Origin of the sequence: Pseudomonas sp. B20, assembly GCF_020515755.1 — a bacterium.
Classification (GTDB): Bacteria; Pseudomonadota; Gammaproteobacteria; order Pseudomonadales; family Pseudomonadaceae; genus Aquipseudomonas; species Aquipseudomonas syringae.
The window spans coordinates 57,672-173,014 of the sequence record NZ_JAHPJG010000008.1 but is presented as its reverse complement, the minus strand read 5'-3'; the positions used below and the strand labels follow the sequence as shown (position 1 = coordinate 173,014).

General features: G+C 61.1%; 83 protein-coding genes and 1 riboswitch (2 of these 84 cut by a window edge). Of the genes, 41 read left to right on the top strand and 42 right to left on the bottom strand.

Going from position 1 to position 115,343, the window contains the following annotated elements; genetic code table 11:
• The 6 genes from LIX91_RS11245 to alaC form a co-directional block, all read right to left on the bottom strand.
• Positions 1-567 carry the 5' end (the start) of an SLC13 family permease gene (locus tag LIX91_RS11245; protein WP_226488489.1) on the bottom strand. 891 nt of this gene lie to the left of the window's left edge, so the window shows 567 of its 1,458 coding nt (coding positions 1-567); its start codon is at positions 565-567; its stop codon lies off the left edge, out of view.
• A gap of 135 nt (positions 568-702) precedes the next feature.
• Complete coding sequence (locus LIX91_RS11240; protein ID WP_003392253.1) at positions 703-1,341, bottom strand: aldolase; 639 nt, start codon at positions 1,339-1,341, stop codon at positions 703-705.
• The gene (otnK, locus tag LIX91_RS11235) at positions 1,341-2,630 is read right to left on the bottom strand and encodes a 3-oxo-tetronate kinase (RefSeq protein ID WP_003414330.1); all 1,290 of its coding nucleotides are present in this window, start codon (positions 2,628-2,630) and stop codon (positions 1,341-1,343) included. Before otnK ends, LIX91_RS11240 begins: the two co-directional genes overlap by 1 nt.
• Before the next feature lie 10 nt (positions 2,631-2,640).
• Positions 2,641-3,546 (bottom strand): L-threonate dehydrogenase, encoded by a 906-nt coding sequence (ltnD, locus tag LIX91_RS11230; RefSeq protein ID WP_003414332.1) that lies wholly within the window; start codon positions 3,544-3,546, stop codon positions 2,641-2,643.
• Positions 3,547-3,771: 225 nt separating this feature from the next.
• Positions 3,772-4,227, bottom strand: coding sequence for a YkgJ family cysteine cluster protein (locus LIX91_RS11225; protein WP_002551717.1), 456 nt, complete (start codon positions 4,225-4,227; stop codon positions 3,772-3,774).
• A 173-nt stretch (positions 4,228-4,400) separates the two neighbouring features.
• Entirely contained in the window at positions 4,401-5,609 is a 1,209-nt protein-coding gene (alaC, locus tag LIX91_RS11220) for an alanine transaminase (protein ID WP_003346356.1), read from the bottom strand.
• Between the two features lie 337 nt (positions 5,610-5,946).
• Between alaC and ilvD the strand changes: the two genes are divergently transcribed.
• Positions 5,947-7,794 carry a dihydroxy-acid dehydratase gene (ilvD, locus tag LIX91_RS11215; RefSeq protein ID WP_226488488.1) on the top strand — a complete coding sequence of 616 codons (1,848 nt, stop codon included), beginning with the start codon at positions 5,947-5,949 and terminating at the stop codon, positions 7,792-7,794.
• A gap of 68 nt (positions 7,795-7,862) precedes the next feature.
• Here ilvD and LIX91_RS11210 read toward each other — a convergent pair whose 3' ends face one another.
• From LIX91_RS11210 to LIX91_RS11175, 8 genes are all read right to left on the bottom strand, one after another.
• Entirely contained in the window at positions 7,863-8,186 is a 324-nt protein-coding gene (locus tag LIX91_RS11210; RefSeq protein ID WP_002551720.1) for a DUF3392 domain-containing protein, read from the bottom strand.
• 9 nt (positions 8,187-8,195) lie between these two features.
• Positions 8,196-9,410 carry a radical SAM family heme chaperone HemW gene (hemW, locus tag LIX91_RS11205; RefSeq protein ID WP_226488487.1) on the bottom strand — a complete coding sequence of 405 codons (1,215 nt, stop codon included), beginning with the start codon at positions 9,408-9,410 and terminating at the stop codon, positions 8,196-8,198.
• Entirely contained in the window at positions 9,407-10,000 is a 594-nt protein-coding gene (gene rdgB / locus LIX91_RS11200) for an RdgB/HAM1 family non-canonical purine NTP pyrophosphatase (RefSeq protein WP_003414341.1), read from the bottom strand. The genes hemW and rdgB overlap by 4 nt, the downstream gene beginning before the upstream one ends.
• Positions 10,001-10,033: 33 nt before the next feature.
• Entirely contained in the window at positions 10,034-10,654 is a 621-nt protein-coding gene (gene metW / locus LIX91_RS11195) for a methionine biosynthesis protein MetW (RefSeq protein WP_003414343.1), read from the bottom strand.
• 7 nt (positions 10,655-10,661) lie between these two features.
• Positions 10,662-11,801, bottom strand: coding sequence for a homoserine O-succinyltransferase MetX (locus LIX91_RS11190; protein WP_003316725.1), 1,140 nt, complete (start codon positions 11,799-11,801; stop codon positions 10,662-10,664).
• A gap of 266 nt (positions 11,802-12,067) precedes the next feature.
• Positions 12,068-12,658, bottom strand: coding sequence for a YggT family protein (locus LIX91_RS11185; RefSeq protein WP_226488486.1), 591 nt, complete (start codon positions 12,656-12,658; stop codon positions 12,068-12,070).
• A gap of 25 nt (positions 12,659-12,683) precedes the next feature.
• Entirely contained in the window at positions 12,684-13,502 is an 819-nt protein-coding gene (gene proC, locus LIX91_RS11180; RefSeq protein ID WP_003414346.1) for a pyrroline-5-carboxylate reductase, read from the bottom strand.
• Between the two features lie 21 nt (positions 13,503-13,523).
• A complete protein-coding gene (locus tag LIX91_RS11175; protein ID WP_003422448.1) occupies positions 13,524-14,210 on the bottom strand; it encodes a YggS family pyridoxal phosphate-dependent enzyme in 687 nt (228 codons plus the stop codon).
• A 55-nt stretch (positions 14,211-14,265) separates the two neighbouring features.
• Between LIX91_RS11175 and LIX91_RS11170 the strand changes: the two genes are divergently transcribed.
• Positions 14,266-15,300 (top strand): type IV pilus twitching motility protein PilT, encoded by a 1,035-nt coding sequence (locus LIX91_RS11170; protein WP_003404551.1) that lies wholly within the window; start codon positions 14,266-14,268, stop codon positions 15,298-15,300.
• A gap of 94 nt (positions 15,301-15,394) precedes the next feature.
• Here the strand turns inward: LIX91_RS11170 and LIX91_RS11165 are convergent, their stop codons facing one another.
• Positions 15,395-16,072: a C40 family peptidase gene (locus LIX91_RS11165; RefSeq protein WP_050555219.1), complete on the bottom strand. Its 678-nt coding sequence runs from the start codon at positions 16,070-16,072 to the stop codon at positions 15,395-15,397.
• Positions 16,073-16,322: 250 nt separating this feature from the next.
• Here LIX91_RS11165 and LIX91_RS11160 point away from each other — a divergent pair, with 250 nt between their 5' ends.
• Complete coding sequence (locus tag LIX91_RS11160) at positions 16,323-16,727, top strand: NINE protein (protein ID WP_003345171.1); 405 nt, start codon at positions 16,323-16,325, stop codon at positions 16,725-16,727.
• A gap of 286 nt (positions 16,728-17,013) precedes the next feature.
• Here the strand turns inward: LIX91_RS11160 and LIX91_RS11155 are convergent, their stop codons facing one another.
• The 7 genes from LIX91_RS11155 to gshB form a co-directional block, all read right to left on the bottom strand.
• Entirely contained in the window at positions 17,014-18,285 is a 1,272-nt protein-coding gene (locus LIX91_RS11155) for a dihydroorotase (RefSeq protein ID WP_003366140.1), read from the bottom strand.
• On the bottom strand, positions 18,282-19,286 hold the full coding sequence (locus LIX91_RS11150; RefSeq protein ID WP_003316734.1) for an aspartate carbamoyltransferase catalytic subunit: 1,005 nt from the start codon (positions 19,284-19,286) through the stop codon (positions 18,282-18,284). The genes LIX91_RS11155 and LIX91_RS11150 overlap by 4 nt, the downstream gene beginning before the upstream one ends.
• A gap of 12 nt (positions 19,287-19,298) precedes the next feature.
• On the bottom strand, positions 19,299-19,811 hold the full coding sequence (gene pyrR / locus LIX91_RS11145; RefSeq protein ID WP_004409370.1) for a bifunctional pyr operon transcriptional regulator/uracil phosphoribosyltransferase PyrR: 513 nt from the start codon (positions 19,809-19,811) through the stop codon (positions 19,299-19,301).
• Positions 19,812-20,054: 243 nt separating this feature from the next.
• A complete protein-coding gene (ruvX, locus tag LIX91_RS11140) occupies positions 20,055-20,495 on the bottom strand; it encodes a Holliday junction resolvase RuvX (RefSeq protein WP_002551734.1) in 441 nt (146 codons plus the stop codon).
• Positions 20,495-21,067, bottom strand: coding sequence for a YqgE/AlgH family protein (locus tag LIX91_RS11135; RefSeq protein WP_004409372.1), 573 nt, complete (start codon positions 21,065-21,067; stop codon positions 20,495-20,497). Before LIX91_RS11135 ends, ruvX begins: the two co-directional genes overlap by 1 nt.
• Before the next feature lie 75 nt (positions 21,068-21,142).
• Positions 21,143-22,045, bottom strand: coding sequence for an energy transducer TonB (locus LIX91_RS11130; protein ID WP_003316738.1), 903 nt, complete (start codon positions 22,043-22,045; stop codon positions 21,143-21,145).
• 166 nt (positions 22,046-22,211) lie between these two features.
• Entirely contained in the window at positions 22,212-23,171 is a 960-nt protein-coding gene (gene gshB, locus LIX91_RS11125) for a glutathione synthase (protein WP_003316740.1), read from the bottom strand.
• A 254-nt stretch (positions 23,172-23,425) separates the two neighbouring features.
• Between gshB and pilG the strand changes: the two genes are divergently transcribed.
• Genes pilG through LIX91_RS11095 form a run of 6 tightly spaced genes read left to right on the top strand, consistent with a single transcriptional unit; the run spans position 23,426 to position 33,390 of the window.
• Positions 23,426-23,836: a twitching motility response regulator PilG gene (gene pilG / locus LIX91_RS11120; protein WP_002551738.1), complete on the top strand. Its 411-nt coding sequence runs from the start codon at positions 23,426-23,428 to the stop codon at positions 23,834-23,836.
• A gap of 46 nt (positions 23,837-23,882) precedes the next feature.
• The gene (gene pilH, locus LIX91_RS11115) at positions 23,883-24,248 is read left to right on the top strand and encodes a twitching motility response regulator PilH (protein ID WP_003316741.1); all 366 of its coding nucleotides are present in this window, start codon (positions 23,883-23,885) and stop codon (positions 24,246-24,248) included.
• A gap of 14 nt (positions 24,249-24,262) precedes the next feature.
• On the top strand, positions 24,263-24,802 hold the full coding sequence (locus LIX91_RS11110) for a chemotaxis protein CheW (RefSeq protein ID WP_003414355.1): 540 nt from the start codon (positions 24,263-24,265) through the stop codon (positions 24,800-24,802).
• A gap of 50 nt (positions 24,803-24,852) precedes the next feature.
• The gene (locus tag LIX91_RS11105) at positions 24,853-26,895 is read left to right on the top strand and encodes a methyl-accepting chemotaxis protein (RefSeq protein WP_003414357.1); all 2,043 of its coding nucleotides are present in this window, start codon (positions 24,853-24,855) and stop codon (positions 26,893-26,895) included.
• A gap of 47 nt (positions 26,896-26,942) precedes the next feature.
• Positions 26,943-32,927 carry an Hpt domain-containing protein gene (locus LIX91_RS11100; RefSeq protein ID WP_226488485.1) on the top strand — a complete coding sequence of 1,995 codons (5,985 nt, stop codon included), beginning with the start codon at positions 26,943-26,945 and terminating at the stop codon, positions 32,925-32,927.
• A complete protein-coding gene (locus LIX91_RS11095; protein WP_003392217.1) occupies positions 32,920-33,390 on the top strand; it encodes a chemotaxis protein CheW in 471 nt (156 codons plus the stop codon). The genes LIX91_RS11100 and LIX91_RS11095 overlap by 8 nt, the downstream gene beginning before the upstream one ends.
• A 749-nt stretch (positions 33,391-34,139) precedes the next feature.
• Here LIX91_RS11095 and selO read toward each other — a convergent pair.
• Entirely contained in the window at positions 34,140-35,603 is a 1,464-nt protein-coding gene (gene selO / locus LIX91_RS11090) for a protein adenylyltransferase SelO (RefSeq protein WP_100072821.1), read from the bottom strand.
• 138 nt (positions 35,604-35,741) lie between these two features.
• Positions 35,742-36,407, bottom strand: coding sequence for a GntR family transcriptional regulator (locus tag LIX91_RS11085; RefSeq protein ID WP_080052450.1), 666 nt, complete (start codon positions 36,405-36,407; stop codon positions 35,742-35,744).
• Between the two features lie 253 nt (positions 36,408-36,660).
• Here LIX91_RS11085 and LIX91_RS11080 point away from each other — a divergent pair, with 253 nt between their 5' ends.
• From LIX91_RS11080 to LIX91_RS11060, 5 genes are read left to right on the top strand one after another with little or no spacing between them, the layout of a single operon-like run.
• Positions 36,661-37,893: an NRAMP family divalent metal transporter gene (locus LIX91_RS11080; protein ID WP_003414365.1), complete on the top strand. Its 1,233-nt coding sequence runs from the start codon at positions 36,661-36,663 to the stop codon at positions 37,891-37,893.
• 15 nt (positions 37,894-37,908) lie between these two features.
• Positions 37,909-38,673 (top strand): LamB/YcsF family protein, encoded by a 765-nt coding sequence (locus tag LIX91_RS11075; RefSeq protein WP_226488484.1) that lies wholly within the window; start codon positions 37,909-37,911, stop codon positions 38,671-38,673.
• Positions 38,674-38,675: 2 nt separating this feature from the next.
• Complete coding sequence (locus LIX91_RS11070; protein WP_226488483.1) at positions 38,676-39,470, top strand: putative hydro-lyase; 795 nt, start codon at positions 38,676-38,678, stop codon at positions 39,468-39,470.
• Between the two features lie 9 nt (positions 39,471-39,479).
• Positions 39,480-41,084: a 5-oxoprolinase/urea amidolyase family protein gene (locus tag LIX91_RS11065; protein WP_003414370.1), complete on the top strand. Its 1,605-nt coding sequence runs from the start codon at positions 39,480-39,482 to the stop codon at positions 41,082-41,084.
• Positions 41,081-42,814, top strand: a complete 1,734-nt coding sequence (locus LIX91_RS11060) for a biotin carboxylase N-terminal domain-containing protein (RefSeq protein WP_226488482.1) — start codon at positions 41,081-41,083, stop codon at positions 42,812-42,814. The genes LIX91_RS11065 and LIX91_RS11060 overlap by 4 nt, the downstream gene beginning before the upstream one ends.
• A gap of 60 nt (positions 42,815-42,874) precedes the next feature.
• On the opposite strand, the gene mscK is transcribed toward LIX91_RS11060, so the two are convergent.
• Positions 42,875-46,264, bottom strand: coding sequence for a mechanosensitive channel MscK (gene mscK / locus LIX91_RS11055; protein ID WP_181017083.1), 3,390 nt, complete (start codon positions 46,262-46,264; stop codon positions 42,875-42,877).
• A 38-nt stretch (positions 46,265-46,302) separates the two neighbouring features.
• Positions 46,303-48,045, bottom strand: a complete 1,743-nt coding sequence (locus LIX91_RS11050) for a potassium/proton antiporter (protein ID WP_003414375.1) — start codon at positions 48,043-48,045, stop codon at positions 46,303-46,305.
• A 250-nt stretch (positions 48,046-48,295) separates the two neighbouring features.
• On the opposite strand from LIX91_RS11050, the gene LIX91_RS11045 reads away from it, so the two are divergent.
• Together LIX91_RS11045 and LIX91_RS11040 are read left to right on the top strand one after the other, a co-directional pair.
• Positions 48,296-51,439, top strand: a complete 3,144-nt coding sequence (locus tag LIX91_RS11045) for a dermonecrotic toxin domain-containing protein (protein WP_226488511.1) — start codon at positions 48,296-48,298, stop codon at positions 51,437-51,439.
• Between the two features lie 135 nt (positions 51,440-51,574).
• The gene (locus LIX91_RS11040; protein ID WP_226488481.1) at positions 51,575-54,196 is read left to right on the top strand and encodes a dermonecrotic toxin domain-containing protein; all 2,622 of its coding nucleotides are present in this window, start codon (positions 51,575-51,577) and stop codon (positions 54,194-54,196) included.
• Positions 54,197-54,218: 22 nt separating this feature from the next.
• Here LIX91_RS11040 and LIX91_RS11035 read toward each other — a convergent pair whose 3' ends face one another.
• On the bottom strand, positions 54,219-56,021 hold the full coding sequence (locus LIX91_RS11035; RefSeq protein WP_226488480.1) for an acyl-CoA dehydrogenase: 1,803 nt from the start codon (positions 56,019-56,021) through the stop codon (positions 54,219-54,221).
• Positions 56,022-56,264: 243 nt separating this feature from the next.
• Between LIX91_RS11035 and LIX91_RS11030 the strand changes: the two genes are divergently transcribed.
• Complete coding sequence (locus LIX91_RS11030; protein WP_226488479.1) at positions 56,265-57,125, top strand: syringactin; 861 nt, start codon at positions 56,265-56,267, stop codon at positions 57,123-57,125.
• A gap of 212 nt (positions 57,126-57,337) precedes the next feature.
• On the opposite strand, the gene putA is transcribed toward LIX91_RS11030, so the two are convergent.
• On the bottom strand, positions 57,338-61,291 hold the full coding sequence (putA, locus tag LIX91_RS11025) for a trifunctional transcriptional regulator/proline dehydrogenase/L-glutamate gamma-semialdehyde dehydrogenase (protein ID WP_003414382.1): 3,954 nt from the start codon (positions 61,289-61,291) through the stop codon (positions 57,338-57,340).
• Between the two features lie 448 nt (positions 61,292-61,739).
• On the opposite strand from putA, the gene putP reads away from it, so the two are divergent.
• Entirely contained in the window at positions 61,740-63,227 is a 1,488-nt protein-coding gene (putP, locus tag LIX91_RS11020; protein ID WP_153222446.1) for a sodium/proline symporter PutP, read from the top strand.
• Between the two features lie 83 nt (positions 63,228-63,310).
• On the opposite strand, the gene LIX91_RS11015 is transcribed toward putP, so the two are convergent.
• Positions 63,311-63,982, bottom strand: coding sequence for a polysaccharide lyase family 7 protein (locus tag LIX91_RS11015; RefSeq protein ID WP_003414386.1), 672 nt, complete (start codon positions 63,980-63,982; stop codon positions 63,311-63,313).
• A gap of 316 nt (positions 63,983-64,298) precedes the next feature.
• Here LIX91_RS11015 and LIX91_RS11010 point away from each other — a divergent pair, with 316 nt between their 5' ends.
• Genes LIX91_RS11010 through LIX91_RS11000 form a run of 3 tightly spaced genes read left to right on the top strand, consistent with a single transcriptional unit; the run spans position 64,299 to position 67,317 of the window.
• Positions 64,299-66,437, top strand: coding sequence for an EAL domain-containing protein (locus tag LIX91_RS11010; protein WP_003414388.1), 2,139 nt, complete (start codon positions 64,299-64,301; stop codon positions 66,435-66,437).
• A gap of 32 nt (positions 66,438-66,469) precedes the next feature.
• Positions 66,470-66,994, top strand: a complete 525-nt coding sequence (locus LIX91_RS11005; RefSeq protein WP_004409397.1) for a M48 family metallopeptidase — start codon at positions 66,470-66,472, stop codon at positions 66,992-66,994.
• Positions 66,995-67,020: 26 nt separating this feature from the next.
• Positions 67,021-67,317 (top strand): helix-turn-helix domain-containing protein, encoded by a 297-nt coding sequence (locus LIX91_RS11000; RefSeq protein WP_032702587.1) that lies wholly within the window; start codon positions 67,021-67,023, stop codon positions 67,315-67,317.
• 7 nt (positions 67,318-67,324) lie between these two features.
• Here LIX91_RS11000 and LIX91_RS10995 read toward each other — a convergent pair whose 3' ends face one another.
• On the bottom strand, positions 67,325-67,783 hold the full coding sequence (locus LIX91_RS10995) for a GNAT family N-acetyltransferase (protein ID WP_002551760.1): 459 nt from the start codon (positions 67,781-67,783) through the stop codon (positions 67,325-67,327).
• Positions 67,784-68,011: 228 nt separating this feature from the next.
• Between LIX91_RS10995 and LIX91_RS10990 the strand changes: the two genes are divergently transcribed.
• Positions 68,012-68,767 (top strand): substrate-binding periplasmic protein, encoded by a 756-nt coding sequence (locus LIX91_RS10990; protein ID WP_003414394.1) that lies wholly within the window; start codon positions 68,012-68,014, stop codon positions 68,765-68,767.
• On the opposite strand, the gene yccS is transcribed toward LIX91_RS10990, so the two are convergent.
• The 5 genes from yccS to aceE form a co-directional block, all read right to left on the bottom strand.
• Entirely contained in the window at positions 68,730-70,928 is a 2,199-nt protein-coding gene (yccS, locus tag LIX91_RS10985) for a YccS family putative transporter (protein ID WP_226488478.1), read from the bottom strand. The genes LIX91_RS10990 and yccS overlap by 38 nt on opposite strands.
• A 137-nt stretch (positions 70,929-71,065) precedes the next feature.
• Complete coding sequence (locus LIX91_RS10980) at positions 71,066-72,244, bottom strand: NAD(P)/FAD-dependent oxidoreductase (RefSeq protein WP_003414397.1); 1,179 nt, start codon at positions 72,242-72,244, stop codon at positions 71,066-71,068.
• Positions 72,245-72,525: 281 nt separating this feature from the next.
• A complete protein-coding gene (dbpA, locus tag LIX91_RS10975; protein ID WP_003432003.1) occupies positions 72,526-73,905 on the bottom strand; it encodes an ATP-dependent RNA helicase DbpA in 1,380 nt (459 codons plus the stop codon).
• A gap of 302 nt (positions 73,906-74,207) precedes the next feature.
• Entirely contained in the window at positions 74,208-75,857 is a 1,650-nt protein-coding gene (aceF, locus tag LIX91_RS10970; protein ID WP_226488477.1) for a dihydrolipoyllysine-residue acetyltransferase, read from the bottom strand.
• 142 nt (positions 75,858-75,999) lie between these two features.
• Positions 76,000-78,645 (bottom strand): pyruvate dehydrogenase (acetyl-transferring), homodimeric type, encoded by a 2,646-nt coding sequence (gene aceE, locus LIX91_RS10965; RefSeq protein WP_003392156.1) that lies wholly within the window; start codon positions 78,643-78,645, stop codon positions 76,000-76,002.
• 384 nt (positions 78,646-79,029) lie between these two features.
• Here aceE and glnE point away from each other — a divergent pair, with 384 nt between their 5' ends.
• From glnE to LIX91_RS10925, 8 genes are all read left to right on the top strand, one after another.
• A complete protein-coding gene (glnE, locus tag LIX91_RS10960; RefSeq protein ID WP_226488476.1) occupies positions 79,030-81,987 on the top strand; it encodes a bifunctional [glutamate--ammonia ligase]-adenylyl-L-tyrosine phosphorylase/[glutamate--ammonia-ligase] adenylyltransferase in 2,958 nt (985 codons plus the stop codon).
• A 129-nt stretch (positions 81,988-82,116) separates the two neighbouring features.
• On the top strand, positions 82,117-83,151 hold the full coding sequence (gene waaF / locus LIX91_RS10955; protein ID WP_100072807.1) for a lipopolysaccharide heptosyltransferase II: 1,035 nt from the start codon (positions 82,117-82,119) through the stop codon (positions 83,149-83,151).
• Positions 83,152-83,153: 2 nt separating this feature from the next.
• Positions 83,154-84,218, top strand: a complete 1,065-nt coding sequence (gene waaC / locus LIX91_RS10950; protein ID WP_226488475.1) for a lipopolysaccharide heptosyltransferase I — start codon at positions 83,154-83,156, stop codon at positions 84,216-84,218.
• Positions 84,218-85,339 carry a glycosyltransferase family 4 protein gene (locus LIX91_RS10945; RefSeq protein WP_103696048.1) on the top strand — a complete coding sequence of 374 codons (1,122 nt, stop codon included), beginning with the start codon at positions 84,218-84,220 and terminating at the stop codon, positions 85,337-85,339. Before waaC ends, LIX91_RS10945 begins: the two co-directional genes overlap by 1 nt.
• Positions 85,339-86,145 (top strand): lipopolysaccharide core heptose(I) kinase RfaP, encoded by an 807-nt coding sequence (gene rfaP, locus LIX91_RS10940; protein ID WP_226488474.1) that lies wholly within the window; start codon positions 85,339-85,341, stop codon positions 86,143-86,145. Before LIX91_RS10945 ends, rfaP begins: the two co-directional genes overlap by 1 nt.
• The gene (locus tag LIX91_RS10935; RefSeq protein ID WP_003414408.1) at positions 86,145-86,879 is read left to right on the top strand and encodes a lipopolysaccharide kinase InaA family protein; all 735 of its coding nucleotides are present in this window, start codon (positions 86,145-86,147) and stop codon (positions 86,877-86,879) included. The genes rfaP and LIX91_RS10935 overlap by 1 nt, the downstream gene beginning before the upstream one ends.
• Positions 86,876-87,655 carry a lipopolysaccharide kinase InaA family protein gene (locus LIX91_RS10930; protein ID WP_003414410.1) on the top strand — a complete coding sequence of 260 codons (780 nt, stop codon included), beginning with the start codon at positions 86,876-86,878 and terminating at the stop codon, positions 87,653-87,655. Before LIX91_RS10935 ends, LIX91_RS10930 begins: the two co-directional genes overlap by 4 nt.
• On the top strand, positions 87,655-89,100 hold the full coding sequence (locus tag LIX91_RS10925) for a lipopolysaccharide kinase InaA family protein (protein WP_226488473.1): 1,446 nt from the start codon (positions 87,655-87,657) through the stop codon (positions 89,098-89,100). Before LIX91_RS10930 ends, LIX91_RS10925 begins: the two co-directional genes overlap by 1 nt.
• Positions 89,101-89,227: 127 nt before the next feature.
• Here the strand turns inward: LIX91_RS10925 and LIX91_RS10920 are convergent, their stop codons facing one another.
• Positions 89,228-95,353: a membrane-targeted effector domain-containing toxin gene (locus tag LIX91_RS10920; RefSeq protein WP_226488472.1), complete on the bottom strand. Its 6,126-nt coding sequence runs from the start codon at positions 95,351-95,353 to the stop codon at positions 89,228-89,230.
• Positions 95,354-95,654: 301 nt separating this feature from the next.
• On the opposite strand from LIX91_RS10920, the gene LIX91_RS10915 reads away from it, so the two are divergent.
• The 7 genes from LIX91_RS10915 to LIX91_RS10885 are packed head-to-tail and all read left to right on the top strand — an operon-like array spanning position 95,655 to position 103,779.
• Positions 95,655-97,412, top strand: a complete 1,758-nt coding sequence (locus LIX91_RS10915; RefSeq protein WP_003414415.1) for a carbamoyltransferase — start codon at positions 95,655-95,657, stop codon at positions 97,410-97,412.
• A complete protein-coding gene (locus LIX91_RS10910; RefSeq protein ID WP_004409426.1) occupies positions 97,396-98,526 on the top strand; it encodes a glycosyltransferase in 1,131 nt (376 codons plus the stop codon). Before LIX91_RS10915 ends, LIX91_RS10910 begins: the two co-directional genes overlap by 17 nt.
• Positions 98,526-99,422, top strand: a complete 897-nt coding sequence (locus tag LIX91_RS10905) for an antimicrobial resistance protein Mig-14 (protein WP_100072802.1) — start codon at positions 98,526-98,528, stop codon at positions 99,420-99,422. The genes LIX91_RS10910 and LIX91_RS10905 overlap by 1 nt, the downstream gene beginning before the upstream one ends.
• Entirely contained in the window at positions 99,419-100,828 is a 1,410-nt protein-coding gene (locus tag LIX91_RS10900) for a PIG-L family deacetylase (RefSeq protein ID WP_032702574.1), read from the top strand. Before LIX91_RS10905 ends, LIX91_RS10900 begins: the two co-directional genes overlap by 4 nt.
• Before the next feature lie 30 nt (positions 100,829-100,858).
• A complete protein-coding gene (locus tag LIX91_RS10895; RefSeq protein WP_003414423.1) occupies positions 100,859-101,815 on the top strand; it encodes a glycosyltransferase in 957 nt (318 codons plus the stop codon).
• Positions 101,816-101,846: 31 nt separating this feature from the next.
• Positions 101,847-102,620: a glycosyltransferase family 2 protein gene (locus LIX91_RS10890; protein WP_003414424.1), complete on the top strand. Its 774-nt coding sequence runs from the start codon at positions 101,847-101,849 to the stop codon at positions 102,618-102,620.
• Complete coding sequence (locus tag LIX91_RS10885) at positions 102,610-103,779, top strand: membrane protein (RefSeq protein ID WP_032702575.1); 1,170 nt, start codon at positions 102,610-102,612, stop codon at positions 103,777-103,779. Before LIX91_RS10890 ends, LIX91_RS10885 begins: the two co-directional genes overlap by 11 nt.
• A gap of 49 nt (positions 103,780-103,828) precedes the next feature.
• Here LIX91_RS10885 and LIX91_RS10880 read toward each other — a convergent pair whose 3' ends face one another.
• The gene (locus LIX91_RS10880; RefSeq protein ID WP_003414428.1) at positions 103,829-104,467 is read right to left on the bottom strand and encodes a toluene tolerance protein; all 639 of its coding nucleotides are present in this window, start codon (positions 104,465-104,467) and stop codon (positions 103,829-103,831) included.
• 115 nt (positions 104,468-104,582) lie between these two features.
• Between LIX91_RS10880 and msbA the strand changes: the two genes are divergently transcribed.
• Together msbA and hldE are read left to right on the top strand one after the other, a co-directional pair.
• On the top strand, positions 104,583-106,385 hold the full coding sequence (msbA, locus tag LIX91_RS10875; protein WP_004409436.1) for a lipid A export permease/ATP-binding protein MsbA: 1,803 nt from the start codon (positions 104,583-104,585) through the stop codon (positions 106,383-106,385).
• Between the two features lie 272 nt (positions 106,386-106,657).
• Complete coding sequence (gene hldE / locus LIX91_RS10870; protein ID WP_032702576.1) at positions 106,658-108,082, top strand: bifunctional D-glycero-beta-D-manno-heptose-7-phosphate kinase/D-glycero-beta-D-manno-heptose 1-phosphate adenylyltransferase HldE; 1,425 nt, start codon at positions 106,658-106,660, stop codon at positions 108,080-108,082.
• Positions 108,083-108,167: 85 nt separating this feature from the next.
• On the opposite strand, the gene LIX91_RS10865 is transcribed toward hldE, so the two are convergent.
• The 4 genes from LIX91_RS10865 to LIX91_RS10850 are packed head-to-tail and all read right to left on the bottom strand — an operon-like array spanning position 108,168 to position 111,529.
• On the bottom strand, positions 108,168-109,124 hold the full coding sequence (locus LIX91_RS10865; protein ID WP_226488471.1) for a metal ABC transporter ATPase: 957 nt from the start codon (positions 109,122-109,124) through the stop codon (positions 108,168-108,170).
• A 36-nt stretch (positions 109,125-109,160) separates the two neighbouring features.
• Entirely contained in the window at positions 109,161-109,976 is an 816-nt protein-coding gene (locus tag LIX91_RS10860; protein ID WP_003414435.1) for an aldo/keto reductase, read from the bottom strand.
• Positions 109,973-111,148, bottom strand: a complete 1,176-nt coding sequence (locus LIX91_RS10855) for an NAD(P)/FAD-dependent oxidoreductase (protein WP_057445396.1) — start codon at positions 111,146-111,148, stop codon at positions 109,973-109,975. Before LIX91_RS10855 ends, LIX91_RS10860 begins: the two co-directional genes overlap by 4 nt.
• Before the next feature lie 48 nt (positions 111,149-111,196).
• The gene (locus tag LIX91_RS10850) at positions 111,197-111,529 is read right to left on the bottom strand and encodes an SMR family transporter (RefSeq protein ID WP_003346798.1); all 333 of its coding nucleotides are present in this window, start codon (positions 111,527-111,529) and stop codon (positions 111,197-111,199) included.
• Positions 111,530-111,598: 69 nt separating this feature from the next.
• On the opposite strand from LIX91_RS10850, the gene waaA reads away from it, so the two are divergent.
• Positions 111,599-112,879 carry a lipid IV(A) 3-deoxy-D-manno-octulosonic acid transferase gene (gene waaA / locus LIX91_RS10845; RefSeq protein ID WP_103696041.1) on the top strand — a complete coding sequence of 427 codons (1,281 nt, stop codon included), beginning with the start codon at positions 111,599-111,601 and terminating at the stop codon, positions 112,877-112,879.
• A gap of 134 nt (positions 112,880-113,013) precedes the next feature.
• Here waaA and LIX91_RS10840 read toward each other — a convergent pair whose 3' ends face one another.
• Entirely contained in the window at positions 113,014-114,453 is a 1,440-nt protein-coding gene (locus LIX91_RS10840) for a TolC family outer membrane protein (RefSeq protein ID WP_226488470.1), read from the bottom strand.
• 167 nt (positions 114,454-114,620) lie between these two features.
• A riboswitch (TPP riboswitch) is annotated at positions 114,621-114,725 on the top strand.
• A gap of 154 nt (positions 114,726-114,879) precedes the next feature.
• Between LIX91_RS10840 and thiC the strand changes: the two genes are divergently transcribed.
• A protein-coding gene (thiC, locus tag LIX91_RS10835) for a phosphomethylpyrimidine synthase ThiC (protein ID WP_003414443.1) crosses the window boundary here: on the top strand, positions 114,880-115,343 show its 5' end (the start). It continues 1,426 nt past the right edge of the window; the window shows 464 of its 1,890 coding nt (coding positions 1-464); its start codon is at positions 114,880-114,882; the stop codon falls past the right edge of the window.

The window sequence follows — 115,343 nt, the reverse complement described above, 5'->3', positions numbered from 1 at the left end:
CAGCACGGCAACGATCGGAATGCCCAGCATCAGCACCCGGCCCAGGTCCGCGCCCAACTGGCTGGCGGCGGCAACAGCGCCAGGATGCGGCGGCAGAAACGCATGCACGGCGAGCAGTGCAGCGCACATCGGCAGCGCGAAAATCAGCAGCGGCTTGCGTGCCGCCCGTGCGACACCGTAGGCCAGCGGCATGAGGATGATCACGCCGACCTCGAAGAACACCGGAATGCCGACCATGAAGCCGGCAACGGTCAGCGCCAGCGGCGTGCGCCTGTTGCCGAAGCGGTTGATCAGGGTCTTGGCCAGTGCTTCGGCCCCGCCGGACAGCTCGATAATGCGCCCGATCATTGCGCCCAGGGCGATGATGATCGCGATATGGCCGAGCGTCTTGCCCATGCCGCCTTCGATGGTGGCAACCAGGTCGGCCGGTTTAACACCGGCGACCAGCGCCACGATAATGCTGACCAGCATCAGGGCGACAAAGGGCTGGAATTTGTACTTGAGCACGAGAAACAACAGCAGTGCGATGCCCGCACCGGCCACGACCATCAACATGAGCGGCGTCATGCCCGTGCACTCCGGTCAATGGCGGTAAAGACTGACAACGAAACAGCGGGGTAGGGGTGAGTCATGCTCTCGATTCCTGTTGTTATTGTTGTTCGACCGGGAGGCGCAATGCACTCCCCGATCACCGTGTGTTCGTTACCACCTGGCGCCGAACACCTGACGCAGCTCTTCAAGCGCCGCCGGGTCCAGCGGTGCAGGTTTGGGGTTGCTCATCAGCCACAGGCGGGCAGTCTCTTCCAACTCTTCCAGGGCATAGCAGGCCTTGGCCACCGAGCTTTCCCAGACCACCGGACCGAGGCGCTCGAGCATCACGCCGCGCACGCTGTTGGCCAGTTCCGCCACGCGCTCGGCGACTTTCGGCGAGCCCGGACGTTCGTAAGGGATCAACGGGATATGCCCGACCTTCATGACCTGATACGGCGTCAGTGGCGGCAGAATGTCGTCTTCCTGCCACACTCCGGCCAGGGTCAGGGCGACCAGATGCGTCGAGTGCGTGTGCACCACGCCGCCGACCTGCGGGTTGCGGTCGTAGACTTCGCGGTGCAGGGCCAGGGTCTTGGACGGCTTGCTGCCGGACACCCATTCGCCGGCCAGATTGACCTTGGCAATATCGGCCGGGTCCATGCGGCCCAGGCAGGCGTCGGTCGGGGTAATCAGCCAGCCGTCGTCGAGTCGTGCGCTGATGTTGCCGGCGCTGCCCACCGTATAGCCACGGCCATACAGTAAACGGCCGACGTCGCAGATTTCCTGACGCAGTGCGTTTTCATCGATCATCAGGCAGCCCCCGCCAGTTGCTTGAGCGCCTTGGCGAAGAAGTCGCGCGCACCAAAGTTGCCGGATTTGAGGGCCAGGGCCAGCGGTTGTGCGCCGCTGCTCACCGTGGCCGGAACGCCCGGATCGATCTGTGCGCCGATCTGCAGCAACTGCACGCCCAGTGCCTGAACTACGGCACCGGAGGTTTCGCCACCGGCCACCACGAACCGGCGTACGCCTGCGTCCAGCAGCCCTTTGGCGATTTCACCGAGTGCGGCTTCGACCATGGCCCCGGAGCGTTCGACGCCCAGTTCTTTCTGCACGGCTTTGACTTCGTCCGGGGTGCTGGTGGCGTAGATCAATACGGTCTGCCCGGCATCTTTGGCGAAGGCCAGCGCCTGCTCGACCACCGGCTTGCCAGCGGCCAGGTCCAGCGGATTGATGCGCAGCGCAGGGCGATCGGCTTCCAGCCAGGCCGCGACCTGACCATTGGTGGCGACCGATGCGCTACCCGCCAGTACCACTTCGCCGCCACTGATGGCGACCTGTTTGGCGGCATCGATGTCGCGCAGCTTGCCCGCCTTGCGGAAGTTATCCGGCAGGCCCAGCGCCAGACCCGAGCCACCGGTCAGCAGCGGCAAGTCGGCGCAGGCTTCGCCCAGGGTGTACAAATCCGCATCCGACAGGGCATCGGCGATCGCCATGCTCACACCTTCGGCGCGCAGCTCGGCAATTCTGTTACGCACGCCTTCGACGCCCTGGGCAATGCTGTCGTAGCGCAACAGGCCGACCTTGTGGCGGGTCTGCGCTTGCAGCACACGCACCAGATTGGCGTCGGTCATGGGCGTCAGCGGGTGGTTCTGCATGCCCGATTCGCTGAGCAGCTGGTCCTGCACGAACAGGTGGCCACGGAAGATCGTGCGACCGTTTTCCGGGAAGGCCGGGCAGGCGAGGGTGAAATCGCTGCCCAGTTGCTCCAGCAGTGCTTCGCTGACCTGGCCGATGTTGCCCGCAGCAGTGGAATCGAAGGTCGAGCAGTATTTGAAGAAGATCTGCTCGCAGCCGCGCTCGCGCAGCCATTCCAGAGCCGCCAGGGATTCAGCCACCGCGTCGGCGCTGGGCGTGGTACGCGATTTCAGGGCGATGACAATCGCGTCGGCGTCCAGACCGGCAGCCATCTCGGCGCTGGGGATGCCAATGCTCTGTACGGTGCGCATGCCGCCCCGCACCAGCATGTTGGCCAGGTCGGTGGCGCCGGTGAAGTCATCGGCAATGCAGCCCAGCAGCGGGCGAGCGTTATTCAGGCTCATCAGTCGCTCCTCAGGCTTTTTCTGGCTTGGCTTTCGGCAACTCGATGCCCGGGAAAATCTTGATCACGGCCGAGTCATCTTCACGACCGAAGCCGGCGCTGGATGCCTGCATGAACATCTGGTGCGCGGTGGCCGAGAGTGGCAGCGGGAATTTGCTGCTGCGTGCGGTATCCAGCACCAGACCGAGGTCCTTGACGAAAATGTCCACGGCCGACAGCGGCGTGTAATCGGCATTGAGGATGTGCGGCACGCGGTTTTCGAACATCCACGAGTTACCGGCACTGTTGGTGATCACTTCATACAGCGCGTCAGCGTCGACACCTTCGCGCAGGCCCAGAGCCATGGCTTCGGCGCTGGCGGCGATGTGTACGCCAGCGAGCAGTTGATTGATGATTTTGACTTTCGAGCCCAGACCGTGGACGTCGCCCAAGCGATAGACCTTGCCGGCCATGCCGTTGAGGATGGCTTCTGCCTTGGCGTAGGACTCGGTCGGGCCGGAGGTCATCATGGTCATCTGGCCAGCGGCAGCCTTGGCGGCACCGCCGGAGATCGGCGCATCGAGGTACAGCAGGTTCTGTGCGGCCAGACGCTCGCCCAGTTCGACGGCGAAAGTGGGCGCGACGGTGGCGCAACCGATGACCAGGCAGCCTGGACGCAGCGCGGCAATGGCGCCGTTTTCGCCAAACAGCACGGTTTCGGTCTGTTCGGCGTTGACCACGACTGTGATGATCACATCGCAGGCAGCGGCCATGCTGGCCGGAGAATCACAGGCAACCCCGCCTTCCTGGGCGAATGCTTCGGTCACGCTGGTGCGCACATCACAGGCATGCACAGTGAAGCCGCTACGCAGCAACGAGCGGGCAATGCCCAGACCCATCGCACCCAGGCCGATAACGCCAACGTTCTTGCCAGTCATGCAGTAATCCTCGAAGTCAGTGCCGATGCCTGTGAAGCCGGCATTCGGACGTTATTGTTCTGATCTGTGAATCGGATAGTGAATCAATGAGTAAATAATGTGAAGTATTTTTATTTTTCACAAAATTTAACATCGATAGGCTTTTTCCATCGCGCACAAAAAAGCCCCTGTGCGGGGCTTGATTGAAAACCATGATGTTCGGCGTGCGGCGCCGTCTTTCACGAATCAGAATTTCGGCACTGGTGCGCTGGTGGCGTTTCGCAGTGAGCCGCTTTCCTGGCGCACGACTTCTTTGGGCTTGTACGCGCAATAACCGGGGCGCGGCCCGACTTTCGGGTGGTTGCGGCAGGTGTCCGGGCGCTTGTCATAGATGGTGCACAGGCGGCTCTTGCGGTCCAGGTACAGGCAGTCGTTGTTGCTCATGCGCTGCAAGGTGAAGATCTCGGACTTCTGGTTGTAGCGCTCGACGATGCCTTCTTTCTGCAGCCGCTTGGCGATGTTCTTCGCCGGGTCGCCACGTTCGAACTCATCGACGATGCCGATGCGGATCAGGTCCTTGATCTTCACTTCTACCGGCAACGTGCAGCAACTGGACACGCAGCCCCCGCACATGTGGCTGGAGTATTTGGCCCAGGTGTCGATGCGATCGAGTTCTGCGGCGGCGATCAAGGTGGGTTTCATTTCAGGTCAGGCTTCCGGGTGTATCGGGGCGCGCGATCATACCGGTCTGCAGCGATTTGCAGAAAGCAAAAATTGCCGAGGCGACTGTCGGTCAGGTGTGGAGAGACGGTTGGTTGCAGAGTCCGCGCCTGCCGAGCGCAGTCGGTCAGCAGGCGCGGTGTCTCAGAAGGCACTCAGGACTTGAGCTTGTCGTCGGCCCTGAACATGCTGCGGATGCCACGAACGGCCTGGCGGATGCGGTCCTGATTCTCGATCAGGGCGAAGCGCACGTGATCGTCGCCGTACTCGCCGAAACCGATGCCCGGCGAGACACACACCTTGGCTTCGGCCAGCAGCTTCTTGGCGAACTCCAGCGAACCCAGGTGCGCGTAAGCCTGGGGGATCTTCGCCCAGACGTACATCGAAGCCTTGGGGTTCTCGACCATCCAGCCCAGCTCGTGCAAGCCCTTGACCAGCACATTGCGGCGCTGGCGATACTGCTCGGCAATGTCGAGCACGCATTGCTGGTCGCCTTCCAGCGCGGCAATCGCCGCCACCTGCAGTGGCGTGAAGGTACCGTAGTCGTGGTAACTCTTGATCCGCGCCAGTGCATTCACCAGTTCGGGGTTGCCGACCATGAAGCCAATCCGCCAGCCTGCCATGTTGTAGCTCTTGGACAGGGTGAAGAACTCGACGGCAATGTCCTTGGCACCCGGCACCTGCATGATCGACGGGGCTTTCCAGCCATCGTAGACGATGTCGGCGTATGCCAGATCATGCACCACCAGCACGTCGTACTGTTTGGCCAGGGCCACCACGCGCTCGAAGAAATCCAGCTCCACACATTGCGCAGTCGGGTTGGACGGGAAGCCCAGAATCATCATCTTCGGCTTGGGGATCGAGCCGCGAATGGCTTTTTCCAGCTCGTCGAAGAAGTCCACGCCTGGCACCAGCGGCACCGATCGCACCTGGGCGCCGGCAATCACGGCACCGTAGATGTGGATCGGGTAACTGGGGTTGGGCACCAGCACCGTGTCGCCCTGATCCAGCGTGGCGAGCATCAGGTGGGCCAGGCCTTCCTTGGAACCAATGGTCACGATCGCTTCGCTTTCAGGGTCGATGTCGACCTCGTAGCGCTTCTTGTACCAGTTGGAAATCGCCCGGCGCAGGCGTGGAATACCGCGCGAGGTGGAGTAGCCGTGGGTGTCTTCGCGCTGGGCGACGGTGATCAGTTTTTCGACAATGTGCGGCGGTGTGGCCCCGTCGGGGTTGCCCATGCTCAGGTCGATAATGTCCTCACCGCGACGACGAGCAGCCATTTTCAGCTCGGCGGTGATGTTGAACACGTAAGGGGGGAGTCGATCGATGCGCGCAAAGCGGCGCGGCGAACCTTGGTCTGCCATGAGTATCTCGCGTACGTAAGCGCCCGGAACCGTCCGAGCGACGTGGCCACATGAGGCGGCCTGCCGAGGAAGATAGATGGGCTGATAGCCTTTTGTCCATCGGGATTTGCAACGCCGTGCCAAGACCGATATTCGGACCCCACCAAACCACCCGGCGGTGTAGAATCGGCGCTATTCATCGCCAGTCATCCCCGGCGGGTTTATGAGCTCAGGCCGAGTACACGGTGATCCCGTGGTGTTCGGTTTCTTCGCTGCCTGCGGTCACTGCCGCTCGTCCGCGACGTCAATAGAAGCTCACTCCCTTCCTGATCAGCCTTATTTTTGCCGGAGTGCTCCAATGCCTGATTACCGCTCGAAAACCTCCACCCACGGCCGCAACATGGCCGGCGCCCGTGCCCTGTGGCGCGCCACGGGCATGAAGGACGAAGATTTCAAGAAACCGATCATCGCCATCGCCAACTCCTTCACCCAGTTCGTGCCAGGCCACGTCCACCTAAAGGACATGGGCCAGCTGGTCGCGCGTGAAGTCGAGCGCGCCGGGGGCGTGGCCAAGGAATTCAACACCATTGCGGTCGACGACGGCATCGCCATGGGCCACGACGGCATGCTCTATTCGCTGCCGAGCCGCGAGATCATTGCCGACTCGGTCGAATACATGGTCAACGCGCATTGCGCCGACGCCATCGTGTGCATTTCCAACTGCGACAAGATCACCCCGGGCATGCTGATGGCGTCGTTGCGCCTGAACATTCCGGTGATCTTCGTCTCCGGCGGGCCAATGGAAGCGGGCAAGACCAAGCTGGCCAGCCACGGCCTGGATCTGGTCGATGCGATGGTCATCGCCGCCGACTCGACCGCCAGTGACGAAAAAGTCGCCGAGTACGAGCGCAGCGCCTGTCCGACCTGCGGGTCGTGTTCCGGCATGTTCACCGCCAACTCGATGAACTGCCTGACCGAAGCACTGGGCCTGGCCCTGCCGGGCAACGGTTCCGCACTCGCCACCCACAGCGACCGCGAGCAACTGTTCCTGCAGGCCGGCCGCACCATCGTTGACCTGTGCCGTCAGTACTACAAGGAAAACGATGACTCGGTGTTGCCGCGCAACATCGCCAACTTCAAGGCGTTCGAGAACGCCATGACGCTGGACATCGCCATGGGCGGTTCGACCAACACCATCCTGCACTTGCTGGCCGCTGCTCAGGAAGCCGAGATCGACTTCGACCTGCGCCACATCGACCATCTTTCGCGCAAGGTGCCGCAGCTGTGCAAGGTCGCGCCGAACATCCAGAAGTACCACATGGAAGACGTGCACCGCGCAGGCGGGATCTTCAGCATCCTCGGCGAGCTGGCCCGTGGGGGGCTGCTGCACACCGACCTGCCGACCGTACACAGCAAGACCCTGGCTGAAGGCATCGCCAAATGGGACATCACCCAGACGGACGACGAAGCCGTGCACACCTTCTTCAAGGCAGGCCCGGCGGGCATCCCGACGCAGACCGCGTTCAGCCAGTCGACCCGCTGGGAAAGCCTGGATGACGACCGTGAAAACGGCTGCATCCGCAGCGTCCAGCACGCCTATTCGCAAGAAGGTGGCCTGGCCGTGCTGTACGGCAACATCGCACTGGACGGCTGCGTGGTGAAAACCGCCGGTGTCGACGAGTCGATCCACGTCTTCGAAGGCAACGCGAAGATCTTCGAAAGCCAGGACAGCGCGGTGCGCGGGATTCTCGCTGACGAAGTCAAAGCGGGCGACATTGTCATCATCCGCTACGAAGGCCCGAAAGGCGGCCCGGGCATGCAGGAAATGCTCTACCCGACGTCGTACCTGAAGTCCAAGGGGCTGGGCAAGGATTGCGCGCTGCTGACTGACGGCCGCTTCTCGGGCGGTACGTCCGGCCTGTCCATCGGCCACGCCTCTCCGGAAGCTGCGGCAGGCGGAGCGATCGGCCTGGTGCGCGACGGTGACAAGGTGCTGATCGACATCCCCAATCGCTCGATCAACCTGCTGATCGACGATGCCGAAATAGCCGAGCGTCGCGCCGAACAGGACAAGAAAGGCTGGAAGCCTGTCGAGCCGCGTCCACGCAAAGTGACCACCGCCCTCAAGGCCTACGCCCTGCTGGCGACCAGCGCCGACAAGGGCGCAGTGCGTGACAAGGCGTTGCTGGACAAATTGGTGCCTTGATCCGCATCGGCAACACTAAAAAGCCCGGCAGAGATGCCGGGCTTTTTGCTGTGTTTGAAAAGCTGCACTCACTTGCGGTCGGCAATCACCCCGATCAGCACCAGCACCACCAACAGCACCGGCGCCAGGCTGTAGTTGTTGAACTGGCTGAGGCCGCGCACTACCCACGGCGTGGCGTAGATCAGCGCCGCGCCGCTGCCTACGGCGCACAGCAGGGCGATGAGCGGGATGCGCAGGGCGCCGGTAATGCCGCTGATTCGCTGTTCCAGCCAGCCTTTGATGTCCGAGCCGAACAGCACCAGCAGGCAGCCCACCAGCGCGAGCGCGATTTCCGAGAGATTGCTGCGGCTCCAGCGCGAGACGGTGGCGAGCAAATCGAGTACGAAATCCATGCAGGGTCCTTAGATCAGAAAGTATTGCAGCAGGTCGTTGAGGAACAGCTGGCCTTGTGGCGTGGCGATCAGGCGTGTCGGGTCCTGGTGCAGCAACCCCTTTTGTTCAGCCTGTCGACGCGCCTCGGCCAGCGAATCGAGGCTTAGACCGGTTCTTTCGCGAAATAACGCAGCGTCCACACCATTTGTCAGTCGCAGTGCGTTCATCAGGAATTCGAACGGCAATTCATCGAGCGGCAACAGCTTGGAACCGGCCTGAAACGGCTTGTCCGGGTTCAGGTAATCCTTGGGCAGCCGTGTTTTCCAGGTGCGCATGATGCGCCCGTCCGGGTGGCTCAGCTTGCCGTGTGCGCCTGCGCCGATGCCGATGAAATCACCGAATGCCCAATAGTTGAGGTTATGCCGCGCCGGTTTCCCGGGCTGTGCATACGCCGACACTTCGTATTGCACGTAGCCATGAGTGGCCAGCAACTGCTGTCCGGTTTCCTGAATGTCCCAGAGAATGTCGTCTTCGGGCAGCGCCGGTGGCTGATTCCAGAATACCGTGTTGGGCTCCAGGGTCAGTTGATACCAGGACAGGTGGGTCGGCGCGAGGGCAATGGCCTGGCGCAGATCGGCCAGCGCTTCGTCCTGGGATTGATCCGGCAGGCCGTGCATCAGGTCCAGGTTGAAGTTGTCGAAACCGGCCTGGCGCGCCATGTCGGCGGCGCGAATCGCTTCGTCGCCGTTGTGAATGCGGCCCAGCGCCTTGAGTTTGGATTCCTGAAAGCTCTGAATGCCGATCGACAGTCGATTGATGCCCAAACCGCGATAGGCGCTGAACTTGGCCTGTTCGAAGGTGCCGGGGTTGGCTTCCAGCGTGATCTCGATGTCGCTGGCAAAGCGGATGCGCTGTTCGACGCCTTGCAGCAGGCGCCCCAACGCATTGGCGCTGAACAGGCTCGGCGTACCGCCACCAAAGAAGATCGATTGCAGCTCGCGGCCATAGACGTGCGGCAGGTCAAGGTCCAGGTCGGCGAGCAGGGCGTCGACGTATTCCTGTTCCGGCAGCACCGGGCTGGCGGTGTGCGAGTTGAAGTCGCAGTACGGGCATTTGCGCACGCACCACGGAATATGGATGTACAGCGACAGCGGCGGCAGGTGCGGCAGTGCAGGGCGCGGGCTCTCTGACGAGAAGCCGTTCGCGCCGAGAAACAGCGGCTGCGCAGGCGAATCGTGGATCATTGCAGACCCAGGCGTTGCCGCAACAGGACCATCGCGCGGGCGCGGTGGCTGAGCTGGTTTTTCTCGGTCGGTCCCAGTTCGGCACTCGAGCAGTTGCGCTCCGGCACCCAGAACAGCGGGTCATAGCCGAAGCCGTGTTCGCCGCTGGCGGCGTGCAGGATGCGCCCCTGCCACAACCCTTCACAGAGGATCGGCAATGGGTCGTCGGCGTGGCGTACCAGCGCCAATACGCAGACGAACTGCGCACCACGCTGGTCGTCAGGCACGTCTTTCAGCGCCTCCAGCAGCTTGGCGTTGTTGGCAGCATCGCCCTGGCCGTCGGCGTAGCGGGCGGAATAGATACCCGGCGCACCGCCGAGAAAGTCCACTGCCAGCCCCGAGTCGTCGGCCAGCGCAGGCAGGCCGGACAGGCGCGCGGCGTTGCGTGCCTTGAGGATCGCATTCTCGACGAATGACAGGCCGGTTTCTTCCGGCTCCACCAGGCTGAACTCGCTGACCGAGCGCAGCGTTACGCTGCCGCCGAGCATGGCCTGGAGCTCCTTGAGTTTGCCGCCGTTGTGGCTGGCCAGTACGAGTTGTGTGAGGTTCATGGTTGGCCTGTCGTGGTGCATGAAAACGGTCGGTTAAACGGCAATCTTGTGGTCCGTCAGCCCAGGGCTGGTGACGCGGTAGATGCCGATCTCGCCGAGCAGATTGGGCCAGAGCTTGCTGGCCCAGCCATGACGATGCTGCTGATCGACCGCCAGCCTGTCGAGCACCTGCGCATCGCGCTCGCGGCACAGCTCTTCGAAGTCGCCGAAGGTGCAGAAGTGAATGTTCGGCGTGTTGTACCAGGTATACGGCAGGAATTCGGACACCGGCATGCGGCCCTTGCTCGCCAGGTACCAGCGGCAGCGCCAGTGGCCGAAATTGGGGAAGGTGATGATGCACTGGCGACCGACGCGCAACATCTCGTCGAGGATTCGGTCCGGGTAATGCACCGCTTGCAGGGCCTGGGTCATGACCACGACGTCGAAACTGTTGCTGGCAAAGTTGCCCAGCCCCTTGTCGAGGTCCTGCTCGATGACGTTGATGCCCTTGGCGACGCACTCGGCAATGTTGGCCGCGTCGTTTTCCAGTCCGTAGCCGGTGACCTGCTTGTGGTCACGCAGCCAGGTCAGCAATTCGCCGTCACCGCAGCCCAGGTCGAGCACGCGGCTGCCCGCGGGAATCCATTCCTGAATGATTTCCAGATCGGCTCTCATGGCGTCCTCACAACGAAATTCGGTTCATGTAATTACCGAAAGCCTGCAAGTAGCGCGGAATCGGGATCAGAAAGGCGTCGTGGCCCTGCGGTGCGTCGATTTCCAGGTAACAGACGTCCTTGCGCGCGGCCATCAGCGCGTCCACCAGTTCCCGCGAGCGGGCCGGCGAGAAGCGCCAGTCGGTGGTGAACGACATCACGCAGAATTTGGCGGTGGCGTTGGCGAAGGTCTTGGCCAGGTCGTCGTTGAAGTTCGCCGCAGGGTCGAAGTAATCCAGTGCCTTGGTCATCAACAGGTAGGTATTGGCGTCGAAACGCCCGGAAAACTCTTCACCCTGATAGCGCAGATAGCTTTCGACCTGGAACTCGACACTGTGGAAGTCGTAGTTGAGTTTTTCGCTCTTCAGGCCACGGCCGAATTTCTCACCCATCGAGTCATCCGACAGGTAGGTGATGTGCCCGACCATCCGCGCCAGCATCAGGCCGCGTTTGGGGATGACGCCGCGCTCCTGGAACGAGCCACCGTGAAATTCCGGGTCGGTGAGAATGGCCTGGCGCGCCACCTCGTTGAACGCGATGTTCTGTGCCGACAGCTTGGGCGCCGAGGCGATCGCCAGGCAGTGGCGCACGCGGTGCGGATAGCTGATGGTCCATTGCAGCGCCTGCATGCCGCCCAGGCTGCCGCCAATCACCGCGGCCCAGGTATCGATGCCGAGCAGATCGGCCAGCCGGGCCTGGCTGTTGACCCAGTCTTCCACGGTCACCACCGGGAAGTTGGCGCCGAACGGCTTGCCGGTGTCCGGATCAATGCTGCTCGGCCCGGTGGAGCCGTTGCAACCGCCCAGGTTGTTGAGGCTGACGACGAAGAATTTTTGGGTGTCGATAGGCTTGCCGGGACCGATGCAGCTGTCCCACCAACCGGGTTTGCGGTCATCGGCGCTGTGGAAGCCTGCGGCATGATGATGCCCGGACAGCGCATGACAGATCAGCACGGCATTGCTGCGTGCGGCGTTGAGTTGACCGTAGGTTTCGTAAATCAGGTCATAGGCTGGTAACGAACGACCGCAGGCCAGCGCCAGAGGCTCGCTGAAATGCGCCGTTTGCGGTGTGACCAGTCCGACAGAATCGTGGGGGAATACCGTGGGCATCGACCCTGCTCTCGCGTGAATGAGGCGTAAGTCTAAAGACCGCGGGGTGCAGCGGCAATAAGGGATGTTGTGAGGCGTAAATCAACGGCACGATAGTTAAGGCTGTTGTAGGAGCGAACTTGTTCGCGAAGGCGTCGCTTGGGTCGATATATCCTCTTTGGATGTACCTACCCCTTCGCGAACAAGTTCGCTCCTACGGCCTACGGCCAGAATCAAAAGCGGACTTGTGTGTAACGTCGAGCATTGGAGCGTGGGAACAAGAGTGCTTACATCAACAGCCGCAGCACATCCGGCATGCCGCTCATGGCGGCGAGGTTGTTGATGACCAGCATGTCCAGCAGCTTGAGTACCAGGAATGCGAGGATCGGCGAGATGTCCAGGCCGCCCATGTTCGGGACGATCTTGCGGAACGGTGCCAGTGCCGGTTCGCAGATCTGGTTGACCAGTTCCGCGCCAGGGTTATGGCTGCCCGGTGCGACCCACGACAGAATCACGCTGATGATCAGGGCAAAGAAGAAGATCTTCAGGAACAGCGCGGTGACGCTGATGATCGACCACAGCAGCAGGTGCAGCGGGTCGCCCGTGGTGCCGAACATCAGCAGCAGGGTCAGAGCCATCAGGATCATCTGCACGATGATCGCCAGCACCAGCGACGACATGTCCAGCCCGAACAGGCTGGGGATGATGCGCCGCAGCGGCTTGAGCAGCGGTTGGGTGGCGCGCACGATGAACTGGCACAGCGGGTTGTAGAAGTTGGCCCGTACCAGTTGCAGGACAAAGCGCAACAGCACGATCAGCAGGTAAAGACTGCCAAGCGTCTGCAGGACGTAAATTGCAGCGGTGTTCAATCCGATCATCGATCTGCTCCAGAAAACCCGAAAATTATTTGCCCAGTTGTTCAGCCAGCTCGGCTGCACGATGGTCTGCGGCAGTCAGTGCCGTTTCCACCAGTGCCTCGAAGCCGCCCGCCTGAAATGCCTTGATGGCGGCCTCGGTGGTCCCGCCCGGCGAAGTGACACGACGACGCAGCTCGCCCGCGCCTGCATCACTGCCCGTCGCGATCAAGGCCGAGCCCAGCGCTGTTTGCAGGGTCAGCTTTTTAGCGATGTCCTCCGGCAGACCCAGTTTCACGCCTGCCGCGGTCATCGCTTCCATCATCAGAAAGAAATACGCCGGGCCACTGCCGGAGACTGCCGTGACAGCGTCCATGTGTTTTTCCTGCTCGACCCAGACCGCGATGCCGACCGCGGCCAACAACGCCTCGGCCTGCTCACGCTGCTCTGGCGTAACGTTGTCGGTCGCGTACAGCCCGCTGGCACCCTGACGCAGCAGCGAGGGGGTATTGGGCATGCAGCGCACCACCGGCTGCTCGCCCAGCCATTGCGTCAGGCTGGCGCAGGTGATGCCGGCCGCGACCGAAACAATCAGCTGGTGAGGTTCGAGGCTGGACTTCAAGGCCTGACAGACGTTTTTCATCATCTGCGGCTTGACCGCCAGTACCACCACGTCGGCGCCTTGGATCGCCTCGGCGTTGTCGGCGAATACCTGGATGCCGTGATCGTTGGCGATGCGCTCGCGGGTTTCGGCACCCGGCGCACTGGCACTGATCAGTGCCGCCTCCACGCCTTGGGCGCGCAGGCCGCCGATCAGGCTGGCGGCCATGTTTCCGGCACCGACGAAGGCAATACGGGTCTTGCTCATGAAGGGGTCCTTATGAAGAGGTTATGGCTGGCCATAGTCGCGGGCACCAAAAAGAGCGGTGCCGATGCGTACCCAGGTCGCACCTTGTGCAATGGCGGCTTCCAGGTCGTGGCTCATGCCCATGGAAAGTGTGTCGAGCGGCAGGTTCAACTGCTCCTGCAGCGTGCGCACTGCGGCGAAGGATGCATCCTGCGCCGCAGGATCGTCTGTGGGCTCGGGGATGGCCATCAGGCCGCGCAATCTGAGTCGCGGCAGGGCGATGATGGCAGCGGCCAGTGCAGGCAGGTCCTGAGGCGTGCAGCCCGACTTGCTGGCTTCGCCACTGACGTTCACCTGAATGCAGATGTTCAGCGGTTCAAGCGCTTCGGGGCGTTGCTCGGACAGGCGTTGGGCGATTTTCAGGCGGTCCACGGAATGTACCCAGTCGAAGTTCTCGGCGATAGCTCGCGTCTTGTTCGATTGAATGGGGCCAATGAAGTGCCAGCACAAGGGCAGGTCGCTCAGTTCGAGCTGTTTGCCCAGTGCTTCCTGTAAATAATTTTCGCCAAAATCGCGCAAACCTGCGGTGTAAGCTTCACGCAGGTCACTGGCGGGCTTGGTTTTGCTCACCGCCAGCAGGCCGACGGACGCCGGATCGCGCTCAGCGGCAAGCGCTGCGTCGCGAATTCGCTGTTCGAGCGTTGAAATGTTCGCTGCTATCGTGGACATTGATTTGCGCCAGCAGGGCTAAAGTCTGCGGCATTCTATGTGATTGAGGAGCTGTATGGATATTACCGAGCTGCTGGCCTTCAGTGCCAAACAGGGCGCGTCGGACTTGCACCTCTCTGCAGGTCTGCCGCCGATGATCCGCGTCGACGGCGATGTACGGCGTATCAACCTGCCCCCGCTGGACGCGAAGGAGGTCAAGGCGCTGATCTACGACATCATGAACGACAAGCAGCGGCAGGATTTCGAAGAGCGTCTGGAGACCGACTTTTCCTTCGAAGTACCGGGCGTGGCGCGGTTTCGGGTCAACGCCTTCAACCAGAACCGTGGTGCCGGCGCGGTCTTCCGGACCATTCCCTCGAAAATCCTGAGCATGGAAGACTTGGGCATGGGCAATGTGTTTCGGAAGATTACCGACGTGGCGCGCGGCCTGATTCTGGTCACCGGGCCGACCGGCTCAGGCAAGTCGACCACCCTGGCGGCGATGATCGACTACCTGAATAACAACAAGCACCACCATATTCTGACCATCGAGGACCCGATCGAATTCGTCCACGAGTCGAAGAAGTGCCTGGTTAACCAGCGCGAGGTGCACCGCGATACGCTGGGCTTCTCGGAGGCGCTGCGCTCGGCGTTGCGTGAAGACCCGGACGTGATTCTGGTCGGTGAAATGCGTGACCTGGAGACCATCCGCCTGGCGCTGACCGCCGCTGAAACCGGCCACCTGGTATTCGGCACGCTGCACACCACGTCAGCGGCCAAGACCATCGACCGGATCGTCGACGTATTTCCGGCTCAGGAAAAATCGATGATTCGCTCGATGCTCTCCGAATCGCTGCACGCCGTGGTCTCGCAGGCGTTACTCAAGAAGGTCGGCGGCGGACGCGTGGCGGCGCACGAAATCATGATGGGCACCCCGGCGATCCGTAACCTGATTCGCGAGGACAAGGTGGCGCAGATGTATTCGTCGATCCAGACGGGCGGCTCGATGGGCATGCAGACGCTGGACATGTGCCTGGCCGATCTGGTGAAGAAGGGGCTGATCACCCGCGAAAGCGCACGCGAACGTGCCAAGGTGCCGGATAACTTCTGATCGCAGGGATGCTGCAGGAACGAAAAAGGGGTCTTGAACGCGTTCAAGACCCCTTTTTCAGATGCGGCTTGCAGACCGCGGATTCAGGCCAGTATCAGCGCTGAACCACACGCATTTGCCCTGGTTGCTTGGGCAACACACGCTTGGCGATCTTGTAGTGGCTGTTCCAATACGGTTTGTTCAGCGTATCGACAGTTACGGCCTTGCCACGGCGCGGCGCATGAACGAACTTGTTGTCGCCCAGGTAAATGGCGACGTGGTTGATGTTGCGGCTCTTGATGTTGAAGAACAGCAGATCACCGGGTTTCAGGTCCTTGCGATCCACCGTCTGACCGTGACCCTGGGCCATGGCATTGGAGGTGCGTGGCAGGTCGACCTCACGGACGTCCGTGTAGGCGTATTTGACCAGTCCGCTGCAGTCCAGGCCCTTGCCAGGCGTGGTGCCGCCCCAGCGATAAGGCGTGCCCACAGCCTGCAAGGCGCGCTTTACAACGGCGCTGCCTTGCTTGGCGGGGGCAGGAGCCTGCAAGGCCGCGATTTTTTTGGCGTTCTTGCGTGAAAGCGGCTTCTGGACGGCGCTGGTAGCGCCGTACTGAGTTCGGGTGGTGGTGGCTTCCTTGGGTGCATTGCGAGTCGCGAGTGCCGGTGAAGAGTGGCTTTTGGCGGTGTAGCCCGTGAAGCTCGCAGGAAGTTGTTGCTCACGATTGGTGGCGTGGGCGGCCAGTGGCATAAATAGGCAAATGGTTAGCCATGTCTTGAAAAAAGGACGCATTCGGCAGGGCTCATGGTGGTCAGCGCGCAACTTTATAACAGCTTTTTCAAAAAAACTGACCCCATTTGTCGAGCGCATCACAGTGGCATCATTGCGTTTTATGCGACAGACTCTTTCTTTTTTCAGGCTAATCCCTTTAGCGACAAGGGCTTGGCGGCATTAAACCGCCTCATGTGCCATACGTCGGAATAGGGAAACCAAGTCACAATTTTGTTATGTATTTTTTTCTATCAGCGCAAAGAGGGCAAAAATGAACGCCTATCGTTCAGACACACACAGCAAGGTCATGGGCTACCTGATGTGGATTTTCGGCTTCCTGGGAGCGCATCGCTTCTACTACGGCAAACCGGTTACCGGGACCATCTGGTTCTTCACGTTCGGTCTGTTTGGCATTGGCTGGCTGATCGACCTGTTCCTGATCCCGTCGATGGACCGTGACGCCGACCTGCGCTTTACCCCCGGCTCCACCGACTACAGCGTGGCGTGGGTGCTGCTGACCTTCCTCGGCCTGTTCGGCGTGCACCGCATGTACCAGGGCAAGTGGATTACCGGGATCATTTACCTGTTTACCGGCGGGTTGTTTCTGGTCGGCATCCTTTATGACTTCTGGACGTTGAATGACCAGATCTCGATGAAGAACGCCCGACGCGGGTGAGGTTTGGGGCGAGGGGCTGACGCAGGGCGCGGCCCTGACACCTATCGTTCCTCACGCTCTGCGTGGGAGTGCCTGTCGTGACGCTCCGCGTCACAAATCTGCGCCGCGCCGCATGCCCAAGACTCGACGCAGAACAGCGTCCAGAGCGGCATGCCGACGCGGAGCGTCGCACGGTAGTCGAAACCCTTCGCGAACAAGTTCGCTCCCACGGCCTTCGGCCAGAATCAAAAGCGGACTTGTGTATAACGATGAGCGCTCTGTGCGGGAGCGAGAGCCCGGAGCGGGCTCAGCGGCTGTAGCTGATCCGTCCATCCACCAGTGTGTAGCGTACCGAGCCGGGCAGGCAGTGGCCGATGAAGGGGCAGTTTTCGCCTTTTGACAGCCAGGTCTCGCCAGCAACCGTCGAGGCGGCAGGGTCGAACAGGACGATGTCGGCAGGCGCTCCTGCGCTCAGCTTGCCGGCTGGCAGGCGCAGCGCGGCGGCAGGGCCGCTGCTCAGGCGGGCGATCAGGGTCGGCAGGTCCAGCAGGCCGTCATCCACCAGCGTCATGGCCAGCGGCAGCAGCAGTTCGACGCTGCTGATGCCTGGTTCCGTAGCGCCAAACGGTGCCAGCTTGGCATCGCGTTCGTGCGGCTGGTGATGGCTGGAAATCGCCTGGATGACACCGCTCTTCACTGCTTCACGCAGGCCATCGCGGTCAGCGCGGGTGCGCAGTGGCGGCTGCACGTGATAGAGGCTGGAGAAGTCGATCAGCGCCTCGTCAGTCAGAATCAACTGATACAGCGCGACATCCGCCGTCACCGGCAGGCCGCGCGCCTGCGCCTGGGCGATCAGCGCCGCGCCACGTGCACTGGTCAGCTGGCTGAAGTGCGCGCGTACACCGCTCTGTTCGACCAGCAACAGGTCGCGAGCCAGCGCCACGGTCTCGGCCGTCTCGGGAATGCCCGCCAGGCCCAGGAAACTGGCCGTCGGACCATCGTGCGCCAGACCGCCTTCGGCCAGATCACGATCCTGCGAGTTGAAAATCACCGTCAGGTCAAAGGTCGCCGCATATTCCAGCGCCCGGCACAGCGTACGGGTATTGCTGAAGCTGCTAAGGCCGTTGCCAAAGGCCACGCAGCCTGCGTCGCGCAGGGCGATCAGTTCTGCCAGCTGTTCGCCTTCCAGGCCCTTGCTCAGCGCCCCGATGGGGAACACCTTGCTGAATCCGGCCTCACGGGCGCGATCCAGAATCAGCTCGGCCACTGCCGAGGTGTCGAGCACCGGCTTGGTACGTGGCGGGCAGCACAGGCTGGTCACCCCGCCTGCCACCGCCGCGCGGGTTTCGCTGGCGATGCTGCCCTTGCGACTGTAGCCAGGCTCGCGCAGGGATACGTTGAGGTCGACCAGGCCCGGTGCTGCAACCAGCCCGGTAGCGTCGATGGTCTGGGTGGGCTCGAAACCCGCCGGTGCCGAACCGATGGCGCTGAGTTTGCCTGCTTCGAGGTGCAGGTCAGTGATTTGATCCAGCCCGCTGACCGGGTCGATGACGCGAGCGCCGAGGATGCTGAGCTTCACTGGGCGTTCTCCTGTTCGAATTGGCGTTGTGCGTTCTGTCCGCTCATGGCCATGGACAGCACCGCCATGCGGATCGCGATACCGTAAGTCACTTGATTGAGAATCACCGAATGCGCGCCGTCGGCCACTGCCGATTCGATTTCCACGCCGCGGTTGATCGGGCCGGGGTGCATGACAATCGCATCCGGCTTCGCGGCTTCCAGACGCGCAGTGGTCAGGCCGAACAGGCGATAGAACTCGCCTTCGCTGGGCAGCAGGCCACCGGTCATGCGTTCACGCTGCAGACGCAGCATGATGACCACGTCCACGTCCTTCAAACCTTCGTTAAGGTCGGTGTAGACCTTGACCCCGTATTGTTCGACGCCCACCGGCAGCAGGGTTTTCGGTCCGATCACGCGGATATCCGGGCAGCCCAGCGCCTTGAGCGCAAGCATATTGGAGCGTGCCACCCGTGAATGCAGGATGTCACCGACGATGGCCACCGACAGGTTCTCGAAACCGCCCTTGTGACGGCGGATGGTCAGCATGTCGAGCATGCCCTGGGTCGGGTGAGCATGGCGGCCGTCGCCGCCGTTGATGATCGCGACGTCCGGGCAGACGTGCTCGGCAATGAAGTGCGCCGCACCTGAATCGGCGTGGCGCACGACGAACATGTCGGCTGCCATCGCTTCAAGGTTGCGCAAGGTGTCGAACAGCGTTTCGCCCTTGCTGGTGGACGAGGTCGAGACGTTCAGCGTGATCACGTCGGCTGACAGGCGCTGGGCCGCCAGTTCAAAAGTGGTGCGGGTGCGCGTGGAGTTCTCGAAGAACACGTTGCACACCGTCTTGCCGCGCAACAACGGGACTTTCTTGACCGCCCGGGCGCCGACTTCGAGGAACGAGTCGGCCGTGTCGAGAATTTCGGTAAGCAGCTCGCGGGGCAAGCCGTCCAGAGACAGGAAATGGCGCAGCTGGCCCAAGTGGTTGAGCTGCAGCGGGCGCTTGGCGTCGAGAGGCGTCATCGCAATGGACTCTTAAAGGGCGGTGGAGAGGTCTTGAAGTTCGAGCGCCAGCGGCTCGGGGCCGGACAGCTTGATGCGTTCATTCGGTGCCAGCGACAGAGTGGCGCCGACCACGTTCGGACGTACCGGCAGTTCACCGGCGTCCAGGTCCAGCAGGCAGACCAGCGTGACACTGGCCGGGCGGCCGTAATCGAACAGTTCGTTGAGTGCGGCGCGGACGGTACGGCCGCTCATCAGCACGTCATCGATCAGCACCAGGTGCTGGCCTTCGATCTCGAACGGCAGTTCAGAAGGGCGCACTTGAGGGTGCAGGCCGTTCTGGCTGAAATCATCGCGATAGAACGAAACGTCCAGCGTGCCCAGCGGAGCGGGGTCGTTCAATGCCTTGAGCAGCGCCTGAGCAACCCAGACACCGCCAGTGCGGATGCCGATGAAACGAGGGTCGCTGATGCCGCGCTTGCTCAGGTGAGCGTTCAGGTCAGTGGCCATCTGACGAATCAGTTCGGCGGGATCGGGCAGGCTCATATTTGCTCCTTTGAGGCTCGGGCAGCGTCCTTCCCAGACTGTGTAAAAAACTACTGCGCTTGGCAATACTGCGTTAAAAACAGGCGAAAAATGCTCATTTAGAACACCTAGACTCCGCTTTTTCGCCTGTTTTTGCCTTGTCTTGCCTTTGCTCGTGACGTTTTTACACAGTCTGGTCCGTGGCGCGATGCTCAAGCGATAACGTGGAATCCGGGTATCTCGAAGCGATAAAGGCAGAAAAAGTCACACATTCAACAGTTCGGGGTGCTCATCCAGCCAGCCTTGCAGCAACAGCGCAGCGGCAATGGCGTCCACCGGATTGTCGCGATAGCTGCCTTTCTGGCCGCCGCGCGCCATGCGCTCGCCCTTGGCTTCGAAGGTGGTCAGGCGTTCATCATGGGTGTAGACCGTTACACCAAAGCGTCCGTTGAGTTTGCGCGAAAACTTTTCCGCGCGCGCGCTCATGTCGCTGGGCGTGCCATCCATGTTCAACGGCAGACCCACCACGATCGCATCAGGTTTCCATTCGTTGATCAGCGCCTGGACCTTGTCCCAGTCCGGCACGCCATTCTGCGCCTTGAGCGTACAGAGTTCACGTGCCTGACCGGTAATCGCCTGGCCGACCGCAACGCCGATCTGTTTGGTGCCGTAATCAATGCCCAGCAGCAGCCGTAAGGCGGCCATCAAGCGTGCCCTGCCTGGGTCGAGATCAGGTTGAGGTTGATGCCCAGGCGTCTGGCGGCAGCATCCAGACGCTGCTCGCTGTCGATATCGAACAGGATGGCCGGGTCGAACGAACAGGTCAGCCAGGCATTGTCGGCCATTTCAGCATCCAGTTGACCGGCGTCCCAGCCCGCGTAACCCAGGGTGATCACATTTTGATCAGGCCCGTAGCCATCGGCGATGGAGAACAGCACATCCTGAGAGGTCGACAAGGAAATCCCGCCCGGAAGATTGACCGTGGCCTGAAAGGTCTGGCCGCTAGGATGCAGGACAAAGCCCCGATCGGTCTGCACCGGCCCGCCGGTATGAATGACGATGTCCTGGCAGTGTCTCGGTGCCGGAAGTTCCGGTCGCAGTTGTTCGAGCACATCGGCCAAGGTCAGGCTTTGCGGGCGGTTGATCACCAGCCCCATGGCGCCATTGGCGTTGTGCTCGACAATGTAGGTCAAGGTCTGAGCAAAGTTCTCATCGTGCATGTGAGGCATGGCGATGAGGAAATGATGCTTGAGATAACTCGGAGAGACTTTTTTCATGAGCCCTAGTTTGGCGTTGCCTTGCCCGGCTGACAACTGACACGTTTGGGTGTCGGGCGTCAGCTGGCAAAAAGTTCAGTTGCTTGACAGCTTGTCTCCGCGTGCAAATTTCCAGGTGCGAATGATCTCCAGTCGATCGATATCCGCCAGATCGCCGGTGAACGGCGCAAAAGGCGCCGCCAGACGCACGATCCGCTGTGCGGCCTGATCCAGCAAAGGCTGTCCTGAAGATTCGAGCACCAGCACTTCATACAACGAGCCGTCCCGATTGATTGACACAAGAAGTCGCAAATTACCGTAGATCTGCTTGCGTCGTGCTTCCTCAGGATAGTTCAGGTTTCCGACCCGCTCGACCTTCTTGCGCCAGTCATCCTTGTACCAGGCACCTTTGTCGCGCATGGTCGAGGCCGCATTGAGGCGGTGGATCTTCGGGCGCTTGGCGTAGAGCTGCTGTTCGGTCGACAGTTCGGCTTCCAGGCTGGCAATTTCGTTGCTCAGTTCCGAGCTGTCGAAGGTCGGTGCGGCCTTGGTGGTGGGCTCGGGCTTGACCTCATCGCGCTTGGCAACGGTTTTCTGCTGACTGGGCGCGGTGGTCGCGACGGCGGTCTTCGGTGCTTCCTGTTTGACCACCGGCTTGCTGGCCGGGGGCGGCGTGACCTTGTTGACCTTGGTGTCCTGATAGGGCGCCAGCTCAGTGGTCTTGAGCGTTTCGGCCTTGTCCAGAGTGCCGCTGCCCTGCTGATCGTCTTGCGCCAGAAAGTCAGCCTGTTTGGGCTTTTCTTCGCTTTTGAAGCTGGCCAGGGTGATTTCCAGCGTCTGCGAGATCTGCTCCGGCTTTACATAGGTGAAGCCCACGCCAAGGATCACCGCGAGGTGAATCAGCGCCGCGATCATCATGGTAAAACCCAGGCGATCGGCAGGGCGCACACCGGCGTTGGCGAGTTCCAGGGGGAGGTCGTTGTTGGCCATCGATGTCATTGGCGGTTCAGCATCTCGTCAGCCTGCATGTCAAAATCCGTGTCGTGTTACAGGTGGCGCATGATAACGCAATGTGCCGCGCCGCTCTGCTGCGGATCGGACGAAGGGAATCGATCTGGCGCCGTGGCGCACGGTGTTGTCCGTGGTCAGCGGCGTCAGCGGCTGATCAGCCCTTGCGCGCTTGCAGCTTCTTCTCGATCGCGTCCATCAGCAGGCCACCAATGTTGGTGCCGAAGGCATTGTCGATTTCGCGGATGCAGGTCGGGCTGGTGACGTTGATTTCGGTCAGGTGCTCACCGATCACGTCGAGGCCGACGAACAGCAGGCCTTTTTCACGCAGGGTCGGGCCGATCTGTTCGGCGATCCAGCGGTCCTTGTCGCTCAACGGACGGGCCTCGCCACGTCCGCCTGCCGCCAGGTTGCCACGCGTTTCGCCGGCTGCCGGGATGCGCGCCAGACAATACGGGACCGGTTCGCCATCGACCATCAGAATGCGCTTGTCGCCGTCCTTGATGGCCGGCAGGTAACCCTGCGCCATGATTTGCTGCGTGCCGTGGGCGGTCAGGGTTTCGAGGATCACTGACAGGTTCGGATCGCCCGCACGGTGGCGGAAGATCGACGCGCCGCCCATGCCGTCCAGCGGCTTGAGGATCACGTCGCCATGCTGTTCGGCGAATTCACGGATGATGTCCGCGCGGCGGCTGACCAGCGTCGGCGGCGTGCACTGCGGAAACAGCGTGGCGAACAGCTTCTCGTTGCAGTCGCGCAGGCTCTGCGGCTTGTTGACCACCAGTACCCCGGCACGCTCGGCCTGCTCCAGCAGGTAGGTGGCGTAGACGAATTCCATATCGAACGGCGGATCCTTGCGCATCAGGATCACGTCCAGGTCGTCGAGACCTGCGTCGACTTCGGCTTCGAACTCGAACCACTTGGCCGGATCGGCAAACACCTTGAGCGGCTTCATGCGTGCGCGGGCCTGGCCAGCGTTCTGATACAGGTCTTTCTGTTCCATATAGAACAGCGACCAGCCGCGTTCCTGGGCGGCAAGCAGCATGGCCAGCGAGCTGTCCTTTTTATAGGAAATGCGCTCAATGGGGTCCATGACAATCCCTAGGCGAACGCTCATGGGCAATATCCTCTGATCGGTAAGGGCCGCAACGGCCGTAAAATTGGCATCAGGGTGGCGCTCCGATTGCTCCCGGTCAAGGGGCAGGCCTGCCGCGATGCGCCAAGGTGCACTTTATGGATTGCGTCTGGAGAGTGTGCTAAAAAGGCTCGGCATCCGGTCTTCGGTCCCAGTCGATCAACGAAGCGATACCGTCAGGCTCCCAGTGCCTCGCAGAATGCGCAAAAATTCGCTGCGGCGATGGAAGAGCAGCTATGGAACAACACGCCTCCGCCCTGAAAGTCATGGTCATCGATGATTCGAAGACCATCCGCCGCACCGCCGAAACACTGCTCAAGAACGCAGGCTGTGAAGTCATCACTGCGATAGACGGTTTCGACGCGCTGGCCAAGATTGCCGATAACCACCCGCGAATCATATTCGTCGATATCATGATGCCGCGTCTGGACGGTTATCAGACCTGCGCGCTGATCAAGAACAATCGGGCATTCAAGTCGACGCCGGTCATCATGCTGTCCTCCAAGGACGGCCTGTTCGACAAGGCCAAGGGGCGGATTGTCGGTTCCGATCAGTTTTTGACCAAGCCTTTCAGCAAGGAAGAACTGCTCAGCGCGATCAAGGCTCATGTGCCGGGCTTCGTTGCAGCAGAACAACACATATCATGACGCCCGCGCCTGATGTCGCGCGTTCGTAATCTGACGGGGAACACCCATGGCTCGAATATTGATCGTCGATGATTCGCCGACTGAAATGTACAAACTCACCGGCATGCTGGAAAAGCACGGTCATGAAGTGCTCAAGGCCGAAAACGGCGCTGATGGCGTGGCCCTGGCCCGTCAGGAAAAGCCCGATGCCGTGCTGATGGACATCGTCATGCCGGGGCTCAACGGCTTTCAGGCCACGCGTCAGCTGACCAAGGATGCCGACACCAGCATGATCCCGGTGATCATGATCACCACCAAGGATCAGGAAACCGACAAGGTCTGGGGCAAACGCCAGGGCGCGCGGGATTACCTGACCAAGCCGGTGGACGAAGAAACCCTGATGAAAACCCTGAATGCGGTGCTGGCCGGCTGATTGCCGGAATCGCCATGGCCGAGCCGCGCACCGCTTTTGAACTGCTTCTGGATATGGATCGACGCTGTCGTTCGCTGGCGGCGGGCCTGCCGCTGCAGGAAGCCCATCAGCAGGACTGGGTCGGCATCGGCTTTCGTATGGGCGAGCAACGGTTTGTCGCGCCGATCGGCGAGATCGCCGAAATCCTTCACGAACCCCATCATGCGGTAATGCCCGGTGTGAAGTTCTGGGTGGCGGGTATCGCCAATCTGCGCGGTCGATTGTTGCCACTCATGGATCTGTGCGGGTTTTTCGGCCATGAACTGGTGCCGGTGCGCAAACAGCGCCGGGTGCTGGTGGTCGAGCACCATGACGTATTTGCCGGTCTGCTGGTCGATGAAGTGTTCGGTATGCAACGTTTCAGTCAGTTGAGCCTCATACCCCAGACCGCGCAGGACATGGATCAGCGTATGGTGCCGTTCCTGCGCGGGCAGTTTATCCGCGAGCAGGCGTGGCACATCTTCAGCCCGTGGGCGCTGGTGCAGTCTGCGGATTTCATGGACCTGGCGTCCTAGCATGTCGGGCCTGGTGTGTTTCACAATTGATCCAGGCGGGGGCCTGATTAATGAGTAGTACAGACCGGTCAAGGGAAGGCGCAAGAAGCCGGACGCAGATTATTCTGCTGTTCGTGGCGCTTATCGTTTTCATCATGTTGCTGTTCGCCAACTTCGCCTACCTCAACACTCAGTCCAACTACGACAAACAGTACATCGGCCATGCCGGCGAGCTGCGCGTCCTGTCGCAACGCATCGCGAAAAACGCCACCGAAGCGGCTGCCGGCAAAACCCAGGCGTTCAAGTTGCTGGCCGATGCGCGCAACGATTTCGACGTGCGCTGGGGCTACCTGAGAAAAGGCGACCCGGCCACCGGCCTGCCTGCGGCTCCTGATCTGATACGCGACGAGTTGCGCACCGTGCAACGTGACTGGGAAGGGCTGCGCAAGAGCACCGACGTGATTCTGGCCAGCGAACAGACCGTCCTGTCGCTGCATCAGGTGGCGGCAACGCTGGCCGAAACCATTCCGCAATTGCAGGCCGAATACGAAAAAGTCGTCGAGAACCTCCTGCAAAGCCGTGCCCCTGCCGCACAGGTGGTGGTTGCGCAGCGCCAGGCGCTGCTCGCAGAACGGATTCTCGGCTCGGTCAACACCGTGCTGGCTGGCGATGAAACGGCTGTGCAGGCCGCCGATGCCTTTGGCCGCGACGCCAGTCAGTTCGGGCGTGTGCTCAACGGCATGCTGGAGGGCAACGCCACGCTGCGCATCTCCCAGGTCGAGGACCGCGATGCGCGGGCGCGGCTGGCGGAGATCGCCGAACTGTTCGAATTCGTCTCAGGCTCGGTGGACGAGATTCTCGAGACCTCGCCCGAGCTGTATCAGGTGCGCGAGGCCTCGGGCAACATCTTCAACACCTCACAAACCCTGCTGGATGAAACCTCGGTACTCGCCAACAGCCTGGAAAACCTCGCCAAGCGCCGCACCGTGAACACCGTCGGCGGCTATGTGCTGGGCTTGCTGGCACTGGCGTCGATCATCCTCATCGGTCTGGTCATGGTGCGCGAGACCAATCGCCAGTTGCGCGAAACCGCGCAGAAGAGCGAGCGCAACCAGACGGCGATCATGCGTCTGCTGGACGAGATCGAGAACCTCGCCGACGGCGACCTGACGGTCACGGCCTCGGTGACCGAGGACTTCACCGGGGCGATTGCCGACTCCATCAATTACTCCATCGACCAGTTACGCGAGCTGGTGGTAACCATCAACCTGACTGCCGAGCAGGTGGCGGCTGCGGTGACTGAAACCCAGGCGACGGCCATGCAGTTGTCGGCTGCCTCAGAGCATCAGGCGTTGCAGATCAGTGCGGCGTCGACGGCGATCAACGACATGGCGGCGTCCATCGATCAGGTTTCGACCAACGCCTCGGAGTCCTCGGCCGTGGCGGAGCGTTCCGTGACGATTGCCAATAAAGGCAACGAGGTCGTGCAAAACACCATTCATGGCATGGACAACATTCGCGAGCAGATTCAGGACACCTCCAAGCGCATCAAACGTCTGGGCGAGTCATCCCAGGAGATTGGCGACATCGTCAGCCTGATCGACGACATTGCCGACCAGACCAATATTCTGGCCTTGAACGCTGCCATTCAGGCGTCGATGGCCGGTGATGCCGGAAGAGGGTTTGCCGTGGTGGCCGACGAAGTACAACGGCTGGCCGAGCGTTCGTCGTCTGCGACCAAGCAGATCGAAACGCTGGTCCGGGCCATCCAGAACGACACCAACGAGGCGGTTATCTCCATGGAGCAGACCACCAGCGAAGTGGTGCGCGGCGCACGCCTGGCGCAGGACGCCGGGGTGGCGCTGGGGGAAATCGAAGGGGTGTCCAGGGTGCTGGCCGAGCTGATCGAAAGTATCACCGATGCCGCCCACCAACAGGCCGAGTCTGCCGGGCAGATTTCGCAGATCATGACCGTCATTCAGCAGACCACTTCGCAGACCACCTCGGGCACCTCGGCCACTGCTGAAAGCATTGGCAATCTGGCGAAAATGGCCAGCGAAATGCGCCGATCGGTATCGGGCTTTGCCCTGCCGTCATCGAAGAAAGCCGGATGATGTACCGCACATGAACAACCTTGATTGGGTAACGGACGGTACTCGTCATGGCTGATCGTCACGATTACGTAGCCCTTGAATGGCTGAAGGGCGAGATCGCCGAAACGCTGCGCCAGGCCCGTCAGTCGCTGGACCTGTTCATCGAAGACCCGGCCAACGCTGCGGCGATGGCCGAGTGCCTGAACCTGGTGCATCAGGTTCACGGCAGTCTGCAGATGATCGAGTTCTATGGCGCCGCGTTGCTGGCCGAGGAAATCGAGCAACTGGCGCTGGCGGTCCAGCAGAACCGTGTCAGCCATCCGGTCGAGTCCGAGCAACTGCTGATCCAGGCCATGAGTCAGTTGCCGGTTTACCTGGAGCGCATTCATTCCGCGCGCCGCGACCTGCCGCTGGTGGTCTTGCCACTGCTCAATGACCTGCGCAGCGCGCGGGGCGAAAGTCTGCTCTCGGAAACCAGCCTGTTCGCCCCGCAGCTGGTCGTCGTGCCGGCGCTTGATGAAGAGGAGCTGGCGCGGCGCAATACCCCGGAATTGCCCAACCTGCTGCGCAAGCTGCGCCAGACGCTGCAGGCGGCGCTGGCCGGCCTGATGCGCGAGCAGGGCGTGCAGACCCAGCTCGGTTACATGGCCAAGGTGTTTGCCCGGCTTGAGCAGTTGTGCGAAGACGCGCCGCTCGGTGCGCTCTGGCGGATCGCCTCGGCCCTGGTCGAAACCATGCTCAACGGCAACTTCACCAACAGCCCGGCGCTGCGCAGCCTGTTGAAGGACGCCGACAAGGAACTCAAGCGGCTGGCCGAGCAGGGCGTCATCGGCATCAATCAGCCCGCCCCCGAAGAGCTGTTGAAAAGCCTGCTGTTCTACATCGCCAAGTCCGACAGCCTGGCGCCGAAGATGCTCGACCTCAAGGACCAGTACGCGCTGGCCGATGCCTTGCCCGGCAACGACGTGGTCAACGAAGAGCGCGCCCGCATGGCCGGTCCGGACCGTGACGCCATGCGTTCGGTGATCGTGGCCTTGTGCGAAGGGCTGGTCAGGGTCAAGGAACGGCTCGACGTGTTCGTGCGCGGCGACCGTCAGCATGTCAGCGAGCTCAACGCGTTGCTGCCGCCGTTGCGGCAGATTGCCGATACCCTGGCGGTGCTGGGTTTCGGCCAGCCGCGCAAGGTGATCATCGATCAGTTGTCTGTGGTCCTCGGTCTGGCCCAGGGGCAGCGCGAGCCCAGCGACGCGGCGCTGATGGATGTGGCGGGTGCCTTGCTCTACGTCGAATCGACCCTTGCCGGCATGGCCGGGAGCCACGAGCAGGTCAGCCGCGAAGAAAGCCGCCTGCCGACCACCGACCTGACGCAGATTCATCAACTGGTGATTCGCGAAGCCCGCACGGTGTTGCAGCAAGCCAAGGACGTGATCCTCGATTACATCGACGGCGAGTGGGACCGGCAGCGGCTCGATCCGCTGTGCGCGCTGATCGTGCAGGTTCGTGGTGCGCTGGCCATGATCCCGCTGGCCCGTGCGGCCAGCCTGCTGGCCGCCTGCAACGAATACATTCAGGAACACCTGCTGGTGGACGAAACCCGTCCCACCTGGGTTCAGCTCGATTGCCTGGCCGACACCATCACCGGCATCGAGTATTACCTGGAGCGCATGCTCGAAGACCATCAGGCGCCGGGCGATCAGGTGCTCGACATGGCCCAGCAAAGCCTGGCACGGCTGGGCTATACGCCCGCTGCGGACACCCTCGAAGTGCCGTTGCTCGAAGAGATCATCACCCAGGACGAGTTGCTGGAACTGGATGACCGCAAGGCGCTGGTCAGCCCCACGCAAACCATTGCCCAGGTCCTCGCCAGCCCGGTCTCGGCGGTCAACCCGCCCGCCCGTAACGTACCCACCAGCCTGTTGCCGCCCTCGGCCGGGGAAGAGGCGGTGGACGACGAGTTGCGCGATGTGTTTCTCGAAGAGGCCGACGAGGTGCTCGACGCGCTGCGTGAGTACCTGCCGCGCTGGTTCGCCTCGCTCGGCCGCGACGGCCACTGGGACAGCACGGCGTTGACCGAAGTGCGCCGTGCGTTTCATACCCTCAAGGGCAGCGGCCGGATGGTGCGTGCGCTGATCCTCAGCGAGCTGGCCTGGTCGGTGGAGAACCTGCTCAACCGGGTGCTGGAAGGCGATGTACTGCCGGGCCTCGAAGTGCAGCAACTGATGAGAGAAGTGCAGGCGCTGCTGCCGTCGGTCATCCGCGACTTTGCCGAAGATGCGCAGCGCCAGCGCGACGATGTCGACCTGTTGGCGGCTCGCGCCCATGCGTTGGCCAACGGGCTGGAGCCACCGACGCTGCCGGCCGTGGAGGATCATGCGCCAGGCAAGCCTGTTGCCGACGAACCGCTCGATCCACAGTTGCTGGAGATTTTCCGGCAGGAAGCGCTCGGCCATCTGAACACCCTCGGCCGCTTCCTCGACAATGCCGAACAAGCAGCGTCGCCGGCGATCAGCGACGCGGTGCTGCGTGCGTTGCATACGCTCAAGGGCAGCGCGCACATGGCTGGAGTGCTGCCGATTGCCGAACTGGCCAGCCCGCTCGACCAGTTAGTTCGTGAATACAAGGCCAACCTGATCGATATCGGTTCACCGGAGCTCGCCCTGCTGCGCAGCGCCGAACCGTTGCTGCACAAGGGCCTCGAGCAACTGGACAGCACGCCGCTGGCGGATATTCCGGGTGCTGCGCCGTTGATCGAGGCTGCCCTGGCGATGCTCAACGACCGCCTCACCGTGGTGCTGCGCGAGTCGGACAGCGGCCTGCGGATCAAGCGCAACCCCACGCTGCTCGCCGGTTTTCTGGCCGAGGGCATGGACATCGTGCTGGACGCGGAGAACCTGCTGCAGCGCTGGCGGCAGCACCCCGGCGAACGCCAGGAACTGAGCGCGCTGCTCGACGAACTGACCACCCTCGGTCATGGCGCGCACCTGGCCGACCTGCCGCAGGTTGATGAGCTGTGCGAAGCCTTGCTCGACCTCTATGGCGCGGTCGAGGAAAGCAGTCTGGCGGTCAGCGAGCGGTTTTTCGATGTGGCAGAAAATGCTCACGAAGCGCTGATCAACATGCTCGATCAGGTGGCGGCCGGCCAGGATGTCGAGCCACGTCCCGAATGCGTGCGCGCCTTGAACCAGCTGCTGGATCAGGCGCTTGACCCATCGGCGACCGGGCTGGTCAAGAGCGACGGCCACCGCACCTTGAGCGTTACCGAGCTCAACGCCGCCACCGTGCAGCTGGCCAGCGAGGCCGGGCACACTGAGACTGAAGTTGCCGGGCCGGACGACGAAATCGTCGAGATATTTCTGGAAGAGGCCGTCGATATCCTCGACAGCGCCGGTCAAGCCTTGCAGCGCTGGCTGGCCGATCCGGAAAACCCTGCGCCGCTGGCCTCGTTGCAACGCGACCTGCACACCCTCAAGGGCGGTGCGCGGATGGCTGAGGTGGCCGAGGTGGGCGATCTGGCCCACGAACTGGAAAACCTCTACGAAGGCTTGATCGACCGGCGCTTCAACCATTCGCCGGCGCTGGCCGAGCTGCTGCACGAGAGCCACGACCATCTGGCGATTATGCTCGAGCAACTGCATCGGCAGGAAACGCTCAGCGACCCTTCGGCCTTGATCGACGCGCTGCGCAACTGCCGCACGCTCGAGAGCGCCGGGCCCGAGGTACAAGCCTCGCCTGCCGCCAGTGAAGATCTTCCCGAACATGACACCGAGCTGCGTGAAGTCTTCCTCGAGGAAGGTTTCGACATCATGGAAAGCTCGGGCGCGGCATTGGCGCGCTGGCAGGCCGATCCGCACAACATGCTGGAAGTCGAAAACCTGCTGCGCGACCTGCACACCCTCAAGGGCGGCGCGCGGATGGTGGAAATTGCTCCGATAGGCGATCTGGCCCACGAACTGGAGACGCTTTACGAGGGGCTTTCCGCCGGCAGCCTGCAGCCCGCGCCGTTGATGATGGGGCTGTTGCAGAGCGGCCAGGATGTGCTGGCCGACATGCTCGATGCCGTGCGCAGTGACAAGCCGCTGCCTGACGCGACCTTGCTGATTGAGAGCATTCGCAGACTGGCCACCGACGAGCCGTCGGGCGCTGTGCTGGCTGCGCAGGACCTGGAGGTCCATCCGGAGTCGGTGGTCGCCGTGGCCCCGGCCGCCGAGGGTGAGGCAGAGCGCAGTGGCCCGGAAATGGTCAAGGTGCCTGCCGAGCAACTGGAGGACCTGGTCAACCTGGCCGGCGAAACCTCCATCTTCCGTGGACGTATTGAACAGCAGATTATTGATTCACAGATCGCCCTGGTAGAGATGGAAACCACCATCGAGCGGATGCGCGATCAGTTGCGTCGTCTGGACATGGAAACCCAGGGGCGCATTCTCAGCCGTGAGCAGGTCCAGGCCGAGCGGCTGGGCTATGAAGAGTTCGACCCGCTGGAAATGGACCGTCATTCGCAGTTGCAGCAGTTGTCACGCGCGCTGTTCGAATCGGCGTCCGACCTGATGGACCTCAAGGAAACCCTCGGTGCGCGCGCTCGCGACGCGGAAACGCTGCTGTCGCAACAGGCCAGGGTCAACACCCAGCTTCAGGAAGGCCTGATGCGTACGCGCATGGTGCCGTTCGAACGATTGGTGCCGCGCCTGCGTCGCGTGGTGCGCCAGGTGGCCTCGGAACTGCACAAGAAAGTCCATTTCGAAGTGGGCAACGCCGACGGTGAGATGGACCGCAACGTGCTGGAACGAATGGTCGCGCCACTGGAGCACATGCTGCGCAACGCCGTCGATCACGGGCTTGAAAGCACCGAAAAACGTATCGCAGCCGGCAAGCCGGAACAGGGCCATATCAGTCTGGAATTGATGTACGAAGGCGGCGATATGGTCATCGAACTGAGCGATGACGGCTCGGGCGTTGACCTAGCAGCGGTACGCCGCAAGGCCATCAAGCGCGGCATGATCCATCCGGATGCCGATCTGTCCGACCATGAAGTGCTGCCGTTCATCCTGCAGGCGGGGTTTTCCACCAGCGAGATCATCACCCAGATTTCCGGCCGTGGCGTGGGCATGGATGTGGTGCACGCCGAGGTCAAGCAACTGGGCGGTTCGATGGTCATCGACTCGGTACCGGGCCAGGGCACGCGCTTCCGTATTCGACTGCCGATTTCGGTGTCGGTCAACCGGGCGTTGATGGTGACGTGCGGCGAAGAACAGTATGCGGTGCCGCTCAATACCGTCGATGGCATCGTGCGCGTCATGGCCAATGAGCTGGACGGCTATTACCAGACCACCCCGCCGCGCTATCAATATGGCGGACGCAGTTACGAGTTGCGCTATCTGGGCGAGTTGCTGGGCAGCAGTCCGCCCAGGCTGGCGGGGCAATTGCAGCCGCTGCCGGTGTTGCTGGTGCATCTGCAGGATCAGTGGGTGGCGGTGCAGGTCGATGCGCTGGCAGGCTCGCGCGAGATCGTGGTCAAGAGCCTCGGCCCGCAGTTCTCCAGGGTGCAGGGCATTTCCGGTGCGACCATCCTGGGTGACGGGCAGGTGGTGCTGATTCTTGATCTGATGGCGAAGATTCGTACCTTGCAGGGCTTGCCTTTCAGAGCAGGCATGGCGCCTGCCTACCACGAAGCCGAGCACGCCAGACCGCTGTTGGTGATGGTAGTGGACGATTCGGTGACGGTGCGCAAAGTTACCAGCCGCTTGCTGGAACGCCACGGCATGCACGTGCTGACCGCCAAGGATGGTGTCGATGCCATGACCCTGTTGCAGGAGCACACGCCTGACATCATGCTGCTCGATATCGAAATGCCGCGCATGGACGGCTTTGAAGTGGCCAGCCAGATCCGCCAGGACGAACAGCTCAAGGACCTGCCTATCATCATGATCACCTCCCGCTCGGGCCAGAAGCATCGCGATCGGGCGATGGCAGTGGGCGTCAACGAGTACCTGAGCAAGCCGTATCAGGAAAACGTGTTGCTGGAGAGCATCGCTTACTGGAGCCAGGTGCATGTCTGAAGGTACGTTCCAGACCAGCCGTCTGACCAGCCTGACTGGCTTGCTGGTGCCGTTGAGTGACCGGCATCTGCTGCTGCCCAATGTCGCGGTCGCCGAGTTGATCGATTACCAGGATTGCAGCGCAGAGCCGGACGCCCCCGAGTGGTATCTGGGGCCGATCAGCTGGCGCGAACTGACCTTGCCGCTGCTCAGCTTCGAAGCCGCCTGCGGAGGCCGCACCCGCGTTGGCGGTCGAGCCCGGATCGTGGTGCTCAACGCGCTGGGCGGACGCAACGACGTCAGGTTCATCGCCCTGCTGACCCAGGGCATCCCGCGTTCGTGCAAGGTCGACAGCCAGTTGAGCTACGTCGACGTCCCGCTGGCCGAACTGGAACTGGCCGCCGTACAGATCGGCGAAACCGTAGCCCGCATTCCCGACCTCGAAGGGCTGGAGCAATGGCTGGTGGATGCAGGGCTGTCATAGTTAAAGAGGACGCGGAGCGTCCAGAACTGCATGCGACGCGGAGCGCCGCACGATAGTTACAGGATTATCGTTCCTCACGCTCCAGCGTGGGAATGCCGTGGGTGATGCTCCGCGTCACAAATCTGCGCCGCGCTGCACATTCCGGATAGGACGCGGAGCGTCCAGAACTGCATGCGACGCGGAGCGCCGCACGATAGTGTGATGATCGTTCCTCACGCTCCAGCGTGGGAATGCCGTTCGTGACGCTCTGCGTCACAGATCTGTGCCGCGCCGCACATTCCGGATAGGACGCGGAGCGTCCAGAACTGCATGCGACGCGGAGCGCCGCACGATAGTGTGATGATCGTTCCTCATGCTCCCGTGGGAATGCCGTGCGTGACGCTCCGCGTCACAGATCTGTGCCGCGCCGCACATTCCGGATAGGACGCGGAGCGTCCAGAACTGCATGCGACGCGGAGCGCCGCACGATAGTTACAGGATTATCGTTCCTCACGCTCCAGCGTGGGAATGCCGTTGGTGACGCTCTGCGTCACAGATCTGTGCCGCGCCGCACATTCCGGACAGGACGCGGAGCGTCCAGAACTGCATGCGACGCGGAGCGCCGCACGATAGTTACAGGATTATCGTTCCTCACGCTCCAGCGTGGGAATGCCGTGGGTGATGCTCCGCGTCACAACTCTGCGCCGCGCTGCACACTCAAGGCAGGACGCGGAGCACGCTGAGCATGGGCACGATAGGGAATCAAAGCCTCACGACGAACAGCTGATTTCCAGGTGCTTGCCCCAGTCCGGCGGGCGTTGGGCGTAGCCTTGCATGCCGGGTTGTTCGCTGAAGGGGGTGCAGAGCACCTGATGCAGGCGGCGGACTTCTTCGTAGTCGCCTTTTTCCGCAGCAGCGATGGCGTTCTGTGCCAAGTAGTTGCGCAGGATGTATAGCGGATTGACCGCATGCATGCGGGTCTGACGCTCCTGCTCGGTGCCGTTGTCCTCAAGGGCAATACGCGCCTGATACGCGTGCGCCCAGCCATCGAAGCCCTTGATATCGACAAAGTCGTCACGCAACGTGCGCAACGCCTCGTCGGCTGGCTGGTCACCCAGGCGGCGGAAGAACAGGGTGTAATCCACGCCACTGTTCTGCATCAATTTCAGCAATTGGCTGACCAGTTGTTCGTCCTGATCATTCGCAACGGTCAGGCCCAGTCGGCGGCGCATCAGGTCCAGGTAGTGGGCCTGATACAACGGCAGAAACAAACCGATGGCCTCACGCAACGCTTCCACGCTGATGAACGGGGTCAGCGCCTGCGCCAGCGCGCTAAGGTTCCATTGCGCAATAGGCACCTGATTGCTGAAGGAGTAGCGACCTTCGTGATCGGAGTGGTTGCAGATGAAATGCTCATCGAAATCATCCAGAAACGCGAACGGTCCGAAATCGAAGGTAATGCCCAGAATCGACATGTTGTCGGTGTTCATCACACCATGGCAGAAGCCGTAGGCCTGCCACTTGGCAATCAGCTCGGCGTTGCGCTCGACGATTTCCCTGAACATCGCCAGATACGGCTCCGGCTGCTCCTGACAGTGCGGGTAATGCATCGTCAGCACATGCTCGGCGAGGGTCTTCAACTGCTCTGGCTGCTTGGTGTAGAAAAAGTATTCCAGACTGCCGAAACGCACATGGCTCTGCGCCAAGCGCAGCACCATGGCGGCATGTTCCTGGGTTTCGCGCCATACCGGCGTGCTGGAGCTGACCACACACCCCGCGCGGCTGCTGGGGATGCCCAGTGCGTGCAGGGCTTCGGAGGCCAGAAACTCGCGGATCGACGAGCGCAATACGGCGCGCCCGTCACCCATCCGTGAGTACGGTGTCTGGCCCGCGCCTTTCAGGTGCAGATCCCAATGCTCGCCGGCGTCGTTGTACACCTCGCCGAGCAACAGCCCGCGACCGTCGCCCAGGCGCGGGTTGTAGGAGCCGAACTGATGCCCGGAATACACCATCGCCCGAGGCTCTGCTTCGGACCACAGCTTGTGACCGCTGAAGATTTCCGCGAACAACGGCAGATCGGCCTGTTCAGGCGCCAGGTCCAGCAGCGCCAGCGCTGACTGGCTGGCAACCACAAGCTGCGGCGCATCAATGGGCTCAGGCAGCACGGAAGTGGAGAACGCGTCGCCCAGACGGGCAAAGCGGTTGTCGAAAATGAGTTCGTCGAGTGCTTTCAAAGCGTATCGCCTCCAGAGGGGGATTTCAGGCTTTCAACGAAGCGGCGGCCTGCCTGGCTCGTCGGGCGTGTTGCAACGGTCAGAACCCGTAGACCGGGTCCCTGGGTGGTAGTTCTGGTGATCGGGCCTGCGCCCGGACTACCGGTTCCGGCTTCGCTCGAAGGCGGCCAGAATCGTTCGTTCCGATTGCACCAGATAATCCTCGAGCATGCGCGTCGCCTCATCGGTCTTGCCCGCGTCCAGGCGCCCGAGTACCGCAGCATTCATGTCCAGATAAGGCGAATGCAACAGCTCGGGGTTGTTGAGCAGGCCGAAGGCCAGTCGCAACTCTGCCGATATCTGTGCATAAAACGCAACCAGTCGCGGGCTGTCGGACAGCTCGACGATGGCCTTGTGAAACATCATGTTGGCGGTGCCCACGGCAATCCAGTCCTTCGCTTCACGCGCCTGCACGCCGGCCTCGACCGCATTGCGCATGTGCAGCACACCGGGATGCTGTGGATAAGCCTGGGCAATCGCCCCGCATTCGATGAAGCGTCGAATGCGGTAGATATCGATGATCGAAGCCATATCAGGCTCGGCCACGGTGACGCCGCGATTGGGTTCGTGGGTCAGCAGTCCTTCCCGGGTCAGCACTCTGAAGGCTTCTCTCAGGGTGTTACGGGAAATATCCAGACTCTCGGCCAGAGCGGCTTCCGAGAGGCGCTGACCGGGTACCAGCTCGCCCTCGACCAGCATTCTGCGAAGCTCAGTGGTGATCGATTCTCCGAGGGTGCGAGGGAGGGCAGAGGCAGCGTCGTTCATAAAGGGTCCAGAGAAAGAAAAGCCAGGTCGATATTCCACGACAGCTCATTGGCTGGCAAGGACGAAGGTCAGCAGATGCTTCATCAGGTAGCACACCTGAGTCCCTGCGTAACAACACGGTGCACATGTTTGATCCATATCGCATACATTGTTCAACAATATTATCTTTGTGTATCTACAACTTGGCGCGTTTGAATGACCCTTGGCATGGTCATTGCTCTGGCAGAATACCTCTCATCTCAGGAATGCCGCCGTGACACAGACTGCCAATGAGTTCACCAAGGCGCGCCGCGCCTCTTTGATCGCCGCGATCTTCATGATGGCGACCTCTGCCATCGGTCCTGGCTTTCTGACCCAGACAGCCACGTTTACCGCGACGTTGGGGGCGGCGTTTGCCTTCGGCATCCTGGCTTCAATCCTGATCGACTTCGTGGTGCAACTGAATGTCTGGCGCATCGTCACGCTGACCAGAATGCGCGCGGCCGATCTGGCCAACGCGGCAATCCCGGGCAGCGGTTATCTGCTGGCGGTACTGGTGATCTTCGGCGGCCTGGTGTTCAGTCTGGGTAACATCGCGGGTGCGGGCCTGGGCTTGAATGCGTTGACCGGTCTTGACCCCAAATGGGGTGGCGCCTTGAGCGCGCTGATCGCCATCGCGATCTTCTCGTCGCACCGCGCCGGCATCGCCATGGACCGCATCATGATGGTGCTGGGCACCCTGAAGGTCGGTCTGATCCTGTTCGCCGCCTTTGCCTCGCACCCGCCGCTGGGTGAAGCGCTGCGCCAGACCATTCTGCCGGACATGGTCGATTTCGCGGCCATCACCACCATTGTCGGTGGCACGGTCGGCGGCTATATCACTTACGCCGGTGCTCACCGATTGCTGGATCGCGGCACCGTCGGGGTCGAGAACATCGATGTGGTGTCCAAGGCGGCGCTGACCGGTATTCTGGTCACCGGGGTTGTTCGTTACATACTGTTTCTGGCGATCCTCGGCGTGGTCGCCAGCGGCGTCGTCATCGATGTGTCCGGCAAGGGTGCAAACCCTGCGGCCCAGGCGTTCACCGCTGCCGCTGGCAACTTCGGCCTGATCATGTTCGGCCTGGTGCTCTGGGCGGCCGGCATCAGCAGCGTGATCGGCGCGTCCTATACTTCGATGTCGTTCATCACCGTGTTCTCCAAACGCATCACTGAACGCGCGCGCAACCTGGCGACGGTCGGCTTTATTCTGATCACCGTGGTCGTATACGTCATGTGGGGCAAACCACCGGCCGCGCTGCTGGTCTTTGCCGGGGGCTTCAACGGCTTGATCCTGCCGCTGGGCCTGAGCATTTTCATGTACGTCGGCTGGCGCCGGTCCGACATGATGGACGGCTACCACTACCCGCGCTGGCTATTGGTGCTGGGCGTGCTGACCTGCCTGCTGTCGTGGTACATGGCGTTCAAATCGGCGGGAGCCATCTTTGCCTTCATCAATGCAGCCTGATTTCGGAGAATAAAAATGCCTGCGATAGACCTCAACAGTGATCTCGGTGAAAGCTTCGGCGCCTGGAGCATGGGCGACGATGAGGCGATTCTCGATGTGGTCAGCAGCGCCAACGTGGCCTGCGGTTTCCATGCCGGTGACCCGGCCGGGATCCTGCGCACCCTCGAGGCCGCTGCGGCACGGGGCGTTGCCATCGGCGCGCATGTCGCCTACCCGGACCTGGTAGGGTTCGGCCGCCGCAACATGGACATCCCGAGCGACCAACTGACCGCCGACGTCATTTATCAGATCGGCGCACTGCAGGGCCTGGCCCGCAGCGCCGGGACCAGCGTGAGCTACGTCAAACCGCACGGCGCGCTGTACAACACCATTGCCGGTGATCAGCGTCAGGCCGCGGCGGTCATTCAGGCGCTGCTGCGCATTGATCCAGCGCTGAAGCTGGTGTGCCTGGCTAATTCCCCGCTGCTCGACTGGGCACGCGAAGCCGGGCTTTCCTGCGTCGCCGAAGCGTTCGCCGACCGCGCCTATACCGCTGAAGGCACGCTGGTCTCGCGCTCGCGGCCCGGTGCCGTGCTGCACGACGCCGAACGGATCGCCGAGCGCATGCTGCGCTTGGTGCGCGAAGGCGTCATCGAGGCTGAAGGTGGCCGCGAAATCAGCCTGCAGGCCGATTCGATCTGCGTGCATGGCGACAGTCCGGGCGCGGTGAACATCGCGCGTATTCTGAAAGACCGTTTGCACGACGCAGGCGTCACTGTCCGCGCATTCAATCGAGGCTGATCATGAATTCACTGCAACTCGCCCGCGAGGCAGCCAGCGCCGCCCGTGCCCGTTATCGCCAGGGATTCGTTGCGCCGACCGCTGGCCAAGCGCCCGGTCTGACCCAGTGCAACATGATCACGCTGCCGCGTGAATGGGCGTATGACTTTCTGCTGTTCGCGCAGCGCAACCCGCAAGCCTGCCCGGTGCTGGATGTGACCGAGCCCGGCAGCCACACCACGCTGTTGGCCGAGCAGGCTGATCTGCGCACCGACCTGCCCCTGTACCGGATCTGGCGCGACGGGCAACTGGCCGAAGAACTGAGTGACGTGAGCCACATCTGGGCGCAGCACACCGATCTGGTCAGCTTTCTGATCGGTTGCAGTTTCACCTTCGAAACCGACCTGATGCACGCCGGCATCGATGTGCGCCACATCAGCGAAGGCTGCAATGTGCCGATGTACCGCAGCAACCGCGTCTGCCGCCCGGCCGGCCGCCTGCAGGGCAACATGGTGGTGTCGATGCGCCCGATCGCGGCGGACCGGGTGGCCGAAGCGGCGCGCATCACCGGGCGCTATCCCGGTGTGCACGGCGCGCCAGTACACGTCGGCGAGCCTGGACTGCTTGGCATCAACGACCTGGCGAGCCCTGATTTTGGTGATGCGGTGACTATCAGGCCTGGCGAGATTCCGGTGTTCTGGGCCTGCGGTGTGACCCCGCAGGCAGTGGTCATGGCGTCCCGTGTGCCGTTCGCGATTTCCCACGCGCCGGGCCACATGTTCATTACCGATATTCCGGACAGCTACTACCACGTATAGGAGAGGCTCATGCGTTTCTACCCGGCCAACCTGGATGCACTCCTGGTTGAACTGTCGAATCTGGACGAGACCCTGGCCCTGTTCGAATCGTTACAGCAGATGCCCATCGCTGGCGTCGAGGAAATCGTCCCGGCCGCCCGAACGTTGCTGGTGCACTTTCGTCCGTCAGCCATCGGTTTCGAAGCGCTCGCCACACAGATCGCCTCGCGCGACATTCGTGGCAAGGCACGCGAGGCGGGCAAGCTGATCGAAATACCTGTGCATTACAATGGCGAAGACCTGGCCGATGTCGCCCGCGAGCTGGACATCAGCGTCGAGGAAGTGATCAAGCGTCACACTGGCAGCGACTACAACGTTGCGTTCTGCGGCTTTGCACCCGGATTTGCCTACCTCAGCGGTGGCGCCGGGTTCGTGGTGCCACGGCGCAGCACGCCGCGCACGCGTATTCCGGCTGGCGCAGTGGCACTGGCCGGTGGTTTCAGTGGCATTTATCCACAGGCCAGCCCCGGCGGCTGGCAGATCATCGGGGTGACCACCTCAACCATGTGGGATCTGGGCCGCGACGAGCCCGCCTTGCTCCAGCCCGGCTACCGCGTGCGTTTCCAGGATGCCGGTCCGCTCCCGGAGACTCGTGTGCAGGTTGCCGCACCTGTCCGGCCGCAGGCGACGACGGTCAGCGAAGACTATCTGCAGATCGAGACGCCAGGTCTGCAGACCCTGTTTCAGGACCTGGGCCGTCCCGGTCGCGCGGGGCAGGGTGTTTCCGCATCGGGCGCGCTGGATCGCGGCGCCTTGCGCGCTGCCAACCGCGCGGTGGGTAACGATCCGGCGACAGCGTGCCTGGAAATCCTCATGGGCGGCCTGACCTTCACCTGTCAGGGGCAGACCGTTGTGGCGATTACCGGTGCTCAGGCCCGCGTCGAAGTGCTGACCGCCGAAGGACAAAAATTGCAGCCGCGGCTTTATGCGCCATTTTCTCTACAGAACGGCGATCAGGTCAGCATCGGCTCCCCGACTGCCGGCCTGCGCAATTATCTGGCGGTTCGTGGCGGTTTCATTCATGAGCCGGTGCTCGGCAGCCTGTCCACAGACACGCTGGCCCAGGTCGGGCCCGCCGCGCTGGCAGCGGGTGACCGGCTGGGCTTCACGCGCAGAACCGGAGGCCCTGCGGTGTCGACTGCCGAACAACCGGCCTTCGAGATGCCGCGTAGCGATGAGGTCATCACCCTGGATGTGGTCATGGGCCCGCGCAGTGACTGGTTCAGCGCCGAAGCCCAGCAACTGCTGGCGCAACAGACCTGGCTGGTAACGCCGCAATCCAATCGTATCGGCATTCGCCTGGCGGGCGAGCAATCGCTGCAACGTGCCGTCGATGGCGAGTTGCCCAGCGAGGGCACCACGGTCGGTGCCATTCAGGTGCCGCCCAGTGGCCAGCCGGTACTGTTTCTGGCCGATCACCCGTTGACCGGCGGTTACCCGGTCATCGGCGCAGTCGCCACTTACCACCTGGACAAGGCCGGGCAGATTCCGGTCAATGCCCGCATTCGCTTCAACCCGCTGAGCGCCTTCGAGCCAGTGCGCCCCGCCACTTCAGACGAGACCAAGAACAGATGAAAAAGGTTCTGATTGCCAATCGTGGCGAAATTGCCGTTCGTATTGCCCGTGCCTGCCGTGACTACGGAGTCGCCTCGGTGGCGGTGTACGCCGATGCCGATATCGACGCGCTGCACGTGCGTCAGGCCGATGAAGCCTATGGGCTGCAGGGTGAGCGCCCGACCGACACCTACCTGAATATCGAAAAGCTGCTGGCGGTTGCCGCGCGTGCCGGTGCCGACGCGGTTCACCCAGGCTACGGCTTCCTCTCGGAGCGCGCCGAATTCGCCCGCGCGGTGATCGACGCCGGTCTGATCTGGATCGGTCCCGATCCTGCGACCATCGACGCACTGGGCGACAAGGTCCAGGCCCGGCGCATCGCACTGAAAGTCGGCGCACCGCTGGTGGCCGGTACGGAAGACCCGGTAAACGATGCCTCTGAAGTGGTCGCGTTTGCCGAGCAGCACGGCCTGCCGATTGCCATCAAGGCAGCCTTTGGCGGCGGTGGTCGCGGCCTGAAAGTTGCCTGGAAGCTCGATGAAGTCAGCGAGCTGTACGAGTCTGCGGTGCGTGAAGCGGTTTCGGCGTTTGGCCGTGGCGAGTGCTTCGTCGAGCGCTTTCTGGATCGCCCACGGCACATCGAAGCGCAGATCATCGCCGACCGTCATGGCCGGGTGGTTGTGGTCGGCACCCGTGACTGCTCGTTGCAGCGTCGCAACCAGAAGCTGATCGAAGAAGCGCCAGCGCCTTATCTGAATGACGAACTGCGCCAGCGCATTCATGAGTCGGCCCGCGCGGTCTGCGCCGAAGCGGGCTATGTCGGTGCCGGTACGGTGGAGTTCCTGCTCAGCGGCGATGGCACCCTGTCGTTCCTGGAGGTCAACACGCGCTTGCAGGTCGAACACCCAGTGACGGAAGAAACCAGCGGCGTGGATCTGGTCATCGAACAACTCCGCGTCGCCGACGGCCTGCCGCTGTCGTTCGATGTCACGCCTGTGCCACGCGGCCACAGCTTTGAATTTCGCATCAACGCCGAAGACGCGGGCAACGGCTTTCTGCCGACGCCGGGGTCTATCACTTTATTTCAGCCGCCGTCCGGTCCGGGCGTGCGCCTGGACACCGGCGTTGCAGAAGGCTCAAGGGTCTCACCGAACTTCGACTCGATGATCGCCAAGCTGATCGTCACCGGCGCAACCCGCGAACAGGCCATCAGCCGCGCCCGCCGTGCGCTGGCCGAGTTCAAGGTAGAAGGCGTGGCCACCGTGCTGCCGTTCCATCGGGCGGTCATGGACCATGCCGACTTCACCGCCGCCGACACCTTCGCGGTACACACCCGCTGGATCGAAACCGACTTCGCCGAGCACGTCACCATTGCCCCGCGCAACGCAGAGCCGGTCGATCCCGGCGTGCTGCGCACCTTCGTTGAAATCGACGGCAAACGCCACGAACTGGGCCTGCCTGCTGCGCTGCTGGCCGACATGAGCCTGAACGCTGCCGCCCCGGCTGACGCCAGCCAGCCAGCGGCCAACGCCCCGGACCCGCACGCAGTGCTGACACCGGTAGCGGGCAACCTGCATGCCTGGGCGGTTGAAGACGGTGCGACGGTAGAGAAGGGACAGGTGATCGCCATCATGGAAGCGATGAAGATGGAAACATCGATACTGGCGCCGTGTGCCGGAACCGTGCAGATCAGCAAGGAGCCTGGGGGGTATCTGGAGGCGAAGGTGGTGATTGGGCGGGTTGAGGCCTGATTTAATCGCTAGCGCGTGTCGACCGGACGGTAGCCCGGTCGACACACACTTTCACTCTTCTCAATCCAGCCGCAACTCAGGCGGCTCGGGCGCATCTTTGGTCGCCGGGGCCACTTTGGTGTTGACCGGTTGAAGGGTCGTCTGCCCAGCCGGTGCGCCATGCTTGTCGACCGGCTCTGCAGGTACCAGTTTGTATTCCAGGCCCTGGGTGTTCTTGAGGTAGATCTCCATCTGGCGGAACGAGATATTGATGTGCTGCTTCTTGAACTCGCGATTGATGAAGCGGTTGATCTCGTCGAGTACCGGGTTGCGGTCGCCCAGGTCGCGTACGTGCATGCGCAGTTCGTGGTCGAGGGTGCTTTCGCCGAAGTTCAGGAAGTAGACGATCGGCTCTGGTTCCTTGAGCACCCGAGGGTTTTCCCGGGCGGCTTGCAGCAGCAGGGAGCGCACCAGGTCCAGGTCCGAGCCATAATCCACGCCCAGCTTGAGGGTTACGCGGGTGACGGTGTCGGTCAGCGACCAGTTGATGAGCTGGCCGGTGATGAAGGTCTTGTTCGGGACGATGATGTCCTTGCGGTCGAAGTCGGTGATGGTCGTGGCACGGATGCGGATCTTGCTCACCGTCCCCGACAGGGCGCCGATGGTGATGGTGTCGCCGATCCGCACCGGACGTTCGAAGAGGATCATGATGCCGGAAATGAAGTTGGCGAAGATTTCCTGCATACCGAAGCCCAGACCCACCGACAGCGCCGCGACCAGCCACTGCAATTTGTCCCAGCTCACGCCCAGCGTCGACAGCGTGGTGACGAAGCCGACACCGGCGATGGTGTAAGACAGCAGCGTGGTTGTCGCGTAGGCACTGCCCTGCGCGAGGTTCATGCGTGACAGCACCAGCACTTCCAGCAGGCCGGGCAGGTTGCCGGCGAGCACGAAGGTGATGACGATGATCACCCCCGCACCGAGGAAGTCGCTCAGGCTGATCGGCACCATGCTCATGTTGGCACCGGTGCCGCTGGTGTATTCGTAGAGAATGATGTTGTCCAGGTAGGCGAACACGGTGATCAGCTCGGCCCACACCAGGTACAGCGCGCCTACGAATCCGGCCAGCAGGGCAAGACGGATCAAGCGCAGCGACTGCTGGTTGACCTGTTCGATGTCCAGCTTGGGCTCTTCGACCGGAATGTCGCTGTCGCCGTTTTCTCTGGCTGCCTGACGCTTGGCCAGCGCGCGCTGATAGGCCAGACGCCGGGCGGCCACGCTCAGGCCGCGGACGAACGTCGCCTCGACCATCAGCCAGATCATCATCAGGTACAGGGTGTCGATCAGGCGGTCGCTGAGCTTGAGCGCGGTGTAGTAGTAGCCAAAGCAAACCGCGAGGAAGAGCGCGACCGGCAATGCCGTGAACACCAAGCCGACGGTTTTGCGGAACAGTGAGGCGTTGTGATGCGTGGGGCTTGAGATCAGCAGGCGAGCGAGCAGCCAGGTCATCAGGGCGTAACAGGTCAGCACCACGCCAATCCCCAGCACGTCGTCGGCCAGTGCGGCAGGCTGGTGTTCAGCGACGGCCACCACCGCCACCAGGGCCAGAACGACCAGCCCCAGGCGACGCACCCAGCCACGCAGGAACTCGACCTGCGCGGTCTCCCAGCGGAAGTGCAACTGCGCAACGCCTGACGGGGCAAGCACGCGATAGGCGGTGTAGAACACCAGCCAGGCGAGGGCGATCTGCAGCAACGCCTCGCCCAGGTTGGCGTTTTGACCGCGGGCGTCGATCTGCAGCGCGTAGCCGCACAGGGCCAGCCCCAGTGCGACGGGCATGGCCAGCAGCACGTTGATCAGCAGCGCCAGTGGCGTCTTCCATTGACTGTCACGTTTGAAGTGACCGATGTCGGCGTGCAGGCGATTGAGCTTCTGGTACAGCGCCTTGCGCCGCCAGGTCAGTATGCCGATCAACAGCAGCAAGGGCAGGAACAGCAGCGGCCGCTGGGTCAGGCCATCTGACAGTTCGCTGAGGCTGGATGTCCACGGCAGGGTAGCGACCTGCTTTTGCAGGCGCGGCCAGATATTCTGAAACCACTCCACGTCCAGCGGCTTGTTGCTGGGGATCCAGAACATCTGCTCGTCGAGTGTGGCGCGCAGCCCCTGCGCGGTGCTGGTCAGCTGCTTCTGGTTCAGTTGCAGGGTGATGGATTCGTTGAGCAACGCGCTCAGCTCGCGATTGAGGCGCTCCAGCAAGTCACTGCGGGTGATGGCCAAGTCCAGCAACGTCCGGCGCAGTTGCGGGGTGACGTTTTCAGGCGGCTGGGTGGCGAGGAGCTTTTCGACGTAAGCGGTCGGTGTGCTCATCTGTTCGCGTTGCTGGTTGATGTCGAACTGATACAGGCGGATGTTGGCGATTTCGTCGGCCAGCCCCTTGTCCAGCTCCAGATGTGGCAACGCCTGCTTCTGCTTGTAGAGAATCTTGGACAGCAGCAGGCTGCCGCTCAGCACGTTGATCTGCTCGCTGAGGGCTTGATCGGTCTGGGTCAGGTTGTCCAGTTGCTGCTTGGTCTTGAGGTTCTGCTGGGTCAGCTCGTTGAGGCGATCGGTGCCGCGCAACAGGTAGTCCGACAGCTTGAGGTTGGCGGCGCTTTCGGTCGCCAGCAGGCTGCTGCCGCCGGACTTCTGCGCTTCCAGAGACAGGTCGGCAACCGTTTTCTGCGACTGGGCACGACGCTTGTCGTTGATCAGGGTCTGCAGGTCCTGAATTTCCTGCTCCTGGCGTGCGACCTTCTCGGTCAGCAAGTCATGCTGGCTGTTGCCCAGGTCCTGCAACTGGCTGTTGCCGGCCAGTTCCTGGCGACGCAGCAGGTTGAGGGCGTTGATCGAGGCCAGCTCTGCATTGAGCAGGTTGCGCTGGTCGGCGCTCAGGGTCTTGCCGTTGTCCTTGCCATTCTTGAGGATGGCGTTGATCTGCTGGATGCGTGTCTGGTTGGCGCTGATTTCGGTCTGGGCGCGCTCCGGCCGCGTTTGCGCGGTAATGGCCAGGCTGTTGGCGTCGTTGAGTTCGCTCTGCAGATCGCTTTGCTGGGTGCTGCGCTGACTGAGCAGTTGCTCCAGCTGCGGCACGTCGAGGCCGCCGTAGCGCTGGGCCACAGGCACCACTTTGCTTTCTTTCAGTCGGGCCAGTTCACGCTGGTTTTCCGAAGTCTGTTTTGGCGCCTGGGCGAGCTGCTGTTTGAGCGCTTCGAGCTTCTGCTCGCTGTCCTGCTTGCTGTTCAGAAACGCCAGTGTCTGCTCGAGGACCTGTTGCAGTGCCTTCTGCTCGGCGTCAGGCAGCTTGCGGTCGGCAATCTTGTCGAGGCTTTGCTGAACAGCGTCGCTGCTGGGCGGATCGGCGGCAAGCGCCGGGAAGGAAGACAGGCAGAGCGCAAACAGTGCGGCAGCACAAAAGGAACGCAGGGAAAACATAGACACCGGTCGCATGATGATACGTGTGGGTTGGCAGTTTAAAGGAACAGTCCGGGGCCCGGGCGGGTTCCTTCGGGGAATTTGACGCCCACTTTCTGGATCTTGTTCCCGTCCATGACGGCAACGGTCCAAATAGTTCCATTCCATTCAACCTGGTCGCCGACCACCGGCTCGCCACGGTTCTTCTGCACGATGAACTGGCTCAGCGGCATTCCTGGGTCTATGCCATCGAGTTTCAGACCATACAGGGCGGCCACTTCACCCAGCCTTGCGTCGCCTTCGAGCACGAAGTCGCCGAAGAAACGCAGGTCCAGCCCACGCTGCGGTGCCTGGCTGAACAATTTGCCCAGCGCCGGCAGGTCGTGTTCGTGGCCGATCACGCACAGCAGATCACCCACTTCCAGCGTCGTACTGCCGGACGGGTGGAGCAGTTGCTGGCCGCGGAACAGTGCCGCGATACGCGTGCCTTCCGGCATCTTCAGTTCGCGCAGCGCCGCGCCGATGCACCACTTTTCAGCGCCCAGGCGGTAGACGAACAACTCCCATTCACTGGTGACGTGCACCTCCAGCGCGGCTCGGGAAATCGGCGCGGGATCAGGCGGAACCGTCACTTTCAGCAGTTTGGCCATCCACGGCAGACTGGTGCCTTGCAGCAACAGCGAAACCAGCACGATAAAGAACGCCAGGTTGAAGTACAGCTGTGCGTTGGGCAGGCCGGCCATCAGCGGGAACACCGCGAGGATGATCGGCACCGCGCCACGCAGGCCGACCCAGGCGATAAAGGCTTTTTCGCGATCATGGAAGGCCTTGAACGGCAACAGGCCGACCATCACCGACAGTGGGCGTGCCACCAGAATCATCCACAGCGCCAGACCCAGCGCCGGTATCGCAATCGGCAGCAGATCGTGCGGCGTGACCAGCAGGCCCAGCACCAGAAACATGCCGATCTGCGCCAGCCAGGCCATACCGTCGAGCATGTGCAGGATGCCATGGCGGCTGCGAATCGGCCGGTTGCCGAGCACCAGGCCACACAGGTAGACCGCGAGAAAGCCGCTGCCGTGGATGGCGTTGGTCAGGGCGAAGATTGCCAGACCGCCGGCAATCACCAGAATCGGGTAGAGGCCGGCGGCCAGATTGATGCGGTTGACCAGTTGCAGCAGGATCCAGCCGCCGCCCAGACCGATGAAGCTGCCGATACCGAATTCCTGGATCAGGTGCCCCAGCAGTCCCCAGTGCAACCCGGTCTGCCCACTGGCGAGCATGCCGATCAGGGTGACGGTCAGGAACACGGCCATGGGGTCGTTGCTGCCCGACTCGATCTCGAGGCTGGCGGTAACGCGCTCGTTCAAGCCTTTGCCGCCCAGCAGGGAGAACACCGCCGCAGCGTCTGTGGAGCCGACGATCGCGCCGATCAACAGGCCCTGGATAACGCTGAGATTGAACAGCCACGCCGCCATCATGCCGGTCAGTACGGTGGTGATCAGCACGCCCACCGTCGCCAGCGACAAGGCTGGCCACAGCGCAACCCGGAAACTGGCCACCCGCGTTCGCAGCCCGCCGTCGAGCAGGATCACCGCCAGTGCAAGGTTGCCCACCAGGTAGGCGGTCGCATAGTTGTCAAAGATGATCCCGCCGCCATCGACGCCAGCCACCATGCCCACTGCGAGGATGATGACCAGGATCGGAATGCCGAGGCGCGACGAAAGAGAACTGACCAGGATGCTCGCGGCTACCAGCAACGCGCCGATCAGGAACAGGCTGTTGATGGTGGTGGCGTCCAAAGGCGGTACTCCGTAGAAAACTGAATTGAAGCGGGAAGGGCGAAAGCTGACCATGCAGTCCGCGTGCCAAGGGATTTAACCTGTTGAATTGCTTGGCTGTCAAAGAGCAATTTCGAGCGATTGACGCAGACCGGCGCTCCCGGGCTCACGATTGGTTGCAATCCAGCGGCTGACACATAGTTATATACCGCAGGCCAGGCCTTCTTGCTCCCTACTGTCAGGGCTCCAACCACCAAGAAGGTTCTTCATCATGGACGATGATTTTGCAGCACATTACAACTTCGACGACTTCGACGATGGCGACAGGGATGGCGATGATGACTCTGACGCAGAGTCCTTGACGCGAGAGCGCGAGGACTTTTCGGTCAGCGATCACTTCCGGCTTCACCCGATCAACCTGCAGTCACCTGCCGCCCTTGCTGCGCGGGATGTGGCACAGGAATGCCAGTCAAGGTGGGGTATCGAGATCGATCCGGACGACACTTTGATCGCCACGCTGTATATCGAAGACCCGAAGCTCTACCCCGCCCCTCACCGCGCCAATGTCGCTCATTCGATGACGCTGACCGAGGCGCTGCTGCGCAACTGGCAGCAGAAGGGCAATGGTGACTGGTTTGATCACCTCGGGCATTTGCAGCCCCATCATGAGGACGGTCTCGACTGTCAGGTCGTGGATGAAAAACTACCGTCCTATGACTGCGTCGCTTATGAGGCGGTGTACCGGAAATCCGATCCGCAGCACTACGATTCGACGACGCAACTGCGCCTGACGGCCGAGGCGTTCAAGCAATACATCTGGGATCACAACCTGCAAGCCGGCTATCTCGCCTACCTGAAACAGTTCTGGCAGGCGCACGCAGAAGACTACAACCTGATGCTCAAGGCCGGTCTGTTCAGGTCGGCCTGGCTGCAAGCCGAGGAAAACACGCTCAAGGCCGAGCACAAGGACAGGGTGCTGGAGGCGCTCGGGCTGCCCGCTGATCAGGGTTGGAAACAGCTGAGTTTCGACACTTTTGTCGCCGCGCCGATTTCCACTCGGGTGACGATTTCCGAATTGCAGGTGCACGGCTACAGCGCGGCCGACATCATGGTCATACGCAGTGCCGATTCGCCGACCGTGCTGCTCTATATCCCCGGCAACTCGTCACCGATTCATACCTTCGCCAACGCCGACGCGCTCAAGGACTGGATCGCGCTGATGTGCAAGGATTCAGGCAAACGCCGGTCTTTCGAGGGGCATTTCAGTGCTGCGGATGACGTCGATGGCTTTTTCTACAGTGGCGTTGCCACCGCCCTCAGAGGCTTCGCTGTCTACCCGAAACTGCTGGACTCAGCGACCGGGGCGTGGAACCCGCGCAAACTGGTGCAGTTCGGCGAGCCGCTGCAGCCCTGGCCGTTCTCGCACTTCAAGTATCGGGTCAAGGCTAAGTCTGAAGCGGACGCGCTGCAAAAAATACGCAGCCATGGCGATTACTGGAAAGAGGAAGTCAGCAGCGGGCTGAGTGAGTGCGTGTCTGTCCTGGGCGGCGTCGCGATCGTCTTTCCTGAACTGATTCCGGTCATCGCGGGGCTGTCTCTCGCGCTGGTCGGGCTGGGCGTCGATGCGGCGGTCAATGGCCGCACGCTGGACGAGCGCCAGGCGGGGCTTGGGCGGATTGCCTTCGGGGTGTTGAACGCGTTGCCGATCCTTGCCGAGGAGGGCGCTGCGGTCGAGGCGGGCGCCGAAACCGGGCTGATTGACGAGGCGGGAGACGGTTATGAGGTTCCTGGCCCAACCACCCCGATCGACCCTGCTGTCGAGGTCGAGCCGATTCCGGTGTTCAGGGAAGAGCCGCCGGCCTTGCGTTCGCTCGATGCCAAAATGCGCCGCCTGTTGCGCGCGCTCGAAGTGACTCAAGACCTGCCAGGACTGGCCTCGGGCGAAGTGGCGGGTATTTATCCGCTGCAAGGCAAAAGTTACATCGAGCTGCATGATCAGGCGTTTCGGGTCGAGTGGGTGCCACAGGAAAAGCAGTACCGGATTCGCTCTGATTCTGATCCGCGTGTCTGGGGCCCCTATGTGAAGACTATCGACACCGGCTATTGGGACCTGGACCTCAAGCTCGGGTTGCGTGGTGGGGAAAGCTTCGACGGCTCGCGATTGCCGCCGGCCAGTGAGGCAGACAGCGCCGTGGTGGCGGTCATGCCTGAAGAGCCAGCCGTCGAGATTCAGCGCTGGGGGCCCAAGGTGCAGGTGGAGTTGCCTCTGGACGGAATCCTCATTGAGGAAGTCCTGAGCCAGTCGAAAGGGACGGTCGTAGAGAAATATTTCATTCAGCTCAAGGGGGCAAAGACAAATGTCTATTACGACCCCGACAGTCGCTGCTGGCGAACTGACCCATCTGACAAAGTCGGTCTGGTGTGGCGAGATCGCGACGGGGTGTGGAACCGCGGTTCAAAAGACGCATTCTTGAAAGTGGAGGCAAAACTGCCCCAGAGCCATCGTTTTGAGCTCTATTCTTTTCCTCGTGTCCCGAGGCTGCCTGCAGACGCCAAACCCGTCAGTCGCATGGTTCATCACATCTGGATGGGGGAGCGAATGCCGGGTGCAGATCTTCTGGACAACATGCTGCACAACATGCGCACCAGTCCGGATTTACGTTTTCAACTGCATATTGATATCGATGATCCGGCGGCGTATGAGCAACTGTTCGATCACTTTTTTGAACACCCGCAAATGCACATTTCCTTTCTCAAGGAAGAACCGTTCTATTCCGGGTTCCTGACGGGTAAAAATGCCGAGGCATTCAACTATTTCAGGTATTCGGATAACCGTAATTACGCGGCTGCTTCGGATATTCTGCGTTATCGGTTGATTGACGAGTATGGCGGCATCTATCTCGACTGCGACGATACGATCAATGTCCCTTTCGCGGATGTCCCATTGAAGGCCGGTCCGAATGACGTACTGTTAGGAGGGCGCGTAGACGCTCGGCAATTGAGCTACACCGGGCCAAACAATAGCCACTTCGCCAGTCACCCGGACAATCCGGTTTTAAAGCGGATGCTCAAAGAAATTAAAATACGTTTTGACAGTGAGAAGCAGACGAACAAGTCTTTCTTCAGCACTCGCAGACCTTACATCGACCGTACCGATGAAGCTTCGCAAGCTGCATCGAAAACTAGAATGACGCCTTATATGACGCGGATTTCGTACCTGACCGGCCCTAAATTGATGTCAGATGTGCTGAGAACGCTGCGGCCTGACTGCTTCGACCTGCTGGAGCGCTCCTATCTTGCACCTGGTGAAGTCGTGTCTCCGATATACAACGCCTATCTGAATGATGCAGTGGACTTCTATTTCCCCTTCAAGGCCAAGGCAATAATCACTGCAGGCGCTGCGAACGGTTGGTAGCCTTCGATGTTTGCAGCGGCTCGTCGGCTGAGCCGCTGCATGCATTCAACATCAGGTGAAGGGTATAGATAGTTAGCGCCACCAACGCTCTGATGAATGATTACGTGCATGACTTCTCTCTTACAGGAAGACGTCATGACACCTAACCCCCTGGAAACACCCAGAACCGACCCGCAACTGCTGCGCGAACGTGCGCAGCAGTTCGTTCTCGATTATCCCGACCTCTACGATCTGGCCCATACCGCCGCCAGCAGGATCATTCTGCAGCACACCCAGCGCGTGTTCGCCCCGGAGCAGGTGTATTGGCATCGTTTCAGCAGTGCCAGCAGCAGTCCGCGCACGTTTACCGGCTGGCAGCATTCCGGAACGCCGGTGCAGTCGATGACCTTGATCGAGCTGCTCATGCGGCACTTCAGCGCCCACGATCAGGAAGCCAGCGACGAGCTTTCCCTGTACGGCGGTTTCTATACCAATGGCCCGGATCATGGGGTTTTCGACGAGCGCAACGAGGTGCCCATGCTTCCTCAGGACGTGCTCAGAGACATGTGGACGCTTGATTTCAGCGCGCTGTACACCCGCCGTATGGAGCGTTTCTGGAGCCTGCACAGCGAGAACTTTTGCACCCTGGCCAAGGCACGCTATCTGGTCGCCGCCAGTCACTGCCTGCGCAAGGGCCAGCTTTCAGCCGATGATTTCAAGCACGTCACGTGCGTCGTCACCGCCGATCCCTTACAGACGCCTAAGCTGAAGGCGTTGCAGGGTCCGCTTCCTGCAACTCCCGGTGTCACGGTACATACGCTGGATATCGACGGCATCAAGGCCCATGACATTTTGCGTATCGTCACCGCCGCTGGCCGCGAGATCGTCTACTGGCCCGATGCCGAGCAGCCGTTCATGGCGTTCGATAGCGAGCGCGCGGTGTACCGCTGGCTCAAGGCCCGGTTCATGGGCGAGCACACAGACAAGGCGATCACGCGCCAGTTTCTGCGTGGTGAGGCGTCCCGGACCAAGGATAGCGATCGATTCTTTCGCGCGGTTAGCCAGTTGCTCGAGCAAGATTGGCGCGCCGATGTTCGACTCGTCAATCTGGTGCAGGCGCCTATCGCGGGTGATCCCTTCGTGTATCTGCGAGACGTCGCCCGACAGGGAATGACCGCCGATGCACGTGAACTGCTGACCTCCAATGCGGATCTGCGCAAACAGATGTGGATCGGCTACCTGGGCGCGTTCATGCAGGCGTTTGGCGGGCTTGCGCCGTTGGGCTGGCCGATCGCCTTGACGCTGGTTGGCGCAAGTCTCGCCAATACCGGTTTGAACATCGACCAGGCGGTCAATGGCAAGACCGCTGCGCAGCGCAAGGCGGGCGTGCTGGGCGCGATCATCAACATCATTTATCTGCTGTTCAATCTGCCTCTGTTGATGTCCATACGTGCCGTCCCTCAGCCTGTGCCGTTGGCTGCAACCGAAGGGCTGCCGATCTCCAGCGAGGTGCTGGAAAGCAGCAGCGCGCCGGCCCATCCGCTGGACAATATGGAAGGCAACCTGCTGCTCGACAGCCTGACGCCTTCAGCTGCGGAGGGCAGGTTTCGCGGCATCTACACGCTGGGCAATGGCGAAACCTGGATCAAGCTTGCGCAACTGCCCTATCGCGTAATGTTCAATGAACAGCAGCAGTTCTGGTTTATCGTCAACCCGGACAACCCGTTTGCATTCGTGGGCAGCAAACCGGTGCGCTTGAACGCCAGCGGAGAGTGGACGTTGCTTGGCTCGCCTGGTCTGCAGGGCGGTGCCCCGATGGATGTGCCGGTGCCGTCAAGCAGTGCATCCGCCGCGACGGGCAAGCCTTATGTGACCGTGCACTCGGCCTTTTGGGACAGGTATCTGCAAACGGATCTGTTCAATGAGCAACACTATTCTGAAGTGGCGCTGGCCCGGCAGAAAGCCGTCATAACGGTTTGGGAACCTAGCCCTGAAGAAGCCCCAATGTCGGACTCATCACCCGACGGCGATGAGGTGTACAAAGACCCTTGGCATGGCAAACATCGGGTTTTCAAGCTCGGAGAGGACGACTATTACGGCAGAAATATCATGCTCTATACCCAGGACGATTCGGAATTCAATCAGTTCCTGCGCACGGGCGAACGCAACAGGGCCGATCAGGAACGGATCATCGAACGACTGGCCGATGACACCCGTGTGGTGGGGTACAACAATGATGTCGAGTTGTACCGCGGCGGCAGTGGTGATCGAGGAACATCGGGCGCTGTGTTCCGCAGCGGGCAGATCAAGGTCGGTGATGTGCTGGTCAATACCGATGTCACCTCGTTCAGCGAAAACCCCTATGTGGTCAGCGCCTTCGCCAGCAGTCGGGCCGGTGCACCCGCTAACACCTTGATCGGGCCGGTAACCTTCGATGACACCTCGGTGGTCTTCGTTCTGCCCAAGGGCCGATACCTGCGGGCCACACCGATTGCACCGTTTTCAGCCTCGCCCGAGGAAGCCGAATCGATCTTTTTGCCCGGCTGCTACTTTCAGATCGACAGCATCGAAGAGGTGAGCGGCGAGTTTTACCGCATCATGAAAATCCAGATGCAGGAGGTGGATCGTCCTGCTCAAGGACGCGCGCTTTACGACATGCGCACGGGCGAGCCCTTCAGCCGAGAGCAGTACGCACTCGAGCTGGGTAACGATGCCAAGCCACTGGTCGACCGGTTTTTTCCGCAGGAGCCACTGGCGGATCTGTTCGGCTTTCACTGATCAAGCGCTGGCCAGGTTTTCATCAGAACCAGTCGTCGCGCATTGCCAGGCAGGTGTCATCACGGCTTTCCAGAATCGCCAGTTCGTGATGGCAGCCCGGTATTTCCCACGTCAGGAAGTATCGGGCGGCTTGCAGTTTGCCGCGGTAAAAGTCGCCGTCGGCCTGATTGCCGCCACTCAGGCCTTCTTCTGCGCGGACCGCCTGTTCGAGCCATCGCCAACCGACTACCGTATGGCCGAATGCCTTGAGGTACAGCGCCGAATTGGCCAGCGTGCTGGTGATTCTGCCCTGTGCCAGATCGGTGAGCAGCCCGAGGGTGACGGCCTGCACGCGTGCGACCAGTTGCTGCAGGGGCTGGCGCAGTTCGTCGAGTGCCTGATGAGCCTGGGCGCGTTCGCAGGTCGCCGAGATCAGGCGCAGCAGTTGCTTGAGGCCGGTGCCGCCATTCTGCGCCAGCTTGCGGCCAAGCAGGTCGAGCGACTGGATACCGTGAGTGCCTTCATGGATCGCATTGAGGCGGTTATCCCGGTAATACTGCTCGACCGGGTATTCGCGGGTGTAACCGTGGCCGCCCAGGACCTGGATCGCCAGTTCGTTGGCCTTCAGGCAGAACTCCGACGGCCATGACTTGACCACCGGGGTCAGCAGGTCCAGCAATTCGTGCGCGTGCTTGCGATCGTCTTCGCTTTCGCCGGTCTGTGTGTCATCGAACAGCCGCGAGGCGTACAGGCACAGGTCAAACGCGCCTTCCACGTAAGCTTTCTGGGTCAGCAGCATGCGCCGCACGTCAGCATGCTCGATGATGGACACCGGCTTGCTGTCCGGGCTTTTGCTGTCCGGCAAGCGCCCTTGCGGCCGCTCGCGGGCATACTCCAGTGAATAGAGGTAGCCGGAATAACCCAGCATCGCCGCACCAAGCCCGACGCCGATACGCGCTTCGTTCATCATCTGGAACATGTAATTCAGGCCATGATGAGGCTTGCCCACCAGATAGCCGACACACTCACCGTTATCGCCGAAATTCAGCGCGGTGGAGGTGGTGCCTTTCCAGCCCATCTTGTGAAACAGACCCGCCAGCATTACATCATTGCGTTTGCCGAGGCTGCCGTCATCGTTGACCAGAAACTTGGGCACGATGAACAGCGAGATACCTTTGACCCCGGCTGGCGCATCCGGCAGTTTTGCCAGGACCATGTGCACGATGTTCTCCGACAGCGAATGATCACCGCAGGAAATGAATATCTTGTTGCCACGCAACCGATAAGTGCCGTCGCCTGCCGGCTCGGCGCGTGTGCGGATATCTGACAGCGATGAACCGGCATGCGGCTCGGTCAGCGCCATGGTGCCGAAGAAGCGTCCTTCGATCATGGGTTGCAGAAAACGCTGCTTCTGCTCGTCGTTGGCAAAACTCTCGATCAGATTGGCCGCGCCCATCGTCAGGAACGGATACGACGTGGTGCCGACATTGGCCGCCTGAAAGTGGGCAAAACAGGCTTGCGACAGCAGGGTAGGCAACTGCATGCCGCCTGCTTCGAAGTCGCGTGATGCATTGAGAAAGCCGGCCTCGAGAAACGCGTCTATCGCGGGCTTGACCTCAGGAATCAGGATCGCTTCGCCGTTTTCATAGCGCGGCTCGTTTTCGTCAGCCTTGCGGTTGTGCGGTGCAAAGTACTTTTCCGCAATGGCGCGCGCCGTTCCCAGCGCCGCATCAAAGGTTTCCCGCGAGTGCTCGGCAAAGCGCTCGCGACGCGTCAGACCTTCGGCGTCCAGCACTTCATACAGCTCGAAAGCCAGATTTCGGGAACTGAGCAGCGACTCGGACATGATGGCGTACCTGATTTTTTGGAATCTTCCGAGTCTAGAGCCGGGCGTGCGCGATGAACAGGAGGATTGACGAGCGTGATGGGGGTGTAAAAAGAACACGCCTGGAAATCGGCCGTCAGCTTTCCACGCATCTGTTGTCGATAAAAATCTAACTACTGGTATTTTTATCAGGTTCTCCTGCCCGATTTTTATTTCAGAGTATAGGCGTAAGTTAATGAGCTACGACTATCAAGGAGAAGGGTTATGGACTCAAAGGTTATTGTAATGGATATAAGTCCGGCTACTATTCAGGCAGGTTGGAGGGGAGAGGCTGTGCCCAGTGTTGACCTTCCGGTGCCGGAAAAGCTTTTCGATGAAAAGGGAGAGGTTGTCGAGTGGGGGGCAGTTTCAGCGCTGTTGGATACGGTACTGCTGGATAAGTTTAAATGGTCAGACAGTGACGAGGTGACGGTTATATATGTTGTCCCATCTAAGATGCCGAAGGTGGGCAGGGAAAAACTTCTTCAGCTAAGCTTTGACGACGACAAATATAGGCTGGAGGGGGTTTTTCTGAAGTCGGCTGCTTCTGCAATTCTTTTTTCATTGGATCGTACAAAAACGACGCTGGAGGGTGAAGCGGTTCCGGAGGTGAACGGGGTCGCAATAAGGACGGATAAAAAAACGGCTATCATCACGGTTGACCCTGTTTTTCAGGATGTACTACTTCCTTCGGCGGCACTGAAACTGACCAGAAATAATTGGGGAAGCTCGTTCGATCCTCAGCTCGCACTGCCTGACGATTCTATTAATATCTTGGCCGATACGATTGTGCTGGCTGTGCAAAAAACTGATGTTGGTATTCGCTCATTGCTTTATAAAAGCCTGGTGCTGTCAGGTAGCAGAGTTAATGAGTCAGGATTTTATGAGAAGCTTAAAAAGAGTATTACTGAAAAAGCGCCCAAGGGAGCACTGATTGGTATGACGCTTGATCCTAAGCCGGAAAGTGCCGCATGGCGAGGTGCAGCCATGTATGCCGCTTCTGCAGGGTTTGTTGAAGGCGCAGTAACCAAGCAGGAATATAACCATTACAATGCAAACGTTGTTCATAGTAAATGTCCGTTTTAATGTGGCTGTACTAGCGGCGGTCTATGCGTACTGTATTGACAGTTTGAAGATTGCTGACGCAGAGCGTCCATAACTGCGTGCCATCGCTGAGTGGCACGATATTCGTTGCAGAGCATGGGAACGGTCGGTGTCTTTCAGACACCTCTGGTTCCGCACGCTCCAGCGTGGGAATGCCGTTCGTGACGCTCCGCGTCATCTGTTACCGGGCGGCATCAGCCGATCGTCATCAGGCTCGCATTGCCACCCGCCGCCGCGGTGTTGACGCTCAATGCCCGCTCGATCACCAGACGTTCCAGTGGCACGTTGGTTTCGCCGTGGGACAGGCCGTTGACGCCGACGATGGCACCGCTGCGTTGTGCGATCTGCTGGCAGATGGCACTTAGCTGATCGGAGTCGCCGTGGTGCAGGACGGCGTCGAAGGTGACTTCGTCCTTGGCCCAGTCAGGTACCAGCTTGATGCGCGCTTGAACGTCCTTTGGCAGGCGAGCCCGGAGCGGTTTGCTGATGTCGGTTTCCGGCCACACGGCAGAGCTGCCGACCGCCAGTACGGCTGCCAGTTGAATCAGCAGATCGTTCTCGTCGTCAGCCAAGCAAAGTACGTGTTCACGTGGCAGGATAGCATAGCTGTTGCGTTCGCCGGTCGGGCCCGCCAGCTGGCGGGTGATGCCGCTTTGCGATTGCTCGGCGTATTGACTGCACAGGGCGTCCAGATCGCTTTGCTGATTGCTGGCAGCCCAGGCCTTGAGTGCCTGTAACGGCTTGCCGAGGACTTCACGCAGGCGCGTATCCGGTGCAGACAGCGCATCGCTGCGGACGAACGATTTCTCGATAGCGTCCTGCGGGCGCGTCGACAGCAGGCGATACAGGTACAACGGGCCACCGGCTTTGGGGCCGGTGCCGGACAGGCCTTCGCCGCCGAATGGCTGAACACCCACCACCGCGCCGACGATGTTGCGGTTGACGTAGACGTTGCCGGCATTGACGTTGTCGATGACCTTGGCGATGGTCTCGTCGATGCGGGTGTGCACGCCCAGGGTCAGGCCGTAACCGGAGGCATTGATCTGATCAATCAGCAGGCCGAGCTCTTTGCGCTTGTAACGCACCACGTGCAGTACCGGACCGAAGATTTCGCGTTGCAGCTCATCGAAGCTTTCCAGTTCGATCAGGGTCGGCATCACATAAGTGCCACGCTTGAGTTCGGCGCTGTCGGCGATGGCCACCTGATAGACCGTGCGGCCCTTGTCGCGCATGGCCTGGATGTGTTTTTCGATACCGGCCTTGGCCTCTGCGTCGATCACCGGGCCGATGTCCACGGACAGGCGCTCCGGATTGCCGAGGCGGTTCTCGGCCATCGCGCCTTTGAGCATTTCGATGACGCGGTCGGCAGAATCTTCCTGCAGGCACAGCACGCGCAGTGCCGAGCAGCGTTGACCGGCGCTGTCGAACGCCGAAGACACCACGTCGATCACCACCTGCTCGGTCAGCGCCGAAGAGTCGACAATCATCGCGTTCTGGCCACCGGTTTCGGCGATCAGCGGAATGGGGCGACCCTGTGAGTCGAGGCGACCTGCCACGTTGCGCTGCAGCAGGCGGGCGACTTCGGTGGAACCGGTGAACATGACACCTTTGACACGCTCGTCGCCGACCAGCCCGGCACCTACGGTTTCGCCGCGACCCGGCAGCAATTGCACCACGCCTTCCGGGATGCCCGCTTCAAGCAGCAGGCGCACGGCCTGTGCGGCGATCAGCGGTGTCTGCTCGGCAGGTTTGGCCAGCACCGGGTTACCCGCAGCCAGTGCGGCAGCCACCTGACCACTGAAAATTGCCAGCGGGAAGTTCCACGGGCTGATGCAGACCACCGGCCCCAGCGGACGATGGCCGTCGTTGGTGAAGTCATTGCGCGCCTGCACGGCGTAGTAACGCAGGAAGTCCACGGCTTCGCGCACTTCGGCGATGGCGTTGGCGAAGGTCTTGCCCGCTTCACGGACCAGCAGGCCCATCAACGGCTGGATTTCAGCCTCCATCAAGTCAGCGGCACGCTCCAGAATCGCAGCGCGCTCGCCAGGCGGAGTGGCCTGCCAGATCGGACCGGCGCTCAAGGCGCACTGGATGGCGTTATCGACATCTGGCAGGGACGCTTCCTGCACATGACCGACCACGTCACGCAGATCCGATGGGTTCAGCGCAGCACTCAGCGTGCCAGCGCTGGCCGGGCAGCCCAGCATCGGGGCGGCTTTCCAGTCGTTGTGCGCGGTAGCCAGCAGGGCCGAAGACAGCGAAGCCAGACGATGCTCGTTGGCCATGTCGATGCCGCTGGAGTTGGCGCGTTCGGTTCCGTACAGATCACGCGGCAGCGGAATGCGCGGGTGCGGCAGGCCGAAACCGCCTTCCTGGGTCGCCATGCGTTCTATCTGGCTGACTGGATCGGCCACCAGTTCCTGAATGGAGATCGAGTGGTCGGCAATCCGGTTGACGAACGACGTATTGGCGCCGTTTTCCAGCAGGCGACGCACCAGATAGGCCAGCAGTGTTTCATGAGTGCCGACCGGGGCGTACACGCGGCAAGGGCGATTCAGTTTGCCGTCGGCGACTTTGCCCACGACCTGCTCGTACAACGGCTCGCCCATGCCGTGCAGGCACTGGAATTCATACTGGCCGGGGTAATAATTCTGACCGGCAATCTGGTAGATGGCCGCCAGGGTGTGGGCGTTGTGTGTGGCGAATTGTGGATAGATGACTTCCGGTGCCGCGAGCAGTTTGCGGGCGCAGGCGATGTAGGACACGTCGGTGTACACCTTGCGCGTGTACACCGGATAGCCTTCCAGGCCTTCGACCTGGGCGCGCTTGATTTCGCTGTCCCAGTAAGCGCCCTTGACCAGGCGGATCATCAGACGATGGCGGCTGCGGCGTGCCAGGTCGATCACGTAATCGATCACATAAGGGCAGCGCTTCTGATACGCCTGAATGACGAAGCCGATGCCGTTCCAGCCGGTGAGCTGTGGTTCGAAACACAGGCGCTCGAGCAGATCCAGCGACAGCTCCAGGCGATCGGCTTCTTCGGCGTCGATGTTCAGACCGATGTCGTATTGCTTGGCCAGCAGGGTCAGCGACAGCAGGCGCGGGTACAGCTCATCCATCACCCGCTCGTACTGGGCACGGCTGTAGCGTGGATGCAGTGCCGACAGCTTGATGGAAATCCCCGGGCCTTCGTAGATGCCGCGACCGTGGGAGGCCTTGCCGATGGAGTGGATAGCCTGCTCGTAGGACGCGAGGTACTTCTGCGCGTCATGTTCGGTCAGCGCCGCTTCACCCAGCATGTCGTAGGAATAGCGGAAGCCCTTGGCTTCGAAGCGGCTGGCATTGGCCAGGGCTTCACCGATGGTTTCGCCGGTGACGAACTGCTCGCCCATCAGGCGCATGGCCATGTCGACGCCCTTGCGGATCATCGGTTCGCCGCTTTTGCCGATGATGCGGCTCAACGAGGACGTAAGGCCCGCCTCATTGTGAGTGGCAACCAGTCTGCCGGTAAGCAGCAGGCCCCAGGTGGCGGCGTTGACGAACAGCGACGGGCTGTTGCCCAGGTGCGGCTGCCAGTTGCCGTTGCTGATCTTGTCGCGAATCAACGCATCGCGGGTGCCCTTGTCCGGAATACGCAGCAGCGCTTCGGCCAGGCACATCAGCGCAACGCCCTCCTGAGAGGACAGTGAAAACTCCTGCAACAGGCCTTGAACGATGCCTGCGCGACCGCCCGCGCTTTTCTGGTTACGCAGTTTCTCTGCAATCGACGCGGCCATCTTGTTGGTGGCTTCGGCAACCGGGGCGCTCAGGCGCGCCTGCTCGAGCAGCATCGGCACCACTTCCTGCTCGGGGCGACGGTAGGCGGAAGTGATGGCTGCACGTAATACGGACTGTGGCTGAATGCTCTCGGCAAAATCGAGGAAGCATTGCAGCCCCGCGTCTTCTGCCAGCTCGCCGCGGTCTTCGTTTTCCTTCCCGGCAGACCCATTGAGCTCCAACAGGGTTGCACCACTCTCGAGCTTTTCCAGGTAATTGAAAATCGCCTGCTTGATCAACCAGTGCGGTGTACGGTCGATGGAGTGGGCTGCGGCTTTCAATCGCTCGCGGGTCGGGTCGTCAAGTTTGACGCCAAGAGTGGTGGTGGCCATGTGTTGTCCTCTTTATAGCCACGCGGAGGTGGCATCGGCTTTGGCGCAGATTAGCCTCGGGACGGGGTGAGGTGCAACCGGGTGCAACCCGATTTGGAGAATATTTTGTGACGCTCCCGGCGAGCGGCTCATAAAAACAGCGCTACGCTCAATGCTGGTGCGCGATTTTTTGTAGATTGCATCGAAAGCGCCCTAAAATGGCGCGTAAATGCATCTGCGTAAGGTTTTTTGTAACAGGTGCAACTTGCAGGATGAAATGGGTTGCACCTTGTTTGCTTTGTTTAATAGGATTCGTTCCTGCGGTGCAACCGCCAGTCATTGATTGCCAATCCTTGCGGAGCGATCAGTCAACGCGGTGTCAGGTGCAAAAGCAGGGATGTGCCGAGTATCGGTCGCCATTCCCTTTGGCATCGGGTGCCAACATAAAAATAATGCCAAGGCAGAACTCATGAGTGTCAGCAACCCTACCTTGATCACGTTCGTGATCTATATAGCGGCAATGGTATTGATCGGCCTGATGGCCTATCGCTCTACCAACAACCTTTCGGATTACATCCTCGGCGGACGCAGTCTTGGCAGCGTGGTCACCGCACTTTCAGCAGGTGCCTCGGACATGAGCGGCTGGCTGTTGATGGGCTTGCCCGGTGCCATCTACATGTCCGGCCTGTCGGAAAGCTGGATCGCCATCGGCCTGATCATCGGCGCCTACCTGAACTGGCTGTTCGTGGCCGGCCGTCTGCGTGTGCAGACAGAGCACAACGGCGACGCGCTGACCCTGCCGGATTACTTCAGCAGCCGTTTCGAAGACAGCAGTGGCCTGCTGCGCATCATCTCGGCCATCGTGATTCTGGTGTTCTTCACCATCTATTGCGCGTCGGGCATCGTCGCGGGTGCGCGTCTGTTTGAAAGCACCTTCGGCATGTCCTACGAAACCGCCCTGTGGGCCGGTGCTGCGGCGACCATTGCCTACACTTTCGTCGGTGGTTTCCTGGCGGTGAGCTGGACAGACACCGTGCAGGCCACGCTGATGATCTTCGCGCTGATCCTCACGCCGATCATCGTCCTGCTGGCAACGGGCGGCGTCGATACCACCTTTCTGGCCATTGAAGCGAAAGATCCGACCAGCTTCGACATGTTCAAGAACACGACTTTCATCGGCATCATTTCCCTGCTCGGCTGGGGCTTGGGCTATTTCGGTCAGCCACATATCCTGGCGCGCTTCATGGCGGCCGATTCGGTCAAGTCGATTGCCAGCGCCCGACGCATCTCCATGGCCTGGATGATCCTGTGCCTGGGCGGCACCGTGGCGGTGGGTTTCTTCGGCATCGCTTATTTTTCGGCGCATCCGGATGTTGCCGGGCCGGTGACTGAAAACCCGGAGCGGGTGTTCATCGAGCTGGCCAAGCTGCTGTTCAACCCATGGGTTGCGGGCGTGCTGCTGTCGGCTATTCTGGCTGCGGTGATGAGTACGCTGAGCTGTCAGTTACTGGTCTGCTCCAGCGCGTTGACCGAGGACTTCTACAAGGCTTATCTGCGCAAAGAAGCTTCGCAGGTCGAGCTGGTCTGGGTCGGTCGGGCAATGGTGCTGCTGATCGCGATCATTGCCATTCTGCTGGCGGCCAATCCCGAAAACCGCGTGCTGGGCCTGGTGAGTTACGCCTGGGCCGGTTTCGGCGCAGCCTTCGGCCCTGTGGTACTGATTTCGGTGCTGTGGAAGGGCATGACCCGCAATGGCGCTCTGGCCGGGGTCATTGTGGGTGCGGCGACCGTGGTGCTCTGGAAGCAGTTCAGTACGATGGGGCTGTACGAAATCATTCCCGGCTTCATCCTGGCCAGCCTCGCGATCGTGGTGTTCAGCCTGATCGGCAAGCCTGCTTCTGCATCCATGCAGACCCGTTTCCTGGCAGCTGAGCAGGATTTCAAAGCCAACCGCTGAGAGGTCTGACTGAAACACAAACGGCCCGTTCTTCTTCGTGAAGCGCGGGCCGTTCTGTATGTGCGCCGGGAGCAGCGTGTCGGTCAGCTCTGGTTGTGATCGATGTCGAGGTTGTAGAACGTCGCCTTGCCGCCCTCCGAGGTGTATCCGGTATTGTCCTGGGTATACACCCCCGCCTTGAAGTACAGAGGCTTGTCCCGCCAGGTCTCGCTGATGCGCGTGCTCCAGTCCTGATCCTTGGCGCTGACGGACAGTTTGCCGCCCTTGCTCAGGTGAATGACGTAATTGAATGTCTCATTCAGCTTCACCCCTTCTACGATGGTGTAAACCTTGCTTTCGTCATCGTCATAGCGGTTGCGAACTTTTGCAACGATATCGCCGGTCTTGGTGTCTTCCTTGTATTGAAACTCGACTTTCAGGAGCGGCTCTGTGCTCTCGTATGCGTGTATTTGTCCGATGACCACCTTGCCGGTGGAAGGTACCTGATCGACTTCCAGTTTGGCGTTCAGATAGTTGTCGGCATCCGGATATACCCAGTTATGCAGCGAACCGTCGGACCACGTTTCCCGAAGTTCGCTACGGGAATATTTGGCGTTCTCGGTTTTAGTGCCGGTGACGGGCGACCAGAACACAATGGAGTCGGTTTTGGATTTGAAATATTTACCGTCGTAGCCTTTTACTAACTGAGCGGTTTCGATGGTCTTGGGGGGTGACCCCACCGGGATGCTGAGATTCCACGATCCAAGATCTACCATTTTGTCTCCGTCCGTAAATGTCTTTGTATCGCTCATGGAAAAGCCTCTGGCGCGAGGCTTCAGCCGACTTTTATACGGCTCGTAGGACAATTTGTTAATAAAAAAATGTCGAACGGATGGCGTCAAAGTGCTGTCACTTCTTCTGCAGGGCAGAGCCTGCAAGGGGTGTAGAGAATGACCGTTAGTCGGCTAGATCGAACTTTGACAGTAGGGAAGAGGCGCCTTGCTTCTGCTTTTGGCGAGACGAGGCTAGAGTTATTCCAAAGTATGACGGTCGTCCTGAGTCTCAGGCGTCATGCCCACAAAGAGAAGCAGCATGGAACGCGTGCCAACCCAGCCAGATGATGGCTCTTCAGTTTTACTTGTTGTAGATGATTACCCGGAGAATCTGGTGACGATGTGCGCTGTTCTGCAAAGAACGGACTGGCACATCGTGACTGCAAGTTCCGGAATTGAAGCATTGACCGTACTTCTCGAGCAGGAAGTCGACCTGGTTTTGCTGGATGTGCAAATGCCGGGCATGGACGGTTTCGAGGTCGCGCGGCTGATGCGCGGCAGTCAGCGTACCCGCCTGACGCCGATTATATTTCTCACCGCCAATGAGCAGACCCAGGATGCGGTGCAGAAGGGCTATGCGAATGGTGCGACGGATTATCTGTTCAAACCCTTCGACCCTAATGTGCTCAAGCCCAAGGTGCAGACCCTGCTTGAACAGCAGCGCAATCGCCGTGCGCTGCAACAGCTGTCGCTGGAGCTGGAATCGGCTCGTGCGTTCAATGCATCGGTGCTGGCCAACGTCGCCGAAGGTATTCTGGTCGTTGACGAAGCGGGCACTATCAGCTTTGCCAACCCGGCTATCTGCCAGTTATTGAACACCTCGGTCGATCACCTTCGCGGCACCCAGGTGCTGGACTACATCATTGAACCGAAGGTGGGCCACTGGCTGGATTCTGGTTTCTATCAGCACTATCGCAAGTCCGACACCTATCGGGTGCACGACGCCATTCTGCGTACGGCGCAAGGCACGCAACTGCCAGTTGCGTTGTCCTGCGCGGCGCTGCCTGCCGAACAGAAAGCAATGGTGCTGACGGTTCTCGATATGTCGGTGGTCCGTGATCTTTATCAGCAACTTGAAAAACAGGCCGTCACCGATGCATTGACAGGCCTGCTCAATCGCCGAGGGCTTTATCAGGCCGTTGAAAGCATGCTGTTGCGCAACGAGCGGGCCGATAAATACCTGGTCGTGCTGTTCATGGATCTGGATGGCTTCAAGCAGATCAATGATGCGCTGGGCCATGAAGCAGGTGATCAGGTATTGCTCTGGGTCGCCGAGCAATTCAAGGACAGCATGCGCCCCTACGATGTGCTGGCGCGCATCGGCGGCGACGAGTTCACGGTGGTGATCGACGGGCTCGATTACCCCGAGCAGGCGGCCAAGATCGCCGAAAAGCTTATTGAGCGCGTATCCGGAAGACGTCAGGTCGACGGCGTCGAGATCACGCTGGGTGCCAGCGTCGGCATTGCAACCTTTCCGGACTGCGGCTCGAATCTGGACGGTCTGCTGCGCGCGGCAGATATCGCCATGTACGAAGCCAAGCGTGCCGGACGGCAGCAATATCGGTTCTATGATCAGAACATGAACGGGCGCGCCCGCTCGCGACTGATGCTTGAGGAAAGCGTGCGTACGGCCATCGACGGCCGGGATTTTTCAGTGGTGTACCAGCCCCAGATTCACGTGGCGGATGGTCGCTTGCGGGGTTTCGAGGCTTTGCTGCGCTGGCAGCATCCTGCGGTCGGAGAGGTGCCGCCTGCGCTGTTCATTCCGCTGCTGGAAGAGACTCGACTGATCAACCGCCTCGGCAGCTGGATCTTTGATCAGGGCGCCGAGCAGCGTCAGGCATGGAGCCGGATCTTCGCGCCTGACATGGTGCTGAGTGTCTGCGTCAGTCCCACGCAATTCTGTCTGCCCAATCTGGCTTCGGAATTGAAACGCGCGATGGATCGCTTCGAGCTGAAGCCGGGGCAGATCGAGGTGGAAATCACTGAAACCGCTTTGGTCAACAACCTGACACACAGCCATAAACAGCTGAAGTTGCTGCATGACGTCGGTGTGCGCATTGCGCTCGACGACTTTGGTACGGGCGAATGCTCGCTGTCGCACCTGCGCAATCTGCAACTCGACACCTTGAAGCTGGACAGGCGTTTTGTGGCCAACATCGTCGGATCAAAGCGCGAGGCGGCGATGGCCAGCAGTATCATCGACCTGAGCCGCAACCTCGATATGCTGGTCATTGCCGAAGGCGTCGAGACGGCCGAGCAGTATCAGTGGCTGGCCGACAACGGCTGTCAGGTCATACAGGGCTTTCTGATCGCTCATCCGATGGTGCCAGAGGACGCGTTGCGCTTTCCCGGGCACTTTGACGTGGCGGGCTTGAGGCAGAGCAGATTGTTGTAGAATGGCGTTTTTCGATCTCATGCAAAGGCCCCATGACTGCATCCAGCCATGCTCCGCTCAAATACCTGCAGGCCTATCCGCAGGCCCTGCAGGATCAGGTGCAGCAGCTGATTGCCGAGGATCGCCTGGCGGATTATCTACAGCAGCGCTACCCCGCGCGGCATCAGGTCCAGAGCGACAAGGCCCTTTACGCCTATGCGCTGGCGCTCAAGCAGGATCACCTGCGCAACGCGCCAGCCATCAAGAAGGTTCTTTTCGACAATCGCCTGGACCTGACCCATCGCGCGCTGGGCCTGCACACCAAGATATCCAGAGTGCAGGGTGGCAAGCTCAAGGCCAGTAACGAGATTCGTGTGGCCGCGCTGTTCAAGGAAGCGCCGCCGGAGTTTCTGAAGATGATCGTGGTGCACGAACTGGCTCATTTTCGTGAGTCGGACCACAACAAGGCGTTCTACCAGTTGTGCGAGCACATGTTGCCCGGTTATCACCAACTGGAGTTCGATTTGCGCGTGTACCTGACATACCGTGATCTGCAGGCCGCACGAGCGCCATGCTGAGCCAGGCACTGAAAAAGGATTCGACGATGCAGGTCAGCAAGACCAAAAGCAGTTTCTATCGCCGCCTGTACGTGGCGTATCTGATCGATTCACAGGTCGCCAGCAGTGTCCCTGAACTGATGGCGGCAACCGGCATGCCGCGTCGTACCGCGCAGGACACTATCAGTGCGCTTGCCGATCTGGACATTGTGTGTGACTTCGAGCAGCTCGAAGGCGGCCGCAATCACGCCGGCAGCTACCGGATCCGTGACTGGGGCGCCGTTGACAAGGCTTGGATCGCCGACAATCTGCCGCGCATCAAGGCTGTGCTGGAGTACCCCTGAGCGGTTTTCAGTCCAGATCGCGACGCATGCCGATATGCGGAATGTCGTCTTCCAGGTAGACCTCGCCCACCGGGTTGAAGCCGTAGCGGCTGTAATAGCCTTGCAGATGCGCCTGGGCCGATAGATAGATGGGCTGGTCGGGCCATTTGCGTTCGGCGTTTTCCAGGGCCTGCTCCATCAGTTCATGGCCGATGCCCCTGCTGCGAATCGAAGGCGCTGTCACCACCCGGCCGATGGTCACGTCGCCGCCTTGCTGGATGGGGTCGAGCAAACGCAGGTAGGCGACCAGCTTGTCTTCCTGCCACGCCATCAGGTGGCAGGTGTCGCCCGTCAGGTCCTGTCCGTCGACGTCCAGATACACGCATTGCTGCTCGACCACAAACACCTCGGCACGCAGTTGCAGCACGGCATAGAGCTGCTGGATGCTCAGCTCGGTGTGATGTTTGCAGATCCATTTGATAGACATGTCGCAGACTCGCAGGGAAACCAGAAGCGAAGTCTAAACGTATCCGGCGACATTCCCAATAAACGCCGTCAACGTTATGAATGCTGCGCCGGTTGAGCATGTTGCTTGCCCGGCTTGTCTACTGCCTGCTTGAGGTCTTCAATTAAAAACGGCAGGCGCCTTAACGCGCGAGCGTTTCCCTGCCGATAGGATTAAATTGGGTATGCCGCCCCTTTCAGGAACCTGAGCATGTCGCAGTCGCTTCGAGCGGTGGGGTTGCTGGTCGTTCTGCTGATGGCGCAGGCCAACGCAGCTGAAAAGCTGCGTCTTGTCGCCGACCCCTGGCCTCCCTTTACCGACGCGCTGCTGCTCAACGGCGGGTTGGCGACCGATATCGTCAATACGGCGCTACGCCGTGCCGGGTACACCACGCTGTACGAGCAAGTGCCGTGGGCGCGAGCGATGCTGGGCTTGAGCCAAGGGCGTCACGATGTGCTGATCAATGCCTGGTTCAGCGAGGAGCGTACGAAAGTTGGCCAGTTTTCTGCGCAATACCTGCTCAATCGGGTGCGCTTCATCAAGCGCAAGGACTCGCCGATTGGCACCCTGACCCATGAGCAATTGCACAGGTACGTCATCGCAGTGGTCCGGGGTTACGCTTATGCCCCTGCGTTTGACAACGACACCGAGCTGCAGAAAGTCCCGGTGCAAAACTTCTCCACCGCCATACGCATGCTTGCCGCCGAGCGTGTCGACCTGACCCTGGAAGACGAATACGTGGCCCGTTACAACCTGGCGATGGAGCCGGACGAGGTTCGTGACCGGGTCGAGTTTCTACCGGGCTCGTTGAGCGAGAACAGCCTGCATATTCTGGTCAGCCTGAAAAATCCCCACCACGACAAGATCGTCGCCGACTTCGATCGCGAAATTACCGCCATGAAAGCGGATGGCACCTACGATGAACTGCTCAGACTGCATGGGTTGCAGCAGTCTCCGGAGCTTTGATCAAGTGCGCGGCGAGGGTACGCAGCGGGGCCAGCTGGCGGCAGATCAGCGCCAGTTGGGCCTGCACCAGTCGCTGACTTTCGTCCATGTCTTCGGGCAATTGCTCCAGTTGTGCGGCCAGCTCTTCCTCGACATCGCTCTGTACCGCAACCGGCTTCTTCTCGGCCAGCCCTGCAGCGATCTCGTCGATGCTGGCGGCCAGCGTGGCAGCGACGTTATCGATCAGGTGTTCGCGGACATCACTCGGCAACTGTGTATCACGGTGCGCGCCGAGGCCTGAAAGGTAGCTGAGCAGCGTGTGCGACAGCACCAGAAAGCGAAAGCCGACGTCAGCCTCCTTGCGGAAGTGGCCGGGCTCCATGAGCATGTTGGCCAGCGTGGTCGACAGCGCGGCGTCGGCATTGTGGGCGTTGCGCCGTGCCAGTCGGTAGGCCAGGTCGTCACTCTTGCCCTTGGCGTACTGTTGCATGATCTGCCGCAGGTAGATGCTGTTGCAGGTCAGGGTATTGGCCAACACCTTGTTCAGGCGCCGTCCCTGCCAGTCCGGCAGAAACAGGAACACTGCGAGGCCGGCGATAAGGCTGCCCAGCAACGTATCGAACAGCCGCGGCAGGAACAGGCCGTAACCGTCGCCGACCTGATTGAAGCAGAACAGTACCATCACAGTGATGGCGGCGGTCGACAGGGTGTAGCGCGTGGTCCGGTTGACGAAGAACACCACCCCGGCCAGCACGGCGCACATCGATTGCAGAATCGGGCTGGTGACCAGATCGAACAGCACCCAGCCGACCGTCAGGCCAATCGCGGTGCCGATGATCCGCTGGCCGAGCTTGAGCCGGGTGGCGCCGTAGCTGGGCTGGCAGACGAACACCGTGGTCAGGATGATCCAGTAGCCCTGTGACGGGTGGATCAGGTGCACCATCGCGTAACCGATGGTCAATGCCAGCGGCAGGCGCAGCGCATGACGAAACAGCAGCGAGGTCGGGGTCATCTGCAGGCGCAGGCGTGTCCAGACATCCTTGAGGTTGCGCGGCGAGCGGTCCAGCAGGCTGCTGTCGGTGGCATCGGCCACGGCGTCCGGGTTGCTGGCGTCGCTGATCAGACGATCCAGAGTGCCAAGGTTGGCGGCCAGCGCGCGCAGCGAACGCAGCAGGCCGCGCCACGCAGGGTTGCTCTGGATGCGCAGGTGCTCAAGCGACGCGTGCAGGTCTTCCATGGCTTCGGCGAAGCTGGGGTCATACACGAACGGCTGCCGCAGCTGGATGGATTCCGACAGCGCCTGGCAGGCAACGCCCTGTTGGCGCAGCAGGCGCTGGCAGCGGAACAGCACGTCGCTGTGGAAAAACGCATCGGCCAGTGAGTTGTAGGGGTAATGCGACGAGCTGGCGCGCTCGTGGATGTCCTGGGCGATGAAGTACAGCTTCAGGTAGCGGCTGACTTTGGAGCCGGGGCGGCCGCTGCCGACGCGGTGCAGGATGATTTCCTTGGTGGAGTTCAGCGCGGCGACCACTTTGCCGTTCTGCTGCGCCAGTTCCAGACGACGGGCCTCCACGTTGAGCGTGCGAATCGGTTCGAACAGGGTCGATTTGAGTTTCAGGTACTGGCCCAGCTCACGAAACAGTCGCGCCAGCGCCTGTTGCACCGGCTGGTTGGCAAACAGCATCTGCCACAGCACCGACAGCAGGCCGTACCAGGCTGCGCCCGCCACCAGCAGCATCGGTTCATGCCAGAAGTCCAGCACTTCACCGCCACGCTGATCGACGCCGATCATGGTGTAGACCGAAAGGATCAACGTGCCGTAGGCAATCGCGCCATAGCGTTCACCCAGCGCGCCCAGCATGGTCAGGCAGAAGCTGGCCAGCGCCAGTGAACAGACAAACAGAATGGGGTAGGGGAAGAGCAGTTCGACGGCGAGGGCGGCGATGCTGAAACACACCAGTGTCACGGCCAGGGCGTTGAGTCGGCCTTGCCAGCTGTCGTCGGTCTCGGCCAGGGCGCAGGCAATAATCCCCAGAAACAGCGGGATCAGTAACGCCATTTCATTTTGATACCAGCACAGCGCCATGCTGCCGGTCAGTGCGATAAAGACTCGAACGCTATAGCTGAATTTATCCAGCGCCCACAATCGACGGAATGTATGACGGAGAGATTTCGATGCCATGGGTTAGCTTGACGGCCCTGTTCGCAATTGATCGATCGTGCAGGAGGATATGTACAGACCAAATGACTGGCTGTACATCCGCCTCGCAAAATTTATACCGGTTTGCCGTGTCGAGATGTTGCGTATCAGCGACTACGTCACACGTAGTGTGCGGCAGCATAGGCCGACGCCCACGCCCACTGAAAGTTGAAACCGCCCAGATGACCGCTCACGTCCAGCACTTCGCCCACGAAATAAAGGCCGGGAGATTTCAGCGACTCCATGGTCTTGGACGACACTTCGCGGGTGTCGATACCGCCCAGCGTCACTTCGGCCGTGCGATAACCCTCGGTGCCCGCCGGGACCACCTGCCAGCTCGCCAGCTTTTCGGCGATCCCGGCCAGTTCGGCGTGGGTGTACTGCTTCATCGGTCTGGAAACGAACCAGTGCTCGGCGATCAGGTTGGCCATCTTCTTGGTGAACATCTCGCCCAGCAGGGTCTTCAGTTCACTGTTGGGGCGCTCGGCCTGCTGCTGGTTGAGCCAGGCGGGCACGTCATGATCGGGCAGCAGGTTGATTTCCACGGTGTCACCGGGCTGCCAGAACGAGGAGATCTGCAGGATCGCCGGGCCACTGAGGCCGCGGTGGGTGAACAGGATGTTTTCGCGGAAGCTGGTGTCGTTGCAGCTCACCAGACAATCCACCGAGGTGCCTGACAGCTCGGTGCACAGCTCCTTGAGCTGATCGGTGATGGTGAAAGGCACCAGCCCGGCGCGGGTCGGCAGCAGCGTGTGGCCGAACTGCTTGCCGACCTGATAGCCAAAACCGGTAGCGCCCAGCGTCGGAATCGACAGCCCGCCCGTGGCAATCACCAGCGACTGGCAGTTCAGGGTGCCCAGCGTGGTCTGCAGGCTGTAGCCGGCGTCGGTCTTTTCGATCTGCTGCACGGAGGTGTCCATGTGCAGGCTGACACCGGCCTGGCGGCACTCTTCCAGAAGCATTTCCAGAATGTCGCTGGACTTGTTGTCGCAAAACAGCTGGCCGAGCTTTTTCTCGTGATAAGGCACGCCATGCTTGGCGACCATCGCGATGAAATCCCATTGGGTGTAGCGGGCCAGGGCCGATTTGCAGAAATGCGGGTTCTGCGACAGGAAGTTGGCCGGCTCGGTGTACATATTGGTGAAGTTGCACCGCCCGCCACCGGACATCAGGATCTTCTTGCCGGGTTTGTTGGCGTGGTCGATCAACATCACCTTGCGCCCGCGAGCGGCAGCGGTGAACGCACACATCAGACCGGCAGCGCCGGCGCCAATGATTACAACGTCAGTAACGGGCACAGCGTGGTTCCTCGATCTTCAGGTCACGATCGTTCCCATGCTCCGCGCCAAGCTATGCACAAGCCTGTTTTTGATTCTGGCCGAAGGCCGTGGGAGCGAACTTGTTCGCGAAAGGGCCGGTATGTTCTCCGAAGATTTATCGTCTGAACTACCGTCTTCGCGAACAAGTTCGCTCCTACGCCCTGCGGGCAGAAGCCTGAAAACCGCGTTTTCAGGACCTTCGGGGCCTGTATATGACGCTCGGCGCGGCGTGTAGGGACTATCAGGGTCAACGATAAACTTTACAAAATCCGCACGCGCAGCGACTTGCCTTTGATCTTGCCATTGTTCAAACGCTCCAGGGCCTGTTTGGCCATGCTGCGCTCGACGGCAACGTAGGCCTGGAAGTCGAAAATCGCGATCTTGCCGACCTGAGTGCCCGGGATGCCTGCCTCGCCGGTCAGTGCGCCGAGGATATCGCCCGGACGCAGCTTGTCCTTGCGGCCCGAGCCGATGCACAGGGTGGTCATGGCGGGCAGCAACTTGCCGCCTTCCTTGATGCTCAGTCTGTCGTATTGCTGCCAGTTCAACGGCGCTTTCTGCAACTCTTCGATGGCGCGGGCGCGCTGGCTTTCCGACGGAGCCACCAGGCTGACCGCGATGCCTTTCTCGCCCGCGCGGCCGGTACGGCCGACACGGTGGATGTGGATTTCCGAATCACGCGCCAGTTCGACGTTGATCACCATGTCCAGCGCGTCGATATCCAGACCGCGCGCGGCCACGTCGGTGGCGACCAGTACCGAGGTGCTGCGGTTGGCGAACATCGCCAGCACCTGATCACGGTCACGCTGTTCCAGATCGCCATGCAGGCCGACGGCAGACATGCCCTTGGCGGTCAGGTGATCGACCACTTCCTGAACCTGCTGCTTGGTGAAGCAGAACGCCACGCAGGACGTCGGACGGAAATGGCCGAGTACCTTGACCACGGCTTCCAGGCGCTGCTCCGGGGAGATCTCGTAGAAAATCTGCTCGATCTGGCTATCGGCGTGCAGTGCCTCGACTTTCACGGTCTGTGGATCACGCATGAATTTCGAGGACAACTGCTTGATGCCGACCGGGTAGGTGGCGGAGAACAGCAGCGTCTGGCGGCGCTGCGGGGTCTGCTCGATGATGTCGGCGATGGCGTCGTAGAAACCCATGTCCAGCATGCGGTCGGCTTCATCGAGAATCAGCGTGTTCAGGCCGTCCAGGACCAGCGAGCCCTTGCGCAAGTGCTGCTGTATGCGACCCGGAGTACCGACGATGATGTGCGCGCCATGCTCCAGCGAGCCGATCTGCGGGCCAAAGGACACGCCGCCACACAGGGTCAGGACCTTGATGTTGTCCTCGGAGCGCGCCAGACGGCGGATTTCCTTGGCCACCTGATCCGCCAGTTCGCGGGTCGGGCACATGACCAGTGCCTGGCAACCGAAGAAACGCGGGTTGATCGGGTTGAGCAGGCCGATGCCGAACGCAGCGGTCTTGCCGCTGCCGGTCTTGGCTTGCGCAATCAGGTCCATGCCCTTGAGGATCACCGGCAGGCTCTGCGCCTGAATCGGTGTCATTTCGGCATAACCAAGCGACTCCAGGTTAGCCAGCATGGCAGCGGACAGAGGCAGAGAATTGAAAGCGGTGTTAGTCACGACGGTGAACCTGCAAAACAAAAATGTCGCGTAGTGTATCACCCGCCAGTCAGACCTGGCACCGACGATAAAGGTCGTAGGAGCGAGCTTGCTCGCGAAGGGGCCCTTACCGTCCCAGAAGATGGTTCGTGAGCAATGCGGATCGCCGCCCCGGTCACTCCCACAGTATCCAGCAATGAGCGCGGAGCATGGGCGCGATAGCCAGGGCAAAAAAATCCCCGCTGGAGGGCGGGGTTGAGGTTCGAGCGTGGCAGCTCGCAAAGGTGTACAGCAAGGCCCGTCCGGGGACGGGCCTGCAGGGCTTACAGCAGGATTGTGCGGATATCCGCCAGCAATTCGCTCAAGCGCTTGGTGAAGCGGGCAGCAGCTGCGCCGTTGATCACGCGGTGATCGTAGGACAGCGACAGCGGCAGCATCAGTTTCGGCTGGAAGGCTTTACCGTCCCAGACGGGCTGGATGGTTGCCTTGGAAACACCGAGGATCGCCACTTCCGGCGCGTTGACGATCGGCGTGAAGCCGGTGCCGCCAATGTGGCCGAGGCTGGAGATGGTGAAGCACGCGCCCTGCATGTCGTTCGCAGTCAGTTTCTTGTTGCGCGCCTTTTCCGCCAGTGCGGCGGCTTCGGCGGCCAGTTGCAACAGGCTCTTCTGGTCGACGTCGCGGATGACCGGGACCAGCAGGCCGTCCGGGGTGTCCACGGCAAAGCCGATGTGCACGTACTTCTTGCGGATCACTGCCTTGCCGCTAGGTGCCAGCGACGCGTTGAAGTCCGGCAGCTCCTTGAGCAGGTGGGCGCAGGATTTGAGCAGCAGTGGCAGAACGGTCAGCTTGACGCCAGCCTTCTCGGCAGCGCCTTTCTGCGCCACACGGAAAGCTTCCAGGTCGGTAATGTCGGCCTGGTCGAATTGCGTGACGTGCGGAATGTTCAGCCAGCTGCGGTGCAGACCGGAAGCGCCGAGTTGCATCAGGCGCGTCATCGGTACTTCTTCGATCTCGCCGAAACGGCTGAAATCGACTTCCGGAATCGGCGGGATGCCCGAGCCGCCGCTTGCGCCGCCAGCTGGAGCTTCCTTGGCCTTCTGCATCATGGTTTTGACGTAAGCCTGAACGTCTTCTTTCAGCACACGGCCGTGCGGGCCGGTGGCGCTGACCGCGGTCAGCTCGACGCCGAATTCGCGGGCCAGCTGACGAACGGCCGGGCCTGCATGAACCTTGGCACCGTCTTTGGCCGGAGCCGCTGGAGCAGTCGGCGCAGGTGCTGCTTCTGCCTTGGGAGCAGGGGCAGCTGCGGCCTCAGCCTTGGCCGGCGCAGCGGCGGGTGCGCTGGCAGCAGGGGCCGGAGCAGCGGCAGGCGCGGCGCCTTCGACTTTCAGTTTCAGGATCAGGTCGCCGGTACCGACTTCCTGGTCCAGCTTGACTTCGATGCTCTCGACAACGCCTGCTGCCGGAGAAGGGATCTCCATGCTGGCCTTGTCGGATTCCAGGGTGATCAGCGACTGATCGGCCTGGATACTGTCACCGACCTTGACCATCAGTTCGATGATCTTGGCCTTGCCCGACGAACCGATGTCCGGTACGTGGATGTCCTGAACGCTGGCTGCCGGAGCAGGCTCGGCGGCGGCCGCCGGTGCAGGTGCCGCTTCAGCCGGCTTTTCGGCAGCAGCAGGGGCAGGGGCAGCGGCAGGTTCGGCAGCAGGTGCCGGGGCCGCAGCCGCCTCACCTTCCACTTCCAGTTCGAACAGCTCGTCGCCTTCTTTCAGGCGGTCGCCCAGCTTGACCTTCATGGTCTTGATGACGCCAGCCTTGGGAGCAGGGATTTCCATGCTCGCCTTGTCTGACTCAAGCGTCAGAACGCTCTGGTCGGCTTCGATGCGATCACCGACCTTGACCATCAATTCAATGACTTCGCCTTCACCGTTGCCGATGTCGGGTACACGAATTAACTCACTCACTATGTCTCTCCTTAGGAGAACCTGTTCACTCACGAATACGCTGGTTCAGTTACAACGAAACAGCGTTGGATGCTCATTTACGTCGAGTAAATTCCGCATCCTCGGCTGTTTACGCTCTGATCAGCGCTCTTGAAGCAGACTCTTAGCAGTCCAGTGGATTGCGTTTTTCAGGATCGATACCGAACTTGGCGATGGCTTCAGCCACGACTTTAGGTTCGATATCGCCACGATCAGCCAAGGCTTCCAGGGCTGCCAGCACCACGAAGTGGCGATCGACTTCAAAGAAGTGACGCAGCTTCTTGCGGCTGTCGCTACGGCCGAAACCGTCGGTGCCCAGGACTTTGTATTCCTTGGTTGGAACCCACTGACGAATCTGATCAGCGAACAGCTTCATGTAATCCGTGGATGCGATGACCGGACCTTTGCGACCGTTCAGGCATTCCTCGACATAGCTCAGCTGCGGCTTCTGGCCAGGGTGCAGGCGGTTGTTGCGCTCTGCAGCCAGACCGTCGCGACGCAGCTCGTTGAAGCTGGTAACGCTCCACACGTCGGCACCGATGTTGAACTCGTCACGGAGAATCTTCGCCGCTTCGCGAACTTCACGCAGGATGGTGCCCGAGCCCAGCAACTGGACGTGGTGCGCCGCTTCCTTGGTGTCTTCTTCGAGCAGGTACATGCCCTTGACGATGCCTTCTTCCACACCGGCCGGCATGGCTGGCTGGGCGTAGGACTCGTTCATCACGGTCAGGTAGTAGAAAACGTCCTGCTGCTCTTCGAACATCCGGCGCATGCCGTCCTGGATGATCACTGCCAGTTCGTAACCGTAAGTCGGGTCGAAGGTGCGGCAGTTCGGGATGGTCGATGCCAGGATGTGGCTGTGACCGTCTTCGTGCTGCAGGCCTTCACCGTTCAGCGTGGTACGGCCGGCGGTGCCGCCAACCAGGAAGCCACGGGTGCGGCTGTCGCCAGCGGCCCAGGCCAGGTCGCCGATACGCTGGAAACCGAACATCGAGTAGAAGATGTAGAACGGAATCATCGGCTGGTTGTGGCTGGAATACGAAGTACCGGCAGCGATGAAGGAGGACATGGCGCCCGCTTCGTTGATGCCTTCTTCGAGGATCTGGCCTTTCTTGTCTTCGCGATAGAACATCACTTGTTCTTTATCGACTGGCTCGTAGAGCTGGCCGACCGACGAGTAGATGCCCAGTTGGCGGAACATGCCTTCCATACCGAAGGTACGCGCTTCGTCCGGGATGATCGGCACGATGCGCTGACCGATTTCCTTGTCCTTGACCAGTTGCGTCAGGATGCGCACGAAGGCCATGGTGGTGGAGATTTCGCGATCGCCCGAACCATCCAGGATGGCCTTGAGGGTCTCGAGTGGCGGGGTCGGCAGGCTGAAGCTCTGCGCACGACGCTGCGGTACGAAACCACCCAGCGCAGCACGACGCTCGCTCAGGTAACGGGCTTCGGCGCTGCCTTCTTCCGGCTTGTAGAACGGCAGGGCTTCGAGTTCGGAGTCCTTGACCGGGATGTCGAAACGGTCACGGAAGTGACGCAGGCTGTCGACATCGACCTTTTTGGTGTTGTGCGCAGTGTTTTTCGCTTCGCCGGCGCCGGTGCCATAACCCTTGATGGTCTTGGCCAGAACCACGGTCGGTTGACCCTTGTGGTTGACGGCTTCGTGGTAGGCCGCATAGACCTTGTACGGGTCGTGGCCTCCACGGTTGAGTTTCCAGATCTCGTCGTCGGACAGATCGGCAACCATGGCCTTGAGTTCAGGCGAGTTGAAGAAGTGCTCGCGGACGAACGCGCCGTCCTTGGCCTTGTAGTTCTGGTATTCGCCGTCGATGACTTCGTCCATACGACGTTGCAGGATACCGTCGACGTCCTTGGCCAGCAGTGGGTCCCAGAAACGGCCCCAGATGACTTTGGTGACGTTCCACTGGGCGCCACGGAACACGCCTTCGAGTTCCTGGATGATCTTGGCGTTGCCGCGAACCGGACCATCGAGGCGCTGCAGGTTGCAGTTGACGACGAAGATCAGGTTGTCGAGCTTCTCACGACCGGCCAGGGCAATGGCGCCCAGGGATTCCGGCTCGTCGGTCTCGCCGTCACCCAGGAAGCACCAGACTTTCTGCTTGCCTTCCGGGATGTAACCGCGGTGCTCCAGGTACTTCATGAAGCGCGCCTGGTAGATCGCCTGGATCGGGCCAAGGCCCATCGATACGGTCGGGAACTGCCAGAAATCTTTCATCAGCCACGGGTGTGGGTAAGACGACAGGCCATTGCCGTCGACTTCCTGACGGAAGTTGGTCATTTGCTCTTCGGTGATGCGGCCTTCCATGAATGCACGGGCGTAAACGCCTGGCGATGCATGACCCTGGAAGTAGATCAGGTCGCCGCCGTGTTCGTCGGTCGGGGCCTGGAAGAAGTAGTTGAAGCCGATGTCGTACAGCGTGGCGCTGGAGGCGAAGCTGGAGATGTGGCCGCCCAGATCCGGGTCGCCGATGTTGGTTTTGACAACCATGGCCAATGCGTTCCAGCGCACCAGCGAGCGAATGCGGCGTTCCATGAACAGGTCGCCAGGCATGCGTGCTTCGTGGGTGACAGGAATGGTGTTGCGATATGGCGTGGTGATGGCGTACGGCAGCTGCGAACCACTACGGGTGGCCAGCTCGCCCAAACGGGTCATCAGGTAGTGAGCGCGGTCTTCGCCTTCTTTGTCGAGAACCGATTCCAGGGCGTCCAGCCATTCCTGGGTTTCGACGGGATCGAGGTCTTGCATGGCTTGCTCCAGGGCGGAAAGGCTTCCAGAATCGGTTGCCTGAGTTTGCGACTGGCCTTGTGGGCAGACGACATAAATTCTTGGATTTCCGGAGGGTGGGATCCGGCGGCGTGTAGTTTTACTACAAATCGACGACGATTTCAGCCCTCCGAGTATCGGACCCAGTAGTAAAACTACAGAGAAGCGACTCAATCGCTCCTGTTGTCGTGTAGCTTAAAACGTTACTGTTGATCGCTATTGAATATCTTGCAGGGAAAAAGCGGATTTTTATGCTTCTAATTTGATTTTTCCAGCAATTTATAACCTTTGTTCGACAAGCGGTGCTGGCAGACGCGTCTCGCCGTAACGACGGACGGGCGTCTGCACGCCGATCAAGGATAGACCATGAGCCTACCTTTACTGGCCGAATTTTCGGCCATTCTGCTGCCATCGATCAGCCGCGCCCGCCAGATGTTTCAGGCCGCGCTGACTGCCCTGTCCGAGGACGCGCTGGTTTCTTTCAACGCTTGGCCCGAGGCGCGACAGGCAGCCTTCGACCGGGTCTGCGCCGCCAGTGATTTTGTAACCGAACAAGTCTGCCGTGATCCGCAGATGCTTCTGCGGCTGGCCGATTCGGGCGAGCTGGAGCGTAGCTTCTCTGTCGGCCAATTGCGCGGTCAGCTTGCCGACGCGCTGTCGAGCACCGCCAGCGAGGATGAACTGGGGCGTAATCTACGTCGACAGCGCGCACGCCAGCAAGTACGGATTATCTGGCGCGACCTGACCCGTCAGGCAAACCTGATCGAAACCTGCCGTGACCTGTCGGACATGGCCGATGCGTCGATCGATCTGGCTTACCACTGGCTGTACGCCCGGCATTGTCAGCAGTTCGGCACCCCGACCGGTCGTCATTCCGGGCAGCCCCAGCACATGGTCATCCTGGGCATGGGCAAGCTTGGCGCGGTGGAACTGAACCTGTCCTCTGACATAGACCTGATCTTCGGCTACCCGGAGGGCGGCGAAACCGTCGGTACCAAGCGTGCGCTGGACAATCAGGAGTTTTTCATTCGTCTGGGCCAACGGCTGATCAAGGCGCTCGACCCGGTGACCGTCGACGGTTTCGTGTTCCGTGTCGACATGCGCCTGCGTCCTTACGGTTCTTCCGGGGCACTGGTGCTCAGCTTCAATGCGCTGGAGCAGTATTACCAGGACCAAGGCCGGGACTGGGAACGTTACGCGATGATCAAGGCGCGCGTGGTCGGGGGCGATCAGGCGGCCGGTGCCGAATTGCTGGCGATGCTGCGTCCGTTCGTGTATCGCCGCTATCTGGATTTCTCGGCCATCGAAGCGCTGCGCACCATGAAGCAGCTCATTCAGCAGGAAGTGAAGCGCAAGGGCATGGCGGAAAACATCAAGCTGGGTGCCGGTGGCATTCGCGAGGTGGAGTTCATTGCCCAGGCCTTTCAACTGATTCACGGCGGCCGCGACCTGAGTCTGCAGCAGCGGCCGCTGTTCAAAGTGCTGAAAACCCTTGAGGGGCAGGGTTATCTGCCCTCGGCGGTGACCGAAGAGTTGCGCGAGGGCTACGAGTTTCTGCGTTATACCGAGCACGCCATTCAGGCGATCGCCGACCGTCAGACGCAGATGCTCCCGGACAACGAACAGGATCAGGCGCGCGTTGCGCTGATCATGGGCTTCGCTGACTGGGCTGCCTTTCACGAACGGCTCATGTACTGGCGTGGCCGTGTGGCCTGGCACTTCCGCCAGGTCATTGCTGACCCCGACGCCGATCCGGACGACGAGCAAGATGAAGATGGCGAAGTGGTGGTGGGAGGCGAATGGCTGCCGTTGTGGGAAGAGTCCCAGGACGAAGAAGCCGCAGGTCGCCAACTGTTGCAGGCCGGCTTCGTTGATGCCGAGAAGGCGCTGAAACATCTGGCCAACCTGCGCAGCAGCCCCAACCTGCGTTCGATGCAGCGTCTGAGCCGTGAGCGGCTGGACGCATTCATCCCCCGTCTGCTGGCTCAGGCGGTGGAACATGAGAAGCCCGACCTGGTCCTGGAGCGCGTGCTGCCCTTGGTCGAGGCCGTCGCGCGGCGCTCGGCGTACCTGGTGCTGCTCACGGAAAACCCCGACGCGCTGCGACAGCTGCTGACCCTGTGCGCCGCCAGCCCGTGGATTGCCGAACAGATCGCGCGCTTCCCGTTGCTGCTCGATGAGTTGCTCAACGAAGGGCGGCTGTTCAATCCGCCACTGGCCCCGGAACTGGCGGCCGAGCTGCGAGAGCGGCTGATTCGTATCCCCGAGGACGATCTCGAGCAACAGATGGAGGCCCTGCGGCATTTCAAGCTGGCGCACAGCCTGCGCGTCGCGGCGTCCGAGATATCCGGCAGCCTGCCGTTGATGAAAGTCAGTGATTACCTGACCTGGCTGGCCGAGGCTATTCTCGATCAGGTGCTCGCGCTGGCCTGGCGCTACAGCGTGGCCCGCCACGGTACGCCTTTGCGTCCGGACGGCACGTTGTGCGATCCGGGCTTCGTGATCGTCGGCTACGGCAAGGTCGGCGGTATCGAGCTGGGGCACGGCTCCGATCTGGATCTGGTGTTCATTCATGATGGCGATCTGGAGGCCGAGACCGACGGTGCCAAACCGATCGACACTGCGCAGTTCTTCACCCGGCTGGGGCAGCGGGTGATCCATTTGCTGACGACGCAAACCAACTCCGGTCAGCTGTATGACGTCGACATGCGCCTGCGGCCTTCGGGGGCGTCTGGTCTGCTGGTCAGCTCTCTGGGCGCTTTCGCCCGTTATCAGGCCAATGAAGCCTGGACCTGGGAGCATCAGGCGCTGGTTCGTGCGCGGGTCATGACCGGTAGCCGGGATGTCGGCGAGCAATTCGAGAAGGTCCGTGCCGATGTGCTGGGGCGCGAACGCGATCTGGACAAGCTGCGCGCCGAAGTCAGCGAAATGCGCGCCAAGATGCGTGACAACCTCGGGACCCGCGCGACAGCGGCCGGCAGGGCGGCCAATGCCTTCGAGGCGGCGGTGCCATTCGACCTCAAGCAGGACGCCGGAGGTATCGTCGATATCGAATTTATGGTGCAATACGCCGCCTTGGCGTGGTCCAGAGAGCATCCCGCGCTGCTGCAATACACCGACAACATCCGGATTCTCGAAGGGCTGGAAGAGGCCGGGCTGCTGCCGGATACGGATGCCGGCCTGCTGCGCGAAGCCTATAAGGCGTATCGCTCGGCGGCACATCGCCAGGCCTTGCAGAAGCAGGCGGGCGTGGTCAGCGGCGATCAGTTTCATGCCCAGCGGCGTGAGGTGATGCGGATCTGGACGCAGATGGGGTTGAGCTGAGCCTCACGGCAACGCCACATTCCGCTGCAACACTCTATAAAGCTATGACAGGGAGGCGACAGGTTGTGTGGGAACGTCACGCAGTCTGATCGGCCTCCCTGATCGTTTCTGGTCGTTTTTGGATAGAACATGAAAATTCTGATCGTTGGGCCTAGCTGGGTCGGTGACATGGTGATGGCACAAACGCTGTTCCAGTGTCTGAAACAGCGTCATCCCGAGTGCGAAATCGACGTGCTGGCCCCTGAATGGAGCCGTCCGATACTGGAGCGCATGCCGGAAGTTCGTGCTGCGCTCAGTTTTCCGCTGGGTCACGGTGCCCTGGAACTGGCGACCCGTCGCCGGATCGGCAAGTCTCTAGCTGGCCAGTACGATCAGGCTATCCTGCTGCCCAATTCGCTGAAATCGGCGCTGGTGCCGTTTTTTGCCGGTATCCCGAAACGCACCGGCTGGCGCGGCGAGTTTCGCTACGGCCTGCTCAACGACGTGCGAACCCTCGACAAGCAGCGCTACCCGCTGATGATCGAACGCTTCATGGCTCTGGCCTTCGACAAGGGCGCCGAGTTGCCGCGTCCTTACCCGCGACCGAGCCTGCGCATCGACCCGACCACACGCGATGCCGCACTGAGCAAATTCGGCCTCACGCTGGATCGCCCGGTACTGGCGCTGTGCCCCGGCGCGGAGTTCGGCGAGTCCAAGCGCTGGCCCGCCGAACATTACGCACAGGTTGCCGACGCGAGCATTCGCGAAGGCTGGCAGGTCTGGCTGTTCGGCTCGAAAAAGGATCACCCGGTCGGTGAGAGCATTCGCCAGGAGCTGATTCCCGGCCTGCGTGAGGAGTCCGTCAACCTCAGTGGCGAGACCTCGCTGGCCGAAGCCATTGACCTGCTGTCGTGCGCCGACGCTGTGGTGTCCAACGATTCCGGCCTGATGCACGTGGCCGCAGCGTTGAACCGTCCGCTGGTGGCTGTCTACGGCTCGACCTCGCCGGGCTTCACGCCGCCGCTGGCCGACGCAGTCGAGGTGGTGCGACTCGGCATCGAGTGCAGCCCGTGCTTTGAGCGCACCTGCCGTTTCGGCCATTACAACTGCATGCGTCTGCTTGAGCCGGACGCTGTGACTCAGGCGCTGACCCGTCTGAGTAGCACGCCGGTGGAGGTTGCCTGATTTTGCGGGTACTGCTGATCAAGACGTCTTCACTGGGTGATGTGATCCATGCCTTGCCCGCGCTGACCGATGCGGCGCGCGCGCTGCCCGGCATTCGCTTCGACTGGGTGGTCGAGGAAGGCTTCGCGGAAATTCCCGCCTGGCATCCGGCGGTCGACAGGGTCATTCAGGTGGCGATTCGCCGCTGGCGCAAGCACCTCTGGCAGACCTTCAGGTCCGGGGAATGGCGACGCTTCAAACAGCAGGTGCGCGAACAGCGCTATGATCTGGTGATCGATGCGCAGGGCCTGTTCAAAAGTGCCTGGCTGACACGCTATGTCGATGCGCCGGTGGCCGGTCTGGACCGCGATTCGGCACGCGAGCCGGTCGCCAGCCGCTTTTACGATCGCGCTTTTCCAGTGGCACGCGGGCAGCATGCGGTCGAGCGGCTGCGTCAGCTGTTCGCTCAGGCGTTGGGTTATCCACAGCCGTCCGGCATGGGCGATTACGGTCTCAAGCCACTGGCGACCCTGGATGACAGTTTGCAGGCCCCGTTCGTGCTGTTCCTGCATGGCACTACCTGGGACACCAAGCACTGGCCCGAGCTGTACTGGCGGCAACTGGCCGAATTGATGGCAGCGCGCGGTCTGCAAGTGCAGTTACCGTGGGGCAATCCGGCAGAGAAAGCTCGCGCCGAGCGTATTGCCGAGGGTCTGAGCAGTGCGCACGTGCTGCCGAAGCTCAATCTGGCAGGGGTTGCGCGGGTACTGGCCAGCGCGCAGGCGTGCGTCGCGGTAGACACTGGCATCGGCCACCTGGCTGCTGCACTGGATGTGCCGACCATTTCCCTGTTCGGCCCGACCAATCCGGGCCTGACCGGGGCCTACGGCAAGTCGCAGGTGCATCTGGCCAGCGACTACCCGGGCTGCACGCCGTGCCTGCAAAAGAAATGCACGTACCAACCGAGCGCCGACGATCAGCGCCGGTTCGACCTTAAGCGCGAGTGGCCGATGTGCTTCACTCGCTTGAATCCCGAGCGAGTAGCGAGCCAATTGGGCGCGCTGTTGCTGGCAAAGGAACCTGGCTGATGCAACTGGCTTTTGTACTCTACAAATACTTCCCGTTCGGCGGCCTGCAACGCGACTTCATGCGCATCGCGCTGGAGTGCCAGCAGCGCGGCCATCAGATCCGCGTCTATACCCTGATCTGGGAAGGCGATGTGCCGCCCGGTTTCGAGGTGCTGGTGGCGCCGGTCAAGGCGTTCTTCAATCATCGGCGCAACGAAAAACTCAGCGCCTGGATGGAAGCAGACCTGGCCAAGCGCCCGGTGGACCGCCTGATCGGTTTCAACAAGATGCCCGGTCTGGATGTGTATTATGCCGCCGACGGCTGTTTCGAGGACAAGGCGCAGAACCTGCGCAGCCCGCTGTATCGCAAGTGGGGCCGTTATCGCCACTTTGCCGACTACGAGCGCGCAGTGTTCGCCAAAGACTCGAAAACCCAGGTGCTGATGATTTCCGAAGTGCAGCAGCCGCTGTTCATCAAGCATTACGACACCCCGTCGTCGCGCTTCCATTTGCTGCCGCCGGGGATTTCCCAGGATCGCCGCGCGCCGCCGGATGCGCCTGAGATCCGTGCAGGCTTTCGCAAGGAATTCGGCCTTGCCGACGATGAGCTGTTATTGGTGCAGATCGGCTCCGGTTTCAAGACCAAGGGCGTGGATCGCAGCCTCAAGGCGCTTGCGGCTCTGCCCGCCGAACTGAAGAAGCGCACGCGGCTGTTTGTAATCGGGCAGGACGACCCCAAAGTATTCCAATTGCAGAGCGCGGCGCTCGGCCTGGGTGATCAGGTGACCTTCATGAAAGGACGCAGCGATATTCCGCGTTTTCTGCTGGGCGCCGACCTGCTGATTCATCCGGCCTACAACGAAAACACCGGGACCGTGCTGCTCGAAGCGCTGGTTGCCGGTCTGCCGGTGCTGGTCAGCGCGGTCTGTGGTTACGCTCACTATATTGCCGAGGCCGATTGCGGGCGGGTGCTGGATGAGCCGTTCGAGCAGGCGCAGCTCAATCGCTACCTGTCGGAGATGCTTGAGGACGATGCCGCCCGCAGCGCGTGGTCGCGCAATGGCCTGACCTTTGCCGACACGGCAGACCTTTACAGCATGCCGCAACACGCTGCGGATGTGATTCTGGCGGAGCACTATTGATGAAGCTGTTCCTTGCTGAACCGTTCAAGAGCCTGTGGGCGGGGCGCGATGCGTTCGTCGAGGTCGAAGGCCTGAGCGGTGAGGTCTACCGTGAACTGGAGGGGCGCCGCACACTGCGCACCGAGGTCGATGGGCGCGGTTACTTCGTCAAGATCCACCGCGGCATTGGCTGGGGCGAGATCGCCAAGAACCTGGCAACCGCCAAGCTGCCGGTACTCGGCGCGGGCAAGGAATGGGACGCCATCGAGCGTCTGCATGAAGTCGGCGTCCCGACCATGACCGCCGTGGCCTATGGTGAGCGTGGCAGCAACCCTGCCGCGCAGCACTCGTTCATCGTCACCGAAGAACTCGCACCGACCACCAGCCTTGAAGACGTCAGCCTCAACTGGCGCAACGAGCCGCCCGAGCCGCGTCTGAAGAGAGCCTTCATTGCCGAAGTCGCCCGCATGGTCGGCATGATGCACCGCGCAGGCGTCAATCACCGCGACTGCTACATCTGCCATTTTCTGCTGCACACCGACAAGCCGGTGACCGCTGACGATTTCAAACTGTCGGTCATCGACCTGCACCGTGCCCAGACCCGTCGTGCGATCACGCCGCGCTGGCGCAACAAGGACCTGGCCGCGCTGTATTTTTCAGCGTTGGACATTGGCTTGACCCGCCGCGACAAACTGCGTTTTCTCCAGGGCTATTTCCAGAAGCCGTTGCGCGAAATCCTGCTCAAGGAAGCGACGTTGCTGAGCTGGCTGGATAAAAAAGCCGACAAGTTGTACCAGCGCAAAGTGCGCTACGGAGACGCACTCTGATGGCGGGCTGGAAGCTCGAGCCCGAGTACGCGTTCCTGGAGCCGGAATTTGGCAGCCTGGATGCCGTATTTGCCTTGCAGGGACAGCAGTTGACCCGCGATCCGCTGTCCGACGTGATCCGCGTCGAGCGCGCCGGGGTTTACTACTACGTCAAACGCTACGTGGGTGCGGGCAAGGGCCTGCGTCGCTACATGGGCAAGCCGAGGGTCAAGTCCGAGTGGCAGAACCTCAAGCGCTTCGCAAAATGGGGCATCCCCACCGCAGAAGTCGTGGCCTGGGGGCTGGAGCGTAATGGCGCGGCGTATGATCGCGGCGCATTGATCACGCGTGGCTTGCCGAACACCGAAGACTTGTCGGCACTGGCGCAACGCAAGGATCCGCGACTGGCCGACCGCCATTGGGTCGATGCAGTCAGCCGCCAGCTGGCTGCCTTTACCCGGATCATGCACGACAACCATTTCACGCATAACGATTTGAAATGGCGCAACCTGTTGGTGGATAACGAAGGCAAGCTGTTTTTCATCGATTGCCCCAATGGTGCATTCTGGTGGAGCTTCATGCTGCGCTATCGGATCACCAAGGATCTGGCCTGCCTGGACAAGGTCGCCAAGTATCATTTGTCGGCCACCCAGCGCCTGCGCTTCTACCTGCAATACCGCCAGCGAACGCGTTTGAACGCCTCCGACAAAAAACGTATTCGACATATCGTCAGCTTTTTCGAGGGCCGTGAATGAGCGTTTTTATTGCCAGTGCCGACCAGCCTTTACTGGCGCGTCACAACCTGGCTGATTTTGAATCGCTTTGGAACATCCGACTCGATGCGGTCGATGAACCCAATACCGGGCGCGGTGGCTGGAGCAGTGTGTTCCGCCTCGACCTGGACGGTCAGGGTTTTTACCTCAAGCGTCAGAGCAATTACCTGACTCACACGTTGCATCACCCGTTTGGCGAACCGTCGTTTTCGCGCGAGTTTCGTAACATCAGTCGCTATCGCAAGCTGGGCATCCCGGCGTTGCAGGCGGTGTTCTATGGCGAGCGCAAGGTCGACGGCGAACGCCGGGCGATCCTGATGACGCGTGCGCTGGACGGCTGGACCGATCTCGACGAACTGTTGCAGCAGTGGAACCAGATGGAGGCCCCTCAGCGTCAGGCAATACTGCACGCCTGCGGCCAGCTGGCGCGCACGCTGCACGGCGCCGGACAGGTGCATGGCTGCTTCTACCCCAAGCATATTTTTCTTCAGGCAGCCGGTACGGGGTATCAGGCGCAACTGATCGACCTGGAAAAAACCCGCCCGGTGATCTTCGGCAAGCGTGACCTTGCCCGCGACCTCGAACCGCTGCTGCGCCGTGCGCCCATGTGGAATGAGGCCGATCGGCGCGAGTTGCTGGCGGCTTATCTGCGCGCCACGCCGAACAGCCTGCTGGTCGACGCCTGGAGTGCGCGCCTGGGCAAGCGCGGCGCTCACAAACGAGACCTTCAACACCGCGATGATAAAGAGACCCGTTGATGCGCCTGTCTGAACTCAAGACCGCCGGACGTACCCCCGAGTTGCCGATGAGCCTGACGCTGGCCGATGCTGCCGGATCGGCTGAACTGCAATTGCTGACCCTGCTGCGTGTCTTGCCGGGGCAGCGCTATGTCGGGGCCGGTGTCTGGCGAGGCCGAACGGTGCTGGCAAAACTGCTGGTGGGCGACAAGGCGGCCCGACACTTTCAGCGTGAGCTGGCCGGGGTAGGGCTGCTTGCCGAACAGGGCCTGACCACACCGCTGCTGCTGGCCGACGGTCTGCAGGACGGCGAGGGTGGCTGGCTGTTGTTCGAGTTTCTGGAACAGGCACCCAGCCTGGGCGATGCCTGGAACGCTGTTCAGCACCTGCCACCACTGGCAGACGAGCAGCAAGCGGTGCTCGGCGAGGCGCTATCGGCCATTGCCCTGCAGCACGCAAAGGGCCTGTGGCAGGAAGACCTGCACCTGGACAACCTGCTGCGCCACAAGGGGCAGCTGTACCTGATCGATGGCGCCGGCATTCGTGCTGAACAGGCCGGTACGCCGTTGTCGCGGCAAAAGGTGCTGGAAAACCTCGGCGTGTTCTTTGCCCAGTTGCCCAGGTCTTTCGAACCGTTTACTGAAGAGCTGTTGGTGCATTACCTGTTGAGCAATGCCGAGCATGGTTTGCCGATGGAAGCGCTGCAAAAGCAGATCGACAAGGTTCGCAGCTGGCGGCTCAAGGACTTCATGAGCAAGACCGTGCGCGACTGCAGTCTGTTCAGTGTAGAGGACAGCGCTTCGGTGTTCCGCGCCATTCGCCGCGAGGAAGAACCCGCGATGCTGCCGGTGCTGAGTCAGGCGGATGCCTTGCTCGACAAGGGCCATCTGTACAAGACCGGTGGCGCTGCGAGTGTCGGGCGGGTTGAGATCAATGGTCGTCCGCTGGTCATCAAGCGCTACAACATCAAGAATTTCAGCCATTGGCTCAAGCGCTTCTGGCGCCCCAGCCGGGCCTGGCATTCGTGGCGCGAAGGCAACCGGCTGATGTTCCTTGGTATCGCCACTCCCAAACCTCTGGCCGTGCAGGAAAAGCGTTTTCTTGGCTTGCGCAGCAAGGCCTGGCTGGTGACCGAGTTCATCGATGGGCCGGACATCATCGAACGCTTCGCTGCGTATGTGGAAAGTGGTGATGCGCCAGAGGTCGAACTGCTGGCGCTGGATCGGCTTTTTGCGCAGCTTATCCAGGCACGTATCAGCCATGGTGATTTCAAGGGGCATAACCTGTTCTGGCACGTCGATCGCTGGGCGATGATCGACCTGGACGCCATGCAGCAGCACAGCTCGCAGTCATCATTCGCTGCGGCCTACGCCCGAGACCGTGCCCGCTTCATGCGCAACTGGCCAGCGCAGAGCGCGCTGCACCAGTTGCTGGAACAGCGCTTGCCGAAGCTTGTGACAGACTGAGCCCGGCTGACCCTCGTGCCAGCGCGGAGCGCTCATCGGTAGGTGTAGATTATCGTGCCAATGCTCCGCGTTGGCATGCCGTTCCGGACGCTCCGCGTCCTCTGTGTGACGCAGAGCATCGGCATCCTCAGGTGATGCGTTTGAGGTTCATCGCTTCGAGTGCTGCCACCAGTGCATCGATGTCGTCGAAGGGTTTGAGGTGGATGCGCGGCCAGCGCAGACGCTCGATGTACAGCTTGCCCTCGTCATTGCGCAGCACCGGTGTGTGGTGAACCCAGGTGTCGCGTGCGCGATGAATGATGGTTGGCAGATTGCCTTCACCCTCCTGCACCAGAAACATTCCCGGCCTGGAAAGGCGGTTTTCGATGCTCGGCAGCCTGACCGGCTGTAGTCGCAGCACCTCCATCTCCACCCGATAATCAGCTTTGATGTACACCTTGTCATCCGCTATGCCGCCCGAGACGAGCTCCCCCGGATCCAGCGTTACTCCCCTCGAATGCCCCGGTGCCACATCGACGACCCGCAGGCCGATCCCGCCTTGCAGTTCGGCCATGCCCGGCACGACGCCCTGGTAGGTGTTGGAATGGCTGTTGCCGACCAGCGCGATCCACTTGTGCGAGCCCATCACCTCCTGATGCCTGCGGATCGTGCGTGAGGCAAAGTAATTCATCATTTGCTGGCGGATCAGGGACTCATCCTCGGCGATGCCTTTGAGGTGGTAACTGCCTGCGCAATCGATGGCGCGGATCTCCAGGCCTTGCTGCCGCGCCTTGATGATCAGCCGCTCGAAGGTGTAGATCCCGTCCGGGTCGGTGTGATGCCCGCGGTCCAGGGTTTTCAGGTCATGCAGCAGGGTTTTGCTCATCTGCCCGGTTTCGAGGAAACGATCCAGGTCCGCCTGATGCAGATCGCTCAGCAGGTGCTCCATGTACAGCGTTTTGACGTTCTGCTGTGACAGCAACGGCAGGTTGTCGATGATCAGCTTTTTGCTGGCGAGCGAAGCGTGCGACTCGCCAATAACCAGGCCTTCGGTATGGCGATACAGGGTTTCAAGCAGCCCGGCAGTGCTTGTCTGCGGTTCGACGGCTGGCAATGTCGGGCGAGGCGGCAGTTGAGCGGCACTGATCCGGGCGGCGTCCTGTTGCAGATTCTTGCGCAGCAGGTCGAATGTATTGCGCACAGTGTCGAGTTCGATGTCTTCAAAAAAATACTCCATATCGAGGCCTTTCTTTTCGAAGTTCGCCAGGCTATGCAGCGTTGTTCGGGTCTCCAGCGGTATTTCGTAGGTGGCATCGGTCAGCGATTGCTGGATGGCCGTTATCGGCCGGTCAACGTTCCAGTCATCGGGCTCCACGCGCAGCCAGGTATCGTTTTCGTCCAGGACAAACCCATACTCGCCGGCCCAGCGCTCACCCTCGGCAATCGCGGCCGGGTCGCCCAGCTCGCGGATCAGCAGGTTATCCAGCGCAGTGGCAGGGGGCAGTGGCTTGGCGGGGAGCGTCGGATCGGCAAACGCTATGCTGAAGTCATGGTGAGTCGGCGTGTATTCATGCGCCCCACCCGCGCCTTGCCTGATGCGGGTTGGCCGGCCGGCGGAGATGTCCTGGATATGCACACTGACGGCCCCCTGCATTTCAGCGATGCCGGGCACCTGATCGTGGGTCGTGGCCAGCTTCTGGTCGAGCAGCGCTACCCAGCGCTTGGCAGAGGCCGGCTCGATATCGTGGCTGATGAGCTTGTGACCGAAGAAATTGCTCATTTTCATGGTCGCTGTCGGGTCATCGGCAGCCGCCAGCACCGGATGGCCGAGGAACGGATAGCTGATCGACGAACTGAACGGGCGTACCTCGATCCCGTAACTGTGGGCTGTTTTGATCAGGTGGTAGTAATCGAATTCGCTGCTGGCGTTGTTCAGGGCGCCGCGATTGGTCTCTTGCAGGTAATACTTGAGTTCATGAGAGCCGGAGCGACTCTTTTTGCCCAGTTGGCGATAACGGGCCAGCTTGCGCAGGTGTTTGTCGATCAGCAGGTGCTCGATGTACAGCACCTCGACACGCTGCTCTGCGAGCACGGGCATGTTGAGCAGCAGCAGACGCTTGCTGGCCACCGACTTCGCGGCCTCGCTGAACACCAGCCCGTTAGTGTGACTGAAGATGTGCTCGATCAGTGTGTCGACGCTGCCGGGCAGGCTGTAGGCGGGCAGGGTCGGCCTGGGTGGAGGCGTGAATCGGGCAAAAAAGGCCTGGGCGTCCTGATAGAGATTTTCCCTACGCGTCGTGAAGGTCTGGCGCACCTCGGTGAAATACGTTTCGAAATAGACTTCAAGGCCTGCGCCGGTCGGGTCGAAGACTTCCTTGTTGATGACAATGTCCAGGTGCGCACGCATGCCGCTCGGCATCTCATAGTCGCTCAAGGTGTTCAGCGAGCTTGAGCTTGCGCTGGCTTCCTCAGGTAGCGGTCGATAAGTGCCCGGCGTGTCCAGCCCGCCACCGCGCAGGCGTTGCCGTTCGACGAGCAGCCACTGGCCCTGATCATTCAGGCGAACTGGCTGTTTGCCGAAGAAGGCGAACGGATTGGCCGGGTCGATGATCTGCCAGCAGCGCCAGTGTGCGTCGTACTGAACCTCGAAGGCCCGGTCTGACAGCTGGATATAGTGTTTTCCATTGATCGCATGCACGCCTTTCGCGTGACCATCGGCGATACGCGGCACGTTATCCAGCGAAATGTCGACCGCCAGGTCAATGCGTAAAGCTGACGGCGCGCGCTGCGCTGCCGGGGGCAGCGGAAGAAGCGGCTGCCAGGCGCCACCGACCTCGCGCGCCGCGAACTGACCGGTTGCCAGCGGTGGTGCCGAAGCGACATGGGGCGCCTGGAACACCGCCGCATGCCCGTGGGCGTTGGGCTTGCCGAGCAGAAATACCTGCTCTTGCAGCGCTACCGGGTACAGATCCTCGTAACGCGGCAGGGAAGGCTGGCGCTGGAACGAGCGCAACACCGGGGTCGAATGCTGGCCGTTCTCAAGCTGGTGCAAAACGCCCAGTCCTTTCAGGCCCAGCAGCAAATCGCTGCCTGCACCGAGGCCGTTGAACAGTGCCGACAGCATGTAGTTCGTAGCGCGCTCCCGGTCGCCTGCACTCAGCGCGGCCAGTGCCTGCCCGCTGTCATGCAATGAAAGCAGACTGCCCACCGCAAAGCTTGCCGGCGGGAAGGGCAGGGTCAGGGCCGTGGCAATGATTTCGACACTGACCCAGATCAGCTTGGCCAGCATATCGTGGCGGCCGGTGGTGGTTTCTTCCACATCACGCAACCTGCGCTCCAGTGGCCGGTTGAAGCAGGTATCGGCGACGTCTGAAATGAATGCCCTGGGGATGACCGGAGGCTTGTTGGCATTGCCCTTCTGCATGTCCCGCAGGAAGAACGACAACGTCCGGCGTGCCTTGATGCGGCAGCGATCCTTGTAGTAATCGATCATCCCTTCGCTGTTCAGCGAGCTCACGAAATCGCTGAACAGTCGGAATTCGAGACCGTCAGGTGCCTGCGGCGTATAGAGCAGCGCGGCGTGCCGGATCTGCGTCGGCAAAATGATCAGGCAGCCCTGAACGGTTTCGATGTGGGTCAGCAGCGGGCTGGGGATAACCAGTTGATTGATATCGGTCAGTCCCGAGGCGATCAGCGGTTTATCCACATGTATTTGCAGGGGGTAAAGGGGGAAACGCTCGCGTGAGGCCGAGTCGCTCAGGTGCGCGTTATCCAGTGATTGCTTGAGCCAGACATACTGCGCGGGCTCGACATGACCTTTCAGCAGGCTGCGCAGTGCAGCCGCCTTCATCTGCAATTGGGTGATCATCACGCTGCACTGGCGACGGTAGGCATAGCCATCGTTTTTGCTGTTCAGCAGGGTGTTTCTGATCAGCGCAATGTACTCGTCCGCCAGCCACTGGCCACGCACCGAGCCTGCGACAGCCGCGGGTGACAGCGCGCTCAGGCCGATACCCGGCGGGCCGCTGAACGTGGCGTCGGTGGCTGCTGACGTGCGCAAGGGGTCGATGCTGTCGTTGTAGCCCTGGAGCAGCATGGTGGTGTAGGTCAGCGTTTCGCGCTCGCTGGTGATCACGATCAGGTCAGGGTCTACCGTGCCTGCCGGGACGCCCAGCAGTTTGCCGATCTGCTGGCTGGCACGCTGGTGTACGTAGTCCTGGAACGACTGAACCCTGGTGTGCGGCTGGGCCTGATAGTTGCCGAGCGCGCCACCGATGGCGTGTTCAAGGGCCAGTAGTTCCCGGCGCTGGGCACGGCTGGCGCGCAGGTACCAGTCCGGGGTATGGCGGGCCTGCTCGGAGAGCAATACGCGGGTCTGCTCGTCGGTAAAACTGTGCAACGCCGTCTCGCAATCGGGGTGATCGATGAATTGCAGAAAGTTCTTTGCAGGCTGGGGTTTCTCGCGAAGGGCCGTGAGTTGCGCTTCTAGTTCCGGACGGGCAGCGACCTCTACCTGATCCAGCAGCCAGGCTGTCATTGCCGGCGATGCTGTCCAGCTAACCACCTCTTGCAGCAGTTGGGTGTCGGTGTCGAAGGCCTTGAAATAGTGCTGCCCAGGCGCCTCGCTGGCGAACATGATCAGCCGCTGCGTCCGGCCTTGATCATCCTGCTTGCGGAACACCAGTAATCTGGCCATCACGTTGCGGTCGTTCAGTTTGATCTGCTGCACGCGCACCGTGGGATCAGACGCACTCGCTGCCGTGCCGGTTAGCGCTACGACAATCGCGAAATCATCGGGCTGGATATGCCCCTGCATCTTCGCCGCCCAGCCAAGCGTGGTCAGTCGGGTCCGCGCCAGTGCGCGCAGCATCTGCTGGTTGTGTGGCTGCTGACAGGCCTCGCGTTGAAACTTGCCAAACACCGCGCGCAGGTCGAGTTGGTCAATCACTGCGGCAAGGTAGGCCGGGTTCAAGGCCGAGTAGGCGGCGTCCAGCGGCTGGCCATCCAGGGTGATGAGCGTCTGGTCGAGGAAGTCCGAGCCTGCTGCCTCGTCGCCCGGATGCAGACCATAGAGCGCCAGTTCGGTCAGTGGCAGCGTCACGCGGTAGGTCTCGCTCGTCGCTGGCAGCCTGCGACGGGTGTCGATGATCAAGGCCCGCGGATCCAGATCATGGCCCAGGTCATTGGCCAGGCGCGTGCGCAACTGCATTTCGGCAAACTGCTCCGGGGAAGCTGCGCCGCCCAGTACGCTCAGCATCGCAGCATGCGCCGCGTCGTAGCGTTGCAGGTGCCGGGCATAGGTTTGCAGATCCGCCGCACTGGCGATCTTCATCCACTCGGGCAAGTTGCGCTGGTACTGACGTTGCCTGTTGGTCAGTTCCCGCAGCTCGAGCATGGCGCCGGGGCCTAACAGGCCAGGCATGTCGATGGCTTGCTGGATCAGCGACTGACGTTTTAACCGATCCGCTACGCCGGGTTGTTCACAGGCGTAACGGATGTCGTTGCGCTGCTTGTTCAGCAACCGGTCGAACGCGTGAATGAACGGTGCCGTGGTAACGGGCTGCAGTTGCACATCGGCAGCCGTGAACGGCTCCAGGTACAGGTCGGCGTCCTGAGCGATCTCGGCCAGCCGGTCCTGATGCTGTCGTTGCACGTTGCTGAGCAGCGCATCGCGCAATGTTGGCGTATTGAGCCACTGCGCAAGGGTTGCGACCATTATGGCCGGCGTGGCAAAACCGGTGATGCCGAGCCCTGGCAGCATCAATAACGTGCGCCCCTGATCCTGGGAAATCACCAGCACGCCGGCCATTTCAATCTGTTCGTCATCATGCAATTGCACCCGCACCGTCGAATAGGTGAGCGCCGGGCCTTGGGTCTGCTCGGGCGAGTCGGGCAGACAGGCCAGGTAGCCACTGTCGAGGTCGCGCTCGTGAATCCTGACGCGGGCTTCGTCAAGCATGGCCCGTTGCAAGGCCGGTACGAGGCGGTCGCGGCGGCTTTCAGCGGTTTCGCCCGGGTCCGTCCAGTAGTCGTCGATCTGCTGCAACAGACTGAAAATTTCCAGTTCGCGCTCGGACACGTCAGCGCCGTCAAGGGCGCTCAACAAGGCCTCGCCAGCCCGGGGCAGCGCGTCCAGTTCGCTGGCCAGCAGGGTGCGCAGTTCGTCGAGCCTTTTCAGCGCTGCGGACGCGCCAGGCCAGGTATCACTGGGCGTCATCGGTACCGGGCTTGGCGTTGAAAGGTTGAAATTCAGAGAGGGTGATGTTTGTGTCATGACAGGCTTTCCATTGCGCCAGGCGCTGAGGTTTGATCGACGGCCTCGGGGGCAGCGACTAAAGGCCTCAATTAATCAGATGCGACGGGCAGCGACGCCTTAGATAAATATGCAGCGTGGCGAAAGAGACGTTTCGTACACCGTCTGGCGGGCCGCCTTGAGTGACATTTCAGCGCGTCGAGCCAATCCTTGGTCATTACGTTATAATCCCGCCCTTTAGCTGCCCTCAGCCCGCTGTGCGGGGGCACACCTTTTCTCGGGCGCCCTGCGCCTGCATGCAGACTAAAGAGGCTAGACACTAGTGGCATTGACGATCCTTGGCCTGTCCGGCGCCCTTAGCCATGATCCTTCCGCAGCGCTTTATATCGACGGCAAGCTGATAGCAGCGGCCGAAGAAGAGCGCTTCGTTCGTGACAAGCACGCAAAGAACCGCATGCCCTACGAGTCGGCGAAGTTCTGTCTGGAACAGGCAGGCATCAAGCCTTCGGACGTTGACGTGGTCGCGATTCCGTTCGCCCCCATCAGCCTGTTCGGCAAGGCCCGCTGGCATTACGCCAAGCGTTACTGGTACGCACCGGATCGCGCCCTCGATGCGCTGCTGATGGGCAATCGCCGTTACAAGCGCTACCGCAACAAGATTGTCTGGTGCCTCGAGCAACTGGGCTTCGATCCGAAGAAGATCAAGATCGAGCCGGTCGAGCACCACCTGGCCCACGCTTCCAGCGCCTACCACTGCTCCGGTTTCACCGAGAAAACCGCGATCATGGGCATCGACGGCAAAGGTGAGTACGCCACGACCTTCTTCGGCTATGGCGAAAACGGCAAGATCCACAAGATCAAGGAATTCTTCGATCCGGATTCGCTGGGCGGCCTGTACGGCGCGATTACCGAGTTCCTCGGTTTCGAGATGCTCGACGGCGAATTCAAGGTCATGGGCATGGCGCCGTACGGCGATGCCAGCAAATACGACTTTTCGCGTCTGGCGACCTTCGAGAATGGTGAGCTGGTCATCAATACCGAGCTGGCCAACGTCATCGGCCTGCGTCGCTACAAAGAGAACGGCAAGGGCTTCTATTTCTCGCCGAAGCTGATCGAATGGCTCGGCCCGAAACGCGTTGGCGACGTGGCCGATGAACCTTACATTCACTACGCCGCGAGCATGCAGGCGCTGTTCGAAAAGCTCGCGCTGCAGATGATGGATCACTACCTGGGTGACATCCTCAAGGAAACCGGCAAGATCGCTTTCGCCGGTGGCTGTGCGCTGAACGTCAAACTCAACCAGCGCATCATCGCCCGTCCTGAAGTCAAGGAGCTGTTCGTGCAGCCTGCGTCCGGCGATGCCGGTACGGCGGTGGGCGCTGCGGCCTATGTTTCGCACGCCCGCGGTGTGCCGGTCGAGAAGATGGAACACGTCTACCTCGGCCCTGCGTACAGCAACGAAGACGTGATCGCGGCCTGTGCCCGTCACCCGAGCAAGCCGGTCTGGCGCCAGATCGACAACACGCCGGAGCGGATTGCCGAGATCATGGTCAAGGGCAACCCGGTTGCCTGGTTTCAGGGGCGCATGGAGTTCGGTCCGCGTGCGCTGGGCGGTCGTTCCATCATCGGTTGCCCGAGCGTCACCGGTGTGGCCGACCGCATCAACCATCAGATCAAGTTTCGCGAGCGCTGGAGGCCTTTCTGCCCGTCGATGCTCGACACCGTCGCTCCGCAGATGATCAAGATCGATCACCCGGCGCCGTTCATGACCTTCACCTTCGAAGTGGCCGACGAGTGGAAAACCCGCGTTCCGGAAGTCGTCCATGAAGACGGCACCTCCCGAGCCCAGGTGCTCAAGCGCGAATACAACCCGCGTTACTACGACATGATGAAAGCGCTGGAAAACCTGACCGGCAATGGCGTGTCCCTGAACACCTCGCTGAACCGCCGTGGCGAACCGATGATCTGCTCGCCGACCGATGCGCTGAACATGTTCTTCGGCTCGGACCTCGAGTACCTGATCATGGAAGACATCCTGGTGGTAAAAGAGGGCGTCGAGGCTTATGACACGCTCGGTTGAACGTCACGTACTGCAGTTCTGCCACGGCTATGACGGGCCGTTTCTGGACTGCGCGCGGCAATACGCCAGCCTGTTCGCCGGCAAGGGCTATCGGGTAACGACGGTGTTTCTGACCGGTGCCGCCGATCCGGATGTCGTCGCTGACTGTGGTTCGGACGAAGTGCTGTTCATGGAGTACAGCTCCAGTGCCATTCGTGGCCTGAAGCTGGGCGCCATCCGTGACCTGCGCAAGATCGCCGCGACGCGCTCGTTCAGCTTTTGCATCGCGCACCGCTTCAAGCCGGTGTACATCGCCCTGCTGGCAACGAAGCTGCCGGTGATCGGTGTGCATCACGCGTTCGGCGATTACCACCGGCGCAGTCGCAAGCTGTTCGCCAACCTGTTTCGCAAGCGCCTGAGCCTGCTCGGTGTTTCCGACGCGGTTCGCGACGACATGCGCAGCAGCCTGCCCAAGTGGCCGGCCGAGCGCATTCAGACGCTGTACAACCGGATCGATGTCGAGCAACTGCAGGGCAGTCAGTTTTCCGCTGAAGATGCCCGCGCAGAGCTGGGCCTGTCGGCGTCGGCCTGGATCGTCGCCAATGTCGGTCGTCTGCATCCCGACAAGGATCAGGCCACGCTGTTGCGCGGTTTTGCCGAAGCGCTGCCCGATCTTCCCGAGAACAGCCAACTGGTGATTCTCGGCAAGGGTCGCCTGGAAGAAGATCTCAAGGCACTGGCGCTGGAACTGGGCATCGGCCCGCAGGTGCTGTTCCTTGGGCAAGTGCCTGACGCGCGCCGCTACTTCAAGGCCTTCGACGTGTTCGCCCTGAGCTCGGACCACGAACCGTTCGGCATGGTCCTGCTGGAAGCGATGGTCGCCGGTGTGCCGCTGGTTGCAACCTCATGCGGCGGCGCCAAGGAAGTGGTCGAAGACGTTGGCCTGCTGTTCCCGCTCGGTGATGTGCACAGCCTGGCACACGGCCTGGTGCACATGGCCGGCCTCGATGCCGAACAACGTCAGGATTGTGCCGAGCGCATGCTGCTGCGCTTGCGCGAGCGTTTTTCCGATCACGCTGTGCGTAATGTCTTCTGGCGTCTGCCACAAGTCTCCAGCCTGACAGCGGGGGCCTGATGCTCAATCGATTCAAGGGCTGGCGCGAGCGTGGCTGGGTGCAGATCGATGCGGCTGCCTACGAGCAGGCCTGGCAGCGGTTTGGCGGCAGCGTCGCTACTCATCCGCTGGTGGTCGCGCGCCTGTCGGCCTTTTCCGGCATCGCTGTGCGTTATCTGGCCTGGGAGCAGGGCGGTGAAGTGAAGGCGGCGATTGCCACCTGGGGGCGCTCGCTGGCGCTGTCCAAGGATGAGCTCAAGCGCCACGGCAAGAAAGGGTTGTTCGACCTGGGTAATGCCGAGCTGATTCTGCCGGTGGCCGATGATATCCAGGTGCCGGTCCGGCATCGGGCCCGCTATGTGTCGTCGCTCAACGAAGGCCGCGTCAGTACCTTCAAACCACAGACCGAATCCCTGGCGATGGCGCGTACGCCTGAAGAACTGTCCAAGAAATTTCGCTACAACCAGCGTCGTGAGCTTCGCTTGCTCGAAGAGGCCGGCGGTACGGTAAGGCCTGTCAGCGAGTTCAGCAGCGCCGAACTGGCGAGTATGTACTGCGATCTGTTTCAGCGGCGCTGGGGCTTCGAAGCGACCGGTGCCCGGCACAAGGCCGAAGTCATCGAACTGTTGCGCGAGCTGCTGATCGGTTCGGTGGTGTTTCTCAACGATGCGCCGATTGCCATTCAGCTGGTGTATCGCGTCGAAGCGCCGCAGTGGGTCAGCATCGAGTACGTCAACGGTGGCGTTGATCCCGAAACCCGTGATTTCAGTCCGGGCAGCGTGCTCAGCTTCGTCAATACCCAGTCCGCCTGGGAGAACGCCCGCGCACTGGGCAAATCACTGCGTTTTTCCTTCGGTCGTGCCGACCGCGAGTACAAGGACCGATGGTGCAACCCCGTTCCGGTGTTCCAGATTTGAGTCGCAAGCAGCAATTGCTCAAACGCCATCGCCGTAACAAGCGGCTGGCGTTGCTGGGTGGGCTGCTCCTGTTGATCGCGGTGGGCGTGCTGGTGGCCTGGTGGCTGGCGCCGCTGCTGGCCGTGTGTGCCTGGGTCGCTCATGAGGCCTGGTTCGCCGATCATCTGTTCTATTCGCCGTCTGACGACTATCAGTACACCTTCGCTGCCGACAGCGAAGTGCCGGGCGTACGCCTGGACGGCGGCACGTTGCTGATCGACCCCGCTGTGCAACTGAACGGCGACGAGACGCTGATACTGGCGCTGACGGTCAAAAGCACCTGGCTCGGGCGTTTTCTCGACCCCGTGGTCGAGCTGCAAGGTCAGGGCCTCAACGACCAGCAGGCATTCGAGCGTGGCGTCTGCGGTGTGCGCTATCTGAACCTCACCGGGCTGGGCGAGCCGCTGGCCGCAGGTGTGCTGAAACTGCGCGGGCGTTGCTGCCGTCTGGCCGGCACGCCGCGGCTCTGGCTGTTTCGTCAGCCGGATGCGCGAAAACAGCGTGTCATGGTCATCGCACCGCACGCCGACGATGCCGAGCTGGCCGCCTTCGGGCTGTACAGTCAGGCCGAGGAAGCGTGGATCATCACGCTGACCGCCGGTGAGATCGAGGCCGAGCATTATCGGCAGATGGGCATGGAGCGCGCCGAAGCTGCGCGCATGAAAGGCCGCTTGCGGGCCTGGGACAGTATCGCCGTGGCGCGCTGGGGCGGGGTGCCCGAGTCGCAGTGTGTGCAACTGGGCTATTTCTGCCTGCAACTGCCTGCCATGCAGGCTGCGCCGGATACGCCGATTGGTTCGCGGGAGGCGGATCTGACCGATACCCGCCTGTTCCGTCAGTTCAATACCCTGCCATTGCCCGGCGACAACGGCCAGCCGACCTGGAACAACCTGCTCGCCGACCTGCGCGCGCTGATTCTCAAGGCCCGGCCGCAGGTTGTGGTGATGCCGCACCCTGCCATCGACCCCCATCCCGATCACATCTGCGCCCAGGCTGCGGTGCGTGAAGCCCTGCTCGGGCTCGAGTGGCAGCCGGACGTGGTGCTTGGTTATGCCAATCACCTGCACGACAACGACCGCTGGCCGATGGGCGATGCCTACAGCGGCATCAGCCTGCCGCCGGTATTCGATGCCACGCTGCCGCTGGTGCCGTACAGCCTGCAATTGTCGGTCGCCGCGCAACGCGACAAGGCCATGGCACTGGGGATGATGCATGACCTGCTGCCGCCGATGCCGTTCAAGCGCCGTGTGCGCCGTGCGCTGCAGCGCGTTCTGGCCGGTCGCCACTGGCCGGCCGAGGGCGAAAACGAATTCTTCCGCAAGGCGGTGCGACGACACGAGTTGTTCTGGTGCAGCCGTGATCTCTGATTCAGCAGGCGCAGTACTGCAAGGAAAACCATGAAAGTTCTACTGCTGGTCCAGAAAGAGCAGCGTGCGATTCTGGACCGTCTCTATGACGGCATCGCCGCACATTGTGAATGCGAAGTGCGCTGGCTGAGCTCTGCGGAGCAACGCAACCTGCGTGGTTATTTCCGCCGTGAGGTGGACGTCAGCCGCTATGACCGGATCGTGTTTTTCCTGCGTTTCAAGCAGGAAGTGCGTCAGGTCGGCTTCATCCGCACGATTCCCAATCTGGTCATCCTCGAACACGATGCCTACCAGAACTACATTCCGTGCAAATACACCGGCAAGTTCAGCGCGCACTACCGCAAGCTGCCCTGGGCGCGGGTGATCTGTTCGGGGTTCATGGTCAGCGAGCGTCTGCGTCAGGAAGGCTTCGATGCGGTGTTTGTGCCCAAGGGCTATGACCAGAGCCTGCTGCAGTTGCAGGCACGCGAGCGTGACATCGAACTGGCCTTCGTGGGCAGCACCAACAGCGTGGCCTACAGCGGCCGCAAAGCGTTACTGGACGAGTTGGGCCAGGTCGAGAATCTGCTCGTCACGCGGACCAAGTCCGGCGAAGAGTATTGCGACACCCTGAACCGCATCCGTTTTTTCGTCAGTGCCGACGTGGGCATGGGCGAGTACATGATCAAGAATTTCGAGGCCATGGCGTGCGGCTGCGTGCTGCTTGCCTTCGACCAGGGCGCTGAAGAAAACCGCGCGCTGGGCTTTGTCGACATGCACAACATCGTGCTCTATCGCGACATTCCCGAACTTCGCGAAAAGCTGGCGAAATTGCGCGATAACGTCACACTGGCCAGTGAAATATCTCGTAATGGGCAGACTTTGGTCGAGGAACGCTTTACATTCCATGCCCTTGGAAAAGCCATCGTGGATGCCATGCATGCGCCACTGCGCAGCATGCCGGCGGCGAGCTGGATCGATCGCCTGCGGTCACGATTGGGATGGTAGGGAATTATGAATATTCAATGATTGGGAACGAATGATGGTATTCAGCGAAAACAGCGACATTACGCTGGTCGTCACCAGTTGTGGTCGATTCGACCTGTTGAAGCGCACCCTGGAAACGTTTGACCATTTCAACACTGCGCCCATACGCCATGTGCTGATTACCGAAGACTCCGGCGATGATCGGGTTCAGGCCTGCATTCCCGAGCACTGGCACCCGCATACGCGCTTCATCATCAACAACCCCAAGCTGGGGCAGATGCGCTCTGTCGATGCGGCCTATTCGCTGATCGAAACGTCCTGGGTGTTCCATTGCGAAGACGACTGGGATTTCTACCGTCCGCACTTCATCGAAGAGTCGATGACGCTGCTGGAATACGATCCTCAGGCCTTGCAAGTCTGGTTGCGCAGCTACAATCATGATCTGCGTATCCACAGCCCTTACGTTTACCTGAACGAGCGTGAAGTGGTCGAGGGTATCCCGTTTTACAAACTGGGCTCGCACAAGCCGGAATGGCAGGGGTTTTCCTTCAATCCGGGGCTGCGCCGCCTGGCTGATTACCTGCAGCATGCGCCTTATGCCGAACACGGTGGCGAGAAGAAACTTTCACAATTATTCGCTGCGCAAAACCGTTACGCTCTGATTCTGGAAAATGATGCCGTGTTGCACACCGGGTTTGGTGAGCACGTGGAGGTGCCGCAGGAGCGGCTTGATAAACAGCGTCGCAAACGTCGGGATCGCATCAAGCTGATCGTCGCTGTGCTCGCTGGCCTAGTAGCAGGTTGGTTGCTTAATAATGTCAGTTGACCCGATAAGAGTGCCCGGCAGCAAAGTACAGCAGTACTTCACGGCTGCCATCGTCATCTTCCTGCTGAGCTTCATCCTCAACCCCTCAGCCAAGATCACCAATAACCTGTTTTATGCATTCACGGCGCTGCCGGGCTTGTTCTTTCTGATCAAGTACCGAGCCGCTGGCGTGTTTGCCAAGCCTCTGGGCATTGCCTGGGCGGTGTTCATGGCTTGCTTTCTGGTCCCGGCGCTACAGGCGCAGGAGTTCCAGTATTACAAGCACATCATCTATGTCAGCCTGTTTGTCTTTGTCGTGGCGGGGATCACCGACAACGGCTTCTTCAGGCGCGGGGTCTTCGTGCGCAGTATGTTCTGGGCGCTGTGCCTGTACATCCTGCTCAGCAGTATTCACAGCTGGGTGACCGGGCAGTTCGAGTTCGGCCAGCGTGTGGCGATTTTGCCGGGGCGAATGGAAAACGTGATCTACGCCAGTGCCTGGCTGGTCTGCAGCCTCGCGTTGGCCATGCCGCTGTGGGCAAAAGAGCGTCGCTGGGTCGAGGCCGTCTGCGCCGTCTTCGTCACGCTGGTGATAACCGCCTTTGTCGTACAGACACGCACTGCGCTGGTGGGTTGCGCCGTCCTGTTTGCCGTCTGCACCGCCTATTCGCTCTACCGTTTCCCGCTACGCACGATCGTGGCCTTGTTGGCACTGGGCGTCGTGGCGGCAGCCGCCTTCTGGTTCGTCAAGGATGAACAATGGGTCGCCCTGCTGATGGTCAGAGGTGATTCTTACCGCATCGAGCTGTTTGAAATCATGACCGGTGAATGGCGTCGCTGTGGCTGGATGCTCGGCTGTGGTGTGGATTTCTACACGACCCAGACCCTGACGGGCGGCATACCGATCCAGCACCCGCACAATATTTTCGTGTCGCTGGGGCTGTATACCGGTGCCGCTTCGCTGGTGATGTTTCTGGTCGTGATGGCGATGACGCTGTGGGACGCGGTGCGCAACGGCGATGCCTGGGGTCTTTACCTGGTGTGTGCGCTGGTCATGCTTAACTTCGACGGCGGCCAGCTGGTCGGCAATCCCGACGAGCTCTGGGTGCTGGTGCTGTTACCGGCGACCATGGTGCTCGGGCGAGTGGTGCAGACGCATCGACTCAGGCAGCAGCAATAGCATCAAAAAAATGGCCGCTTCGAAAGCGGCCATTTTTCATGGGGCAGGTTTATTGAACAGCCTGGGCCAGTTCAGAGGTGTCGCAGAGGGTCTGCGCGCTCATGTAGCCATCGAGGAAGGCCGGGTTGCCGTTGTCCAGCAGCCATTGGCGGTCTTCCTGATAGCGCAGCATGTGTTTGAAGTTGCGCAAGCGAAGGCTTTTGCGCAAGGCGCGGCGATAGGTTTTCATGTCGGCGATGTCAATCAGGCCGAGGCTGCCTTCGGGCGTGAGGATCACGTTGCCAAGATGGGCCGAGCGAAAGTAGATGCCCTTTTCGTGCAACCCGGCAATGAAGCTTCCCAGTTGCCTGCGCAGCTTGTCGTCGGCCACCGCACTGCCCAGCAGCTGGCGCAGGGTGAAGCCGGCCAGCGGATCATAATGCACGGCATCGCGCTCGATCTCGGCGATGCGGCTGACCGAGCGTATGCGCGGGCAGGGAATGCCGCGTTTGGCCAGCGTTTCACAGTTGTCTGCGAAGCGCTGCGCGTAGGGGTACCAGGCTGCGGAGCTGACAAGGCGTTTGCGCCGAAACAATTTCAGCATGGAGCCGTCACGCAGACGGAGTACTTTGTCGCCCGTACCGTCGGCTTCAAGTACTTCGGCACCTTGAACCCGTTCAAGGTAATGGGCGTGGTCAAGCGCTTGCATCGATACTCCGGTTTTTACGCCCTTGGGAATGGACGAGCCGCCTATGTTACCGCAGCAGGCAGCCGCGAAAACCGCTGTGATACAATTCGGCCTCTTTTTAACACGACGGATTCTCATGACAACTTCCGAATCGTCCACAACCTCCAGCGTGAAAATCTATTTCCGCCTGTTGTCTTATGTGCGTCCGTATGTGGGCATTTTCCTGCTCAGCATCATTGGTTTCGTGATCTTCGCCTCGACCCAGCCGATGCTCGCCGGCATCCTGAAATATTTCGTCGACGGCCTGACCAATCCTGAAGCGGTGCTGTTCCCCAATGTCCCTTATCTGCGCGAGTTGCAGCTGTTGCAGGCCGTGCCGCTGCTGATCGTGCTGATCGCCGCATGGCAGGGGCTGGGTTCGTTTCTGGGCAACTATTTCCTGGCCAAGGTTTCCCTCGGGCTGGTGCATGATTTGCGCGTAGAGCTGTTCAACAAGCTGCTGGTGCTGCCCAATCGTTACTTCGACACGACCAACTCCGGTCATCTGATCTCACGTATCACCTTCAACGTCACGATGGTGACCGGCGCTGCCACCGATGCCATCAAGGTGGTCATTCGCGAAGGCCTGACCGTGGTGTTCCTGTTCATCTATCTGCTGATGATGAACTGGAAGCTGACGCTGGTGATGCTCGCGATTTTGCCGTTGATTGCCGTCATGGTCGGCACCGCGAGCAAGAAATTTCGCAAGCAGAGCAAGAAGATCCAGGTGGCGATGGGTGATGTCACGCATGTTGCCTCGGAAACCATTCAGGGCTATCGCGTAGTCCGCAGCTTCGGTGGCGAGTCCTACGAGCAGGCGCGCTTTGCCCAGGCCAGCAACAGCAACACCAAAAAGCAGTTGCGCATGACCAAGACCGGCGCCATCTACACGCCGATGCTGCAACTGGTGATCTACAGCGCCATGGCGGTGCTGATGTTCCTGGTGCTGTTCCTGCGTGGTGAAGCGACTGCGGGTGATCTGGTCGCCTACATCACCGCTGCGGGCCTGCTGCCCAAGCCGATTCGTCAGCTGTCGGAAGTCAGCTCCACGATCCAGAAGGGCGTCGCCGGTGCCGAGAGCATCTTCGAACAGCTGGATGTGGAAGAGGAAGTCGACACCGGCACCATCGAGCGTGAGCGCGTGACCGGCCACCTCGAGGTGAAGAACCTCAGCTTCTTCTACCCGCAGACGGCGCGTCAGGTGTTGAACGACATCAGTTTCTCCGCCGCGCCGGGACAGATGATTGCCTTAGTAGGACGCTCCGGCAGCGGCAAGTCGACCCTGGCCAACCTGATCCCGCGTTTCTACGGGCACGACATGGGCAACATCCTGCTCGATGGCGTCGAGATCAACGATTATCGCTTGCGTAACCTGCGCAGGCACATCGCTCAGGTCAATCAGAACGTCACGCTGTTCAATGACACGATTGCCAACAACATTGCCTACGGCGATCTGGCTGGCGCGCCGCGTGCCGACATCGAAGCGGCTGCCGCTGATGCGTACGCCAAGGAATTCATCGATCAGTTGCCGCAGGGTTTCGATACCCAGGTGGGCGAAAACGGTGTGCTGCTGTCCGGCGGTCAACGCCAGCGTCTGGCCATTGCCCGCGCGCTGCTCAAGAACGCCCCGTTGCTGATTCTCGACGAAGCCACCTCGGCGCTGGACACCGAGTCCGAGCGGCACATTCAGGCGGCGCTGGATCACGTCATGAAGGGCCGTACCACGCTGGTCATCGCCCACCGCCTTTCGACCATCGAGAAGGCCGACCTGATTCTGGTCATGGACGCCGGGCAGATCGTCGAACGCGGTACGCACTCGGAGCTGCTGGCGCAGAACGGCTATTACGCCCGCCTGCATGCCATGGGGCTGGACGAGCCGGCTCCTGTCCAGACTGTGTGAAAACTACTACGCTTGGCAATACTGCGTTAAAAACAGGCGAAAAATGCTCATTTAGAACACCTAGACTCCGCTTTTTCGCCTGTTTTTGCCTTGTCTTGCCTTCGCTCGTGACGTTTTTACACACTCTGGATCGGCGCTGTCTGACCTGACTTTCACCGGGCGGACCCAGGCGGTCCGCCTGCCTTTTGAGCGGCGTGATTCAACAGCCTGTCGGTTGCAAACCCCTGTGCTAAGATTCCGCCCCTGTCCATTTTTCAAGTACGGGTTGTTCCATGAAGCTATCCATGCCGCGCTTTGATCAGGCCCCTGTCCTGGTGGTGGGCGATGTCATGCTCGACAGATACTGGCATGGTGGTACCTCGCGTATTTCCCCTGAAGCGCCAGTGCCTGTGGTCAAGGTCGATCAGATCGAGGACCGTCCGGGTGGCGCTGCCAACGTGGCCTTGAACATCGCTGCGCTGGGCGCACCCGCCTCGTTGGTCGGTGTGACGGGGGATGACGAAGCTGCCGAGAGTCTGACCAACAGCCTCAAGGCTGCTGGTGTGCTGGCGCGCTTTCAGCGCATCGCCGATCAGCCGACCATCGTCAAACTGCGTGTCATGAGTCGCCACCAGCAATTGTTGCGTATCGATTTCGAAGAACCGTTCAGGACCGACCCGCTGGCCCTGAGCGCAGAGGTCTACAGCTTGCTGGATGGCATCAAGGTGCTGGTCCTGTCGGATTACGGCAAGGGCGCACTGAAAAACCATCAGGCGCTGATTCAGGCCGCCCGCAAGCGCGGCATTCCGGTGCTGGCCGACCCCAAGGGCAAGGATTTCGCGATCTATCGCGGTGCTAGCCTGATCACACCGAACCTCAGCGAATTCGAGGCCATCGTCGGCCATTGTGTTGATGAGGCACAACTGGTCACCAAGGGTGCGCAGTTGATGCAGGAGCTCGATCTCGGCGCGCTGCTGGTGACCCGTGGCGAGCATGGCATGACCTTGCTGCGCCCTGATCAGCAGGCGCTGCACCTGCCGGCCCGTGCCCGCGAAGTGTTCGATGTGACCGGTGCTGGTGATACGGTGATTTCAACCCTGGCGGCAGCGATCGCTGCCGGCGAAGAGTTGCCGCATGCGGTGGCGCTGGCCAATCTGGCCGCGGGCATCGTGGTCGGCAAGCTGGGTACCGCGGCCATCAGCGCACCCGAGCTGCGCCGGGCCATTCAGCGTGAAGAAGGCTCCGAGCGTGGCGTGCTGGGTCTGGAGCAACTGCTGCTGGCGGTCGATGATGCACGCGCGCACAAGGAAAAGATCGTTTTCACCAACGGTTGCTTCGACATTCTCCACGCCGGTCATGTGACCTATCTGGAGCAGGCGCGCGCCTTGGGTGATCGCCTGATCGTTGCCGTCAACGACGATGCGTCCGTCAGCCGCCTGAAAGGGCCAGGTCGACCGATCAACAGCGTTGAGCGGCGCATGGCGGTGCTGGCCGGCCTGGGGGCCGTGGACTGGGTCATCAGCTTCCCGGAAGGAACCCCGGAAAACCTGCTGACCCACGTCAAGCCCGACGTGCTGGTCAAGGGTGGTGATTACGGTGTCGATCAGGTGGTCGGTGCCGATATCGTTCAGGCGTACGGCGGCGAAGTGCGTGTGCTGGGGCTGGTGGAAAACAGCTCTACCACCGCGATCGTCGAAAAGATTCGAGGGCAGGGGTAGGGGTAGGGGTAGGGGTTAGCTGCAAGCTGCAAGCTGCAAGCTGCAAGCCAAAGCAGATCAAATCAAAAGGCTTGAGGCTTGAGGCTTACAGCTTGCCACTAATGGAGTGCAACAGCTCTCGCGCCTTGCCGGTCAGGCGTTTCAGCCCTGACTTCTTCGCCGGTGGGGCCATGCCCTGCTGACGCAGCCAGTCTTTCCAGCGAATCCGCTCTTCACGCACCACCCAGCCATCCTGCGCGGCGAAACTCTCGGCCAGGTACAGCCCTCTTGTACCGGCCGGGATCAGCTTGTCGCGTTTGAGCGTGTACAGCTCGGGCAGGGGCGCGCCATTCTCCAGCGGCATGAGGTACAGGTCAGGTTTGCTGCGGTTGAGGCGGGCGACCAGTTGATCGTTTTCCAGAGCTTCGTCGACATGGAAAAGGCTGACCGGGCGCGCCTCCTTGGGGATTTCCAGGCGCATGTCGTAAATCAGTTGCAAGGACGCCGTGGGCAAATGCACATAGGCCCGTGGACGTTCCAGCAGGGTCAGGCTGCCGGTTCGCACCGGTCTCGCGGCGCCGGAGAGGGGGCTCAGGCGAAAGGGCATGGCCTCGCGATAGTGCAGCGCGGCGGCGTAGGGCGCAGGCAGCCAGGTCTCCTTGAACAGTCCGCTGAGCCAGCCCTGCGGTGTTTCGATCAGGCACTCTTCGGCCACTTCCTGAATCGCGGTGTGCAGCGGCAGTGTCAGCTCATGGGCCGGGACATAACCCGAGATCAGCTTGAGCACGACGTCGCCGCGATCCTGACGACGCTGGCGAACCAGCACCCAGTAATCGCGATTCTGCCAACTGACGGTCAGGCGAACGGAGACCCCCAGATTGGCCAGTTCGGTGGAGAAACGTTCGGTGTCCGGCACGTCGATCTTGCGCCGCCGCTGCAAGGTCTGCGCGAAGTTCATTGGCATGCCGACACTCTGGTAGCTCATGCTTTCCGCAGTGGCCTCGACAAACAGCGGCAGGGTCTTGAAGTTGCTGGGATTCTTCCGGATCAGTGTTCGCGGCATAACGGCTCCTTCTTGCGTTGGGGTCGGCCGCCTCAATCAGGCTTGACGGCAAATCACGGCAGCGGCAGTTGCAACGTTGTGTGCCAGGTGCAACGGGTTGATGGTGCCGACAATAGCACTGGCAACCGCCGGATGTTCAAACAGTAGCTGGAAACTGGCGTGGACCGGGTCCATGCCGGGTGTCAGGCAGACATGACCACTGGCCAGCGCTTTCTTCACCAGAATGCCTTTGCCATGAGCCTGCGCGTAATCCAGTACCGGTTTTTCATCCTGCTCGTTGAGGTTGTAAGTGACCATTGCGCAGTCACCGTCACGCAGCGCCAGCAGGCCGCCTTCGACGGTCTTGCCGGAAAAGCCGAAGCCGCGAATCTTGCCTTCGCGCTTGAGGTCGGCGAGTGTCTGATACACCTCGGCGTCGTTGAGGATCGCCAGATCGTTGCCGTCCGAATGCACCAGAACCAGATCGAGAAAGTCAGTTTCAAGACGTTTCAGGCTGCGCTCGACCGATGTGCGTGTATGCGCGGCGCTGAAGTCATGGCTCGACTGGCCGTTGACGAATTCCTCGCCAACCTTGCTGACGATTACCCAGTCCTGGCGCTGACCGCGCAGCAGCGGCCCGAGGCGCTCTTCGCTGGTGCCGTAGGCGGGGGCCGTGTCGATCAGGTTGATGCCCATGTCGCGGGCCATGCGCAGCAGCATCTGCGCCTGCTGGTCATCGGGAATCTTGAAGCCGCTGGGGTATTTGACGCCCTGGTCGCGCCCCAGTTTGACGGTGCCCAGCCCCAGCGGCGATACATTCAGGCCGGTACTGCCCAGCGGGCGATGCAGATCGTGCAGGGTTTTCAGGCTCATGGCAGCAGTTCATCCCAGACAGGTATGGCCATCGGAGGCCGTGGCACATCGCTCAGCGCAGCTTGCGGGGTCGGGTGGATGCCGTCTCTGGACAGCTGCGACAGGACCCGGTCGGCGAAGTCCGGTGCCAGTGCCAGCTTGGTCGGCCAGCCGATCATCAGGCGTTGCTGGCTGTCGAGGAAGGCGTTGTCCGGGCGCACCAGCCCTGATTGAGCCGGCTCGGCACGATCAACACGCAGGGTCGCCCACTGCGCCTGACTCAGGTCGACCCACGGCAGCAGCGCCTCAAGCTCTTTGCGCGCGACGGCGATCTGCGCGTCCGGTTGGCGCGCCACGCCATCGGCTTCGGCCAGATCGCCACCCAGATACCACACCCACTGGCCATCTGCGGCCGGGTGCGTGGTCACGGTGATGCGAGGCTTGGGCCCGCCACCCAGGCAATGAGCGTACAGCGGCTTCAAGGTCGGCCCCTTGACCAGCACCATGTGCAACGGGCGGCGCTGCATCTGCGGTTGCGACACGCCCAGTGAGTTCAGCAGGTCGGCATTGCCGCCGCCGGCACTGAGCACGATGCGCTGCGCATGGATATCGCGACCATCGACGCGCAGACCGATCAGTTCATCGCCCTCGAAGAGCGGCTCGATGTGCTGACCGGCCAGCAGGCTGTCACCGGCCAGCTCGGCAAGCCGCCCGATCAGGCTGGGTACATCGACCACCAGCTCGGCCAGTCGATAGACCTTGCCTTTGAATTTGGGGTTTTGCAGGGCTGGCGGCAGTTGCTCGCCTTTGACCTGATCCACGCGACCGCGCACGGCCTTGCTGGCGAAGAAACTGGTGAGGTTGCCGGCGATGGTGCCTGGCGACCACAGGTAATGGGCCTCGGACAGCAGGCGTACACCGGACAGGTCCAGCTCGCCCTTGCCATCGAGGGCCTCACGCCAGCGGCGCGGCATGTCGGCAATGGCTTCGGAGGCACCCGACAGCGCGCCATGCAGCGCGTACTTGGCGCCGCCGTGGATGATCCCCTGAGACTTGAGGCTTTGCCCGCCACCCAGGCTGGCGCTTTCTACCAGCACTGTCGAGAACCCTTGACGACGCAACCGGGCATTGAGCCAGAGACCGGCTACGCCAGCCCCGACAATCAGCACGTCAGTGGAAATAACCGATGGCATGAGCACCTCAGTGAGCGAAAAGTACCAGCATTATAAAGGATCGGGTTTTCAATGCCCGGCGGTTTTCGAGAACAGCTGAATGACTGCCACGCCTGCCACGATCATGCCCATGCCCAGCAGCGCTGGCAGGTCGAGTTTCTGGCCGTAGATGAAGAACGCCGCGATGCTCACCATGACGATGCCCATGCCCGACCAGATGGCGTAAGTGATGCCCACCGGGATCGTGCGCATCACCAGAATCAGCATCCAGAACGCGATCGCATAGCCGGTAATCAACAGCACCAGGGGCAGCGGGGTGCTGAAACCCTTCACGGCTTTCATGGACGTGGTGGCGATGACTTCCGCGCAAACGGCGATAGCCAACAGGTAATAAGCGTTCATGGTGCATTCCTTTTCGTCAGGCTGCGCATTCTAGCGACTTGTGATGGCGGGCTGATAAACTCCGCGCCCATGAATAGAACTCTTTATACCGTACTGTTTCATCTCGGCCTGCCGCTGGTTGCCCTGCGTCTGTGGTTGCGTGCGCGCAAGGCTCCGGCGTATCGCCAGCGCATCGGCGAGCGCTTCGCCCGCGGCTTGCCGGTCATGCAGCGGGGCGGTATCTGGGTGCATGCGGTGTCGGTGGGTGAAAGCATCGCCGCAGCGCCGATGATTCGGTCGCTGCTGGTGCAATATCCGCAATTGCCGATCACTGTGACTTGCATGACGCCCACAGGTTCGGAGCGAATCAAGGCGCTGTTCGCCAGTGAGCCGCGAATTCAGCATTGCTACCTGCCCTACGACCTGCCGTGGGCGGCCGCTGGTTTTCTCGATCAGGTACAGCCACGGCTGGGGATCATTATGGAGACCGAGCTGTGGCCCAACCACATCCATCAGTGTTCCCTGCGCGGTATTCCTGTGGTGCTCGCCAATGCGCGGCTGTCGGAGCGTTCGGCGCGGGGTTACGCGCGCTTTGCCGGGCTGACGCGACCGATGCTCGCGGAAATGGCCTGGTTCGCGGTGCAGACTGAAGCTGAGGCGCAGCGCTTTCGTGATTTGGGCGCACGCCCCGAGTGCGTGTCGGTGACCGGCTCGATCAAGTTCGACCTGAGCATCGACCCGCAACTTCTGCAGCGTGCCGCCCAGCAGCGTGAACAATGGCAGACCACGCAGCGTCCGGTCTGGATCGCGGCCAGCACACATGCGGGCGAGGATGAAAGCGTGCTGGCGGCTCATCGCACGTTACTGACCAGTCACCCCGATGCGCTGCTGATTCTGGTGCCGCGCCACCCCGAACGTTTCGACAGCGTGCATGCGTTGTGTCAGCAACAGGGGTTTGCGACGGTAAGGCGCTCCTCCGCGCAGGCTGTCACGCCTGACGTCTCGGTGCTGATGGGCGATACCATGGGGGAATTGCTGTTTCTCTATGCGCTGGCTGACATCGCGTTCGTTGGCGGCAGCCTGGTGCCCAACGGCGGGCACAACCTGCTGGAGCCTGCAGCACTGGCCATGCCGGTACTTAGCGGCCCGCACCTGTTCAACTTCCTCGAGATCGCCGCCATGCTGCGCAAGGCCGGTGCGTTGCAAGAGGTCAACGATGCAGCAGCGCTGGCCGCCGCCGTGCAGGGTCTTTTCGACCAGCCGCAGCAGGCGCGCAACATGGCCGATGCCGGGCTTGCGGTGATGAAGGCCAATCAGGGCGCGCTGCAACGCCTGCTCGACGGGATCGGGCGGTTGATGAGCAGGCGCTGAGTCGGGGAGGACGCGGAGCGTCCGGAACGGCATACCTACGCGGAGCATGGGTACGATAGTTGAGCTCGTCCAGACACCTATCGTTCCTCACGCTCCAGCGTAGGAATGCATTTCGTGACGCTCTGCGTCACCTGTCAGCGCTTTGCAGGTCGCTCGAAGTTCTTCTGCGCGGCAGTCGCCAGGTCCGGCGGCAGGAAGTCCTTGTCCGGGTTGTAGTCGGCCTTCAGGTAGCGCGACAGGTCCTGCAGGTCGCCCGGGTTCAGGGTGCCTGCTGCCTGCTTGAGGCGCAGGTTGTCGAGGATGTAGTCGTAACGCGTGTTGTTGTAGTCCCGCACCGAGGCATACAGCTGGCGTTGCGCATCCAGCACGTCGACGATGTTGCGGGTGCCGACCTGATAACCGATTTCAGTGGCCTCCAGCGCGCTCTGGTTGGAAATGATCGATTGCTTGCGGGCCTGAACCTGCTCCACATCGGTGTTCACCGCGCGATGCAGGTTGCGCGTGTTTTCCACCACCTGACGACGCAGGCTTTCACGGCGTTGCTCGCTCTGGCTAAGGCGCGCATAGGCTTCGCGTACCTGTGAGCTGGTCAGCCCGCCGCTGTAGATCGGGATATTCAACTGCACGCCGATGCTGCGCTGCTCGACGTCGCCGCCGTAATTGCGGCCGGTGTAGTTGGGGTTGCTGAAACCCAGTGCGTCGTTATCGCCACGCTGATAGGTCGCCACGGCATCGAGCGTCGGTGCGTGTCCGGCCTTGCGCTGACGCAGGGTTTCTTCGGCGGCATTGACTGCGTAGTTGCTGGCCAGCAGATTGAGGTTCTGCTGCGCGGCGGTATCGACCCAGGCCTTGGCGTCATTGGGCGTCGGTGCCAGCACCGGCAGGGTATGCACGATGCCTTCGATCGAGTTGTATTCGCGGTTAGTCAGCGTCACCAGCGCCTGAAAGGCATCGTCCACCTGACGCTGGGCAATGAGTCGGCTGGCGCGTGACGTGTCAAAGCTGGCCTGCGCCTGCAGTACATCGGTCTTGTCCGACAGGCCGACATCGAAGCGCTCGTTGGCCTGATCCAGTTGGCGCTTGAAGGCCGCTTCCTCGGCCTTGGTCGAGGCCAGATTGTCCTGTGCACGCAGTACGCTGAAATAGCTTTGCGCCGATTGCAGGATCAGATTCTGCTCGGTAGCCGACAGCTCAAGTGCCGCCTGTTCGTTGCTCGCTTCGGCAGCCTGCAACTGGAACCAGCGGTCGGCGCGGAAGATTGGCTGGCTCAGCGTGGCCTGGTAGAGGTTGCCGCTGCGGGTGGCCACGGCTCTGGGCTGATCGATGCTGGTTCGGGTGCTGCTGTTCTGGGCGCTACCGGAAATATTCGGCAGCAAACCGGCGCGGGCCTGCGGCACGGCTTCCTTGCGTGCATCGTAGTCGGCGCGCGAGGCTGCGAGGTCGGCGTTGTTGTCCACAGCCTGCTGATAAACGCTCAACAGCCCTGTCTGCGTTGGCATCGGCAATTCGGCTGCCCAGGTCAACCCGCTGGACGCAAACGAAACAGCCACGACCAACGAAAGTTTGCGCAACATGAGGCATTCCCTGTTCATGAAGAAAATAATTACAGTTCGGGTTGAAGAGAAACCGGGCTAGGGAGTGTAGAGCCAGACGCTTTTGGCAACAATCGTCGATTTGCGCCATTTATCGAGCCCCGTGCAAATAGGCTGGCGTTGCGACGGCACCCCGTCATAGACTGGCGGCGTTCTTGTCGGGGTGCCTTGCTATGAGGCTGAGATCGGTTAAACCGGATCCCGTTGAACCTGATCAGGTTAGCGCCTGCGTAGGGAACAAGATTTCTCGTCTCCCGGCGAGTCCTCTTGAGTACCGTCCGGGGTCGATTGTTCAAATAATGAACAGTTTCGCCTCCTTTCGCTACTCAGCACCAGCACTGGTGCACCCGTCCGTCATGTCAGGTCACTCCGACAATAAATCCGCAACTGGATGTCTGGAGAGCCGTGATGAGTATAAAAGCAAAAAACGCAGCCCATTTGAGTGAGTCGGCGCAGGTCGATTCCGGATCGGTACAGCCGTTTACCCGTTCGCAGAAAATCTACGTTCAGGGCTCGCGCCCGGACATCCGCGTGCCGATGCGCGAAGTCACCCTGGATGTCACCCCGACTGACTTTGGCGGCGAGATCAACGCCCCGGTCACGGTCTATGACACCTCCGGCCCCTACACCGACCCCAATGTGATCATCGACGTGCGCAAAGGCCTGGCTGACGTGCGTTCGCCATGGATCGACTCGCGCAATGACACCGAGCGTCTGCCGGGCCTGAGTTCCAACTTCGGCCAGCAACGCCTGAGCGATGCCGAACTCACCGCGCTGCGCTTTGCCCATGTGCGCAACCCGCGCCGGGCCAAGGCCGGCGCCAACGTCAGCCAGATGCACTATGCGCGTCAGGGCATCATCACCGCCGAGAT

Bases quoted from the DNA above. Each gene is read 5' to 3' on its own strand.
- LIX91_RS10890 (WP_003414424.1), top strand. From the start codon at position 101,847: ATGATGGTATTCAGCGAAAACAGCGACATTACGCTGGTCGTCACCAGT.
- LIX91_RS10840 (WP_226488470.1), bottom strand. From the start codon at position 114,453: ATGTTGCGCAAACTTTCGTTGGTCGTGGCTGTTTCGTTTGCGTCCAGC.
- LIX91_RS11210 (WP_002551720.1), bottom strand. From the start codon at position 8,186: ATGGATTTCGTACTCGATTTGCTCGCCACCGTCTCGCGCTGGAGCCGC.
- metW (WP_003414343.1), bottom strand. From the start codon at position 10,654: ATGAGAGCCGATCTGGAAATCATTCAGGAATGGATTCCCGCGGGCAGC.
- LIX91_RS11160 (WP_003345171.1), top strand. From the start codon at position 16,323: ATGAACGCCTATCGTTCAGACACACACAGCAAGGTCATGGGCTACCTG.
- LIX91_RS11175 (WP_003422448.1), bottom strand. From the start codon at position 14,210: ATGTCCACGATAGCAGCGAACATTTCAACGCTCGAACAGCGAATTCGC.
- LIX91_RS11005 (WP_004409397.1), top strand. From the start codon at position 66,470: ATGACTGCATCCAGCCATGCTCCGCTCAAATACCTGCAGGCCTATCCG.
- hldE (WP_032702576.1), top strand. From the start codon at position 106,658: ATGAAGCTATCCATGCCGCGCTTTGATCAGGCCCCTGTCCTGGTGGTG.
- LIX91_RS11100 (WP_226488485.1), top strand. From the start codon at position 26,943: ATGGCTGATCGTCACGATTACGTAGCCCTTGAATGGCTGAAGGGCGAG.
- LIX91_RS10880 (WP_003414428.1), bottom strand. From the start codon at position 104,467: ATGCAAGCGCTTGACCACGCCCATTACCTTGAACGGGTTCAAGGTGCC.
- ilvD (WP_226488488.1), top strand. From the start codon at position 5,947: ATGCCTGATTACCGCTCGAAAACCTCCACCCACGGCCGCAACATGGCC.
- gshB (WP_003316740.1), bottom strand. From the start codon at position 23,171: ATGAGCGTTCGCCTAGGGATTGTCATGGACCCCATTGAGCGCATTTCC.
- pilG (WP_002551738.1), top strand. From the start codon at position 23,426: ATGGAACAACACGCCTCCGCCCTGAAAGTCATGGTCATCGATGATTCG.
- LIX91_RS10905 (WP_100072802.1), top strand. From the start codon at position 98,526: ATGCTCAATCGATTCAAGGGCTGGCGCGAGCGTGGCTGGGTGCAGATC.
- alaC (WP_003346356.1), bottom strand. From the start codon at position 5,609: ATGGCAGACCAAGGTTCGCCGCGCCGCTTTGCGCGCATCGATCGACTC.
- LIX91_RS11065 (WP_003414370.1), top strand. From the start codon at position 39,480: ATGCGTTTCTACCCGGCCAACCTGGATGCACTCCTGGTTGAACTGTCG.
- LIX91_RS11045 (WP_226488511.1), top strand. From the start codon at position 48,296: ATGGACGATGATTTTGCAGCACATTACAACTTCGACGACTTCGACGAT.
- LIX91_RS11185 (WP_226488486.1), bottom strand. From the start codon at position 12,658: ATGATCGGATTGAACACCGCTGCAATTTACGTCCTGCAGACGCTTGGC.
- LIX91_RS11110 (WP_003414355.1), top strand. From the start codon at position 24,263: ATGGCCGAGCCGCGCACCGCTTTTGAACTGCTTCTGGATATGGATCGA.
- LIX91_RS10865 (WP_226488471.1), bottom strand. From the start codon at position 109,124: ATGCCGCGAACACTGATCCGGAAGAATCCCAGCAACTTCAAGACCCTG.
- LIX91_RS11240 (WP_003392253.1), bottom strand. From the start codon at position 1,341: ATGATCGATGAAAACGCACTGCGTCAGGAAATCTGCGACGTCGGCCGT.
- LIX91_RS11130 (WP_003316738.1), bottom strand. From the start codon at position 22,045: ATGACATCGATGGCCAACAACGACCTCCCCCTGGAACTCGCCAACGCC.
- rfaP (WP_226488474.1), top strand. From the start codon at position 85,339: ATGAAGCTGTTCCTTGCTGAACCGTTCAAGAGCCTGTGGGCGGGGCGC.
- LIX91_RS11105 (WP_003414357.1), top strand. From the start codon at position 24,853: ATGAGTAGTACAGACCGGTCAAGGGAAGGCGCAAGAAGCCGGACGCAG.
- LIX91_RS11135 (WP_004409372.1), bottom strand. From the start codon at position 21,067: ATGAAAAAAGTCTCTCCGAGTTATCTCAAGCATCATTTCCTCATCGCC.
- LIX91_RS10930 (WP_003414410.1), top strand. From the start codon at position 86,876: ATGAGCGTTTTTATTGCCAGTGCCGACCAGCCTTTACTGGCGCGTCAC.
- msbA (WP_004409436.1), top strand. From the start codon at position 104,583: ATGACAACTTCCGAATCGTCCACAACCTCCAGCGTGAAAATCTATTTC.
- LIX91_RS10850 (WP_003346798.1), bottom strand. From the start codon at position 111,529: ATGAACGCTTATTACCTGTTGGCTATCGCCGTTTGCGCGGAAGTCATC.
- waaF (WP_100072807.1), top strand. From the start codon at position 82,117: ATGAAAATTCTGATCGTTGGGCCTAGCTGGGTCGGTGACATGGTGATG.
- LIX91_RS11010 (WP_003414388.1), top strand. From the start codon at position 64,299: ATGGAACGCGTGCCAACCCAGCCAGATGATGGCTCTTCAGTTTTACTT.
- pilH (WP_003316741.1), top strand. From the start codon at position 23,883: ATGGCTCGAATATTGATCGTCGATGATTCGCCGACTGAAATGTACAAA.
- putP (WP_153222446.1), top strand. From the start codon at position 61,740: ATGAGTGTCAGCAACCCTACCTTGATCACGTTCGTGATCTATATAGCG.
- LIX91_RS10925 (WP_226488473.1), top strand. From the start codon at position 87,655: ATGCGCCTGTCTGAACTCAAGACCGCCGGACGTACCCCCGAGTTGCCG.
- LIX91_RS10855 (WP_057445396.1), bottom strand. From the start codon at position 111,148: ATGCCATCGGTTATTTCCACTGACGTGCTGATTGTCGGGGCTGGCGTA.
- LIX91_RS11095 (WP_003392217.1), top strand. From the start codon at position 32,920: ATGTCTGAAGGTACGTTCCAGACCAGCCGTCTGACCAGCCTGACTGGC.
- LIX91_RS11150 (WP_003316734.1), bottom strand. From the start codon at position 19,286: ATGACGCCTCTCGACGCCAAGCGCCCGCTGCAGCTCAACCACTTGGGC.
- LIX91_RS10885 (WP_032702575.1), top strand. From the start codon at position 102,610: ATGTCAGTTGACCCGATAAGAGTGCCCGGCAGCAAAGTACAGCAGTAC.
- LIX91_RS11085 (WP_080052450.1), bottom strand. From the start codon at position 36,407: ATGAACGACGCTGCCTCTGCCCTCCCTCGCACCCTCGGAGAATCGATC.
- LIX91_RS10895 (WP_003414423.1), top strand. From the start codon at position 100,859: ATGAAAGTTCTACTGCTGGTCCAGAAAGAGCAGCGTGCGATTCTGGAC.
- hemW (WP_226488487.1), bottom strand. From the start codon at position 9,410: ATGATCCACGATTCGCCTGCGCAGCCGCTGTTTCTCGGCGCGAACGGC.
- LIX91_RS10945 (WP_103696048.1), top strand. From the start codon at position 84,218: ATGCAACTGGCTTTTGTACTCTACAAATACTTCCCGTTCGGCGGCCTG.
- ruvX (WP_002551734.1), bottom strand. From the start codon at position 20,495: ATGGCCGCCTTACGGCTGCTGCTGGGCATTGATTACGGCACCAAACAG.
- LIX91_RS11035 (WP_226488480.1), bottom strand. From the start codon at position 56,021: ATGTCCGAGTCGCTGCTCAGTTCCCGAAATCTGGCTTTCGAGCTGTAT.
- LIX91_RS10990 (WP_003414394.1), top strand. From the start codon at position 68,012: ATGTCGCAGTCGCTTCGAGCGGTGGGGTTGCTGGTCGTTCTGCTGATG.
- LIX91_RS10910 (WP_004409426.1), top strand. From the start codon at position 97,396: ATGACACGCTCGGTTGAACGTCACGTACTGCAGTTCTGCCACGGCTAT.
- LIX91_RS10995 (WP_002551760.1), bottom strand. From the start codon at position 67,783: ATGTCTATCAAATGGATCTGCAAACATCACACCGAGCTGAGCATCCAG.
- LIX91_RS11000 (WP_032702587.1), top strand. From the start codon at position 67,021: ATGCAGGTCAGCAAGACCAAAAGCAGTTTCTATCGCCGCCTGTACGTG.
- glnE (WP_226488476.1), top strand. From the start codon at position 79,030: ATGAGCCTACCTTTACTGGCCGAATTTTCGGCCATTCTGCTGCCATCG.
- LIX91_RS11170 (WP_003404551.1), top strand. From the start codon at position 14,266: ATGGATATTACCGAGCTGCTGGCCTTCAGTGCCAAACAGGGCGCGTCG.
- LIX91_RS11015 (WP_003414386.1), bottom strand. From the start codon at position 63,982: ATGGTAGATCTTGGATCGTGGAATCTCAGCATCCCGGTGGGGTCACCC.
- LIX91_RS11190 (WP_003316725.1), bottom strand. From the start codon at position 11,801: ATGCCCACGGTATTCCCCCACGATTCTGTCGGACTGGTCACACCGCAA.
- LIX91_RS10860 (WP_003414435.1), bottom strand. From the start codon at position 109,976: ATGAGCCTGAAAACCCTGCACGATCTGCATCGCCCGCTGGGCAGTACC.
- LIX91_RS11165 (WP_050555219.1), bottom strand. From the start codon at position 16,072: ATGCGTCCTTTTTTCAAGACATGGCTAACCATTTGCCTATTTATGCCA.
- putA (WP_003414382.1), bottom strand. From the start codon at position 61,291: ATGGCCACCACCACTCTTGGCGTCAAACTTGACGACCCGACCCGCGAG.
- pyrR (WP_004409370.1), bottom strand. From the start codon at position 19,811: ATGAGCCTGCCCGATCCCGCCGAACTGATTCGTCAGATGGCCACTGAC.
- ltnD (WP_003414332.1), bottom strand. From the start codon at position 3,546: ATGACTGGCAAGAACGTTGGCGTTATCGGCCTGGGTGCGATGGGTCTG.
- otnK (WP_003414330.1), bottom strand. From the start codon at position 2,630: ATGAGCCTGAATAACGCTCGCCCGCTGCTGGGCTGCATTGCCGATGAC.
- LIX91_RS11225 (WP_002551717.1), bottom strand. From the start codon at position 4,227: ATGAAACCCACCTTGATCGCCGCCGCAGAACTCGATCGCATCGACACC.
- LIX91_RS11040 (WP_226488481.1), top strand. From the start codon at position 51,575: ATGACACCTAACCCCCTGGAAACACCCAGAACCGACCCGCAACTGCTG.
- LIX91_RS11060 (WP_226488482.1), top strand. From the start codon at position 41,081: ATGAAAAAGGTTCTGATTGCCAATCGTGGCGAAATTGCCGTTCGTATT.
- LIX91_RS11070 (WP_226488483.1), top strand. From the start codon at position 38,676: ATGAATTCACTGCAACTCGCCCGCGAGGCAGCCAGCGCCGCCCGTGCC.
- yccS (WP_226488478.1), bottom strand. From the start codon at position 70,928: ATGGCATCGAAATCTCTCCGTCATACATTCCGTCGATTGTGGGCGCTG.
- LIX91_RS10920 (WP_226488472.1), bottom strand. From the start codon at position 95,353: ATGACACAAACATCACCCTCTCTGAATTTCAACCTTTCAACGCCAAGC.
- aceE (WP_003392156.1), bottom strand. From the start codon at position 78,645: ATGCAAGACCTCGATCCCGTCGAAACCCAGGAATGGCTGGACGCCCTG.
- mscK (WP_181017083.1), bottom strand. From the start codon at position 46,264: ATGTTTTCCCTGCGTTCCTTTTGTGCTGCCGCACTGTTTGCGCTCTGC.
- proC (WP_003414346.1), bottom strand. From the start codon at position 13,502: ATGAGCAAGACCCGTATTGCCTTCGTCGGTGCCGGAAACATGGCCGCC.
- LIX91_RS10935 (WP_003414408.1), top strand. From the start codon at position 86,145: ATGGCGGGCTGGAAGCTCGAGCCCGAGTACGCGTTCCTGGAGCCGGAA.
- LIX91_RS11075 (WP_226488484.1), top strand. From the start codon at position 37,909: ATGCCTGCGATAGACCTCAACAGTGATCTCGGTGAAAGCTTCGGCGCC.
- waaA (WP_103696041.1), top strand. From the start codon at position 111,599: ATGAATAGAACTCTTTATACCGTACTGTTTCATCTCGGCCTGCCGCTG.
- LIX91_RS11030 (WP_226488479.1), top strand. From the start codon at position 56,265: ATGGACTCAAAGGTTATTGTAATGGATATAAGTCCGGCTACTATTCAG.
- rdgB (WP_003414341.1), bottom strand. From the start codon at position 10,000: ATGAACCTCACACAACTCGTACTGGCCAGCCACAACGGCGGCAAACTC.